At 72.6% G+C, this 111,777-nt stretch carries 105 protein-coding genes and 2 riboswitches (2 of these 107 running past the window's edge); of the genes, 60 read left to right on the forward strand and 45 right to left on the reverse strand.

Features of this window, described 5'->3' with window-relative positions:
* Both AC5WAM_RS29830 and AC5WAM_RS29835 read left to right on the forward strand, forming a co-directional pair.
* Positions 1-329: the 3' end of a DUF2252 domain-containing protein gene (locus tag AC5WAM_RS29830; RefSeq protein ID WP_495519439.1), read on the forward strand. The gene continues 1,012 nt to the left of window position 1, outside the view; only the last 329 of its 1,341 coding nucleotides appear in the window; the start codon falls outside the window, past its left edge; the stop codon is at positions 327-329.
* 111 nt (positions 330-440) lie between these two features.
* Entirely contained in the window at positions 441-1,418 is a 978-nt protein-coding gene (locus AC5WAM_RS29835; RefSeq protein ID WP_495519440.1) for an asparaginase domain-containing protein, read from the forward strand.
* Here the strand turns inward: AC5WAM_RS29835 and AC5WAM_RS29840 are convergent.
* The gene (locus AC5WAM_RS29840; RefSeq protein WP_495519441.1) at positions 1,415-2,548 is read right to left on the reverse strand and encodes an HAD family hydrolase; all 1,134 of its coding nucleotides are present in this window, start codon (positions 2,546-2,548) and stop codon (positions 1,415-1,417) included. The genes AC5WAM_RS29835 and AC5WAM_RS29840 overlap by 4 nt on opposite strands.
* Before the next feature lie 238 nt (positions 2,549-2,786).
* Here AC5WAM_RS29840 and AC5WAM_RS29845 point away from each other — a divergent pair, with 238 nt between their 5' ends.
* The 7 genes from AC5WAM_RS29845 (at position 2,787) to AC5WAM_RS29875 (ending at position 9,448) form a co-directional block, all read left to right on the forward strand.
* Entirely contained in the window at positions 2,787-3,659 is an 873-nt protein-coding gene (locus AC5WAM_RS29845) for a helix-turn-helix domain-containing protein (protein ID WP_366791406.1), read from the forward strand.
* Between the two features lie 5 nt (positions 3,660-3,664).
* Positions 3,665-4,111, forward strand: coding sequence for a VOC family protein (locus tag AC5WAM_RS29850; protein WP_366791405.1), 447 nt, complete (start codon positions 3,665-3,667; stop codon positions 4,109-4,111).
* 23 nt (positions 4,112-4,134) lie between these two features.
* Positions 4,135-4,321: riboswitch (cobalamin riboswitch) on the forward strand.
* Between the two features lie 149 nt (positions 4,322-4,470).
* Complete coding sequence (locus AC5WAM_RS29855; protein ID WP_495523674.1) at positions 4,471-5,487, forward strand: ABC transporter substrate-binding protein; 1,017 nt, start codon at positions 4,471-4,473, stop codon at positions 5,485-5,487.
* Positions 5,484-6,548, forward strand: coding sequence for a FecCD family ABC transporter permease (locus tag AC5WAM_RS29860; RefSeq protein WP_495519442.1), 1,065 nt, complete (start codon positions 5,484-5,486; stop codon positions 6,546-6,548). The genes AC5WAM_RS29855 and AC5WAM_RS29860 overlap by 4 nt, the downstream gene beginning before the upstream one ends.
* Positions 6,545-7,420, forward strand: a complete 876-nt coding sequence (locus AC5WAM_RS29865) for an ABC transporter ATP-binding protein (RefSeq protein ID WP_366791404.1) — start codon at positions 6,545-6,547, stop codon at positions 7,418-7,420. Before AC5WAM_RS29860 ends, AC5WAM_RS29865 begins: the two co-directional genes overlap by 4 nt.
* A 148-nt stretch (positions 7,421-7,568) precedes the next feature.
* Positions 7,569-7,997 (forward strand): Rrf2 family transcriptional regulator, encoded by a 429-nt coding sequence (locus tag AC5WAM_RS29870; RefSeq protein WP_495519443.1) that lies wholly within the window; start codon positions 7,569-7,571, stop codon positions 7,995-7,997.
* 248 nt (positions 7,998-8,245) lie between these two features.
* Positions 8,246-9,448, forward strand: a complete 1,203-nt coding sequence (locus AC5WAM_RS29875) for an MFS transporter (protein ID WP_495519444.1) — start codon at positions 8,246-8,248, stop codon at positions 9,446-9,448.
* A 45-nt stretch (positions 9,449-9,493) separates the two neighbouring features.
* On the opposite strand, the gene AC5WAM_RS29880 is transcribed toward AC5WAM_RS29875, so the two are convergent.
* A complete protein-coding gene (locus AC5WAM_RS29880; RefSeq protein WP_495519445.1) occupies positions 9,494-10,705 on the reverse strand; it encodes a cation:proton antiporter in 1,212 nt (403 codons plus the stop codon).
* A 290-nt stretch (positions 10,706-10,995) separates the two neighbouring features.
* Between AC5WAM_RS29880 and AC5WAM_RS29885 the strand changes: the two genes are divergently transcribed.
* From AC5WAM_RS29885 to AC5WAM_RS29900, 4 genes are all read left to right on the forward strand, one after another.
* Complete coding sequence (locus AC5WAM_RS29885) at positions 10,996-11,964, forward strand: D-alanyl-D-alanine carboxypeptidase family protein (RefSeq protein WP_495519446.1); 969 nt, start codon at positions 10,996-10,998, stop codon at positions 11,962-11,964.
* The gene (locus tag AC5WAM_RS29890) at positions 11,961-13,193 is read left to right on the forward strand and encodes an endonuclease/exonuclease/phosphatase family protein (RefSeq protein WP_495519447.1); all 1,233 of its coding nucleotides are present in this window, start codon (positions 11,961-11,963) and stop codon (positions 13,191-13,193) included. The genes AC5WAM_RS29885 and AC5WAM_RS29890 overlap by 4 nt, the downstream gene beginning before the upstream one ends.
* Before the next feature lie 96 nt (positions 13,194-13,289).
* On the forward strand, positions 13,290-14,000 hold the full coding sequence (gene cseB / locus AC5WAM_RS29895) for a two-component system response regulator CseB (RefSeq protein WP_495519448.1): 711 nt from the start codon (positions 13,290-13,292) through the stop codon (positions 13,998-14,000).
* Position 14,001: 1 nt separating this feature from the next.
* Complete coding sequence (locus tag AC5WAM_RS29900) at positions 14,002-15,330, forward strand: ATP-binding protein (RefSeq protein WP_495519449.1); 1,329 nt, start codon at positions 14,002-14,004, stop codon at positions 15,328-15,330.
* Between the two features lie 132 nt (positions 15,331-15,462).
* Here AC5WAM_RS29900 and AC5WAM_RS29905 read toward each other — a convergent pair whose 3' ends face one another.
* On the reverse strand, positions 15,463-16,281 hold the full coding sequence (locus tag AC5WAM_RS29905) for a class I SAM-dependent methyltransferase (RefSeq protein WP_495519450.1): 819 nt from the start codon (positions 16,279-16,281) through the stop codon (positions 15,463-15,465).
* Complete coding sequence (locus tag AC5WAM_RS29910) at positions 16,278-17,612, reverse strand: NsdA family TPR-like regulatory protein (protein ID WP_495519451.1); 1,335 nt, start codon at positions 17,610-17,612, stop codon at positions 16,278-16,280. Before AC5WAM_RS29910 ends, AC5WAM_RS29905 begins: the two co-directional genes overlap by 4 nt.
* A 104-nt stretch (positions 17,613-17,716) precedes the next feature.
* Here AC5WAM_RS29910 and AC5WAM_RS29915 point away from each other — a divergent pair, with 104 nt between their 5' ends.
* The 5 genes from AC5WAM_RS29915 (at position 17,717) to AC5WAM_RS29935 (ending at position 20,700) form a co-directional block, all read left to right on the forward strand.
* Complete coding sequence (locus tag AC5WAM_RS29915) at positions 17,717-18,175, forward strand: ATP-binding protein (RefSeq protein WP_495519452.1); 459 nt, start codon at positions 17,717-17,719, stop codon at positions 18,173-18,175.
* Positions 18,169-18,678 carry a hypothetical protein gene (locus tag AC5WAM_RS29920; protein WP_495519453.1) on the forward strand — a complete coding sequence of 170 codons (510 nt, stop codon included), beginning with the start codon at positions 18,169-18,171 and terminating at the stop codon, positions 18,676-18,678. The genes AC5WAM_RS29915 and AC5WAM_RS29920 overlap by 7 nt, the downstream gene beginning before the upstream one ends.
* Complete coding sequence (locus AC5WAM_RS29925) at positions 18,675-19,790, forward strand: hypothetical protein (protein WP_495519454.1); 1,116 nt, start codon at positions 18,675-18,677, stop codon at positions 19,788-19,790. The genes AC5WAM_RS29920 and AC5WAM_RS29925 overlap by 4 nt, the downstream gene beginning before the upstream one ends.
* Positions 19,787-20,152 (forward strand): ASCH domain-containing protein, encoded by a 366-nt coding sequence (locus AC5WAM_RS29930; RefSeq protein WP_495519455.1) that lies wholly within the window; start codon positions 19,787-19,789, stop codon positions 20,150-20,152. The genes AC5WAM_RS29925 and AC5WAM_RS29930 overlap by 4 nt, the downstream gene beginning before the upstream one ends.
* 104 nt (positions 20,153-20,256) lie before the next feature.
* Positions 20,257-20,700: an NUDIX domain-containing protein gene (locus AC5WAM_RS29935; RefSeq protein WP_495523675.1), complete on the forward strand. Its 444-nt coding sequence runs from the start codon at positions 20,257-20,259 to the stop codon at positions 20,698-20,700.
* 149 nt (positions 20,701-20,849) lie between these two features.
* Here AC5WAM_RS29935 and AC5WAM_RS29940 read toward each other — a convergent pair whose 3' ends face one another.
* Together AC5WAM_RS29940 and glnA are read right to left on the reverse strand one after the other, a co-directional pair.
* Complete coding sequence (locus tag AC5WAM_RS29940) at positions 20,850-22,037, reverse strand: hypothetical protein (protein WP_495519456.1); 1,188 nt, start codon at positions 22,035-22,037, stop codon at positions 20,850-20,852.
* Positions 22,038-22,408: 371 nt separating this feature from the next.
* Positions 22,409-23,818, reverse strand: coding sequence for a type I glutamate--ammonia ligase (glnA, locus tag AC5WAM_RS29945; protein ID WP_138959336.1), 1,410 nt, complete (start codon positions 23,816-23,818; stop codon positions 22,409-22,411).
* A 234-nt stretch (positions 23,819-24,052) separates the two neighbouring features.
* Between glnA and AC5WAM_RS29950 the strand changes: the two genes are divergently transcribed.
* Entirely contained in the window at positions 24,053-24,520 is a 468-nt protein-coding gene (locus tag AC5WAM_RS29950; RefSeq protein ID WP_138959335.1) for an RDD family protein, read from the forward strand.
* 191 nt (positions 24,521-24,711) lie between these two features.
* On the opposite strand, the gene AC5WAM_RS29955 is transcribed toward AC5WAM_RS29950, so the two are convergent.
* The 4 genes from AC5WAM_RS29955 to lipB form a co-directional block, all read right to left on the reverse strand.
* On the reverse strand, positions 24,712-25,416 hold the full coding sequence (locus tag AC5WAM_RS29955; RefSeq protein WP_138959334.1) for a DUF4191 domain-containing protein: 705 nt from the start codon (positions 25,414-25,416) through the stop codon (positions 24,712-24,714).
* Between the two features lie 30 nt (positions 25,417-25,446).
* On the reverse strand, positions 25,447-25,650 hold the full coding sequence (locus tag AC5WAM_RS29960; RefSeq protein WP_138959333.1) for an SCO2195 family GlnR-regulated protein: 204 nt from the start codon (positions 25,648-25,650) through the stop codon (positions 25,447-25,449).
* Positions 25,651-26,041: 391 nt separating this feature from the next.
* Positions 26,042-27,007, reverse strand: coding sequence for a lipoyl synthase (lipA, locus tag AC5WAM_RS29965; protein WP_495519457.1), 966 nt, complete (start codon positions 27,005-27,007; stop codon positions 26,042-26,044).
* A 137-nt stretch (positions 27,008-27,144) separates the two neighbouring features.
* Positions 27,145-28,005: a lipoyl(octanoyl) transferase LipB gene (lipB, locus tag AC5WAM_RS29970; protein ID WP_495519458.1), complete on the reverse strand. Its 861-nt coding sequence runs from the start codon at positions 28,003-28,005 to the stop codon at positions 27,145-27,147.
* Positions 28,006-28,257: 252 nt separating this feature from the next.
* On the opposite strand from lipB, the gene AC5WAM_RS29975 reads away from it, so the two are divergent.
* Positions 28,258-29,703: an NsdA family TPR-like regulatory protein gene (locus tag AC5WAM_RS29975; protein ID WP_138959330.1), complete on the forward strand. Its 1,446-nt coding sequence runs from the start codon at positions 28,258-28,260 to the stop codon at positions 29,701-29,703.
* A 147-nt stretch (positions 29,704-29,850) separates the two neighbouring features.
* Here the strand turns inward: AC5WAM_RS29975 and AC5WAM_RS29980 are convergent, their stop codons facing one another.
* Positions 29,851-31,275 (reverse strand): NAD(P)/FAD-dependent oxidoreductase, encoded by a 1,425-nt coding sequence (locus AC5WAM_RS29980; RefSeq protein ID WP_495519459.1) that lies wholly within the window; start codon positions 31,273-31,275, stop codon positions 29,851-29,853.
* A gap of 297 nt (positions 31,276-31,572) precedes the next feature.
* Complete coding sequence (locus AC5WAM_RS29985; protein ID WP_495519460.1) at positions 31,573-32,508, reverse strand: TIGR01777 family oxidoreductase; 936 nt, start codon at positions 32,506-32,508, stop codon at positions 31,573-31,575.
* A gap of 62 nt (positions 32,509-32,570) precedes the next feature.
* Between AC5WAM_RS29985 and AC5WAM_RS29990 the strand changes: the two genes are divergently transcribed.
* The gene (locus AC5WAM_RS29990; RefSeq protein WP_172384107.1) at positions 32,571-33,059 is read left to right on the forward strand and encodes a GNAT family N-acetyltransferase; all 489 of its coding nucleotides are present in this window, start codon (positions 32,571-32,573) and stop codon (positions 33,057-33,059) included.
* A 152-nt stretch (positions 33,060-33,211) separates the two neighbouring features.
* A complete protein-coding gene (locus AC5WAM_RS29995) occupies positions 33,212-34,345 on the forward strand; it encodes a PP2C family protein-serine/threonine phosphatase (protein ID WP_366791386.1) in 1,134 nt (377 codons plus the stop codon).
* Positions 34,346-34,411: 66 nt separating this feature from the next.
* On the opposite strand, the gene AC5WAM_RS30000 is transcribed toward AC5WAM_RS29995, so the two are convergent.
* Positions 34,412-34,933, reverse strand: coding sequence for a DUF4240 domain-containing protein (locus AC5WAM_RS30000; RefSeq protein ID WP_366791461.1), 522 nt, complete (start codon positions 34,931-34,933; stop codon positions 34,412-34,414).
* Positions 34,934-35,066: 133 nt separating this feature from the next.
* On the opposite strand from AC5WAM_RS30000, the gene AC5WAM_RS30005 reads away from it, so the two are divergent.
* A complete protein-coding gene (locus AC5WAM_RS30005) occupies positions 35,067-36,002 on the forward strand; it encodes an SDR family oxidoreductase (RefSeq protein WP_495519461.1) in 936 nt (311 codons plus the stop codon).
* A gap of 43 nt (positions 36,003-36,045) precedes the next feature.
* Here the strand turns inward: AC5WAM_RS30005 and AC5WAM_RS30010 are convergent, their stop codons facing one another.
* The 7 genes from AC5WAM_RS30010 to AC5WAM_RS30040 form a co-directional block, all read right to left on the reverse strand.
* On the reverse strand, positions 36,046-37,023 hold the full coding sequence (locus AC5WAM_RS30010) for a helix-turn-helix transcriptional regulator (protein ID WP_366791384.1): 978 nt from the start codon (positions 37,021-37,023) through the stop codon (positions 36,046-36,048).
* Between the two features lie 190 nt (positions 37,024-37,213).
* A complete protein-coding gene (gene aceE, locus AC5WAM_RS30015) occupies positions 37,214-39,919 on the reverse strand; it encodes a pyruvate dehydrogenase (acetyl-transferring), homodimeric type (RefSeq protein WP_495519462.1) in 2,706 nt (901 codons plus the stop codon).
* A 277-nt stretch (positions 39,920-40,196) separates the two neighbouring features.
* A complete protein-coding gene (locus AC5WAM_RS30020) occupies positions 40,197-40,841 on the reverse strand; it encodes a GntR family transcriptional regulator (RefSeq protein ID WP_138959321.1) in 645 nt (214 codons plus the stop codon).
* A gap of 126 nt (positions 40,842-40,967) precedes the next feature.
* A complete protein-coding gene (sucB, locus tag AC5WAM_RS30025) occupies positions 40,968-42,764 on the reverse strand; it encodes a 2-oxoglutarate dehydrogenase, E2 component, dihydrolipoamide succinyltransferase (protein WP_495519463.1) in 1,797 nt (598 codons plus the stop codon).
* A 100-nt stretch (positions 42,765-42,864) separates the two neighbouring features.
* Positions 42,865-44,253 carry a dihydrolipoyl dehydrogenase gene (gene lpdA / locus AC5WAM_RS30030; protein WP_366791381.1) on the reverse strand — a complete coding sequence of 463 codons (1,389 nt, stop codon included), beginning with the start codon at positions 44,251-44,253 and terminating at the stop codon, positions 42,865-42,867.
* A gap of 337 nt (positions 44,254-44,590) precedes the next feature.
* Positions 44,591-46,138, reverse strand: a complete 1,548-nt coding sequence (locus tag AC5WAM_RS30035; RefSeq protein ID WP_495519464.1) for a leucyl aminopeptidase — start codon at positions 46,136-46,138, stop codon at positions 44,591-44,593.
* A gap of 102 nt (positions 46,139-46,240) precedes the next feature.
* A complete protein-coding gene (locus tag AC5WAM_RS30040; protein WP_495519465.1) occupies positions 46,241-47,044 on the reverse strand; it encodes an adenosylcobinamide-GDP ribazoletransferase in 804 nt (267 codons plus the stop codon).
* Between the two features lie 99 nt (positions 47,045-47,143).
* Here AC5WAM_RS30040 and AC5WAM_RS30045 point away from each other — a divergent pair, with 99 nt between their 5' ends.
* Positions 47,144-47,911, forward strand: coding sequence for a hypothetical protein (locus tag AC5WAM_RS30045; protein WP_366791378.1), 768 nt, complete (start codon positions 47,144-47,146; stop codon positions 47,909-47,911).
* Here the strand turns inward: AC5WAM_RS30045 and AC5WAM_RS30050 are convergent.
* From AC5WAM_RS30050 to cobT, 3 genes are all read right to left on the reverse strand, one after another.
* Positions 47,848-48,552 carry a hypothetical protein gene (locus AC5WAM_RS30050; RefSeq protein WP_366791377.1) on the reverse strand — a complete coding sequence of 235 codons (705 nt, stop codon included), beginning with the start codon at positions 48,550-48,552 and terminating at the stop codon, positions 47,848-47,850. The two genes, AC5WAM_RS30045 and AC5WAM_RS30050, sit on opposite strands and share 64 nt — an antisense overlap.
* A complete protein-coding gene (locus AC5WAM_RS30055) occupies positions 48,549-50,315 on the reverse strand; it encodes a phosphatidylglycerol lysyltransferase domain-containing protein (protein ID WP_495519466.1) in 1,767 nt (588 codons plus the stop codon). Before AC5WAM_RS30055 ends, AC5WAM_RS30050 begins: the two co-directional genes overlap by 4 nt.
* Positions 50,316-50,438: 123 nt before the next feature.
* Positions 50,439-51,485, reverse strand: coding sequence for a nicotinate-nucleotide--dimethylbenzimidazole phosphoribosyltransferase (cobT, locus tag AC5WAM_RS30060; RefSeq protein WP_495519467.1), 1,047 nt, complete (start codon positions 51,483-51,485; stop codon positions 50,439-50,441).
* A 136-nt stretch (positions 51,486-51,621) separates the two neighbouring features.
* On the opposite strand from cobT, the gene AC5WAM_RS30065 reads away from it, so the two are divergent.
* Positions 51,622-52,398 (forward strand): class I SAM-dependent methyltransferase, encoded by a 777-nt coding sequence (locus AC5WAM_RS30065; protein WP_366791374.1) that lies wholly within the window; start codon positions 51,622-51,624, stop codon positions 52,396-52,398.
* Positions 52,399-52,405: 7 nt separating this feature from the next.
* On the opposite strand, the gene AC5WAM_RS30070 is transcribed toward AC5WAM_RS30065, so the two are convergent.
* A complete protein-coding gene (locus AC5WAM_RS30070) occupies positions 52,406-53,617 on the reverse strand; it encodes a bifunctional adenosylcobinamide kinase/adenosylcobinamide-phosphate guanylyltransferase (RefSeq protein WP_366791373.1) in 1,212 nt (403 codons plus the stop codon).
* A gap of 89 nt (positions 53,618-53,706) precedes the next feature.
* Here AC5WAM_RS30070 and AC5WAM_RS30075 point away from each other — a divergent pair, with 89 nt between their 5' ends.
* On the forward strand, positions 53,707-53,928 hold the full coding sequence (locus AC5WAM_RS30075; RefSeq protein ID WP_138959311.1) for a hypothetical protein: 222 nt from the start codon (positions 53,707-53,709) through the stop codon (positions 53,926-53,928).
* A 93-nt stretch (positions 53,929-54,021) separates the two neighbouring features.
* Here the strand turns inward: AC5WAM_RS30075 and AC5WAM_RS30080 are convergent, their stop codons facing one another.
* The 3 genes from AC5WAM_RS30080 to AC5WAM_RS30090 all read right to left on the reverse strand — a co-directional run bounded on the left by AC5WAM_RS30080 (position 54,022) and on the right by AC5WAM_RS30090 (position 56,626).
* Complete coding sequence (locus tag AC5WAM_RS30080; protein ID WP_495519468.1) at positions 54,022-55,074, reverse strand: S1C family serine protease; 1,053 nt, start codon at positions 55,072-55,074, stop codon at positions 54,022-54,024.
* A gap of 86 nt (positions 55,075-55,160) precedes the next feature.
* A complete protein-coding gene (locus AC5WAM_RS30085; RefSeq protein WP_366791460.1) occupies positions 55,161-55,853 on the reverse strand; it encodes a class I SAM-dependent methyltransferase in 693 nt (230 codons plus the stop codon).
* A gap of 53 nt (positions 55,854-55,906) precedes the next feature.
* A complete protein-coding gene (locus AC5WAM_RS30090) occupies positions 55,907-56,626 on the reverse strand; it encodes a DUF3043 domain-containing protein (RefSeq protein WP_495519469.1) in 720 nt (239 codons plus the stop codon).
* 254 nt (positions 56,627-56,880) lie between these two features.
* Between AC5WAM_RS30090 and AC5WAM_RS30095 the strand changes: the two genes are divergently transcribed.
* From AC5WAM_RS30095 to AC5WAM_RS30110, 4 genes are all read left to right on the forward strand, one after another.
* The gene (locus tag AC5WAM_RS30095; RefSeq protein WP_242728630.1) at positions 56,881-57,663 is read left to right on the forward strand and encodes a PspA/IM30 family protein; all 783 of its coding nucleotides are present in this window, start codon (positions 56,881-56,883) and stop codon (positions 57,661-57,663) included.
* Positions 57,664-57,690: 27 nt separating this feature from the next.
* Positions 57,691-57,969: a PspA-associated protein PspAA gene (gene pspAA, locus AC5WAM_RS30100; RefSeq protein WP_138959307.1), complete on the forward strand. Its 279-nt coding sequence runs from the start codon at positions 57,691-57,693 to the stop codon at positions 57,967-57,969.
* Positions 57,970-58,234: 265 nt separating this feature from the next.
* Positions 58,235-59,488 carry a sensor histidine kinase gene (locus AC5WAM_RS30105; RefSeq protein WP_366791370.1) on the forward strand — a complete coding sequence of 418 codons (1,254 nt, stop codon included), beginning with the start codon at positions 58,235-58,237 and terminating at the stop codon, positions 59,486-59,488.
* Entirely contained in the window at positions 59,485-60,165 is a 681-nt protein-coding gene (locus tag AC5WAM_RS30110) for a response regulator (RefSeq protein ID WP_366791369.1), read from the forward strand. The genes AC5WAM_RS30105 and AC5WAM_RS30110 overlap by 4 nt, the downstream gene beginning before the upstream one ends.
* A gap of 40 nt (positions 60,166-60,205) precedes the next feature.
* On the opposite strand, the gene nadA is transcribed toward AC5WAM_RS30110, so the two are convergent.
* Entirely contained in the window at positions 60,206-61,411 is a 1,206-nt protein-coding gene (gene nadA, locus AC5WAM_RS30115) for a quinolinate synthase NadA (protein WP_375256692.1), read from the reverse strand.
* Positions 61,412-61,612: 201 nt separating this feature from the next.
* Between nadA and erpA the strand changes: the two genes are divergently transcribed.
* Positions 61,613-61,969 (forward strand): iron-sulfur cluster insertion protein ErpA, encoded by a 357-nt coding sequence (gene erpA / locus AC5WAM_RS30120; RefSeq protein ID WP_138959304.1) that lies wholly within the window; start codon positions 61,613-61,615, stop codon positions 61,967-61,969.
* A gap of 80 nt (positions 61,970-62,049) precedes the next feature.
* Here the strand turns inward: erpA and AC5WAM_RS30125 are convergent, their stop codons facing one another.
* Complete coding sequence (locus AC5WAM_RS30125) at positions 62,050-63,606, reverse strand: hypothetical protein (protein ID WP_495519470.1); 1,557 nt, start codon at positions 63,604-63,606, stop codon at positions 62,050-62,052.
* 203 nt (positions 63,607-63,809) lie between these two features.
* A complete protein-coding gene (locus tag AC5WAM_RS30130) occupies positions 63,810-64,028 on the reverse strand; it encodes a hypothetical protein (RefSeq protein ID WP_495519471.1) in 219 nt (72 codons plus the stop codon).
* A 179-nt stretch (positions 64,029-64,207) separates the two neighbouring features.
* Here AC5WAM_RS30130 and AC5WAM_RS30135 point away from each other — a divergent pair, with 179 nt between their 5' ends.
* Positions 64,208-65,182, forward strand: coding sequence for a carbohydrate kinase family protein (locus tag AC5WAM_RS30135; protein ID WP_172384091.1), 975 nt, complete (start codon positions 64,208-64,210; stop codon positions 65,180-65,182).
* Between the two features lie 59 nt (positions 65,183-65,241).
* Here AC5WAM_RS30135 and AC5WAM_RS30140 read toward each other — a convergent pair whose 3' ends face one another.
* Positions 65,242-66,624 carry a cysteine desulfurase/sulfurtransferase TusA family protein gene (locus AC5WAM_RS30140; protein WP_495519472.1) on the reverse strand — a complete coding sequence of 461 codons (1,383 nt, stop codon included), beginning with the start codon at positions 66,622-66,624 and terminating at the stop codon, positions 65,242-65,244.
* A 252-nt stretch (positions 66,625-66,876) separates the two neighbouring features.
* Here AC5WAM_RS30140 and ctaC point away from each other — a divergent pair, with 252 nt between their 5' ends.
* The 4 genes from ctaC (at position 66,877) to AC5WAM_RS30160 (ending at position 71,371) form a co-directional block, all read left to right on the forward strand.
* The gene (ctaC, locus tag AC5WAM_RS30145; RefSeq protein ID WP_138959299.1) at positions 66,877-67,839 is read left to right on the forward strand and encodes an aa3-type cytochrome oxidase subunit II; all 963 of its coding nucleotides are present in this window, start codon (positions 66,877-66,879) and stop codon (positions 67,837-67,839) included.
* A complete protein-coding gene (gene ctaD / locus AC5WAM_RS30150) occupies positions 67,836-69,575 on the forward strand; it encodes an aa3-type cytochrome oxidase subunit I (RefSeq protein ID WP_138959298.1) in 1,740 nt (579 codons plus the stop codon). Before ctaC ends, ctaD begins: the two co-directional genes overlap by 4 nt.
* A complete protein-coding gene (locus AC5WAM_RS30155; protein ID WP_366791366.1) occupies positions 69,572-69,970 on the forward strand; it encodes a cytochrome c oxidase subunit 4 in 399 nt (132 codons plus the stop codon). Before ctaD ends, AC5WAM_RS30155 begins: the two co-directional genes overlap by 4 nt.
* 150 nt (positions 69,971-70,120) lie before the next feature.
* On the forward strand, positions 70,121-71,371 hold the full coding sequence (locus AC5WAM_RS30160) for a L,D-transpeptidase (protein WP_366791365.1): 1,251 nt from the start codon (positions 70,121-70,123) through the stop codon (positions 71,369-71,371).
* A 22-nt stretch (positions 71,372-71,393) separates the two neighbouring features.
* Here the strand turns inward: AC5WAM_RS30160 and AC5WAM_RS30165 are convergent, their stop codons facing one another.
* Positions 71,394-71,795, reverse strand: a complete 402-nt coding sequence (locus AC5WAM_RS30165; RefSeq protein ID WP_366791364.1) for a DNA-binding transcriptional response regulator — start codon at positions 71,793-71,795, stop codon at positions 71,394-71,396.
* A gap of 164 nt (positions 71,796-71,959) precedes the next feature.
* On the opposite strand from AC5WAM_RS30165, the gene ctaE reads away from it, so the two are divergent.
* The 6 genes from ctaE to AC5WAM_RS30195 all read left to right on the forward strand — a co-directional run bounded on the left by ctaE (position 71,960) and on the right by AC5WAM_RS30195 (position 79,338).
* Positions 71,960-72,580: an aa3-type cytochrome oxidase subunit III gene (gene ctaE / locus AC5WAM_RS30170; protein WP_138959294.1), complete on the forward strand. Its 621-nt coding sequence runs from the start codon at positions 71,960-71,962 to the stop codon at positions 72,578-72,580.
* Between the two features lie 101 nt (positions 72,581-72,681).
* On the forward strand, positions 72,682-73,491 hold the full coding sequence (qcrC, locus tag AC5WAM_RS30175) for a cytochrome bc1 complex diheme cytochrome c subunit (protein ID WP_030679525.1): 810 nt from the start codon (positions 72,682-72,684) through the stop codon (positions 73,489-73,491).
* Complete coding sequence (gene qcrA / locus AC5WAM_RS30180; RefSeq protein ID WP_366791363.1) at positions 73,488-74,540, forward strand: cytochrome bc1 complex Rieske iron-sulfur subunit; 1,053 nt, start codon at positions 73,488-73,490, stop codon at positions 74,538-74,540. The genes qcrC and qcrA overlap by 4 nt, the downstream gene beginning before the upstream one ends.
* Positions 74,537-76,189: a cytochrome bc1 complex cytochrome b subunit gene (gene qcrB, locus AC5WAM_RS30185; RefSeq protein WP_366791362.1), complete on the forward strand. Its 1,653-nt coding sequence runs from the start codon at positions 74,537-74,539 to the stop codon at positions 76,187-76,189. Before qcrA ends, qcrB begins: the two co-directional genes overlap by 4 nt.
* A gap of 155 nt (positions 76,190-76,344) precedes the next feature.
* Positions 76,345-77,409 carry an anthranilate phosphoribosyltransferase gene (gene trpD / locus AC5WAM_RS30190; protein ID WP_495519473.1) on the forward strand — a complete coding sequence of 355 codons (1,065 nt, stop codon included), beginning with the start codon at positions 76,345-76,347 and terminating at the stop codon, positions 77,407-77,409.
* A 221-nt stretch (positions 77,410-77,630) separates the two neighbouring features.
* Positions 77,631-77,748, forward strand: a riboswitch (SAM riboswitch).
* Between the two features lie 174 nt (positions 77,749-77,922).
* Complete coding sequence (locus AC5WAM_RS30195; RefSeq protein ID WP_495519474.1) at positions 77,923-79,338, forward strand: aminotransferase class V-fold PLP-dependent enzyme; 1,416 nt, start codon at positions 77,923-77,925, stop codon at positions 79,336-79,338.
* Here AC5WAM_RS30195 and AC5WAM_RS30200 read toward each other — a convergent pair.
* From AC5WAM_RS30200 to AC5WAM_RS30230, 7 genes are all read right to left on the reverse strand, one after another.
* The gene (locus AC5WAM_RS30200) at positions 79,272-80,513 is read right to left on the reverse strand and encodes a glycerate kinase family protein (protein ID WP_495519475.1); all 1,242 of its coding nucleotides are present in this window, start codon (positions 80,511-80,513) and stop codon (positions 79,272-79,274) included. The two genes, AC5WAM_RS30195 and AC5WAM_RS30200, sit on opposite strands and share 67 nt — an antisense overlap.
* A 31-nt stretch (positions 80,514-80,544) precedes the next feature.
* A complete protein-coding gene (locus AC5WAM_RS30205; RefSeq protein ID WP_495519476.1) occupies positions 80,545-81,960 on the reverse strand; it encodes an SLC13 family permease in 1,416 nt (471 codons plus the stop codon).
* A 147-nt stretch (positions 81,961-82,107) separates the two neighbouring features.
* Positions 82,108-82,770, reverse strand: coding sequence for a response regulator transcription factor (locus AC5WAM_RS30210; protein ID WP_495519477.1), 663 nt, complete (start codon positions 82,768-82,770; stop codon positions 82,108-82,110).
* Complete coding sequence (locus AC5WAM_RS30215) at positions 82,767-84,149, reverse strand: sensor histidine kinase (RefSeq protein WP_366791458.1); 1,383 nt, start codon at positions 84,147-84,149, stop codon at positions 82,767-82,769. Before AC5WAM_RS30215 ends, AC5WAM_RS30210 begins: the two co-directional genes overlap by 4 nt.
* 172 nt (positions 84,150-84,321) lie before the next feature.
* The gene (locus tag AC5WAM_RS30220; protein WP_495519478.1) at positions 84,322-84,681 is read right to left on the reverse strand and encodes a small secreted hydrophilic protein; all 360 of its coding nucleotides are present in this window, start codon (positions 84,679-84,681) and stop codon (positions 84,322-84,324) included.
* 78 nt (positions 84,682-84,759) lie between these two features.
* A complete protein-coding gene (locus tag AC5WAM_RS30225; protein ID WP_055550052.1) occupies positions 84,760-85,041 on the reverse strand; it encodes an Lrp/AsnC family transcriptional regulator in 282 nt (93 codons plus the stop codon).
* A complete protein-coding gene (locus tag AC5WAM_RS30230) occupies positions 85,038-85,769 on the reverse strand; it encodes a rhomboid family intramembrane serine protease (RefSeq protein WP_366791354.1) in 732 nt (243 codons plus the stop codon). The genes AC5WAM_RS30225 and AC5WAM_RS30230 overlap by 4 nt, the downstream gene beginning before the upstream one ends.
* A 165-nt stretch (positions 85,770-85,934) precedes the next feature.
* Between AC5WAM_RS30230 and AC5WAM_RS30235 the strand changes: the two genes are divergently transcribed.
* From AC5WAM_RS30235 to AC5WAM_RS30255, 5 genes are all read left to right on the forward strand, one after another.
* Entirely contained in the window at positions 85,935-86,174 is a 240-nt protein-coding gene (locus AC5WAM_RS30235; RefSeq protein ID WP_138959284.1) for a hypothetical protein, read from the forward strand.
* A 35-nt stretch (positions 86,175-86,209) separates the two neighbouring features.
* Complete coding sequence (locus tag AC5WAM_RS30240; protein ID WP_366791353.1) at positions 86,210-87,559, forward strand: NYN domain-containing protein; 1,350 nt, start codon at positions 86,210-86,212, stop codon at positions 87,557-87,559.
* Between the two features lie 214 nt (positions 87,560-87,773).
* The gene (locus AC5WAM_RS30245; protein ID WP_366791352.1) at positions 87,774-88,838 is read left to right on the forward strand and encodes a C40 family peptidase; all 1,065 of its coding nucleotides are present in this window, start codon (positions 87,774-87,776) and stop codon (positions 88,836-88,838) included.
* A gap of 229 nt (positions 88,839-89,067) precedes the next feature.
* Positions 89,068-90,105: a C40 family peptidase gene (locus tag AC5WAM_RS30250; RefSeq protein WP_495519479.1), complete on the forward strand. Its 1,038-nt coding sequence runs from the start codon at positions 89,068-89,070 to the stop codon at positions 90,103-90,105.
* Positions 90,106-90,175: 70 nt separating this feature from the next.
* A complete protein-coding gene (locus AC5WAM_RS30255) occupies positions 90,176-91,375 on the forward strand; it encodes a hypothetical protein (protein ID WP_366791350.1) in 1,200 nt (399 codons plus the stop codon).
* On the opposite strand, the gene AC5WAM_RS30260 is transcribed toward AC5WAM_RS30255, so the two are convergent.
* Positions 91,332-92,699 (reverse strand): glycosyltransferase 87 family protein, encoded by a 1,368-nt coding sequence (locus tag AC5WAM_RS30260; protein WP_495519480.1) that lies wholly within the window; start codon positions 92,697-92,699, stop codon positions 91,332-91,334. The two genes, AC5WAM_RS30255 and AC5WAM_RS30260, sit on opposite strands and share 44 nt — an antisense overlap.
* 97 nt (positions 92,700-92,796) lie before the next feature.
* Here AC5WAM_RS30260 and AC5WAM_RS30265 point away from each other — a divergent pair, with 97 nt between their 5' ends.
* Positions 92,797-93,939 (forward strand): glycosyltransferase family 4 protein, encoded by a 1,143-nt coding sequence (locus tag AC5WAM_RS30265; RefSeq protein ID WP_366791347.1) that lies wholly within the window; start codon positions 92,797-92,799, stop codon positions 93,937-93,939.
* Between the two features lie 138 nt (positions 93,940-94,077).
* Here AC5WAM_RS30265 and AC5WAM_RS30270 read toward each other — a convergent pair whose 3' ends face one another.
* Positions 94,078-95,874, reverse strand: a complete 1,797-nt coding sequence (locus tag AC5WAM_RS30270) for an AMP-dependent synthetase/ligase (RefSeq protein ID WP_366791345.1) — start codon at positions 95,872-95,874, stop codon at positions 94,078-94,080.
* Between the two features lie 332 nt (positions 95,875-96,206).
* On the opposite strand from AC5WAM_RS30270, the gene AC5WAM_RS30275 reads away from it, so the two are divergent.
* The 6 genes from AC5WAM_RS30275 (at position 96,207) to AC5WAM_RS30300 (ending at position 101,310) form a co-directional block, all read left to right on the forward strand.
* Positions 96,207-96,977, forward strand: coding sequence for a metallophosphoesterase family protein (locus AC5WAM_RS30275; protein ID WP_495519481.1), 771 nt, complete (start codon positions 96,207-96,209; stop codon positions 96,975-96,977).
* An 82-nt stretch (positions 96,978-97,059) separates the two neighbouring features.
* Entirely contained in the window at positions 97,060-97,494 is a 435-nt protein-coding gene (locus AC5WAM_RS30280; RefSeq protein WP_366791341.1) for an SRPBCC family protein, read from the forward strand.
* A 107-nt stretch (positions 97,495-97,601) separates the two neighbouring features.
* Positions 97,602-98,777 carry an ArsA family ATPase gene (locus tag AC5WAM_RS30285; RefSeq protein ID WP_495519482.1) on the forward strand — a complete coding sequence of 392 codons (1,176 nt, stop codon included), beginning with the start codon at positions 97,602-97,604 and terminating at the stop codon, positions 98,775-98,777.
* A 69-nt stretch (positions 98,778-98,846) separates the two neighbouring features.
* A complete protein-coding gene (locus AC5WAM_RS30290; protein ID WP_495519483.1) occupies positions 98,847-99,377 on the forward strand; it encodes a DUF5304 domain-containing protein in 531 nt (176 codons plus the stop codon).
* 52 nt (positions 99,378-99,429) lie between these two features.
* On the forward strand, positions 99,430-100,383 hold the full coding sequence (locus tag AC5WAM_RS30295; RefSeq protein WP_366791338.1) for an ROK family glucokinase: 954 nt from the start codon (positions 99,430-99,432) through the stop codon (positions 100,381-100,383).
* Positions 100,384-100,527: 144 nt separating this feature from the next.
* The gene (locus AC5WAM_RS30300) at positions 100,528-101,310 is read left to right on the forward strand and encodes an endonuclease/exonuclease/phosphatase family protein (protein WP_366791337.1); all 783 of its coding nucleotides are present in this window, start codon (positions 100,528-100,530) and stop codon (positions 101,308-101,310) included.
* On the opposite strand, the gene AC5WAM_RS30305 is transcribed toward AC5WAM_RS30300, so the two are convergent.
* Together AC5WAM_RS30305 and AC5WAM_RS30310 are read right to left on the reverse strand one after the other, a co-directional pair.
* On the reverse strand, positions 101,307-101,942 hold the full coding sequence (locus AC5WAM_RS30305; protein ID WP_366791336.1) for a hypothetical protein: 636 nt from the start codon (positions 101,940-101,942) through the stop codon (positions 101,307-101,309). The two genes, AC5WAM_RS30300 and AC5WAM_RS30305, sit on opposite strands and share 4 nt — an antisense overlap.
* A complete protein-coding gene (locus AC5WAM_RS30310) occupies positions 101,935-102,714 on the reverse strand; it encodes an alpha/beta hydrolase (RefSeq protein ID WP_366791335.1) in 780 nt (259 codons plus the stop codon). The genes AC5WAM_RS30305 and AC5WAM_RS30310 overlap by 8 nt, the downstream gene beginning before the upstream one ends.
* A 292-nt stretch (positions 102,715-103,006) precedes the next feature.
* Here AC5WAM_RS30310 and AC5WAM_RS30315 point away from each other — a divergent pair, with 292 nt between their 5' ends.
* The 5 genes from AC5WAM_RS30315 (at position 103,007) to AC5WAM_RS30335 (ending at position 108,212) form a co-directional block, all read left to right on the forward strand.
* On the forward strand, positions 103,007-103,825 hold the full coding sequence (locus tag AC5WAM_RS30315) for a lysophospholipid acyltransferase family protein (RefSeq protein WP_495519484.1): 819 nt from the start codon (positions 103,007-103,009) through the stop codon (positions 103,823-103,825).
* An 86-nt stretch (positions 103,826-103,911) separates the two neighbouring features.
* Positions 103,912-105,141 (forward strand): MacS family sensor histidine kinase, encoded by a 1,230-nt coding sequence (macS, locus tag AC5WAM_RS30320; protein WP_366791333.1) that lies wholly within the window; start codon positions 103,912-103,914, stop codon positions 105,139-105,141.
* Positions 105,138-105,854, forward strand: coding sequence for a response regulator (locus AC5WAM_RS30325; protein ID WP_495519485.1), 717 nt, complete (start codon positions 105,138-105,140; stop codon positions 105,852-105,854). The genes macS and AC5WAM_RS30325 overlap by 4 nt, the downstream gene beginning before the upstream one ends.
* Before the next feature lie 178 nt (positions 105,855-106,032).
* On the forward strand, positions 106,033-107,061 hold the full coding sequence (locus AC5WAM_RS30330) for a 6-phosphofructokinase (RefSeq protein ID WP_366791331.1): 1,029 nt from the start codon (positions 106,033-106,035) through the stop codon (positions 107,059-107,061).
* Positions 107,062-107,207: 146 nt separating this feature from the next.
* Positions 107,208-108,212, forward strand: coding sequence for a 2-hydroxyacid dehydrogenase (locus AC5WAM_RS30335; RefSeq protein ID WP_495519486.1), 1,005 nt, complete (start codon positions 107,208-107,210; stop codon positions 108,210-108,212).
* On the opposite strand, the gene AC5WAM_RS30340 is transcribed toward AC5WAM_RS30335, so the two are convergent.
* Together AC5WAM_RS30340 and AC5WAM_RS30345 are read right to left on the reverse strand one after the other, a co-directional pair.
* A complete protein-coding gene (locus AC5WAM_RS30340; RefSeq protein ID WP_495519487.1) occupies positions 108,155-110,044 on the reverse strand; it encodes an anthranilate synthase family protein in 1,890 nt (629 codons plus the stop codon). The two genes, AC5WAM_RS30335 and AC5WAM_RS30340, sit on opposite strands and share 58 nt — an antisense overlap.
* 110 nt (positions 110,045-110,154) lie before the next feature.
* On the reverse strand, positions 110,155-110,211 hold the full coding sequence (locus tag AC5WAM_RS30345; protein ID WP_138966368.1) for a trp operon leader peptide: 57 nt from the start codon (positions 110,209-110,211) through the stop codon (positions 110,155-110,157).
* Positions 110,212-110,510: 299 nt separating this feature from the next.
* Between AC5WAM_RS30345 and AC5WAM_RS30350 the strand changes: the two genes are divergently transcribed.
* Positions 110,511-111,777 carry the 5' portion of a class II 3-deoxy-7-phosphoheptulonate synthase gene (locus tag AC5WAM_RS30350; protein WP_366791329.1) on the forward strand. The gene runs 89 nt beyond the window's last position, so 1,267 of the gene's 1,356 nt are visible here — the first part of the coding sequence; the start codon lies at positions 110,511-110,513; the stop codon falls past the right edge of the window.

Genomic DNA, 111,777 nt, shown 5'->3' on the forward strand with positions numbered 1-111,777 from the left:
GCGACATCTTCCTCGGCTGGATGACGGGCCCGCAGGGCCGCGCCTACTACTGGCGCCAGCTGCGCGACATGAAGGGCTCCGTGGACGTCGCCGCCCTCGAACCCGCCGAACTCCTCGCCTACGCCCGCCTCTGCGGCACCGCCCTCGCCCGTGCCCACGCCCGCTCCGGCGACCGCGTGGCCATCGCCGCCTACCTGGGCTCCGCCGACACCTTCGACCGGGCCGTCGCGGCCTTCGCCGTGCGCTACGTCTCCCAGAACGCGACCGACCACAAGGCGCTGACCAGCGCGATCGAGGCCGGGGTCCTCACCGCGACCACGGCGTACTGAACCGCGTACTGAACGGCGTGCTGAAGGGGCCCGCCGCCCGGGCTGCCGTGTGACGCGCGCAACCGCGCCTCCTGGTTTCGGGCCGGTGCGGGCCCGGGGAGAGCCTCCGGCATGACCACCACCGTCAGCGTCTTCACCCTCGGCGGCACCATCTCCGCCCACTCCGGCGGCGGCTCCGCCCGCCTCACCGGCTCCCAGACCCTCGCCGCCGTCCCCGTCCCCGACGACGTCAAGACGGAGCTGCACGACTTCCGCAGGCTCCCGGGCTCCTCGCTGACCCTGGCGGACCTGGCCGCCCTCGCGGAGCGCGTGGACGAGGCCACCGCCGCGGGCCACGGCGTCGTGGTCGTCCAGGGCACCGACACCCTGGAGGAGACGGCCTTCCTGCTCGACGTGGCGTGCGCGCCGCGCGCCCCGATCGTGGTCACCGGCGCGATGCGCCGCCCCGACCTGCCGGGCGCGGACGGCCCGGCGAACCTCGCCGCCGCGCTCGCCGTCGCCGCCGACCCCCGCTGCCGGGACCTCGGCGTCCTCGTGCTCCTCGCCGACGAGATCCACGCGGCCCGGCACGCGCGCAAGGCGCACACCACCTCGCTCACCCCGTTCGTCTCGCCCGGCGCGGGTCCGCTCGGCCGCGTGGTGGAGGGCGTGCCGCGGATCCTGCTGCGCCCCCAGGAGCCCACCGTGGAGCGCCCGCTGCGGCTCGGGAACGCCGCCCGCGTGGCCCTGCTGACCCTCTCCCTCGGTGACGGCGGCGAGCTACTGGAGGCGGTGGACGACCGCTTCGACGGCCTGGTCGTGGCGGCCTTCGGCGCCGGGCACGCACCCCAGTGGCTGGTGGAACCGCTCGCGGCCCGCGCCGCCCGGATGCCCGTCGTCCTCGCCTCGCGCACCGGCGCGGGCCCGCTCCTCAGCGAGACCTACCGCGGCCCCGGCTCCGAGGCCGACCTGCTGTCCCGCGGCCTGATCTCCGCGGGCTCCCTCGACGCGCCCAAGGCCCGCCTGCTGCTCCACGCCCTCCTCGCGGACGGCGCGGACCGCCCGGCCGTCGAGAGGGCGTTCCGCCGCCTCGACGGCAGCGGTGCCTAGCCGAGCTGCTCCGGCGTCACCGTCAGCCACCGCTTGTCCGCGGTGACGGGCTGCCCCAACTCCCGCTGCCGCGCCGCGTTCTTCCGCTTCATCGCGTCCAGCTGCTTCATGGAGCTGTCCTTGCGGTTGACCCACACGCGTACGCCCCCGTGCCGCACGTCCGCCGAGTGGAAGAGCATCGGCCCGTCGCTCGACGGCGTGTCCCCGGCCACGAGGACGGGCTTCTTCCACTCGTCGATGTACGTGGAGATCGCCGCGGGCTTGCCCTGGTACCAGGTCAGCGGCGCCCACAGGTTCGGCGTCAGCTCGTAGCGGGCGAGCCGCGCCCGGTCCTCGGGCCCGAAGCGGCCCTCGGCGATCTCCTTGCGGGAGCTGGTGACGCGGCCGGTCCTCGGGTCCTTGAGCTGGAGGCCCACGCCGATGACGTTGCGCGGCTTCACCCCGTACCCGTACTTCGGGTCGGCGAGCACCATCCGCACCAGGTCCTCGCTCGCGGCGCTCACCACGTACACCTCGATCCCGTGCGCGCGCAGGGACTTGTACAGCTCCCGCATGCCGGGGGAGAACTCGGGGCGGTGGACCTCGGTCCGCGTCACCTTCCCGTTCTCGTAGTACGTCGCCGGGATCGGCCGGTCGTACGCGAGCAGCTCGTCGACGTACCCCTTGAGCTGCTTCAGCGTGAAGCCGGAGAAGATCTGCGCGGCCCACGGGTAGCAGACCTGGTCGTCGACCTCGCAGAGGCGGGTGTAGTAGCTGTAGAGGCTCTCCTTGTGCGTGGCCGTGTCCTTGAACGGGATGACCTTCAGGGACGGGTCCATCGACCTCCGGGTCAGGACGCCCTTCATCTCCAGGAACGGAAGCAGCGCCTCCTCCAGGTCGTTGCGGTACGTCGTGTTGTCCGCGTCGAAGACGGCGTACGCGCCGTTGTGCGCGTTCTCGGCGATGACCTCGCCGAGTTCGGCGGCCACCGGCTTCGGCCAGTGCGCGAGCCGGACGGGCGCGGCCGACGGGCGCGCCGTGGCCGCGTCCGCGCCCGGCCACAGCGCGCCGCCCGCGAACACCGCCGCCGCGAGCGCCCCCGCGAGTCCGAGGACCGCCCGCTTGCTCCTGCTTCGTGCTCGTACAGCCATGGTGTCCGTTCCTCGGATCCTCGGAGGTGATGCGCCGCCCCGGGCGGAGCGGCGGGACATGCTACGAGCGCGCGGGGCCGATTCCCATGATCGATGTCACGGTGCGTGGCGGGCATGGGACGCGACGCAGCGGGTAGCCGCGGCGGCGCGTGCGAGGCCGTGCCCGCCCCCCCCCGCGAAGCCGTGCCCGGCGCCCGCGAGGCCGTGCCTGGCCCGCACATGCGGTCACAATGGACGCATGGACACCGCCCGCCGCGAGTTCGTCCGCGTCCCGCTCCCGCCCGAGCAGGGCGGCAAGGTCGTGTCCGCCGTGGGCTACCGCACGAGCGGCGAGACGCCGGGCCTGCACCGCGGCCTGCCGTCGCCGTATCTGACGCTGATCTTCTCGCTCGACGGGCCCGTCGTCACCGGCTCCACGGCGGAGCGGGCCACCGGGCCCGACGCCGAGCGCACCGACATCGTCGTGGGCGGTCTGCACCAGAGCCCGGCGTACGTCGTGCAGCCCGAGCACCAGGCGGGCATCCAGCTCGCCGTGCACCCGCTCGCGGCCCGCTCGCTCCTCGGCCTCCCGGCCGCCGAGCTGACGGGACGGCTCGTCACCGACGGCACGGACGTCCTCGGCCGGATCGCCGCCGAGGTCCGCGAGCGGCTGTGCGAGGCCGACGGCTGGGACGAGCGGTTCGCCTGCCTCCACGCCTACTTGGCGCGCCGCGCCGCCGACGCCGGGCGCCTCGCCCCGGTGCGCCCCGAGGTCGCCGAGGCCTGGGCCTGGCTCGCCCGGCACCGGGGCGCGGGCACCCTGCGGGGCCTGGCCGCGCACGTCGCGCTCAGCGAGCGCCGCCTGACGGCCCTCTTCCGCGCCGAGACCGGCGTGACGCCCAAGCAGGCCGCCCGCCTGATGCGCTTCCAGCACGCGAAGGCGCGGGTCGTGCGCGCGGTCGTCGCGGGCGCGCCCGCCGACCTCGCCCGCGTCGCCGCCGACTGCGGCTACTACGACCACTCCCACCTGGTGCGCGACTTCCGCCAGTACACGGGCGCGAGCCCGACCGCCTGGCTGGCCGAGGAGTGCCGGAATATCCAAGCCGGGGGACACCGCGACGGCGAAGACTGAGAGGCATGAACACCACCGAAGCGGTACAGAGCACTCAGAACACCCCGAACCTCCGCGCCCCCGACGTCTGGCCCGCCTTCCAGGCCCACGACGCCCCCGCCCTCATCGACTTCCTCGTCACCACCGTCGGCTTCCTGCGCACCGCCGTGTACGAGGACGGCGGCCGCGTCGCCCACGCCCAGCTCGACTGGCCCGAGGGCGGCGGCGTCATGCTCGGCTCGTACGACCCGGAGTCGGCCGAGTGGTGCCTCAAGCCGGGGACGTTCGGTGCGTACGTCGTCACGGATCACGTCGACGCCCTCCACCGCCGCCTCAAGGAGGCGGGCGTGAAGGTCATCCGCGAGATCGAGGACCAGCCGTACGGCAGCCGCGAGTTCGCCGTCGCGGACCCGGAGGGCAACAAGTGGTCCTTCGGCACCTACCGCGGCGAACCGCGCCCCGAGCAGGGGTGACGTCCGCCCGGCCCGCGGCGGGGTGATAGCTTGCGCACGCCAGTCGCGCCCGCACCAGGGCCAGGGAATCCGGTGGGAATCCGGAACTGACGCGCAGCGGTGAGGGGGACGGGCGGGACCAGCGGCCACTGGATGTCACCGGACATCCGGGAAGGCGGCCCCGCCCGGACGAACCCGAGTCCGAAGACCTGCTGGCACCGCCGACCGCGCGCCGGGCGGCGGGGTTTCGCAGACCAGGCTCCGCGCATGAGCCATGAGACCCGGGAAGTCCTGTGCCCCCTCTCGCCCCTCGCGCACGCCGCGCGCCCGCCCGTCCCCGCAGCGCCGCCCCCGGCGCCCGCACCGCCCCCGGGGCGCGCCTGACCGCGCTGCTCGCGGCGGGCGGCCTGCTCCTGCTCACCGCCTGCGGCGGCGGCTCCGCGAAGCGCCAGGACGAGGGGGCCAAGGCCGCGGGCTACCCGGTGACGGTCACCTCCTGCGGCAAGAAGGCCGAGGTCACGGCCCCGCCGAAGCGGGCGGTCTCCCTCGACCAGGGCTCCACGGAGATCCTGCTCTCCCTCGGCCTCGCCGACCGCATGGCCGGCACCGGCACCTGGACCGACCCGGTCCTGCCCCGCCTGAAGAAGCAGAACGCGAAGGTCGAGCGCCTCGCCGACCGCTACCCGTCCCTGGAGAAGGTCCTCTCCAAGGAGCCGGACTTCGTCAGCGCGTCGTTCCTCTACACCGTCGGCAAGGGCGGCGTCGCCGACCGCGCCAAGTTCACCGAGCTCGGCGTCCCCGTCTACGTCTCGCCCACCGACTGCGCGGGCAAGGACAACGGCGGCGACGGCGACGGCACCCGCACCAAGACGCTCACCATGGACACCGTCTACGGCGAGATCCGCGACCTGGCCCGGGTCTTCCACGTCCAGGCGCGCGGCGAGCGCCTCGTCGCGGACCTCAAGTCCCGCGTGACCAGGGCGAAGCAGACGCTCAAGGCGTCCGACGCGTCCGTCCTGTACTGGTTCTCCGACTCCAAGGCGCCCTACATCGCGGGCTGCTGCGGCGCGCCCGGCGTCATCACCCGCGCCCTCGGCGTCCGCAACGTCTTCGCCGACACGCGCGCCGAGTGGCCCCAGATCAACTGGGAGACCGTGGCCGACCGCGACCCGGACGTCCTCGTCATCGGCGACCTCACCCGCAAGGCCCAGTCGGCCGAGAGCGCCCGCCAGAAGATCAGGTTCCTGGAGTCCAACCCCGTCACCAGGAACCTCACGGCCGTGAAGAAGAAGCGGTACGTGCTGCTCAGCGGCCAGGCCCTCAACCCGACGATCCGCACGGTCGACGGCATCGAGCAAGTCGCGGCGGGGCTGCGCGCGTTCGGCCTGGCCCGGTGAGCACGGCCGCACGCGAGCGGGCCCGCGGCGGCCCGCGCCTCCGGTCCGGCGCCTGGCGCGCGGCCCTGCTGTGGGCGGCGGGCCTGGTGGCGCTCCCGCTCTCGGTGGCCGTCGCCGTCACCATCGGCCCGGCCGACATCTCCGTACCGGACGTCTGGGCGGCGGTGGCTGCCCACCTCGGCTGGGGCGAGGCCGAGCTCACCCCGCTGCGCGACGGCATCGTGTGGAACCTGCGCATGCCGCGCACCCTGCTCGCGGGCGTCTGCGGGGCGGGCCTCGCCGTGTGCGGCGCGGTCCTCCAGTCGCTGCTGCGCAATCCGCTCGCCGACCCCTTCGTCCTCGGCGTGTCCTCCGGGGCGTCCACGGGCGCGGTGGCGGTGGTGGTCCTCGGGGTCGGCGGGGGAGCGGTGTCGGTCTCCGGCGGGGCCTTCGCCGGAGCCCTGTGCGCGTTCGGCTTCGTGCTGCTCCTCAGCCAGGCCCTGGGCGCCACGACGGACCGCGTGGTCCTGTCCGGGGTGGCGGCCATGCAGCTCTTCTCCTCCCTCACTTCCTTCGTCATCCTGACGGCCGCGGACGCGGAGACGACGCGCGGCGTCCTGTTCTGGCTGCTCGGCTCGTTGAGCGGCGCGGACTGGACGGACGTGGCGGTGTGCGCGGCGGTCCTCGCCGTGGCCCTGGTGATCTGTCTGTCCCAGGCCCACACCCTCGACGCGTTCGCCTTCGGCCAGGACGCGGCGGCCGCCCTGGGCGTGCACGTCACCCGGGTCCGGCTGCTCCTGCTGTGCACCACGGCCCTGCTCACGGCGGCCCTGGTCAGCGCGGCCGGGGCCATCGGCTTCGTCGGCCTGACCCTGCCCCACGCGGCCCGCGTGCTCGTCGGCCCGCGCCACGCCCGCCTGCTGCCGGTGACGGCCCTGACCGGCGCGGTGTTCCTCATCTGGGTGGACACCCTGGCCCGTACGCTCCTGGACCCGCAGGAGGTGCCGGTCGGCGTGGTCACGTCGCTGATCGGCGTCCCCGCGTTCGTGGCGGTCCTCTACCGCACGAGGAGGGTCGGATGAGCGCGGCGCGGTCCCGTGCGGAGCCTTCGGCAGGCACTCCGGCGGAGCCTGAGGCGGGGCTTCCCGCTCAGGAGGGCGCGGGCCTCAGCGCGGACCGGGTCTCCCGGGCCGCGGGCGGGCGCCTCATCGTCGACGGCGTCACCCTCGCCCCGCGCCCGGGCACGGTGGTCGGCCTCCTGGGCCCCAACGGCTCCGGGAAGTCCACGCTCCTGCGCCTCCTCGCGGGCGTCCTGGCCCCCACCGCCGGGGCGGTCACCCTCGACGGCGAGCCGCTGCGCGACCTGGGCCGCCGCGCGGTCGCCCGCCGTCTCGCCCTGGTGGAGCAACAGGCGGACACCCAGGTCGACCTGACGGTGCGGGACGTCGTACGCCTGGGCCGGGTGCCGCACCGCCGCGCCTGGGTGCCGTCGACGGCCGAGGACGAGCGGGCCGTCGCCGATGCCCTGGCCCGCACGGGCCTGTCCGACCGCGCGGACCAGCCCTGGCACACCCTCTCCGGCGGCGAACGCCAGCGCTCCCACATCGCCCGGGCCCTGGCCCAGGCCCCCCGCGAGCTCCTCCTCGACGAGCCCACCAACCACCTGGACATCCACCACCAGCTGGACCTCCTCACCCTGGTGGCCGCCCTCCCCGTCACCACGGTGATCGCCCTGCACGACCTCAACCTGGCGGCGATGTTCTGCGACGAGATCCTGGTCCTGAAGGAGGGCAGGGCGCACGCGCACGGCACGCCGGTGGAGGTCATCACCGAGCCCCTCATCGCGGAGGTCTACGGCGTCCGCGCCCGGGTCACCCCGCCCGCCGCGCCCCAGGACCACCCCACCGTCACCTTCCTGCGGCCGTCGGACCCGCCGCCCGCACGGCCCGGATGACCACGCCTCCCGACGCCGGGGGCCCCTCGGCGCGCTCGCGCATCCGCGCGGGAACGGACGGGGCTGGACAGCCGCGCCCCAGTCGTAACAGAATCAGTTTCGACAGCGGAGTCGAGCGAACTGAGCGAACCGAGCGACCGGAGGGCCCGTGAGCGCCAACAGCCGCATGACCGTGGCCACGCACGCGCTGACGTGGATGGCCCTGGTCTGCCCCCGGCGCCCCGACGGCATCGTGACGTCCGACGAGATCGCCGCCAGCGTCAACACCAACCCGGTCGTCATCCGCCGCACGCTCGGCGGTCTGCGCGACGCGGGCCTCGTCGTGTCGCAGCGCGGCCAGGGCGCGGGCTGGCGCCTCGCCCGCGAGCCCGGTGCGATCACGCTCCGGGACGTCTACCTCGCGGTCGAGCCCGACCCGCTCCTGGCCCTCCACGCCTCCGCCCCCAACCGGAAGTGCCCCGTGGGGCGCGGCATTCCGCCGGTCCTGCGCGGCGCGTACGACCGCGCGGAGGAGGCGATGAAGGCCGAGCTGGCCGAGGTCACCGTCGCCGACGTGCTCAAGGAGACGGTCGCCTGACCCTGTCGAACGGGCCGGTCCGAGCGGACCGGCCTTTCTTGGGCCCTGTGTCGTAATAGATTCAGTTACATCGAGCGCTCGCTCGGACGCGCCCGACGCGCCCGACGGGGCCGAGGCACCGACGGGGCCGACGCGCCCGACGTGCCGACGGGCCCCTTGCATCCGCCACACCCCTCGCACGCACCGCGCGCATCGCACGCACCGCACCCGTAGTGCCCCCGCACCCACCCACCGGAGGTCCCGCCCCCGTGTACCGATCGCTCCTCGTCCTCGCCGCCGGAATGTTCGCCATCGGCACCGACAGCTTCGTCATCGCCGGGATCCTGCCGGACGCGGCCGACTCGCTCGGCGTGTCCGTGGGCACCGCGGGCTGGCTCCTGACCGCCTACGCCTTCACCTACGCCGTACTGGGCCCCGTCATGGCCGCGTGCACGGCGCGCAGGGCCCGGCGGCCGCTGTTCCTCGCCGGGTTCGCCGTCTTCACCGCGGGCAACCTCCTGACCGCCTTCGTCCCCGACTTCGGCGTGGCCCTGGTCGGCCGGGCGCTCGCCGGGTTCGGCGGGGCGATGATCACCCCGGCGGCCGTCGCGGCGGCCGCGGCCCTCGCCCCGCCCGAGCGGCGCGGCCGGGCCATCGCCATCGTGATGACGGGCCTCAGCGCGGCGACGGCCCTCGGCTCGCCCCTCGGCACGGCGATCGGCAGCGCCACCGGCGACTGGCGCCTCACCATGGTCTTCGTATCGGCCCTCGGGGGCCTCGCCGCCGCGGCCGTCGCCCTGTTGCTCCCCACGATCCCCACGCCCCCGGCGGTCCCGCTGCGCACGCGCCTCGCCCCGCTCGCCGACCGCCGCATCGGCCTCACCCTCCTCACCACGCTCCTCGTCTACACCGGCCTCTACACGGTCTACTCCTTCATCGGCGAGAGCCTCGACCGCGCGACGGACGGCAGCGGCACCACCCTGGCGGTGCTGCTCTTCGTCTGGGGCCTGGCCGCCACCGCGGGCACGCTCGGCTCGGGCGGCCTGGTCGACCGCTTCGGCGGCCGGCGCGTCATCAACACCGCGACAGCCGTGGCGGCGGTCGACTTCGCCCTCCTGCCGTGGACGAGCGCCCACCTCCCCTCCACCGTCGTGGCGTTGCTCGTCTGGGGCGTGTGCGGCTGGGGCCTCCTGGCCCCGCAGACCCACCGCCTGATCACCGCCCTGCCGACCGCGGCGCCCCTGCTCACGGGGCTGGCCTCGGCCATGGTCTACGTAGGCGTCTCGGCGGCCCCCCTGGTCGGCCAGGCGGGCATGGCCTGGGCGGGCCCCCACTGGCTCGGCCCCGTCGGCGCGGCCTTCATCGCCCTCGGCCTCGTCACGGCGGAGGCGGCCCACGCCGTCATCGCCCGGGAAGGGCGCCCCGCGGCCACCGGCCCCCGGTCGCGGGCCGCGGAGGGCGCGCGCGGCTGACGGCCCGGCGGCGACCGGCGTCCGGGGCGCGGCGGGCCGACGGGGTCACCACGTCTCGGCCGCCCCGGCCGTGGGGGAGGAGGGCCCGGCCCGCCGGCCGGCGAGGGCCTTCAGGGCGAGCAGCGGGAAGACCAGGACGGAGAGCATGGCAGCGCCGACCAGGGCGGCGGCCTCGCCCGCGCCCAGGACGCCGTCGTCGGTGCCGATCGCGGTGATGGCCGCGACGAGCGGCAGACAGGTCGAGGAGTACAGGGTGAGCGCGGCGCGTTCGCGCCGGGACAGGTCGCGCGGGGCGAGCAGCCAGGTCGGTCCGCCGCGCACCAGGAGGAACAGCAGGAAGAAGACCGGCAGGAGGGCGAGCGGACGGCCGCCGTGCAGCAGGGCGGAGAGGTCGAAGCCGATGCCGGTGACGACGAAGAAGACCGGGACCAGGAAGCCGAACCCCATCGCCTCGATCCTGGCGAGGACCTCCGCGCCCGCCTCGGGGCCCGCGCCCCGCAGGACGAGCCGGGTGAGCAGCCCGGCGGCGAACGCGCCGAGCAGCGTGTCGAGGCCGAACGCGGCGGACAGGCCGAGCATCGAGGCCAGCAGCAGCATCACGTACCGCACGGCGAACTGGCCGCTGGAGTGCAGGGTCTTGGCGACGACGCGGGTGAACCACCAAGGGCGCGGGCGCAATGCCCAGAAGACGGCGACGGCCGTGATCGCGGCAAAGGCGACGAGCAGCGCGGTCGCAACGCCGGGTCTGCGGCCGCTGAGCAGCAGCGAGACCGCGATGACCGGCCCGAACTCGCCGACCGCCCCGAACGCCATCACCACCGTGCCGAACCGGCCGCGCAGCAGGTCCGCGTCGCGCAGCATCGGCAGGACGGCGCCGAGCGCGGTGCTGGTCAGCGCGGTGCCGATGACGAAGCTCTTGGTGGCCTGCGCGCCGGTCAGGGCGAAGGCGCTGCCGAGCGCCACGGCGAGCGACACGGCCCAGGCCCCGACGGAGCGGCGCAGCGTGTCCCCGCGCACGGCGGCGAACTCGATCTCGTACCCGGCCAGGAAGATCAGCATCGAGAGCCCCAGGTCGGACAGCGTGTCGATGACGGTGTCGGGGTGAGCGAGGCCGAGCACGTCCGGGCCGATCAGGATGCCGAGGGCGATCTCGAAGAGGGCCACGGGAACGGTGAGCCGACGCCCGACGGCGTACGCGAGGAGCGGGGCGAGCACCGCCATGGCCATGATCAGGATCAGCGTCCCGGGATGCGACATGCGTACTGACTAGCACAAATGCGGGCAAAGCAATCACGGGCGGCGCGGCCGCCGTCGGGTGCGCGGGCCGACGCGGGGCGCGGCTCTTCGCCCGGGGACGCGTTCCGGGCCCGCCGCTCGGCAGCGGCACCCGTTCCCGCCGTGCTCCGGCGGCGGGCGGCCGATACCTGGATGACACATGTTCGCGGGCCGCCGGATGCACGACCCTGACCGGTTGGATGCGCGCTCCGCCAAGGCTGGGAGGCGTGCGGGGACCACCGCACGTGCCGGGCTGCGGAGAGGTGCTTGCGGTGAGGGGTCGTCGGGTGCGGGACGTCGGGGCTGTGTGCGGGGCCGCCGGGCTGCTGGCCGTCGTCGGGGTCGGCGGGTGGTTCGGGTTCGCCGGGAGCGAGGACGGCGGGGACCCGCCGCCGTACGGGACCGCCGCGGTCGCCGAGCGGCTCGACCTGCCGTGGCCCCGGGAGGGACAGACGAGCGTCGCGGTGGAGGGCCTCGGCGGCCTCGGCCGCGCGGGCGGCCACGAGCCCGTGCCGATCGCGAGCGTCACCAAGGTCATGACCGCGTACGTGATCCTCCAGGAGCATCCGCTCGCGCGCGGCGAACAGGGGCCGCGGATCAGGGTCGACACGGCCGCCGCCGAGGAGTCCCACTCGCTCAGCGAGTCGACGGCCCCGCTCCGCGAAGGACGGCGGCACACCCAGCGCCAGCTCCTCGAACTGTTGCTGCTGCCCTCCGGCAACAACGTCGCCAGGCTGCTGGCCCGCTGGGACGCCGGGAGCGAGAAGGCGTTCGTCGCGAAGATGAACCGCGCCGCCGAGCGGCTCGGCATGAGCCGTACGACGTACACCGGGGCCAGCGGCTTCGAGGCCAGCACCAGGAGCACCGCCGACGACCAGCTCAAGCTCGCCCGGAAGGCGATGAAGGAGCCCGTGCTGCGGGCGGTGGTGGCGCTGCGCAGCACGACGGTGCCGGGGGTGCCCGGCACCGTCACCAACACCAACCGCCTCCTCGACGAGCCCGGGGTGATCGGGCTCAAGACCGGGTCGAGCACGCCCGCGGGCGGCAACCTCATGTGGGCCGCGGAGGTGACCTCCGGCGCGCGGCGGCACCTCGTCCTCGGCGTCGTCCTCGGCCAGCGCGCCCACACCACTCCCGCGGAGGGCCTTGACGCCGCCCTGGAGAAGAGCGGCGCGCTGATCGAGGCCGTGCGGACGGGCCTTCCCGCCGCGCTGCGCGACGGTGAGCGGGTGCGGACATGACCTTGCTGCCGGAACACGCCGACGACCGGGCGCAGCCGCCTGCCGCGTGCGGGCCGGAGCAGCCTGTCGCGTGCGGGACGGAGCCGCTTGCGGCAGGCGGGGCCGAGCCGCCTGCCGCGTGCGGGGCCGAGTCGACCGGGCGCGCCGGCTCCCGGGCCGGAAGCGGACGTTCCGCACGGCTCGGTCGGTTCGTCCCGGCACGGTTCGGTCGGCTCGTCACCGCACGGTCCGGTCGGCTCGTCGCTGCCTGGCCCGGTCGGCTCGTCCCCGTACGATCCGGTCGGCTCGTCCCCGTACGATCCGGTTGGCATGTCACCGCACGGTCCGGCTGGCTCGTCACCGCGCTCGCCGTGCTCGTCGCGCTGCTCATGCTCGGGCACTCGCTCGTGCCCAACGCCCTCGGGAACGCCGGCAGCCTGCTGGAGACCTTCCTGCCCTGGCTCGGGGTGAGCGTGCCCGTCCTGCTGGCGGCGGCCCTGCTGCGCCGGTCCGTCGTGGCCTGCGCCGCCGTCGCGCTGACCGCCCTCGTCTGGTGCTCCCTGTTCGCCGGTACGGTCCTCGACAAGAGCTCCGGGGGCGGGGACCTGTCCGTGGTCAGCCACAACGTCCACGACGGCAACCCCGACCCGCGGCGCACCGCCCGCGACCTCGCCGCCTCGGGCGCCGACGTCATCGCCCTCCAGGAACTGACCGCGCGCACCGCCCCGGTGTACGAGCGGACCCTGGCCGGCAGCTACCCGTACCACGCGGTACGGGAGTCCGTCGGGCTGTGGAGCAAGCGTCCGCTCCGCGCCGCGAAGCCCTTGACGATCATGCCGTGGACCCGCGCCCTGCGGGCCACCGTCGACACCCCCAAGGGGCCGCTCGCCGTGTACGTCGCCCATCTCGCGTCCATCCGCGTGCACCCGAGCAGCGGATTCGCCACCGAGAAGCGCAACGAGGCGGGCGCGCGGCTCGCCGGCTTCGTACGCGAGGAGAAGCTGTCCCGGGTCGTCGTGGCGGGCGACCTCAACGGCACCACCGACGACCGCGCGCTGCGGCCGCTGACCTCGCGGCTCACATCGGCGCAGGAGGAGGCGGGGCAGGGCTTCGGGTTCAGCTGGCCCGCCGCGTTCCCGGTGGTCCGGCTCGACCAGATCCTCGCGCGGGGGGTCACGCCGGTGTCGGCCCGGACCCTGCCGCGCACGGGAAGCGACCACCTGCCGGTCGCGGCGTCCTTCCGGCTGTGACGGGGGAGCGCGCATGAGGACCGCACCCGCGTCCGCCGGGACCTCCGCCGAGGCGACCGGTCGATCGACACCGCGGCCACGATCTAGGGTGACGTGATGGGACAGAACCGTGACGGCGGCTCCGCCAGCGTCCGCATCCTGCTGGTCGAGGACGACGAGACGATCCGCAGGTCCGTCGGCATGGTCCTGGAGCGCTACGGCTACGAGGTGTCCGCCGCGCCGGACGGCCTGACCGGCCTGGAGATGTTCCGGGACGGGCGGCACGACCTGCTGCTGCTCGACGTGATGCTGCCGTTCCTCGACGGGATCGGGCTGTGCCGCAGGATCCGGGAGACGAGCCAGGCTCCGATCCTGATGATGTCCGCCCGGGGCGACGCGCTGGACGTCGTGGCCGGACTCGAAGCGGGCGCCGACGACTACGTGGTCAAGCCCGTCGACACCACGGTCCTGGTGGCGCGCATCCGCATGCTGCTGCGCCGGGCCACGTTCGCCGCGGCCGCGCCCGAGACGCCCGACGACGGCGGGGTCCTCACCTTCCGGGACCTCGCCGTCGACACCCGGGGCCTCGAAGTGCGCGTCGACGGACGCCTGGTGGCGCTCACCCCCACCGAACTGCGTCTGCTCCTCGAATTCGTGGCCGCGCCCGGGGTCGTCCTGGAACGCCAGCGGCTGCTGCGCACCGTGTGGGACTACGGCTGGGAGGGCGACAGCCGGGTCGTCGACCTGGCGGTACAGCGGCTGCGCAAGAAGATCGGCGCCGATCACATCGAGACCGCGCGCGGTTTCGGCTACCGGTTCCGGCGCTGACGTGGGACGTAACACCGGCCGCGAGGGCCGCGCGCTGCTGCGTTTCGTCGACCCCCGCTCGCTGCGCTGGAAGATCGCCGCCGGGGTCGCCGCCGCGGCCTGCGCGATGGCCGTCGGCATCGGGCTGCTGGTGCACCAGCGCACCGAGGAGCGCGGCCTTGGCATCGGCCGCGCCGCGGCGATGCGCGAACTGGACCTGGCCAAGGCCGACTTCCGGGGCGAGCGGCCCACGCGCCGCGACCCCCGGGAGCGCTCGAACTACGTCCTCGGCGACGAGGTGCCCGACCCACTGCGTGACCGGCTGGACTCCTCGACCTCCACCATCGTGACCTGGTACGACACCCGCAAGCCGCTCCAAGGGCCCAGCATGTGGGCGGCCGAACGCGTCGACGGCACCGTGCTCGCCGTCAGCACCAGCATGCTCGGCGAGCAGCTCAGCCTGGAAGCCCTCGACCGACACGTCCGCTACGCGGCCATCGCCACGCTCGCCGTCGTCGTCCCCCTCACGCTCCTCGCCGCCGAACTGGTCGTACGACGCCTGCGGCGCGTCGCGAGGACGGCCCGCCGCATCCGCCACGGCGACCTCGACGCGCGTACCGAAGGCCGCGGCCATGACGAGATCAGCGAGATCTCCTCGGCCGTGGACCACATGGCGGACGCGCTCCAGGAGCGGCTGCGCGGCGAGCAGCGCTTCACCGCGGACGTCGCCCACGAGCTGCGCACACCGCTGACCGGCCTGGTCACCTCGGCCTCGCTGCTGCCCGAGAGCGAGGCCACCGACCTGGTCCGCGACCGGGTGCGGGTGCTGCGCGGCCTGGTGGACGACCTCCTGGAGATCTCGCGCCTCGACGCGGGCGCCGAGCGGGCCGACGTCCAGCCGGTGCCGCTCGGCGAGCTGGTGACGGAGTCCGTGCGCAGGGCGGGCCTGGCGGAACACGTCACCGTCACCGTCGTCGGACACCCCGTGGCCGAGACCGATCCGCGCCGGCTCGACCGCGTCGTCACCAACCTGGTCCTCAACGCCCACCGCCACGGCGGGGCCCCGGTGGAGGTCACCGTCGACGGCACGGCCATCACCGTCCGCGACCACGGCCCCGGCTTCCCCGAGGACCTGCTCCGCCACGGCCCGCAGCGCTTCCACACCGCCGCCACCGAACGCGGCCACGGCCACGGCCTGGGCCTCACCATCGCCTTCGGCCAGTCCCAGGTGATCGGCGCCCACCTCACCCTGACCAACACCACCCCCCAGGGCGCCACCGCCACCCTGACGCTCCCCCAGCCCCCCTCAACCCCACCCCGCCCCACCGACGACGAAGACCGCCGCCCTTAGGCGACGGCCTTCACGCGGAGTTCAAGCGGCTGGTCGAGGCCATCAAGGTGCGGGAGCTCTTCCGACGCCACCCCGAGCGCGGACGGAACTGACCCGCCGCACGGACACCACTCGCATGCTCGTCTGCCGCAGCTAGCGGCGGCAGACGAGCATGCCGCCCAGGCAGTGGATCTCGAATGCCCCATGCCGGGCGATGTGTTCGTCCAGGATGGTGTGGGCCCGCTCGATCGTGGCCTCGAAGGGCACGTCGTGCTGGTCCGCCCACGCTTGGTACGAGGCCATGTGCGCCACCACCGGGCCGGCATCGCGGACCGTGATGGTGCCGGGCAGTTCGATCGTCTCGACGCGGCAGAACTCCTCGCCGAGGAAGGCCGGTGCCTTCTCCAGAGAGAACCGGGCGCTGAGGGAGATCCGCGCGGGACCGCGCCCGGTGCCGAGGACATCACCGGCCGCGCGCATCCACAACTCGTCCAGCTCGGCCTTGTCGCGGTCGCTGTTCGTAGACGCGATCAGCAGGCCGTCGGCGGTCACGACGCGGGCAAGCTCGCGCACCGCCTGGGTAATGTCCGAAGCGTGGTAGAGCATGTGCAGCGCCAGGGCGGCGTCCACGCTCGCCGTGGCCAGCGGGAGCCTCGCCACATCCGCCAGCGCGACCGCGCCGGGCACGTCGGCGAGAATGCCGGGCGCGATGTCCAGGCCCAGAAGTTCGACATCAGGCCGGTCCTGGCGCAAGCGCTTGATGAACTTGCCGTTCCCGCAGCCGATGTCGACGACCCGCCCGTGGACGGCGCTCAGCTGCTCGGTGACGATGCCGGGCAGGTCATGACGAGGCATCTGCCACTGATAGAGGGACTGCCGGGCAGCCAGATCGCGGTCACCGTTGTAGGCGCTCCTGGCCAGGCGGTCGCGGTCGGTGACGGCGGCGTCGTGTGCGGCGGAGAGTTCGGTCACGTCGGCAGCTCCGGAGGACGGGCGGCAGGAGGGGCCGCGAGGACGACCGTGTGCTGGATGCGCTCGCGCAGATGGGTCACCTGCGCAGCTCCACCGTACTGCCGCCCGCTCAGCTCCCGTCCGAGATCGACCAACCGCCGCACGATGCTCGCCGATACCCGTTCCACAGGCGCCTCGAGCACGAAGCCGACCATCGCCTCCGTTCCGTCGAGGTCGTCCAAGAGCATGTGGCCACGGGCGAGATCGAGGTGGGCGGCGAAGAGGTCACCGACCGACTGGTCGTCGGCCTCGGCGCCGCGGTAGAGTCGGATCGCCGTGTCCGCGCTGGCGATGGCCTGCTGCACATGGCCACGACCGCCGATGGCCAGATGCGTCGTCCCGGCATACGCGAACTGCTTGGCGGCGGGGAAGGCGAAGACTCCTGGAGCGTCGTCGTGCCCGAGCATCCCGTCGCGTGAGGACTCCGCGTCCGCCAGGGCGATTGCGGCGCCCGCCTTGTCGCCCGCTATCGCCAGTGAACGCGCCTCCAGGCTCGCGAGGCGGGCGCCAATGCTTCCTCCTGCTCGGTGCTGACGCCCCGCCTGAGCGAGCCGGGCGGCCTGCTCGTAGCGCCCGGTCCAGTAAGCGATCAGTGATTCCACCGCCCGCACCCAGGCCAGCATTCCCTCGTGCCCGGCGGCCTCGGCACACGCACGGGCCGTGCGGGCGTGGGTGGCCGCCGAGTCGTAGTGCCCCAGATCCAGGCAGACGTGGGCGCACAGCCCGCACAGTCGCGCGGCCGAGACGTACAAGTCGCTGGTCTGCCGAGGCCGTTGGCGCCCGCGCAGCAGGCCGAAGACGCCGTCCCGTAGCTGTCTGATTTCAACGTAGAGCTCCAGCAGAGGGTGGCTGACGTACGAGCGCGCGAGTCGCGCCACGTCGGCCTCCAACTGCTCGACGACCACCTCGTCGGCGTTGCGCTGCGTGATGAACCTGGCGAACTCGGCCGACGACGAGGCGTCCGCCGACACGGAGCCGGCCACGGACCGCTCTGCGGGGCTCGGAACCACCAGACCATCTGGGCCCTCCGCACCGTCCCCACCGCCACGACGCCGCTTGGTGAGCGCGACAGCGCGGTCAAGGACACCGACGTCGACCGCGAAGACCCGAGCCAAGTGGCTTCGGGTGTACGGGACAGGGATACGCGCCTCACGCTCGTAGCGCCCGATCTCCTTACCGGTCATGGCGGCACGGCCCTCTCGGGCGTTGTACTCGTTGGCGACCTTCTGCTGGGACCACCCACGACCCTTGCGCAGACTGAGGAGCAAGGCACCGATACCCGTGTCGCCCATCCCGTCTCCCCGAAGCATGTGGATCCTGGCCCCCATATTGGCCCCCTGCTTGGCCCCCGTGCTGGCTCCCGACCCAAACGAGCGACGGCGGTTGGCTGTTGGGCATGCTCAACAGACCATGCGATGAGTCGAATACCGACGGGCCGGATCACGCCGCAGGCACCACGGCGCAGCGCGCGATGGTCTTCGCCCGGCGCAAGCTCTCCGCACGCGCAGCTCGCGAGTTCATCGCCGAGACCCTTATCCAGTGGGGCTGCGGCGACTGCCTCGACGAGGTCCGTCTCTGCACGTCGGAACTCGTCACGAACGCGCTGCTGCACGGGACGTCCACCGACGATGTGATCCTCGTACGCGTCGAAATCCACGACGTCCAGCTCCTCGTCGAAGTCCACGACGGCGGCGACAGCACACCCAGGCAACACCAAGTGCGGGACATCAGCGACAACGGACGCGGCCTGTTTCTGGTCGCCGCCATCGTCGATGACTGGGGCGTCGCAGCCCGTGAAGGGCCCGGCAAACGCGTCTGGGCATCCTTCAAGGTCCCGGCGGTGACCCCATGCTGATCCCCACCCGCGCCACTGAGCCGCACACCCCGTGCCCTGGGCTGATCGCCTCCCTCGCGACCGCCACCTGGCTCGACACCGACCCAACCGGCGCCACGCTGTGCTGCCTGCTCCTCGTGCCACAGCCGCCCCGCAGCCCGTACGAGACGCCCGCGATCATCGAGCAGCGCATGCGCGCCGTCGCGACCTCACTCGGCCTCGGCCCCGCCACAGCACCACCACCCGACATCGGGCCGCGCCTGCGCCCGCTCAGCCCGACCGACGTCACCCTGCGCTTCAACGGAACCCCGTACCGCAAGCGCATACCGCAGGAAGACCTTGAACCCTGCTTCTTCGTTAGCGCACCCCGGCGGCCCTCGTGCTGGGCCTCGACGCCCTCCCGCGTGCCGCCGCACTCGCTGCGATCGACTCCTGCCTCGACCGCGCCACGCTCCTGCGACGGCTCCTCTTCGACCACACCCGGACCGAATGAACTGCTCCCCGACCAAGGGAATCCGCCGTGACAGTGCACCCCATCTCGCCGAACACCGTGCTCGCCAACGCCCTCCATCACGCCGAGGACGTCCTCACTCCACGCATTCTGGCCGGACCGCCCGAGCGGATCGTGCTGGTCGTCGGCACCCAGATCAACGGTGCCCCGCACCTCGGCACCTCCTTGGTCCAGTCCCTCGCCTTCGCCATGGCCGCCCGCCTCCGAAGCCGCTTCGGCCTGCCGACGGAAGTCCTCTTCAGCGCCCTCGACAACGCCCCCTGCGAGCTGACCACCGACCCGGCGACCGGCCACCGCTACCAGCGCGCCTACGCCCAGGCCCTCGGCGCCCGAGCCCTCACCGGCCTCGTCGCCGCCCTGTACGACCCCCTGTTCGCCGTGCTGTCCCGGCGCCTGGGCATCCCGTACCGCGTGGAGACGTACACACAGCAGCAGGCGGGCGAGCACTTCCGTCGCACCTGGTTACGGATCCTGCCGCGCATCGACGCCGCCCGCTGGTGGCTCGCCCCCTCGACGGGCACTCCGCACATTCGCGTTCCGTGCCCACATCTCGGATGCGGCTGGGCGGAGAAGTACGCCGAGCGCACGCATGTGCACGCCAGCAGCCCGGAGGCCGCCACGGTGACCGCTGTGTGCCTGCACCACGGTCCCTATGAGACGACCTTCAAGCCCACCACAGGCGCGTATCTGGACCTGGCCACCTTGTACCGCAACCTCGTCAAAGAACTCGCCCTGTCCAGCCCACGCGACACGCTCCACGTCATGGTCAAGGGCGGCGACTGGGTCTTCGGCTCCCACCTCGTGGACGAAGCCCTCCAGGCGGTCGGCCTCACCCGAGCCCAGCTCCCCGCGCGCCTGTTCTGCCCTCAGATCGTCACCGACACCGGCGCGAAGCTGTCCAAATCCCTGATACGCGAGGGCCACGCGTCCTTGCCCGACGGCGCCGCCGACTGGATGCTCGACACCCGGCAGTGGCCCGGCTCGTTGCCCGAGTACGCCGAGCAACTGCTCGCCCTGACCGAGACCCTGCTCTCCGACCCCCGCCACTTCTTCCGCTCGTACTCAGCTGCCGAGATCGGCCGCATGATGACGACACCAGCACCCAGGAGCGTCCCCGCCCCATGACCGACACCACGGCTCGCGTCCGCGAACTCAACCTCTACCGTAAGTACTTCAACCTCGTGGCCGCGGGAACCAAGACCATCGAGGTGCGGGTGAAGTACCCGCACCTGGAGGACCTCGCCGCAGGCGACACCATCCGCTTCCGCATCAAGGGCACCGACGAGACCTGCGAAGTCCACGTCCTGCGCGTCACCGAGTACGAGACGTTCGAAGCGCTACTCGACGGCGAAGGCCCGGCCAACGTCAACCCCCGTGCGAGTCGCGACGAACAGCTGGCCAACATCCGCTCCATCTACGGCCCTGAGAAGGAAGCCCTCGGCGCCTTGGCCATTGAGATCAAGCGCGTGGTGGCTGACCGGGCATGACGTCGGACCGCACCCGCAAGGCCGTCTCGATTCCGCGCTCGAACCACGTGGCTGGGCCCACGCCCGACGGCCGCCCTCAAGAGCTCAAGCCCGCCCTCGAATCCATGACCCTGCTGGTCACCGCCGTCATCGTCCACGACAGGGCCACCAACCGCGTCGTCCTCCAACGCAGCCAGAACGCCAAGTTCGCCAAGGGCATGTGGGACCTGCCCGTCGGCAAGAGCGAACCCGGCGAACCCATCACCGAAACCGCGGTGCGCGAGCTCTACGAGGAAACCGGCCTCACGGTGAAGCCTGAGTCCCTCAAGGTCGCCCACATCATCCACGGAGCCTGGGGAGTGGAAGCGCCAAACGGCATCCTCACAGTCGTCTTCGTCGCCCACGAATGGACCGGCGAACCCGAGAACCGTGAACCCCGCAAACACGCTCAGGTCAGTTGGGTGGATGCCAGCGTCGTCCCCGAGGAGTTCGTCGACACTACCGCCAGCGCCCTTCACCGATACCTTGACAATGGCCCGCAGGCGTCTCTCGCTGGTTGGCGCCAGTGAACACTCGCCCGTTCGTAAGTCCCGACGACGGCAATGGCTCCGAGGAACCGACCGTAAGCCATGAGTAGCTGCCCCGCTGCAATGCCTGCAGGCACTATCTCTGATGGCGGGGGCAGCCTTCGGACGGACATGGACGACGGCGACTGCAGTCAGTCCGCACTATTCCGGTGGCCTCGAGGGAAGGGGGCACCGCCTGGCCAGTGTTCGGGCAGACCGAGGGCGGTGTGGACGGGGTCGGCCGGTGGCTGGTAGCGAACCTGGGTATTGACCAGTTGTGCCGTTTTCCAGGCGGAGAGGACGGGAGCCCGAAGCGAGCTGGGGTCGGGGCTCTGCCAAAGGACGGGGGTGTTCTTGGTCCAGGTCCAGGGCGCCGGGTTGTTTACGGTGAGCACGCCACTGACCCGGCTGTGAGCGTGGGCGTAGGTGCCGGTCCAGTAGCCGTCGGGTCGTCGGCCGAAGGCTGGCGCGCTGTTGTGGACGTACTGGACGGATGTCCCGTACAACGCGGTCGCTACGTCTTCGTCTTCAGGGAAGAAGCCCGCGCGGCCAACCGCCACGATGAACGGCAGCGCTAGATCGCCGTACTTCCCTCCCTTCTTCTTGATTACCTTGCGCACTTGATCCGACTCGTCATTGATCCAGGCCATCGCGGGATAGATGCCGATTGTCCTGCTCGTGGGATTTCCTCGCTTGCTGGGGCTGCGGGGGATTGCTTCGAACGAGAGGCACCAGTTGGCTTCCTGCCAGGTGTGTTTGGGCAATGGCGCCTTTTGCTCGTAATCAGCGATGACCTGATCGGGGTCAAGGCTGGCGAGCCAACGCTGCAGCTCATCCTTCAGCCGCCTCTGCGATGGTGTTGCCGACCCTGCCTGGTGAATCCTGTAAGACACGAAGAAGTGGGGGCTGGGCACATCATCGATAGCATCGATCAGGATGGGTGGGAGCTGCCTGTTGGGTACCGTTTCGCCCAGGCGCTGAACCGTCCACTTTGCCTCGACGACGAATTGCTTGCCCTCTTGGCTAACCAGGAAGTCGGGATTCGCACCGCGAGTGCCGATTCCAAGCTCGACCTCCACGGTGCAACCGGAGCGAATGAGCATCTCGTGCAGGTACAACTCCCACAGCGCGGAGTAGACGTTCGCGTCGAAGTTCCGATCCAACAGCCGACTGCGCAAACCGGGCCGGGCTTGGTCCGGGAGGTGTGACCACCATTCGTTGATCACATCCCGAACCTGATCCCAGAACGGGCCGGCGATCCTCCCAAGGAACTCGGACTGCGACTCTGCTGCACGCTTCGGCGAGGAATCCGTCCGACTCTGGCTCGCATATACGCCCATGACCAACGATCGTAGAACCGCCCACCCGACAACGCCCACACGTTTTCTGCGGCGAGGCGGCACGCAGGCTGGGTCTGGTTCTCCGACAGCTTCCATGCCTCTCACAGTTCCCTTGAGGAGGTCGGGGCAGGCGAGGGCTCACATGGGGGTGATGTCGTGGCGGCATAGGCCTGAGTAATGAGTGAAGGCCGCCACCCGTAGATGACGGCCTTCACGTCGTGACTGACGCTAGGTCAAGATTTCGTCGTCCGGTGCACACTCGGTGCACAACGCGGCGGAAATCAGTCGGGAACTGTGAGAACTCACGAGGAGTCTTCTCGCAGGTCGCAGCACGTTCTGGATGACCCTTGCAGGTCACCCGACCCCACCCTTTAGATGTCGAAGTAAAGCTCGAACTCGTGCGGGTGCGGGCGGAGCTGGATCGGGGCGATTTCGTTGGTGCGCTTGTAGTCGATCCAGGTCTCGATCAGGTCGGAGGTGAAGACGCCGCCGGCCTGGAGGTACTCGTTGTCCGCCTCCAGGGCGTCGAGGACCGCGGGGAGGGAGGTGGGGACCTGGGGGACGCCCGCGTGCTCCTCGGGGGCGAGCTCGTAGAGGTCCTTGTCGATCGGCTCGGCCGGCTCGATCTTGTTCTTGACGCCGTCGAGGCCGGCCAGGAGGAGGGCCGAGAAGGCGAGGTAGGGGTTGGAGGACGGGTCGGGGGCGCGGAACTCGACGCGCTTGGCCTTCGGGTTGGAGCCCGTGATCGGGATGCGCATCGCGGCGGAGCGGTTGCGCTGCGAGTAGACCAGGTTGACCGGGGCCTCGAAGCCGGGGACCAGGCGGTGGTAGGAGTTCACCGTCGGGTTCGTGAAGGCGAGGAGCGAGGGGGCGTGCTTGAGGATGCCGCCGATGTAGTAGCGGGCGGTGTCCGAGAGGCCCGCGTAGCCCTGCTCGTCGTAGAAGAGGGGCTCGCCGCCGGTCCAGAGGGACTGGTGGACGTGCATGCCCGAGCCGTTGTCGCCGAAGATCGGCTTCGGCATGAAGGTCGCGGTCTTGCCGTTGCGCCAGGCGACGTTCTTCACGATGTACTTGAAGAGCATCAGGTCGTCGGCCGCGGCGAGCAGCGTGTTGAACTTGTAGTTGATCTCGGCCTGGCCCGCCGTGCCCACCTCGTGGTGCTGGCGCTCGACCTTCAGGCCCTGCTTGTCCAGCTCCAGGGAGATCTCCGCGCGCAGGTCGGCGAAGTGGTCGACCGGGGGAGCCGGGAAGTAGCCGCCCTTGTAGCGGACCTTGTAGCCGCGGTTGTTCTCGATCGCGCCGGTGTTCCAGGCGCCCGCCTCGGAGTCGATCTCGTAGATCGAGCGGTTGGCGGAGGTCTCGAAGCGCACCGAGTCGAAGACGTAGAACTCGGCCTCGGGGCCGAAGTACGCGGTGTCCGCGATGCCGGTGGAGGCGAGGTAGGCCTCGGCCTTCTTGGCGACGTTGCGCGGGTCGCGGGAGTACTGCTCGCCCGTGATCGGGTCGTGGATGAAGAAGTTGACGTTCAGTGTCTTGTCGCGGCGGAAGGGGTCCACGCGGGCTGTCGACAGGTCCGCGCGCAGCGCCATGTCGGACTCGTGGATGGCCTGGAAGCCGCGGATGGACGAGCCGTCGAAGGCCAGCTCCTCGTCGGGGTCGAACGCCTCCGCCGGCACCGTGAAGTGCTGCATCACACCCGGCAGGTCGCAGAAGCGGACGTCTACGAACTTCACGTCCTCGTCCGCGAGGAACTTCTTGGCGTCGTCGGCGTTCTGGAACATCCAGCTCCTCCTACTCCCGCCCAGGAGGAGCGGGGTTGCAGCTCGGTCGTGCGGCCAGTGCGGTGGCACACGCTGGACCCGACCATAGGGAGGGGGCATTTCTCAAGCGTGACCCGTTTGTTTCGCGGAAGTTAACCGGGCGGGGTTGCCGCGACCCGCCCGGGGCCCCGCGGGACCCCCGCCACCCGGACCCCGCCGGGCCCCGCCCGCGATCGGGCGCAGTACCGTGGACGGGTGGACAACAGGCAAGCAATCGGATCGTGGCTCTCCGGCCCCCGCGCGGCAGCAGAGGACGCGGGCGTCGACTTCGGATACCGGGGAGAGCGGCTCGGCCTGCCCGAGGAGGGCCCGGGATCCATCGCCCGGCCCGGGCGCAGGCTCGGGGCCATCGCCGTGGACTGGGCCCTGGTCATGGTGATCGCATACGGCCTGTTCGCACGGGACAACGCACAGGCGGCGGGCAACTGGGCGCTCGGCCTGCTCTTCGTCATGAGCGTGCTGACCGTCGGCACGGTCGGCTGTACGCCGGGCAAGCGCCTCTTCGGCCTGCGCGTCATCGCCGAGGACGGCGGCCGCCTCGGCCCGGGCCGCGTGCTGGTGCGCAGCGTGCTGCTGTGCCTCGGCATCCCCGCCATCATCTGGGACCGCGACGGCCGCGGCCTCCACGACCGCCTGGCCCGCGCGGTACAGATCCGCGGCTAGCTCCCGCACCCGTACCCGTACCCGTATCGGTACGTCGCCGGACGTCGCTCCCGTACCCGTACCTCGCCGGACACCGCCCTCGTACGCCGGGGCACGCACACCTCCAGACGCCGGTACACGCACAGACGCCGATGGGGCGGTCCGCACCAGAAGGTTCGGACCGCCCCATCGGCGTTCACGCGTACGTCGCGCTAGCGCGCCTTCGGACCACGCGGCATGCGCACGTTCTTGGGCATCGGCCCCTTGGGCAGGGGCATGTTGCTCATGAGGTCCCCCATCGCCTTCAGGCGGTCGTTGGTCGCCGTCACCTGGGGGCCCTGGAGGACGCGGGGGAGCTTCAGGAGCGTCGTGCGCAGCTTCTTCAGCTCGACCTGGCCCTCGCCCGTGCCGACGATGACGTCGTGCACGGGGACGTCCGCGACGATGCGGGCCATCTTCTTCTTCTCCGCGGCCAGCAGCGGCTTCACGCGGTTCGGGTTGCCCTCGGCGACGAGGACGATGCCCGCCTTGCCGACGGTCCGGTGCACCACGTCCTGGCTGCGGTTCATCGCGACCGCGGGGGTCGTCGTCCAGCCGCGGCCGATCTTGTCGAGCACCGCGGCCGCCGCGCCGGGCTGGCCTTCCATCTGCCCGAAGGCCGCCCGCTCGGCGCGGCGCCCGAAGACGATCGCCATCGCGAGGAAGGCGAGCACGAAGCCCAGGATGCCGAGATAAACGGGGTGGTCGATCCAGAGGCCGATCGCGAGGAAGACACCGAAGGTGACGATTCCCACAGCTGCGATGACGAGACCGATCTTGGAGTCGGTCCGCCGGGTCATCTTGTACGTGAGGGCGATCTGCTTGAGTCGCCCCGGGTTCGCCGCGGCGTCCGCCGCGGTGGTTTCCTTCCTCGCCATGCCGTGAAGTCTACGTGTCCCGGCGGGGTACTACGACGTGCGGGTTGGTCCCGCCTCTTCCAGTACGCGCTGTGCCTCGACCCGGTCCTTCGCGCGGCGCCGGTCCTCGAGCACGGAGGTCCAGGCGTTGCGGCGTGCGGTGCGCTGGCCGCCGCGCAGGAGCAGGGACTCGACGGCGCGCAGCGCGTCGGTGACGGACGGAATGGCGGTGGCGCGTACGGGCGCGGCCTGCATGGTGATGCCCTCCGAGATCCGAGAAGCGATGGTGAACGGGGGAACGCTACGAGTGGCTCTCGCTGGCACTGCGTCGTGCGGTGGGGGCCAGTTGCTGGGACTCCCGCCAGGCCTCTGGGTAAGGCCCTACGTGCGGTAGTTCCAGCGTCACTGATTGGTGTTACCAGGGCGTGACCGAGCGGTCAAACACCGATGAAGCCTTGACGCGAAGGGCCCGAACACTGACGCGGCCCATACGGTCGCCCCTACCTGCGGAGACCGTATGGGCCGGGAAATCTCGGCCACTACCGAGTGGTAGCTGCTTGTGCGCGGATTCACACGCGCCCGCCCCGATGCGGACGCACACGCTCCGATGCGGACCCGTACCCTCCGGCCCGGCCCCGCTCCTGCGTCAGACCGCCTGCGAGGCCACGTACGCGCCGCGGCGCTCGATCGCCATCTGGTAGAGCCGCCCCGCGCGGTACGAGGAGCGGACCAGGGGGCCCGACATGACGCCGGAGAAGCCGATCTCCTCGGCCTCCTCCTTGAGCTCCACGAACTCGTGCGGCTTCACCCAGCGCTCCACCGGGTGGTGCCGCACCGACGGGCGCAGGTACTGGGTGATCGTGATGAGCTCGCAGCCCGCGTCGTGCAGCTGCTGGAGCGCCTCGCTGACCTCCTCGCGGGTCTCGCCCATGCCGAGGATCAGGTTCGACTTGGTGACCAGGCCCGCCGCGCGGGCCTCGGTGATGACCTTCAGGGAGCGCTCGTAGCGGAAGCCGGGGCGGATGCGCTTGAAGATGCGCGGCACCGTCTCCACGTTGTGGGCGAGCACCTCGGGGCGGGAGGAGAAGACCTCGGCGAGCTGGTCCGGCTCCGCGTTGAAGTCGGGGATCAGCAGCTCGACCTTGGTGTGGCCGCTCTCGCGCTCCGCCGTCATCGCGTGGATCTGGCGGACCGTCTCCGCGTACAGCCAGGCGCCGCCGTCCTCCAGGTCGTCGCGGGCGACGCCGGTGATCGTGGCGTAGTTCAGGTCCATCGTGACGACGGACTCGCCGACGCGGCGGGGCTCGTCGCGGTCGAGGGCCTGCGGCTTGCCGGTGTCGATCTGGCAGAAGTCACAGCGCCGCGTGCACTGGTCACCGCCGATGAGGAACGTCGCCTCGCGGTCCTCCCAGCACTCGTAGATGTTGGGACAGCCCGCTTCCTGGCAGACCGTGTGCAGGCCCTCGCTCTTCACGAGCTTCTGGAGGGCGTTGTACTCGGGGCCCATTTTCGCCCGGGTCTTGATCCACTCGGGCTTGCGCTCGATGGGGGTCTGGGCGTTCCGGACCTCCAGGCGCAGCATCTTGCGTCCGTCGGGTGCGACTGCGGACACATCGGCTCCCTGCTAGCTGGCGTAACTTCGATTCATCGGCGCACCCCAGGGTACGCCCGTTGTCTCATGGGGCTTACTCCCGGCCAACCTCTGGCCAAGGGGGTGCATTCCCGAAAGCGCCCCCGGCCGCGCGGCGGCTAGGAGGCGGCGGTCTCGGGGACCCGCTCGGCGGCCGGCCCCGCGGCGGCGTGCCCGGAGGTCTCCGCGGGCTGCTGCTCGATGACCCGCGGCTTCAGGTCCGCGTTCTCCAGGACGTCCTTGAGGTGCTTCTCGACCACCGGCAGGACGTCGGCGATCGTGATGTCGCGCCCCAGCTCGTTGGCGATCGACGTCACACCCGCGTCGCGGATGCCGCACGGGACGATCCTGTCGAACCAGGTGTTGTCCGGGTTCACGTTCAGCGCGAAGCCGTGCATCGTGACGCCCTTGGCGACGCGGATGCCGATCGCGGCGACCTTGCGGTCCTCGCGGCGCTGGCCCGCGTTGGAGGGCGCGTACTCCGGGCCGTTGAGGCGGGGGTCGAACTCGTCGTCCGTCAGGCGCGGGTCGAAGTCCAGATCGAGCCCGCCGAGGGCCGGGCGCCGCTCCACCGGGTCGCCGAGCACCCACACGCCGCTGCGGCCCTCGACCCGCGTGGTGACCACACCGAAGTCGGCACACGTTCGGATAAGTGCCTCTTCCAGGCGCCGTACATGTGCTACGACGTCCACCGGACGGGGCAGTTTCTGGATCGGATAGCCGACGAGCTGCCCCGGGCCGTGCCAGGTGATCTTGCCGCCCCGGTCCACGTCCACGACCGGCGTGCCGTCCAGCGGGCGCTCGTTGTCGGCCGTGCGGCGGCCCGCCGTGTACACCGGCGCGTGCTCGAGCAGCAGGCAGGTGTCGGGGCCCTCGTCCGCGAACCGGGCCGCGTGCACGCGGCGCTGCTCGTCCCAGGCCTCCTGGTACTCGACGTAGTCCGGGCCGAAGCCCAGCCGGATGAATCGCAACTCGCCCACGGCGCGTGCCTCCCTAACCTCACCGTGCACCGGAACCTCACCGCTCACGGAAACCTTCACCGTGCACGGATCGCGCCCCAGCCACTGTACGACTGGCGTTCTCCCGTCAGCCCTCCGGCCAATCCTCACACGATCGGATGAATGCGGCTTGAAGGTCGCGATGGGGGCGGTGCAGGCCGTTACATTCACGCCGTTCACGAGGCCAAATGGGCTGCTCAAGGCAGGCCCAAAGGGCAGGAGACCGCACAGCTGATGACGGAACGACCCCCGCAGCGCACCCCCAACCGCCAGCTCGCCGCACTCATCGCGGAAGCTGGATTCTCCAATGCGGGCCTGGCCCGTCGCGTCGATCAGCTAGGGCTCGAACACGGGCTCGACCTCAGGTACGACAAAACATCGGTGACACGCTGGCTCCGTGGCCAGCAGCCGCGCGGTACGACGCCCGCGCTGATCGCCGAGGTCTTCACCCGCCGCCTCGGCCGCCGGCTCTCCGCGCAGGACCTCGGGCTCGACGCCTGCGCGCCCGTCTACGCGGGGCTGGAGTTCGCGGCGACGCCCGAGGAGGCCATCGACATCGTCGGCGGCCTGTGGCGCAAGGACTCCGGCAGCCACGCCGAACTGCGCAAGATCGCCTTCACCCCGGCCGGGCTCGTGGTGCCGAGCCGGGACTGGCTCATCGGCCGCGCCGACGAGCGCGTCGCCCGCGGCGGGGAGCCGCCGCAGCCGCCGCGGGTGCCCCCGCAGGGCCGCCCCGGGGTGCCGCGCCAGCGCCGGGACACCGACCGCGGACCCGGGCACCGCGTGTCCGGCGGCGACATCGCGGCGCTGCGCTCCGTCGGCGAGCTGTTCCGCGCGCTCGACCACGCCTACGGCGGCGGCCACGCCCGCCAGGCCCTAGTGCGCTATCTGGAGCACGAGGCCGAGCCGATGCTCCGCGGCACCTACAACGAACAGGCCGGGCGCCGCCTGTTCGCGGCCGCCGCCGACCTCACCCGGCTCGCGGGCTGGACGTCGTACGACATCGCGGCGCACGGCCTCGCCCAGCGGTACTTCGTGCAGGCCCTGCGCCTGTCCCAGGCGGCGGGCGATCGCGCGTACGGCTCCTACGTCCTGATCACGATGAGCCGCCAGGCCGTCTATCTGGGCCACGGCCGCGAAGCGGTGCAGCTGGCCCGGGTCGCCCAGCAGGGCGTGGGCTCCTCCGCGCCGCCGGTGGTGCAGGCCCTGCTGCACGCCGTGGAGGCGCGCGGCCACGGCGTACTCGGCGAAGTGAGGGCGTGCACGGCCTCCATGGTGCGCGCCGAGCGCGCCCTGGAAGCCGCCCGGCCCGGTGACGAGGTCCCGTACTGGGCGCGCTTCTTCGACGAGGCCCAGCTCGCCGACGAGTTCGCGCACTGCAACCGCGACCTCCAGCAGTACCGCGCGGCCGCCCAGCACGCCGAGCGCTCCCTCCAGCTGCGGGCCCCCGGGTACGCCCGCTCCCGGCTCTTCTGCCGGGTCGTCCTCGCCACCTCGCGCCTCGGCCTCGGCGAGCTGGAGCAGGCCTGCCAGCTGGGCGCGGAGGCGGCCCAGGCGGCGGGCGAGATGCGCTCGGTGCGGGCGGTGGAGTACGTGCGCGACTTCGAGCGCCGCCTGGAGCCGTACCGGGACGCGGCACCGGTGCGCGGGTACCGCGACAAGATCGCGGCGCTCGGCTGACCACGGGGGCGCCTCCGGCGGGGCGCCCCCCTTCCCCTTTCCCCCTTGTCTCGTCGCCGGTCGGGTGCGGGTTCGTGGGGGCTGGTCGCGCTCGCGCGGCGGAGCCGCACATCGAAGCAGCCCCGCGCCCCTTCGGGGCGCTGCCCCCTACGCGGCGGTCGGGAGCTGGTCCTTGGTGTGCGTGGGGGTGATACCCAGGTCGGCCAGGACGGCGTGGGCCGCGCGGCGGCCCGAGTGCAGGGCGCCCTGCACCGTGCTCGTGTCGCGGTGGTCGCCGCACACGTACAGGCCCGACAGGAGCCGCACCGGACGGCGCAGGTCGTGCGGCGGCGGCATCGCGGGCACCGCCTCGCGGGTGTGGTGCGCGGCGAGCAGCTCCCACCGGTCCGTCGGCGTGCCGTACAGCTCGGCGAGGTGGGTGAGCACGGTGCGGTCGAGGTCGTCCGGCGGCGGCCCGAGGACCGTCGACGAGACGAGGAAGCGGCCCGCGGGCGCGCGCGTGGGGTCGACGTGGCTGACGACGGCCGTGTGCGCGACCGGGCCGCGCCGGTCGGCGTCCAGGAGCAGCGCGGGCTCGGCGAGCGGCGGCTCGGGGGCCGCGTGGTGCACGACGGTCATCGGGTGGAAGGACGGCACGCGAAGACCGGGAAGCAGCTCGGCGGCGGCGCGCGCGTCGGTGGCCAGGAGGACGCCCCGGCAGGTCAGTTCGCCGTGCTCGGCGGTGGTCACGCGGTTGGCGGCCACCGCGGTGACGCGGACGCCGGTGCGCACCGTCCCCGGCGGCAGCGCGGCCGCCAGCAGCTCGGGCAGGGCGTCGGCGCCGCCCTCGGGCAGACACAGACGGCCGCGCGCGAACGCGTGCAGGGCGAGGTCGGCGCACCGGCTCGACGTCGTCAGGTCGGGGTCGCAGAGCAGCGCGGACAGCAGCGGGCGCAGGAAGCCCTCGACGGTGCGGGCGGGCAGGCCGCGCGCGGACAGGGCCCGCCCGGCCGGGAGTTCGGGGCGCGCGAGCAGCCGCCGCACCGGGGTGGCGGCGAGCCGGGCCAGCGCGGCGCCGAGCCGGGCCTGGTCGAGCGCGCTCCCCAGCGGGGTGCTGCGCGCGGGCGGTCGTGACGGCCGCAGCGCGCGGCCGGGCGGGGCCCCCTCCGCCGTCCGCAGCGGCGTCCTGGCGCCCGCGCGGGCCGGGCGCGGGACCAGGGGGGCGCTCGCCAGGGCGCGCGCCGCATGGAGTGCGCCCCTTGTGCGCCTGGGGCTCTGGCCGCCGATGAACTCCGCCGCGCGATGGTGCTGTCCCTCGCTGTGGACGAGCAGACCGGGTGCGAACGGGCGCAGGGCGAGGGCGTCGAGACCCGGCGTGTGACGTAGTTCCGGATACGACGTGCTGAGCAGCTGCCCGATCTTGTCGAGCCGGAAGCCGTCCACCTTCTCGGTCGACATGCGGCCCCCGACGTAAGGGGCGGCCTCCAGGATGACGGTCGTTACTCCGGCCCTGTTCAGCTGGTGTGCGGCCGACAGTCCCGAGACCCCGGCTCCCACGATGACGACATCCGCATGGTGCGCAGGCTCTGGCACGTGCTCCTCCCGGAGGTTGCGCGGCTGCTGGGGACGCTTATGCCCGTCACAGGGCGGCGGAATCCCCGAGTTCCGCTTGAGGGTAGGAGCCCCGCGGGGCGGCGGCAGTCGCGCATGGACCGGGCATGGTCGCACGGCGGTCGCACGCGGACGGCGAAACGATTGCGCGTGGGCACGCGGAAGCGCCGTGAACGCCGGGGCCGACCCCGTGGCACCCCTTGACCGCGGTTCGTCGGGTGCGGTGCGCGGGGGCCGGGCGCGCAGCTCCCCGCGCCCCTGGGGGACCCGGGCCCGCGGCTACTTCAGCGCCGCCCGCACCGCCCCGTCGACCGTCGGGTGCGCGAAGGCGAACCCCGACTCCAAGAGCCGCGCGGGAAGCACCCGCTGGCTGCCGAGGACCTCCCCGGCCATCTCCCCGAGCACCACGCGCAGGACCGGCGCGGGGGCCGGGAACAGCGTCGGCCGGCGCAGCGCCCGGCCCATCGCGTCCGTCACCTCGCGGTTGGTCACGGGCGTCGGCGCGGTCAGGTTGAAGGGGCCGGACAGGTCGTCGCGGGCCAGCAGATGCCGCAGGGCGGCCACCTCGTCGCGCAGCGCGATGAAGCTCCAGTACTGCCGCCCGTTCCCGAGCCGCCCGCCCAGGCCGGCCTTGAACAGCGGAAACATCCGCCCCCAGGCGCCGCCCGAGCGCGCCACCACCAGGCCGCTGCGCGCGAAGGCCGTGCGGATGCCCGCGTCCTGGGCGGGCCGGGCCGCCGCCTCCCAGTCCACGCACATCGACGGCAGGAAGCCCTCGCCCGCGGGGGCGCTCTCGTCGACCGCGCGGTCACCGGTGTCCCCGTAGTAGCCGATCGCGCTGCCGTTCACGAACACCCGGGGCGGCTCGTCGAGCGAGGCCGCGGCGGTGGCCAGCGCCTTCGTGCCGAGCACCCTGCTGTCGTACATCTCCCGCTTGTACGCGTCGCTCCAGCGCCGGTCGCCGATCCCGGCGCCCGCCAGGTTGACCACGGCGGTACAGCCCGCGAGCCCCGCCGTGTCCACGCGGCCCGCCGCGGGGTCCCAGCGCACCTCGTCCGCCGTGCGCGGGGCGCGCCGGACGAGCCGCACCACCTCGTGTCCGTCGGCCGCGAGGGAGCGCGTGAGGGCCGATCCGATGAGTCCGGAGGCGCCGGCGACGGCGACACGGGCGGGCTGTTCCGAAGAGTCCGAGTGCTGCGGACGCGTAGGCTCCATGGGCCCATCCTGCCGCGAAAAGGGCGGGTGGGGCGTCGTACTCGCGCCGTACAGTGACGCTCATGCAGCAGACGTACATACGCGCGGCCCGCGCGGGCGACGACGACGTGCTGGCCCGCCTGGACCGCGAGAACTGGTCCACCGTGCACTCCGTGCAGCCCCGCCCCGCACCCCCGCACGAGCCGTTCTTCTCCGACCGCTTCGGCCCCCGCGACCACCTGGTCGCGGAGGTGGACGGCCAGGTCGTCGGCTACATCCGGCTCGGCTTCCCCACCCCGCTCGCCGTCAACGCGCACGTACGCCAGATCCTCGGCTTCGTCGTCGCCGAGCAGGTGCGCGGCAAGGGCGTGGGCCGGGAGCTGATCAGGGCGGTCGTGGCGGAGGCCCGCCGCCAGGGCGCGCGCCGCCTCACCCTGCGGGTCCTCGGCCACAACGCGCCCGCCCGGGCGCTGTACGAGTCCGAGGGCTTCGTGACCGAGGGCGTCCTGCCCGGGGAGTTCCTCCTCGACGGGCAGTACGTGGACGACGTGCTGATGGGCCGCGTGCTGTGACCTGCCGGGACCCGGCTGCCCGTCCGGCCGTGGAGCCGTCCCCCGGCCGCCGCGCGGGGGCCGTGCGACACCCGACCTGACCGGCCCGGCGTGCGGACGCCCCGCGCTCGTAGGAGCGTGAGGACGACCCCCGTCGCCGGGAAGGAGCCCGCATGCCCAGGCCCGCGGTAGGGCGGCGGAGAGCGCGCGACCCCGACCTGCCGGGCCGCCTGCCCACCCCGCCCTGGATGCGCTGGCCCGCGCCCGTGCTCCTGGTCCTGACCGTGGTCATCCAGGTCCTCACGCCCAAGTCCCTCGACCTGAGCTTCCTGCTCGCGGCCGTCCCGCCGCTCGCCGCCCTCGCCTACGGGCCCGCCGCCACCGCGCTCCTCGGCGGCCTGGTGCTCGTGATGCTCAACCTCCCGCGCTACGACCTCGGCCACCCCGGCGAGAGCGACACCGCGACCGTGGCCTTCGTGGCCGTGCTCAGCGTGGTCTTCGCCGCCGTCCGCAGCCGTAGGGACGCCCAGCTCATCACCGTCCGCACGGTCGCGGAGGCCGCGCAGTTCGCGGTGCTTCCGCCGCTGCCGGAGCGGGTGGGTCCGGTGCGCTGCGCGGGCCTGTACCGGGCGGCGCAGCACGGCACCCTGGTCGGCGGCGACCTCTTCGACGTCCGCCGGGGCCCTCGCGGCGTGCGGGCCATGGTCGGCGACGTCCAGGGGCACGGCCTCGCGGCCGTCGGGACCGTGGCCGCGCTGATCGGCGCCTTCCGGGAGGCGGCCCTCGACGAGCCCGACCTGGAGGGCGTCGCCGCCCGCCTCGACCGGCGCCTGGTCACCGACGCCGAGGCCGTCGCGGACACCGGGGACGCGCGGCGCGGCGAGCCCGGCGAACTCTTCGCCACCGCCCTGCTCATGGAGTTCGGAGCCGAGGCCGACGCCGACGCGCTGCGCCTGGTCTCCTGTGGCCATCCGCCGCCCCTGCTGCTGCGCGGCACCGCCGTCACCGAGCTGGAGGTGTCCCCGGGGCCCCCGCTCGGCCTCGGCATCGCCGGGGTCGCGCCGCCCCAGGAGACCGTGGTGGCGCTGCGGCCGGGGGACTGGCTCCTGACCGTGACGGACGGCGTGACCGAGGCCAGGGACGCCTCCGGGGCCTTCTATCCGCTGGCGGCCCGGCTGCCCGCGCTCTTCGAGGCCGAGCGGGACGACCCGGCGGCCCTGACGGACGCGATCTGGCGGGATCTGGTGCGGTTCTCCGGCGGGGTACGGGACGACGTGGCGCTCCTGGTGTTCGCGTGGGAGCGCTGACGGCACTAGACACCGGGGGTGGAGAGACAGGGGGGACGGAGACACGGAGGCGGTGCGGGCCGGGGCTCAGCGGGCGGCGAACCGCTCCCACAGCTTCGGGAACCGCTGCGCGAGCACCGCGTCGTCCTCGAAGTCGATCGGGGTGCCCGCCGGCTCCGGCGGCGCGGGGGCGATGCCGAGGTCCGGCGCCACGACCCCGGTGAGCTGCTCGTACGCCTCGTCGGCCGCGTAGCCGAGCTCCTCGCCGTCGCCGTCGAGCTCCTCGTCGAAGTCGTCGAGGAGCTCGGCCAGGGAGTCCGGGTCGTGCAGGGCGCCCTCGAAGACCTCGCGGCCCTGCCCGATGAGCCAGCACCGGAAGTAGTCGAAGGCGTCGTCGCTGACGCCGTCGAGCAGCACCCACGCGGCGCCCCACAGGTCCCAGCGGTAGGCGCGGTTGTAGCGGGCCTCGAAGTGCCGCGCGAAGTCGAGCACGGCGTCCGGGTCGGCCCGCAGCAGCCGCTCGACCAGCAGCTCGGCGTGGTCCTCCGGGTCGCCGTCGGCGGCCTCCCGGGTGCTGTCCACGATCTCCCAGAACTCCGTCTCGTCCATCACGGGACAAGCATCTGCCCTGGCGGGTAGGGGCGCACGCGGAGTGCTCCGGAATGCGGCTGTGTCGTTATGTGTGCACATGCCCCTGGAAAGCCCGACAGAGGATGTCGGCTTTCGGTGGAAGGCTCGACGCATGGAGAACGCACAGACCACCACGGGCCCCCTGTCCGGAAAGATCGCCCTCGTCGCCGGGGCCACGCGCGGGGCCGGGCGGGCCATGGCCGTGGAACTCGGCCGGGCCGGAGCCACCGTGTACGCGACCGGACGCACGACCCGCGAGCACGTCAGCGAGGTCGGGCGCAGCCGCGAGACCATCGAGGAGACGGCGGAGCTCGTGACCGCGGCGGGCGGCCGCGGCATCGCCGTCCCCACCGACCACCTCGACCCCGAGCAGGTCGAGGCGCTCGTGGACCGCATCGACAAGGAGCAGCACCGCCTCGACATCCTCGTCAACGACATCTGGGGCGGTGACGTCCACGTCGAGTGGGACAAGAAGATGTGGGAGCACGACCTCGACAAGGGCCTGCGCGTCCTGCGCCTCGGCGTCGAGACCCACATCGTGACCAGCCGCTTCGCGCTGCCGCTGCTCATCCGCAACGAGGGCGGCCTGGTCGTCGAGGTCACCGACGGCACCGAGGAGTACAACAAGCGCTACCGCAAGCCCTACTACTACGACCTCGCCAAGGCGGCCCCGCTGCGGATGGCCCGCGCGCTCGCCGAGGAGCTCACGGAGTACGGCTGCACGGCGGTCTGCCTGACGCCGGGCTGGCTGCGCTCGGAGGCCATGCTCGACACGTACTTCAAGGTCACCGAGGAGAACTGGCACGAAGGCACCAAGCAGAACCCGCACTTCGCGATCTCCGAGACCCCCACGTACGTCGGCCGCGCCCTCGCCGCGCTCGCCGCCGACCCCGAGGTGGCGCGCTTCAACGGCCAGTCGCTCTCCAGCGGCGGGCTCGCCAAGGAGTACGGCTTCACGGACGTGGACGGCTCGGCGCCGGACGCCTGGCGGTACATCACGGAGGTCGACCAGGAAGGCCCGGCCGCGGACGTGACCGGCTACCGGTAGGCCGTCACCGGGCGGCCGTCACGGGGCGGCCGCTACCGGGCCGTCACCGGTAGAGCTCGGCCATCCGCGCCGCCGTGGTCGCGAGCCGCTCGCGCAGCTCCGGCGGCTCCAGGACCTCCACCTCCGGGCCCAGCGCGAGCATCTGCGTGTACGCGACGGCGGGGGACTCGACGGGCAGGGTGACGGTCACCCGGCCCCGCTCGTCGGGTTCCGCGCCGTCGAGGGCCTCGTGGGCGGCGGCGCGGTCCGTGACGTACGGAAGCTGCCGGGCCCCGTCGGGAGACAGCCTGAGGACGGCCTCGTCCCGCAGGATGGCCCGCGCGAACTGCGCGGCCCGCTCCTCCCAGAAGCCGGGCAGGTCGAACTCCTCGTCCCGTACGAAGCGGTCGTCGCCGGAGGCGGCCGAGGAGACGGCCGTGAAGCGGTCGATGCGGTACACCCGGAAGGAACCGGTGTCCGGGACACGGGCGCACAGGTACCACACGCCCGCCTTCAGGACGAGGCCGTACGGCTCCAACTCCCGCTCCACCTCGCTGTCCTGGCGGCGGTAGCGGGCGATGACGCGGCGGTCGTCCCACACCGCGTCGGCCACGGCGGGCAGCAGCTCCGGGGCCGGGGTCTCCTTGAACCAGCCCGGGGCGTCCAGGTGGAAGCGCTGCGCCGCGTTCTGCGAGGCGTCGCTCAGGGAGGGCAGGAGGGCGGCGGACACCTTGAGGCGGGCCGCGGACGCGGCGTCCTCCAGGCCCATCTCGCGCAGCGCGCCCGGCACGCCCGACAGGAACAGGGCCTCCGCCTCGCTGCGGGCGAGCCCGGTGAGCCGGGTCCGGTAGCCCCCGATCAGCCGGTAGCCCCCGGCCCGCCCCCGGTCCGCGTACACCGGCACGCCCGCCTCCGAGAGCGCCTGCGCGTCCCGCGTGATGGTCCGCTCCGACACCTCCAGCTCGGCCGCGAGCTCGCCCGCGGTCATCGAGGCCCGCGCCTGCAGCAGCAACACCATCTTGATAAGCCGGGCAGCACGCATGCCCCCATCATGCCGCGCGCGCGGCGACGGCGGGAAAGCGCTCCGCGGCGGGCCCGCGCCCGGCGAAGCCGTGGAGCCACGGGTGGGCGGGTGGGAGGAACCGCCGCGTCAGCGGCGCAAAAAAAGGGGGTGCGGGGGTCCTGCCCACCCCGGGCAGGACCCCCGCACCCCCTCGTACCGAGCCGGAGGCTTACAGGCCGTACTTGGCCCGGGCCTCCTTCACCGCCGACGCCGGCACCGCGCCGCGGCGGGCCAGCTGCGCGAGCGCCGCGACGACGATCGACTCGGCGTCGACGCCGAAGTGGCGGCGGGCCGCGTCACGCGTGTCGGAGAGCCCGAAGCCGTCCGCGCCGAGCGAGGAGTAGTCCTGCTCGACCCACTGGGCGATCTGGTCGGGCACCTGGCGCATGTAGTCGGACACCGCGAGCACGGGGCCCTCCGCACCGGCGAGCGCCTGACGCACGTACGGCACCCGCTCCTCGCCGCGCAGCAGCGCCTCGTCCGCCTCCAGGGCGTCCCTGCGCAGCTCCGTCCAGGAGGTCGCGGACCAGACGTCACCGGCCACGCCCCACTCCTCGGCGAGCATCCGCTGGGCCTTCAGGGCCCAGTGGATAGCCGTGCCCGAGCCGATGAGCTGGATCCGCGCGGCGTTGGCCGCGGGGGACAGGCCCGCGGTCTCGGCCGTGTTGAAGCGGTACAGGCCCTTGATGATGCCCTCGTCCACACCCGCGGGCTTCGCGGGCTGCGGCATCGGCTCGTTGTAGACCGTCAGGTAGTAGAAGACGTCCTTGTCCTCGGCGGCGTCGCCCGGCTTGGCCTCGCCGTACATGCGGCGCAGGCCCTCCTTGACGATCGCACCGATCTCGTAGGCGAACGCCGGGTCGTACGTCAGCGCCGCCGGGTTGGTGGAGGCGATGAGCGGCGAGTGGCCGTCCGCGTGCTGCAGACCCTCGCCCGTCAGCGTCGTACGGCCGGCCGTGGCGCCGATGAGGAAGCCGCGGCCGAGCTGGTCGCCGAGCTGCCACATCTGGTCGGCGGTGCGCTGCCAGCCGAACATCGAGTAGAAGATGTAGAACGGGATCATCGCTTCGCCGTGCGTGGCGTACGCGGACGACGCGGCGATGAAGTCCGCCATCGAGCCGGCCTCGGTGATGCCCTCGTTGAGGATCTGGCCGTTCTTGGCTTCCTTGTAGTACATCAGCTGGTCGCGGTCGACCGGCTCGTACGTCTGGCCCTTGGGCGAGTAGATGCCGAGCGAGGGGAACAGCGACTCCATGCCGAAGGTGCGCGCCTCGTCGGGGACGATCGGCACCCAGCGCTTGCCGGTCTCCTTGTCGCGCACCAGGTCCTTGACCAGCCGGACGAGCGCCATGGTGGTGGCGACCGACTGCGAGCCGGAGCCCTTGTCGAAGGCCGCGAAGGCCTTGTCGGCGGGCGCGGGCAGCGGGGCGAGCGGGTGCGTGCGGCGGGCCGGGGCCGGGCCGCCGAGGGCCGCGCGGCGCTCCTGGAGGTAGCGGACCTCGGGGGAGTCGGCGCCGGGGTGGCCGTAGGGCACCTGGCCGTCGACGAACTGGCTGTCGCTGATGGGCAGCTCAAGAAGGTCACGCATGTTCTTGAACTCGTCCGTCGACAGCTTCTTCATCTGGTGGTTCGCGTTCTTGGACGCGAAGCCCTCACCGAGGGTGAAGCCCTTGACGGTCTGCGCCAGGATGACGGTCGGCGCGCCCTTGTGCGCGAGGGCCGCCTTGTACGCGGCGTACACCTTGCGCGGCTCGTGGCCACCGCGGGACAGGTGGAAACACTCGAGGATCTTGTCATCGCTCAGCAGCTTCGCCATCTCGACGAGCGCCGGGTCCTTGCCGAAGAAGTCCGCGCGGATGTACGCGGCGTCACGCGTCTGGTACGTCTGCACCTGCGCGTCCGGCACCTCGCGCAGACGGCGGACGAGGGCACCGGTGGTGTCGAGCGCGAACAGCTCGTCCCAGGCGCCGCCCCACAGGGACTTGACGACGTTCCAGCCCGCGCCGCGGAACTGGGCCTCCAGCTCCTGCACGATCTTGAAGTTGGCGCGCACCGGGCCGTCGAGGCGCTGGAGGTTGCAGTTGATGACGAAGGTGAGGTTGTCCAGCTCCTCACGGGCGGCGAGTGCGAGGGCCGCCGTCGACTCCGGCTCGTCCATCTCGCCGTCGCCGAGGAACGCCCACACGTGCGAGGACGAGACGTCCTTGATGCCGCGGTTCGTCAGGTAGCGGTTGAAGCGGGCCTGGTAGATGGCCGACAGCGGGCCGAGGCCCATGGAGACGGTGGGGAACTCCCACAGCCAGGGCAGGCGGCGCGGGTGCGGGTACGACGGCAGGCCGTCGCCGCCCGACTCCTGGCGGAAGTTGTCGAGCTGCGTCTCGTTCAGACGGCCGTCGAGGAAGGCGCGGGCGTAGATGCCGGGCGACGCGTGGCCCTGGATGTACAGCTGGTCGCCGGAACCGTCGCCCTCCTTGCCGTGGAAGAAGTGGTTGAAGCCGGTCTCGTACAGCCAGGCGGCCGAGGCGAAGGTGGCGATGTGGCCGCCGACGCCGTACTTGGAGCCGCGGGTGACCATCGCGGCCGCGTTCCAGCGGTTCCACGCGGTGATGCGGGACTCCATCGCCTCGTCGCCGTCGATGACGGGCTCGGCGGAGGTCGGGATGCTGTTGACGTAGTCCGTCTCAAGGAGCTTGGGCAGCGCCAGGCCCGCGCCCTCGGCGCGCTCCAGCGTGCGGCGCATCAGATACGCGGCACGGTGCGGCCCGGCCGCCTTGGTCACGGCGTCCAGGGAGGCCTGCCATTCGGCGGTCTCCTCGGGGTCGCGGTCCGGGAGCTGGTCGAGCTCGCTCGGCTGGATGCGGGAGGGGTCGGTCATTACGCCGCCTTCCTGAGTCGGAGGGGTTCCCGTGCCTGGTCGGGCGGGGGCCCTTAACGGAAAGGGTCGGGGGTGCCCTAGGTCTTTGGCAGGACAGGGCGCGGGGCCCCGGTGGGAGCCCGTCGTCGACTGTAAGCCAGCGATCGATGATCGATCAAAGCGTTGAGCGGAAAACTTCCCTCTCGGGGCAAAAGTAGGCACAGGGTGCCAGGGTGCAGGGCACCGGGTGCCTTGGATTCATCGGATCCGCGCAGGTGGGACGACGTATGAGCGCGGCTCACTCGGGATGAGCGTCACCGTCGGGCCGGGGCGCACAGCCGAGGACATGGGCCTTCACGAGCTCCGCGATCCGGGGGTCACGGCGCCGGAACGCCTGCACCAGGGCCTCGTGCTCCTCCGCGTACGACTGCTGGACGGTGCCGAGCCAGCGGATGGAGAGCGCGGTGAAGACCTCGATGCCGAGCCCCTCCCAGGTGTGCAGGAGCACCGAGTTGCCCGCCGCCCGCACCATCTCGCGGTGGAAGGCGACCGTGTGCCGCACCTGCCCGGTGCCGTCGCTCGCCCGGTCCGCCTCGTACAGGGCGGCGACGTGCGGCTCCAGGGCCGAGCAGTCCGCCGCGAGCCCGTCGGCGGCGAGCTCGGCCGCGATGGCCTCCAGGCCCGCCCGGACGGGGTAGCTCTCCTCCAGGTCGGCCGCGGAGAGGTTGCGCACGCGCACGCCCTTGTTGGGCGCGGACTCGATCAGGCGCAGGGACTCCAGCTCCCGCAGGGCCTCGCGCACCGGCGTCTGGCTGACCTCCAGCTCGACGGCGATGCGCCGCTCCACGATCCGCTCGCCCGGCTTCCAGCGACCGCTGACGATGCCTTCCACAATGTGCTCGCGAATCTGTTCGCGCAGCGAGTGAATGACGGGCGCGGTCATATGGGGGCTCCGGAGGTCGGCTACTACGGGCGACCTCTAGACAATACGGCTGCGCCCCCGTCCGGAAACCTCCGGACGGGGGCGCAGCCGCCGATGAGACGAGTCTTACAGTCCGTCTCCGGGCCCTTACAGGCCGAGCTCGACCTCGAACTCGCCCGCTTCCAGGATCGCCTTGACCGTGGTCAGGTAACGGGCGGCGTCCGCGCCGTCCACCAGGCGGTGGTCGTAGGACAGCGTCACGTAGGTCATGTCGCGCACGGCGATGGTCTCGCCGAGGTCCGGGTGGTTGATGACCACCGGGCGCTTGACCGTGGCACCGATGCCCAGGATGGCGACCTGGTTCGGCGGCACGATGATCGTGTCGAACAGCGCGCCGCGCGAGCCGGTGTTGGAGATGGTGAAGGTCGCGCCGGACAGCTCGTCCGGGGTGATCTTGCTGGCGCGGACCTTGTTGGCCAGGTCGGCGGTCGCCTTGGCGATGCCGGCCAGGTTCAGGTCACCGGCACCCTTGATGACCGGGGTCATCAGGCCCTTCTCGGAGTCCACGGCGATGCCGATGTTCTCCGAGTCGAAGTAGGTGATGGTGCCCTCGTCCTCGTTGATGCGGGCGTTGACGACCGGGTGGGCCTTCAGCGCCTGCGCCGCCGCCTTGACGAAGAACGGCATCGGGGAGAGCTTGACGCCCTCGCGGGCGGCGAAGCCGTCCTTGGCCTTGGCGCGCAGCTTCATCAGCTTGGTGATGTCGACCTCGACCACGCTGGAGAGCTGGGCCTGGCCGTGCAGCGCCTTCATCATGTTGTCGCCGATGACCTTGCGCATGCGGGTCATCTTGACGGTCTGGCCGCGCAGCGGGGACACCTCGAGGGCCGGGGCCTTCGAGGCGGCCGGAGCGGCGGCCGGGGCGGCGGCGGGAGCCGGAGCCGGAGTGGCCTTCGCGGCCTCGGCGGCGGCGAGCACGTCCTGCTTGCGGATGCGGCCACCGACACCGGTGCCCTTGACCGAGCCCAGGTCCACGCCGTTCTCGGCGGCGAGCTTGCGCACCAGCGGGGTGACGTAGGCGCCGTCGTCGGCCGGGGTGGCCGGGGCCGGGGCGGCCGGAGCGGCAGCGGCGGGCTTGGCCGGAGCGGCCGGAGCCGCAGCCGGGGCGGCGGGGGCCGCGGGCTTGGCCGGAGCCGGGGCGGGAGCGGCCGGGGCGGCCGGAGCCGGAGCCGGGGCGGCCGGCTGGGCCGGGGCCGGGGCGGGCGCCGGGGCCTCGGCGGGGGCGGCCGGGGCGGCGGCCGGAGCGGCCGCGGGGGCGGCACCGGCGGCACCGATGACGGCGAGCTTCGCGCCGACCTCGGCGGTCTCGTCCTCGGCGACGGTGATCTCGAGGAGCACGCCGGAGACCGGCGCGGGGATCTCGGTGTCGACCTTGTCGGTGGAGACCTCGAGGAGGGGCTCGTCGGCCGAGACCTCCTCGCCGACCTCCTTCAGCCAGCGGGTGACGGTGCCCTCGGTGACGGACTCGCCGAGCGCGGGCAGCGTGACGTCGGTGCCCTCGGCGGCACCGCCGGCCGGGGCGGCGGGCGCCTCGGCGGGGGCGGCCGGAGCGGCCGGGGCCTCGGCGGCGGGCGCCGGGGCGGGCTCGGCGGCCGGAGCGGGCTCGGCGGCCGGGGCCGGGGCCGGGGCCTCGGCGGGAGCGCCGGAGCCGTCGTCGATGACGGCCAGCTCGGCGCCGACCTCAACGGTCTCGTCCTCGGCGACCTTGATGGAGGCCAGGATGCCCGCGGCGGGCGAGGGGATCTCGGTGTCGACCTTGTCGGTCGACACCTCGAGCAGCGGCTCGTCGGCCTCGACGCGCTCGCCTTCGGCCTTCAGCCAACGGGTGACAGTGCCCTCGGTGACGCTCTCGCCGAGCGCCGGAAGGGATACGGAAACCGCCATGGTTTCGGTTGCTCCTTACGAAAATGGGGTCTCCCCTGCTCGAGCGTAGCCGAGAGCTTGGGGAAGAAGTCTGTGGTCGGTCGCGTCCGTGGACTGAAGGTCAGTCGTGGGAGTGCAGGGGCTTGCCGGCGAGGGCGAGGTGGGCCTCGCCGAGCGCCTCGTTCTGCGTCGGGTGGGCGTGGATGAGCTGCGCCACCTCGGCGGGCAGGGCCTCCCAGTTGTAGACCAGCTGGGCCTCGCCCACCTGCTCACCCATGCGGTCGCCGACCATGTGGACGCCGACCACGGCACCGTCCTTGACCTGGACGAGCTTGATCTCGCCCGCGGTCTTGAGGATCTTGCTCTTGCCGTTGCCCGCGAGGTTGTACTTGAGGGCGACGACCTTGTCCGCGCCGTAGATCTCCTTGGCCTTCGCCTCGGTGATGCCGACCGACGCGACCTCGGGGTGGCAGTACGTCACCCGCGGCACGCCGTCGTAGTCGATCGGCACGGTCTTCAGACCGGCCAGGCGCTCCGCCACCAGGATGCCCTCGGCGAAGCCGACGTGCGCGAGCTGGAGGGTGGGGACGAGGTCGCCGACGGCGGAGATCGTCGGGACGTTCGTGCGCATGTACTCGTCGACCAGGACGTAGCCGCGGTCCATGGCGACGCCCTGCTCCTCGTACCCGAGGCCCTGGGAGACCGGGCCGCGGCCGATGGCCACGAGCAGCACTTCGGCCTCGAAGGTCTTGCCGTCGGCGAGGGTGACGCGCACGCCGTTCTCGGTGTACTCCGCCTTCTCGAAGAAGGTGCCGAGGTTGAACTTGATGCCGCGCTTGCGGAAGGCGCGCTCAAGGAGCTTGGAGCTGTTCTCGTCCTCGACCGGCACGAGGTGCTTGAGGCCCTCGATGACCGTGACGTCCGTGCCGAAGGACTTCCACGCCGAGGCGAACTCGACGCCGATGACGCCGCCGCCCAGGATGATCGCGGACTGCGGCACGCGGTCCAGGGTCAGCGCGTGGTCCGAGGAGATGATGCGGTTGCCGTCGATCTCCAGGCCCGGCAGGGACTTCGGCACGGAACCGGTCGCCAGGAGGAGGTGGCGACCCTGGATCCGCTGGCCGTTCACATCGACGGAGGTCGGGGACGACACGCGGCCCTCGCCCTCGATGTAGGTGACCTTGCGGGAGGCGACCAGACCCTGCAGGCCCTTGTACAGGCCCGCGATGACGTCGTCCTTGTACTTGTGGACGGCGTTGATGTCGATGCCCTCGAAGGTGGCCTTGACACCGAACTGGTCGGCCTCGCGCGCCGAGTCGGCGACCTCGCCGGCGTGCAGCAGCGCCTTCGTCGGGATGCAGCCGTTGTGCAGGCAGGTGCCGCCGAGCTTGTTCTTCTCGATCAGTGCGACGTCGAGACCCAGCTGCGAGGCGCGCAGGGCCGCGGCGTAACCGCCGCTACCACCGCCGAGGATCACTAGGTCGAAAACGGTGCTGGCGTCGTTCGCCACGTCACGTCCTCCATGCATGTGCGCCGTGCGCCGGACCCCTCATTGCCGGGGACGACCGGTCGGTCGGCTGGTATACGGCCGCTCTTCTTCGGCCCTGTGGTGGGGGCCCTGTCCTGCCGAGAACCCATCTTCGCACTTGTCGGCGGCAGGCGGGACGCCGGGCCGGGCTGATCGGCCCCAGCCGGAGGTCAGGACCACGTACGCGCGTACGGATTTCATCGATAGCGAAATCCCGATGCGGGAGGTACGGGTGGTGCGGGACGGGCGGGCCGCAGGCGGTACCGACGCGTACGGCCCCGCGGGCGAGGGCGCCCCGGGGCCGTACGTCAGTGGCTGCTCAGCCGAGGTCGCCCGCGGCGGTGCGCTCCGCGAGACGCACCAGGGTGCGGACGGCGGAGCCGGTGCCGCCCTTGGGGGTGTAGCCGTACGGGGCGCCCTCGTGGAAGGCGGGGCCCGCGATGTCCAGGTGGGCCCAGGTGATGCCCTCGCCCACGAACTCCTTCAGGAACAGGCCGGCGACCAGGCCGCCGCCCATGCGCTCGCCCATGTTGGCGATGTCGGCGGTGGGGGAGTCCATGCCCTTGCGCAGGTGCTCGGGCATCGGCATCGGCCAGGACGGCTCGCCGACCTCCTCGGCGATCTCGTGGATCGACGTGCGGAAGGCGTCGTCGTTGGCCATGATGCCGAAGGTGCGGTCGCCCAGGGCCAGGACCATGGCGCCGGTCAGCGTCGCCACGTCGACGATCGCGTCGGGCTCGTCCTCCGAGGCCTTGGTGAGCGCGTCGGCCAGGACCAGACGGCCCTCGGCGTCGGTGTTCAGGACCTCCACCGTCTTGCCGCTGTACATGCGCAGGACGTCGCCCGGTCGGGTGGCCGAGCCGGACGGCATGTTCTCGGCGAGGGCCAGCCAGCCGGTGACGTTGACCTCCAGGCCGAGGCGCGCCACGGCGACCACGGCCGCGAACACGGCGGCGGCGCCGCTCATGTCGCACTTCATGGTCTCGTTGTGGCCCGCGGGCTTGAGCGAGATGCCGCCCGAGTCGTACGTGATGCCCTTGCCGACGAGGGCCAGGTGCTTCTTCGCCTTGGACGAGGTGTACGACAGCTTGACCAGGCGCGGCGGGGCGGCCGAGCCCGCGCCGACGCCGAGGATGCCGCCGTAGCCGCCCTTGGTGAGCGCCTTCTCGTCGAGCACCTGCACCTTGATGCCGTGCTCCTTGCCGGCGGCCTGGGCCACCGCGGCGAACGCCTCGGGGTAGAGGTCGTTCGGCGGGGTGTTGATCAGGTCGCGGGCGCGGTTGAGCTCCTCGGCGACGGCCAGGGCGCGCTCGACGGCGGCCTTGTAGGCCTTGTCGCGCGGCTTGCCGCCGAGCAGGGCGGCCTCGGCGAGCGGGCCCTTGGCGTCCTTGGCGCCCTTCTTGGCCTTGGCGTCCTTGGCGCTGTCGGCGATGTCCTTGTAGGCGTCGAAGGAGTACGCCCCGAGGACCGCGCCCTCGGCGATCGCGCCCGCGTCGGCGGCGGACTCCAGGGGCAGCGCGAACGCGGCCTTCTTCGAACCGGCCAGGGCGCGCGCGGCGACACCGGCGGCCCGGCGCAGCCCCTCCGCGTCGTAGGCCTGGCCCTTCTCGGGGACCGCGCCGAGGCCGACTGCCAGGATCACCGGCGCCTTGAAGCCGGACGGCGCGGGCAGCTTCGTCGCCTCACCCTCGGCGCCCGAGGCACCGAGGGTCTCCAGGACGGACGCGAGCTTGCCGTCGTACGCCTTGTCCACGGACTCGGCGCCAGGGGCCACGACCGGTCCCTTGGCGCCCTTCGCGACACCGACGACGATCGCGTCGGCGCGCAGGCCGGACGCGGCGGCGGTGCTGAGAGTCAGAGCAGTCACGGTGCTGAAGTCCCTCTTTCATAGGAGGTTTCACTGAGTTCTTGCGGGCTTTGGGGTGGTGAGCCCGTCGCGAGCCTACGCCCGCAAGCAATGCGGTGCGCCTCACTGTGCGTGCTGGCCGAGGGCGAGCACAAGCAGCGCGGCCGTGGCGGCGGTCTCGGCGAGCCCGCCGAAGACGTCGCCGGTGACGCCGCCGAACCGCCGTACGCAGTGCCGCAGGAGGGCCTCGGCGGCGGCGCAGGCGAGCAGCACGGCGGCCGCGTTGCGGACGGTGGAGACGGCTGCGTCGGGGCCCGTGACCGCTCCCGCGGCGGCGGCCGCGGCGGTGACGGCCACGAGGACGGCCAGGGCCGCGCGCGCGGGGACCGTGCCCGCGACGGCCGCGCCGAGCCCCTCGGGCCGGGCCGCGGGCACCTCGGCGCGGGCGGCGAGGGTGAGCGCGAGCCGGGCGGCGGTGGCGGCCACGGCGGCGCCGCACAGACCGCGCGCCCAGCCGTCGTCGTACAGCTCGGCCAGGGCCGCGACCTGCGCGAACAGGGCCAGGACCAGGGTGATCACGCCGAACGGGCCGATGTCGGACTGCTTCATGATCCGCAGCGCGTCGGCGGCGGGCTTGCCGCTGCCGAGGCCGTCGGCGGTGTCGGCGAGGCCGTCGAGGTGCAGCCCCCGGGTGCCCGCGGCGGGCACCGCGACGGCGGCGACGGCGGCGAGCAGCGGGCTCGCGCCGAGGGCGAGCAGCGCCGCCCCGAGCCCCCCGGCGATGAGGCCGAGCACGAGCCCCGCGACCGGGGCGCACAGCATGCCCGTCCGGGCGGCCTCGCGGTCCCACCGGCGCACGCGCACCGGCAGCGCGGTGAGCGTCCCGAAGGCGAAGCGGAGGCCGTCGGCGGGGGTGGGTCTGGGCATTGGGCGAGATTACCCGGGCGGCCCGGGGCACCCGTCGCCGCCCTGCTGCGGCAGGTGCCCCGGCCTGCGCGCGGCGGCGGCGAACCGCAAGATGGGCCCATGGACGGCTGGTGGTACCGGAACGTCGTCGAGCCGGGGAAGCTGCCCCTGCTGCTCGCGCTGGTCTCCTTCGTGGGCTCGTTCCTGGTGACGCGCACCATCACCCGCCTCATCCGCGCCGGGAAGGGCCCGTTCCGGAACATCACCACGGGGGACGTGCACGTCCACCACGTCGTCCCGGGCATCTTCCTGATGCTGGTGGGCGGCTTCTGGGCGGTGGCGGCCGGGCGGCACGGCTTCGGCTCGATGTGCGCGGCCGTGATCTTCGGCATCGGCGCGGGCCTGGTCCTCGACGAGTTCGCGCTGATCCTGCACCTGGACGACGTGTACTGGAGCGAGCAGGGCCGCAAGAGCGTGGAGGTGGTGGTCCTCACCACGGCCCTGGTGGTCCTGATCCTCACCGGCTTCACCCCGTTCGGCGTGAACGAGCTCTCCGTGACCGAGCGGCACAACCGCTTCGCCTTCGCCCTGAACATCGCCGTGAACTGCGGCTTCGCGCTGATCGCGATGCTCAAGGGCAAGCTGCGCACGGCCCTGATCGGCATGGTGGTGCCGTTCGTGGCGCTCGTCGGCGCGATCCGCCTCGCCCGTCCGGGGTCGGCCTGGGCGCGGCGGTTCTACCGCAACCGGCCGCGGGTCCGGGCCCGGGCGGGGCTGCGCGCGTTCCGCCACGACCGCCGCTGGACGGCCAAGCGGCGCTGGCTTCAGGACGTCATCGGCGGCAGGCCGGACCCGGAGCCGCGTGCGGCGTCGCCGCGCCGCAGGTGACGCACCGCCGTGGCCGCCGCGCACACGACCAGGACGCCCGCGATGGCCGCCAGGTGCTCCTTGCCCGCGAGGTTGTTCTTGACCAGGACCTCGACCACCATCAGGGCGACCACCAGGGCGCCGGTCGCGTACGCCCGGTAGCGCCAGCACACGAACACCGCGAGCCCGACGACCGCCGCCGACGGGCCGGTGTCGATGACCTGCGCGTCGGAGGCGGGAAGCCCGACCCAGCTGTCGGGCCCGATGGCGATGCCCACGCGCGCGTAGAGGGTGCCCGCGAGCGTCGCCGCGTACCCGACGAGCAGCGTGCGCCACCAGCCCACGCAGATCTCGGCGATGCCGAACACCAGCAGGATCTGCGCGAGCGCGCCCCACACCGGCAGGTCGAGGGCGGGGACGAAGAGCGAGAGCGGGGTGCGGACCAGGGCGAGCCACAGCGGCTCCTCGGCCCGCACGGAGCCGATGTTCTGGACGAACTGATAGCCCCAGGACTGGTTCTGCACGTACTGGAAGGCCCCGGTCAGGCAGACGGCGGCGAGCGTCATCGGGATCGCGCGCCAGCGCCGGGCGACGAGCCCGCCGCGCACCGTGGAGTACAGATCGCCCCACTCGGCACGGGCCAGCCGGGACAGGGTGCTCATCTACGGGACTCCAAATGTGTGCGGTGCAGCCATTTCGGCAGGCCCGGCGCTTCCAGGAAGCCTTCGGCGCGGGCGGACGCGACACCGATGCGCGGCAGGTCCGCGCTCTTCTCGAAGAGCAGGAACCGCGGCTCCCAGATGGGTCGGTACTTGGCGTTGGCGCGGTAGAGCGACTCGATCTGCCACCACCGGGAGAAGAAGCTGAGCAGCGAGCGCCACAGCCGGAGCACCGGGCCCGCGCCGAGCCGCGAACCACGCTCGAAGACAGATCTGAACATCGCGAAGTTCAGCGACACCTGCGTGATCTGGATCTCCGCCGCGCGCTGGAGCAGCTCGATGACCATGTACTCCATCAGGCCGTTGTCGGAGTCCCGGTCACGGCGCATCAGGTCGAGGGAGAGGCCGTGCGGACCCCAGGGGACGAAGGAGAGCACCGCGCGCAGCTCGCCCTTGTCGTCGGTGCACTCCAGCATCACGCACTGGCCGTCGTCCGGGTCGCCGAGGCGGCCGAGCGCCATGGAGAAGCCGCGCTCGGTGGCGCCGTCGCGCCAGTCGTCGGCGCGTTCGAGGAGGCGGGCCATCTCCTCCTCGGGGATGTCCGCGTGGCGCCGTACGCGCACCTCGTACCCGGCGCGCTTGACGCGGTTGTAGGCCTGGCGGACCGTGCGCATGGCCCGGCCCTCCAGGGTGAAGTCGGCGATCTCCACGATGGCCTCGTCGCCGAGCTCCAGCGCGTCGAGGCCGTGCCGGGCGTAGATCGTGCCCGCCTCCTCGCTCGCGCCCATCACCGCCGGGGTCCAGCCGTGCTCGCGCGCCTCGGCGAGCCACGGCTCGATGGCGCCGGGCCAGGCCTCGGGGTCGCCGATCGGGTCGCCGGAGGCCAGCGAGACGCCGCCGACCACACGGTAGGTGACCGCGGCCTTGCCGGTCGGGGACCAGACGACGCTCTTCTCGCGGCGCAGCGCGAAGTAGCCGAGCGAGTCGCGCTCGCCGTGCTTGGCGAGCAGGGCGCGAAGGCGTGCCTCGTCGTCCTCGCTGAGCGGGTCGACGGCCCGGCGGGAGCGGAAGGCCGCGTACAGGACGGCGATGACCAGGAGCGTGCTCAGGACGTTGATGGTGACGTTGACCCAGCCGGGCGTCGAGATGCCCGCGAACCGGGAGTCGTCGGCGGCCAGCGACACCAGGCGCATGGTGCCGTAGCGCCAGCGGTCGAGGAACGTCGAGCGGTAGTCGTCGTGGGCGTGGTTGGTGACGGTCACCAGGAGCGCGGCGAGCAGCGAGGTCGCGAGCAGCCCGCCGACGGCGACGGCCGCCGCCAGCTTGGGGTTGGACCGGTCGCCCTTGGCGTAGAACTCGCGGCGGCCGACGAGCAGGGCGGCGACGAAGCCCGCGGTGAGGACGAGCGAGATCCAGTTCTGCGCGTACTGCCGGATCTCGGGGAAGAACATCGCCACCGCGAAGAGCAGCAGGAACAGGCCGCTCAGCACGAGGTTGAGGATCCACGAGGCCCGTTTGCGGCGCCGCATCGTGACCGCGAGGAAGGCGGTGAACACCCCGGAGGCGAACCCCGCGGTGAGCATGTACGGGGTGAAGTAGTTCTCCGTGTTGTGCCGTCTGAGGTCCTGCCCCAGGGAGACCCAGACGGCACTGAGGAAGTTGACGAAGGCGACGGCCCGCAAATACCAGACGGCGGCCGCCGCGGCTCTGCGCGAGGCCGGGGTGGACGTCGTGCGCTGTTCTTCCTTCGGCCGTTCTTCTCCCATAAAGCGGGATCTTATGGGGTGTTGTGGTGTGATATGGGGCTTGCTGTCCCGGTACCCGCCGCGACCTGCGGTTACCCGGTGACGGGCGGCCGCGCGGCCACCCGGTGACGGGCGGCCGCGCGGCTACTCCGAGACGGGAAGCTCCGCGGCGAGCGCCGCGGCGGAGCGCAGCAGCGGCACCGCGAGCAGCGCGCCCACGCCCTCGCCCACCTTCACCCCGTGGCTGAGCAGCGGTTCGAGCGCCATCCGGTCGAGCGCCTTGGCCTGCGCGGGCTCCCCGCTGTCGTGCCCGGCCAGCCACCAGTCCGGCGCCCGGAAGGCGACCCGCTGGGCCACGAGGGCCGCCGCGGCGGCCACCACGCCGTCCAGGACCACGGGCGTGCGCCGCACCGCGGACTGGAGCAGGAACCCGGTCATGGCCGCGACGTCGGCCCCGCCCACCGCCGCGAGCAGCTGCAACTGGTCGCCGAGCACCGGCCGCGCGCGCCGCAGCGCGTCCCGGACCGCCGCGCACTTGCGCATCCACGCCAGGTCGTCGATCGGCCGCCCGCCCCGCCCGGTCACCACGGACGCGTCGGTGCCGCACAGCGCCGCGATCAGCGTCGCCGCGGGGGTCGTACCGCCGACGCTGACGTCGCCGAGCACGACCAGGTCGGTGCCGGAGTCGGCCTCCTCGTCGGCGAGCGCGATGCCCGCGCGCACCGCGCGCTCGGCCTCGTCGGCGGTGAGCGCGTCCTCGATGTCGATGCGGCCCGAGCCGCGCCGCACCCGGTGGCCCGCGACCTCGGCGGGCAGCTCGTCCGGCTCGCAGTCCAGGGCCAGGTCGACCACCCGCACGGGCACGTCGAGCCGCCGGGCGAGCACGGCCGCGGGCGCCTCGCCGGACAGCACGGACCGCACGAGGTCCGCCGCCCCACCCGCGGGCCGCGCCGACACGCCGAGCTCGGCGACGCCGTGGTCGCCCGCGAAGAGCAGCGCCCGCGGCCGCTCGATCGGCTTGACCGGCACGGACGCCTGGGCCGCCGACAGCCACTCGGCGAGCTCGTCCAGGCGGCCGAGGGCGCCGGGCGGCAGGCTCTGCCGCTCCCTGCGCTCCTCGGCGTCGCGGCGCACCCCGCCGTCGGGCCGCTCGATCAGGTCGGTGAAGTCGTCGAGAATCAGCGAGCTCATTCGGCGAACAGTACCGGCGGGCGGTGACACGCGCGCGAACGGCCCCGGGCCGGTCCGCCGCCGGTGAGACAGGCCCCGCGACGTCGTTGCCCCGCCACCACTGATCCCATACGTTCCGTTTGTGTCGAATCGCCCCGTGCCGTCCGTCCGTCAGCAGGCCACCGACGACCCCGTCGAGCGCGTCCTCCGCGCCCGGCACTCCACCCGCCGCCACCGCGCCACGGCCCACGCCCTCGCGCGGCACCTCGAACCCGAGAGCTGGCTCGACGTCGGCACCGGCCACGGCCGCCTCCCGGCCGCCGCCAAGGACGTCCTGCCGTACACCGCGTACGACGGCACGGACCCGAGCGACGCCGTCGTGAAGGCCCGCGAGGCCGGGCACATCGAGGAGGCCCACCAGGGGCTCCTGCCGGACCTCGCGCCGCGCCTCGCCGACCGGTACGACGCGGTGAGCATGGTCCACCACCTGGAGCGCGTCCCCGACCCGGACGCGGAGCTCGCCGCCGCCCGCACCGTCCTGCGCCCCGGCGGACACCTGCTGATCGAGGCCGCCGACCCCGAGTCCCGCTCCGCCCGGCTCCTCGGCCCCTGGTGGCCGCCGCACGCGCGCTCCCCGCGGGCGCGGCTGCTGTCCCTCGGCCGGCTCCGCCACGCCCTGGACGAGCTCGGCTTCACCCTCGTGGACGTCGAGCGCCGCAGCCCGCACCTGCCGCTGGACCTGACCGGTGCGGCCGCCCTCGTCGTCGGCCGCCGGCTGCCGCGGGCCGCCGGGCCGCGCCGGGCGTGCGGCTGGGCGGCGGCCCCCCTGATCGTCCTCGCCCACGCCCTCGACCAGCTGCTCGCACCCCTGCTCGTCCGCACCGGCTTCGGCAACACCTACCGCGTCATCGCCCGCCGCGAGAGCGACGGCTGAGCCCGCCTCAGCCGCGCAGCGCCAGCGCCTGCCCCGCCACCACGAGCAGCACGTGCTCGCACTCCGCGGCGAACGCGGCGTTCAGCCGGCCCAGTTCGTCGCGGTAGCGGCGCCCCGACGCGGTCGCGGGGACGATGCCGGAGCCGACCTCGTTCGACACCGCGACCACCGTGCGCCGCGCGGCCCGCACCGCGTCCGTGAGCTCCGTGACCCGCTTGCGCAGCGCGCGCTCGCCGCCGCCCGCCCACTCGGTGTCGTCCCACGCGTTCACGTCGTCCATCGCGTGCGTCAGCCACAGCGACAGACAGTCGATGAGCAGCGGCGGCCCCGGCTCGGCGAGCAGCGGCACGAGGTCGCAGGTCTCCGTGGTGCGCCAGGAGCCGGGCCGCCGCTCGCGGTGGGCGCGCACCCGCTCCGCCCACTCCTGGTCCCCGCCGCGCAGCCCGCCGGTGGCCACGTACAGCACGTCGGGAAAGGCCTCCAGGCGCCGCTCGGCCTCCACCGACTTGCCCGAGCGGGCGCCGCCGAGCACCAGGGTGCGGCGCGGCACGTCCGGCACGTCCTCGTACGCGCCGACCTCCAGGGTCGTGCCGTCCGGCACCGCCCGCGCCCCGGCCGCCGCGAGCCGCCGGGCCAGCTCGGGGCCCGGCGGCACCTCGTGGCCGATGTGCACGGCGATCACGTCCGTGGTCGGGCCCGACGCCCCGGCCGCCCGCAGCCGCGCGAGCCCGTCCGGGCGGCCCACGACGTCGGCCACGACCATGTCGTACACGACCTGCCCGCCGCCGTTCTCGGGGCCCACCCCCGCGGGCGCGCAGCCCGGCGGCAGATACAGCAGCCGCTCGCCGTCAGGCCCGGTCACCTCGTAGCCGGTGCCGGGCGCGTCCATCGCCACGGCCCGCACCCGGTGCCCGGTGAGCAGCGCCAGCTCGCGGCCGTCCGGCACCCGGCCCGGCTGTGGAAGGCCGGCGGGCACCTCCACGGCGGGCCCGTCGTGCGGATGCGAGAGCAGCACCTGGCGCACCCCGCCGAGCGTGTGCCCGGCGCGGGCGGCGGCGAAGGCGGCGCCCGGTGTCAGGTCGAGCAGCAGCACACCGTCCACGAGCAGGGCCGTCGCCGCCCGCGCCTGGTCGCCGAGCGCGGTCGCGCACGCGGCGCAGGGACAGCCGGGGCGGGGCAGCCCCTCGGGGGCTCCGGTGCCGAGCAGAGTCAGTTCCACAGGAAGATCCTCCCGCGTCGCCCCGCGCGCCGCGCGCCCGGCTAGGCTTCAAGCGGCTTCGGGACACCACTGGACCTCGGGAGGCTGACATGGCGGCATGGACGTGGCGGTTCGAGAAGGCGGACGGGACGGAGGTCCAGCCCGCGGTGCAGCCGGAGGAGTTCACCACGCAGGGCGACGCGGAGACCTGGATCGGCGAGCACTGGAAGGAGCTCGCGGAGGGCGGCGCGGACCAGGTGACGCTCTTCGAGGACACCTCGGAGATCTACGGCCCGATGAGTCTGCACGCGCAGGACGCGGCACAGGCCTGACGCGCCGGGCGCAGGACGCGGCGCGGGCCTGACGCGCCGGATCCACGAACGCGGAGGGAGGCGGGGCCCCGGGCCCCGCCTCCCTCCGCGCCGTCACATCTCCCCGAGGGTCACCTCGGCGGTCCGCTCGTCGCCGTCCCGTACGTACGTCACCCGCGTCCTGTCGCCCGGCTCGTCCCCGGCGAGCACCTCCGACAGGGAGGTGACCGTGGTGATCTCGTCGTCCCCGAGCCCGGTGATGATGTCGCCGGGCCTGATGCCCGCCTTGTCGGCGCCGCCGCCGCTCCTGACCTCGGCCACGGCGACGCCCGCGGGCCGGTAGTCGTCCCCGAGGACCGTGCGCCCGCTGATGCCGAGCGCGGCCCGGCCCGAGTCGGTGACCTTGCCGCTCTTCACGATCTGGTCGGCCACGGTACGCACCATCGAGGCGGGGATCGCGAAGCCGATGCCGGGTGCCGCGCCGTCGCCCATGTCCGGGTCGGTCGCGGCGAGGGTCGGGATCCCGATGACGTCGCCGTCGAGGTTCACCAGGGCGCCGCCGCTGTTGCCCGGGTTGATCGCGGCGGACGTCTGCACCATGTTCCCGATGGTGGCGCCGGTGCCGCCGCCCGCCCGGCCCTCGCTGACCGTGCGCCCGGTCGCCGAGACGATGCCCTGCGTGACGCTGGAGGACAGGCCGAGCGGTGAGCCCATCGCGAGCACGATCTGGCCGACCTCCACCTTCCCGGAGTCGCCGAAGTCGGCGGCCTTCAGGCCGCGCGGCACCTTGTCGAGCTTGATGACGGCGAGGTCCTGCTCCGGGTACGCCGACACGAGCGTGGCCGCGAGGGGCTGCTCACCGGTGGCCGTGGTCACCTTGAAGGTCTTCTCCCGGCCCACCACGTGCGCGTTGGTGACGATGTGCCCCTTGTCGTCGTAGACCACCCCGGAGCCGAGGCTGTCGGAGGCGTCGATCTGGACGACGGAGGGCAGCGCGTCCTTGATCACCTTCAGGTAGTCGTCCTGGAGGTCGTTGGCCGCGGCGGGCGCGGCGGCCTGAGTCGTCGACTCCTTGCCCCGGGAGCTCCCGCTCTCCCCGGCACACCCGGCCGCCACTGAGACCGAGATCAGCACCCCCGCCACCACGAACCCACGCGAAGCTCTCATACCCCCCGAGTCTCACCGCCACCGCCCCGACCGTCCTGCGGTACGGGGCCGAACAGGGGGCGCCCCCGCCGGAGCGGGGCCCGGGGCTAGTCGCGGGCGCCGCAGACGTGGAGGAGGGCGGCCACCGTGCGGTAGGGGTCGGTGCGTCCGGCCCGCTCCTCGGCGGCGAGGAGGGCGTCGAGCCCGGCCCCGGCGGCGGGCACCGCGTCGGAGAAGACCCGCACCCCGTACCAGGCCCGCAGCGGCGCGGCGATGCCCGCGAGCGCCCCGGAGACCGCGTCGAGCCGATGCGCCCGCGCACGCCCCCCGGAGGGGTCCTCGTAGGTGTCGGCGCCGAACGCGGCGAGCGCCCCGCCCCAGTCGCCCCGCAGCGCGGGGGCCATGGCCAGCGCGTCCGCGTTCCGCACGACCAGGGACAGCAGCCCGCCGGGGGCGAGGACCCGCCCCAGACCCGCGAGCAGCGCGTCGGGCTCGTCGACGTACATGAGCACGCCGTGGCACAGCACGACGTCGAAGCTGCCGGGCAGGAAGTGCACCCCCGTGTCCCGCCCGTCGCCCTCGACGAGGCGCAGGCGGGACCGGATGCCCTCCGGCTCGGCGGCCGCCGCGGCCCGCGCGGCGGCGAGCCCTTCGGCCTCCCGCTCGACGCCCGTCACCTCGTGTCCGGCACGGGCGAGGCGGAGTGCCTGCACCCCGTGCCCCATGCCGACGTCGAGCACCCGAAGCCGCCGTCCCACCGGGAACCGCGCCGCGATCTGCTCGTCCAGCTGCCGTGCCACCAGTTCCTGGCACACGGCCGTACGCTCTCCAGGGCCTGCGCCCTGGACCTCGCTCAGGGTCGCTCCCCGCGCTTGACCTGCGGCTTCGGCAGCCGCAGCCGACGCATCTGGAGCGAACGCATCAGGGCGTACGCGACGGCGCCCTTCTTGTGCTCGTCGGGGAAGCGCTCGTTCAGGCGCTTCTTCAGCCGGAAGCCCGTGACGATCGAGTCCAGGACGATCAGGACGATCACGACGAGCCACAGCAGCAGCGCGATGTTCTGCAGCTGGGCGACGCGGACCAGGCTCAGGACGAGGATGAGCACGGCCATCGGCAGGAAGAACTCCGCCACGCAGAACCGGGAGTCCACGAAGTCGCGGGCGTACTTGCGCACCGGGCCCTTGTCCCGCGGCGGCAGATACCGCTCGTCGCCGCTGGCCAGCGCCTGGCGCTGCTTCTCCATGTTCGCGCGGCGCTCCTCGCGCGACCGCTTGGCGGCCTCCTTGCGCGTCGTCGGCGTGTTCATCACGCTGCGGCGCTGCGACTGGGCCACGGCACGCTTGGGGGTGGGGCGGCCCTTGGGGGCCTCGGGGTCACGGGGGGCGGACGCGCTCTCGGCTACCGGCGCCTTGGCGGCCGGGGCCTTGTCGTCCTTGGATCGGCTACGGAACACAAAAGCCAAGGGTACGGGGTCGGCCGGAGGCGTGGGGCCGGAGGACCCCTTTCCCAGGGCTTTCCCGGGGCTTTCCGGGGGCTTTGCCGGGGGCGCACCGGGGCGGACCGGCGGGCGCATGGACGGGCGCCCTCCGGGGAACGATCCCGCCACACCGGGCGTCTTGCTGATGTGGCCGAGCGACAAAGGGGGCCGTCCCGGGCTGTTCCCGGGGGCGCACCTACTCCTTGCGCCGGAGGGGCGGGCGGAGCAGTCGTCCTTGGGGATGAGCGCATCCACCCGCGAACAGTGCGGTAATGGATACAGACCCCGTACCGTGGGTTCTGTTGCAGCAGCTGGAGCTGGAGTCCGTCAGAAGGGGGCGCGCGAAGCCCATGAGCGGTGTCATGAAGCGTATGGGGATGATCTTCCGCGCGAAGGCGAACAAGGCCCTTGACCGGGCCGAGGACCCGCGCGAAACCCTCGATTACTCGTACCAGAAGCAGTTGGAGCTGCTGCAGAAGGTGCGCCGCGGCGTCGCCGACGTGGCGACCTCCCGCAAGCGCCTCGAGCTGCAGCTCAACCAGCTCCAGAAGCAGTCCTCCACCCTGGAGGACCAGGGCCGCAAGGCGCTCGCGCTCGGCCGCGAGGACCTGGCCCGTGAGGCGCTCTCGCGCCGCGCGGCGCTCCAGCAGCAGGTCAGCGACCTGGAGACGCAGCACCAGACCCTGCAGGGCGAGGAGGAGAAGCTCACCCTCGCGGCCCAGCGCCTTCAGGCCAAGGTCGACGCGTTCCGCACGCGCAAGGAGACCATCAAGGCCACCTACACCGCGGCCGAGGCCCAGACCCGCATCGGTGAGGCCTTCTCCGGCATCTCCGAGGAGATGGGCGACGTCGGCATGGCGATCCAGCGCGCCGAGGACAAGACGGCCCAGCTCCAGGCCCGCGCCGGCGCGATCGACGAGCTCCTCGCCTCGGGCGCCCTCGACGACTCCTCCGGTCTCGCCAAGGACGACATCCAGACCGAGCTGGACCGGCTCTCCGGTGGTACAGATGTAGAGCTGGAGCTGCAGCGCATGAAGGCCGAGCTGGCCGGGGGTTCCAGCGCCTCGCCGAAGCCCGCCATCGAGGGCGGCCAGGGGCACCCGCAGGACGCGCCCCGCTTCGACAAGCAGTAGCCACCGCTCACGTCCGAGGAGGGCGTCATGATCGTAAGGATCATGGGGGAGGGGCAGGTGAAGCTGGCCGACGGCCACTTCGCCGAGTTGAACAAGCTGGACGACGAACTGCTCGAAGAGATGGAGGGCGGCGACGAGCCCGGCTTCCGCCGCACGCTCCACGCCCTCCTCGACAAGGTCCGCGAACTGGGGGAACCCCTCCCCGACGACGCCCTCGAACCCTCGGAACTCATCCTCCCCGCCCCGGACGCCACCCTCGCGGAAGTCCGCGACATGCTCTCCGACGACGGCCTGATCCCCGGCTGAGCACCTGCCGCCCGCTGGGGCCGAACACCGCCCCCCCGCGGCGGGCAATCGCCCCGGCCCCCCCCGCGCAGTGGGCAATCGCCCCGTTCCCCCCACGCTGTGGGCAATCGTCCCGCAGGGCGGGACGGGTGGGCACAGCACCCGGGCGCCGAGGAACCGTTCCACCAGGGCAGGGCAAGCCGGGGCCGCGGGGGTACGTCAACCCCCGCCCCCCTGAACCCGCTTTCCGTTCCCCCCGCCGGACGGCGCCCCGTACCGTTTAGCCGTGACCAACTTTGAACGGTGCCGCGGCTGGGCCAGAACGCACCCGTTGGCCGTGGACGCACTCCTCGCGGCCGCCGCCCTCGTCTTCATGGTCATCGGCTCCTTCGCCGAGCCTTACGGGGAGCAGGGCTCCAGCTGGAACGTGCACGCCCCGAGCGCCATGAGCATCACCCTCATGGTCGCCGGCGCGGCCGCCCTGGTCTTCCGCCGCCGCGCCCCGTGGGCGGTGCTCGCCGCCACCTCCGCGTTCTCCATCGTGGAGCTGGTGTCGACCGGCCCCCGCGCGCCGGTCGTGATGTGCGCCGTCGTCGCCCTGTACACCGTGGCGGCCCGCACCAACCGCCCCACCACCTGGCGCATCGGCCTGATCACCGTGGCCGGGCTCACCGGCGTCGCCATGGTCGCGGGGCCCCTGCCCTGGTACGGGCAGGAGAACCTCGGCATCTTCGCCTGGACCGGCATGGCCGCCGCCGTGGGCGACGCGGTGCGCAGCCGCCGCGCCTTCGTCGACGCCATAAGGGAGCGCGCCGAGCGGGCCGAGCGCACCCGTGAGGAGGAGGCCCGGCGCCGGGTCGCCGAGGAGCGGCTGCGCATCGCCCGCGACCTGCACGACGTCGTCGCCCACCACATCGCCCTGGTCAACGTCCAGGCGGGGGTCGCGGCGCACGTCATGGACAAGCGGCCCGACCAGGCGAAGGAGGCCCTCGCGCACGTCCGCGAGGCCAGCAGGTCCGCGCTCGGCGAGCTGCGCGCGACCGTCGGCCTGCTCCGGCAGAACGGCGACCCGGAGGCGCCCACGGAGCCCGCCCCCGGCCTGGCCCGCCTCGACGACCTCGTCGACACGTTCCGGCACGCGGGCCTGCCCGTGGAGGTGGCCCGCGGCGACAGCGGCCAGCCGCCTCCCGCCGCCGTGGACCTGGCGGCGTACCGCATCATCCAGGAGGCGCTGACGAACGTGCAGAAGCACGGGGGCGAGCGGGCCAAGGCGGAGGTCAGCGTGGTGCGGGTGGGACCGAACCTGGAGATCACGGTGCTCGACGACGGTGCGGGCGACGACGCGCAGCCCGTCGACGACCCCGACCGCGGCGGCGGACACGGGCTCCTCGGCATGCGGGAGCGCGTCAGCGCGCTCGGCGGGCGGTGCAGCGCGGGGCCCCGCTACGGAGGTGGTTTCCGCGTACATGCGATCCTGCCGGTCACGACCGTGAAACAGGGCGGCCGGGAGCACAGCCCGGCCAGGGGAGGGACCGCGTGACGATCCGGGTGCTGCTCGCCGACGACCAGGCGCTGTTGCGCAGCGCGTTCAAGGTCCTCGTCGACTCCGAACCCGACATGGAGGTCGTCGGCGAGGCCTCCGACGGCGCCCAGGCCGTGCGTCTCGCCAAGGCCGAGGCGGCCGACGTCGTCCTGATGGACATCCGCATGCCGGGCACGGACGGCCTCGCCGCGACCCGGATGATCAGCGAGGACCCGGCGCTCTCCCACGTACGCGTGGTCATGCTGACGACCTTCGAGGTCGACGAGTACGTGGTGCAGTCCCTGCGGGCGGGGGCGTCCGGGTTCCTCGGCAAGGGAGCCGAGCCCGACGAACTCCTCGGCGCCATCCGGATCGCGGCCGCGGGCGAGGCGCTCCTGTCGCCCACCGCGACGAAGGGACTCATCGCCAAGTTCCTGGCGCAGAGCGACGGTTCGAACGGGGACGCGCCCGGCCGCGGCGAGCGCCTCGACGCGCTCACCGGCCGCGAGCGCGAGGTCCTCGTCCAGGTCGCGGGCGGGCTTTCGAACGACGAGATCGCCGAGCGCCTGGAAGTCAGCCCGCTGACCGTGAAGACCCATGTGAACCGGGCCATGGCGAAGCTGGGCGCCCGCGACCGGGCCCAACTCGTCGTGATCGCCTACGAGTCGGGCCTCGTACGGCCGCGGGGCGACTGACGCCGTACAGCTGCCGGGCGGCGGCCGTACGGCGCACCGGCTACGGCAGCGCCAGCATCCGCTCCAGGGCCAGCTTCGCGAACTGCTCGGTCTCGCGGTCGACCTCGATGCGGTTGACGAGCTTGCCGTCGGCCAGGGACTCCAGGGCCCACACCAGGTGCGGCAGGTCGATGCGGTTCATGGTGGAGCAGAAGCACACCGTCTTGTCGAGGAAGACGATCTCCTTGCCCTCCGGCGCGAACCGGTTGGCCAGGCGGCGCACCAGGTTCAGCTCGGTGCCGATGGCCCACTTGGAGCCGGCCGGGGCCGCCTCCAGGGTCTTGATGATGTGCTCGGTCGAGCCGACGTGGTCCGCCGCCGCCACGACCTCGTGCTTGCACTCGGGGTGGACCAGGACGTTCACGCCGGGTATGCGGGCCCGGACGTCCTCGACCGACTCCAGCGAGAAGCGGCCGTGCACGGAGCAGTGGCCGCGCCACAGGATCATCTTCGCGGCGCTCAGCTGCTCGGCGGTCAGGCCGCCGTTCGGCTTGTGCGGGTTGTAGACGACGCAGTCGTCCAGGGACATCCCGAGGTCGCGGACGGCGGTGTTGCGACCGAGGTGCTGGTCCGGCAGGAAGAGGACCTTCTCGCCCTGCTCGAAGGCCCACTCCAGGGCCCGCTGGGCGTTCGACGACGTACAGATGGTGCCGCCGTGCTTGCCCGTGAACGCCTTGATGTCGGCGGAGGAGTTCATGTACGAGACGGGCACGACCTGCTCGGCGACGCCGGCCTCGGTCAGCACGTCCCAGCACTCCGCGACCTGCTCGGCCGTGGCCATGTCGGCCATCGAGCAGCCCGCGGCCAGGTCCGGGAGCACGACCTTCTGGTCGTCGGTGGTCAGGATGTCCGCGGACTCGGCCATGAAGTGCACGCCGCAGAAGACGATGTACTCGGCGTCCGGCCGGGCGGCCGCGTCCTTGGCCAGCTTGAACGAGTCGCCGGTGACGTCCGCGAACTGGATGACCTCGTCGCGCTGGTAGTGGTGGCCGAGCACGAAGACCTTGTCGCCGAGCTTCTCCTTGGCGGCGCGGGCGCGCTCCACCAGGCCGGGGTCCGACGGCGAGGGCAGGTCGCCCGGGCACTCCACACCGCGCTCGCTCCTCGGGTCGGCCTCGCGGCCGAGCAGCAGGAGGGCGAGCGGGGTCGGCTCGACGCCGAGGTCCACGGGGGCCGCGGGGGATTGGGCGGTGGTCACGTCACGCACCCTTTCTGTTCTGCAGACGATGCCTTTTCGTCTAATTGACGTTATCTATCATAACCGCTTCACGTCAGTTTGACGATGGCCATAGTGTCGATGTGACGCATCCCCTGTGTGTCCCCGTGTGCGAGCATGGGAATGAATTCGCGGCCACACCGGTTGGAACCGGTCGGCAAGCAGTCTCCGTACTACCCGGGAGCGATGTAGATGTCCGTATCGGACGAGACCACCACCGTCACCGACGGCATCATCCTGACCGACGCCGCCGCGGCCAAGGTCAAGGCGCTGCTCGACCAGGAAGGCCGTGAGGACCTGGCGCTGCGCGTCGCCGTTCAGCCGGGCGGCTGCTCGGGTCTGCGTTACCAGCTCTTCTTCGACGAGCGCGCGCTCGACGGCGACGTCGTCAAGGAGTTCGGCACCGTCAAGGTCGTCACCGACCGCATGAGCGCTCCCTACCTGGGCGGCGCCTCCATCGACTTCGTCGACACCATCGAGAAGCAGGGCTTCACGATCGACAACCCGAACGCCACGGGTTCCTGCGCCTGCGGCGACTCCTTCAGCTAAACCGTGCGGACGAAGGCGGCGGCTCCCCCTCGGGGAAGCCGCCGCCTTCGCGCGTCCGGAGCTCGTCCGGCCTGCGGGAGCTACGACCGCGGCGCGGGCTCGCCCTTCGCCACGCCCTCGCCGCGCGGCACCGCCGTGCCGCCGGGCGTGACGACCTTCCGGTCACCGAGCGGCTTGTCCAGGGTCACGGGCAGCGTGTAGAACTTCGCGAGCGCGATGCACACCTTGCCCTTCTCCTCCGTCGCGGTGACCTTCACGGTGACCCGTCCGCCGCTCTCCCGCGCCGACGCCTCGTACGTGCTGCACACCCCGCCCGTGAAGTGCACGGTCAGCGTCCGCCCGGACGCGGTGTAGCCGTCGACCTTGATGTCGCTGGTGTAGGTGTCGCCCTTGGTGTCCGGCTCCGGCTCGGGGTCGCCCGGCGCTCCGGGCGCCGTCAGATACGCGGGATCCACCGCCGGGTGCTGCACCGTGTAGGAGTCCCGCGCACCCTGCGGCCTGGCCTCGAACAGCCACGACGGCACGAGCGTCTGCCGCCCGGCCACGAAGTGCGCGGCCAGGCCGAACGTGGCGCCCTCCACGGCGATCGGCTCCTGCTTCGGCGGCACGGTCGGCGTGCAGCGCACCTCGTCGCGCCTGGTGACCCCGTCGCCCTTGGCACCCTTGTCGCTCTTGTTGCCCTTGTCGCCCTGGTGCGGCACCGGCGTCGCGCAGCCGCCGATGCTCACGCCGCCGCCCTTGCCCGACGCGTTCAGCAGGGCGAGGGCCTCGGCCGCGCCCACGACCGGATACGTCGCGCCCTTGTGCGGCTTCGCGAGCTGGCCGCTGCCGCCCACCACCTCGCCGTCCGGGCCCACCTGGATGCCGGTCGACCAGCCGTACGTCGGCAGGCCGTCCACCTCGGGGTCGGCGTTCACCACCCGTACGGAGCCCATGAGCTGACGGGCGTCCAGCTTGGCGCCGTCCTGGCCGATGGCCTTCAGGACGGGCGCGGCGGCCGCCTCAGCGTCCCCCACACTGACCGGAGTGCCGCCGTCCAGCTCCGTGTCGGTCCTGGGCGGGCACGGCTTGCCCTTCAGGCAGTTGTCGCCGCCGCCCGGCTCGGACCGGGTGAACGACCAGGTGCCGGGGGCCTTGCGGGCCACCTGGAGCGAGGGGCCCGAGCCGTCGTTCGCCGGGCCGAGCCGCCAGGAGTCGCCCTGCGCGGTCGGCGTGCCGGACAGGCCGAGCGCCTTGGCGAGCCGGACGACCCGGTCCTTGCCGACCTCGCCGCGCGGCTCGTACACGGCGGCCTCGTCGGGGCCGTCGGGCAGCTCGCCCACGGCCCGGTAGGTCGCGCCCGAGGGGTCGGGCTCGCCCGGGGCGATGCCTTCGGACGTGGCGGTGCCGCCCCCGCCATTGGTCCCGTCCGTGCGATCCGTCCCGGAATCAGAGTGTCCGCCTGATCCGTCCGCGTACCCGTCCAGGGCGAGCGGCGGGGGCGGCCCGCCGTCGCCCGCCGGGGTGTCGTCCTTGCCGGACGGGTCCATGGCGAGATAGGCCCCGCCGCCGCCCGCCAGCAGGACCGCGGCCGCCACCGACGCGACCACCAGCGAGGGCCGTCGCCGCCGTCCGTCCTGTGCCTGCTCGGTGCTCACCGCATCGCTCCTTCGCGTGCCCGGCCGTCCTCACGAGCCTGCACGGCGGTCCGCCACGGCGCACGCGCGCCACGGCGTCCCGTCGTACATGACATCCCCCCGACGGGGGACGGCGATGGGACGCGGCGGGGGAGCGAGCGGTTCCCTCGACCGGTCCCGGGCCCCTCGCGTCCCAGCCCGGTGCGCCTTTCGTCCCGTGCGCCTCAGTCCCCGTACTCGGACATCCCGTCGAGGAGGCGCGCGGACGCGGCCGGGACCGTCACGCCGTGGATCCGGGACGGCGGTACGGGCGTCCCGGCGGGCACCGCGGGCACGGCCCAGTGCCGGACCATGCGCGTGCAAGCACCACGCAATGCCTCCCAGGTCTCGACTCCCTGCTCGGAAGCCTGCGGCGCTGCGCTGTCCTGCGGAAAGAGGGTCATACCGGAACCGTATGCACCGCTGAGCCCAAGGAGAAAGACCTACTATCGGGTATTTTCAGCCGTTCATCGTTCCGGGTCCGACCGGATAGCGTTAACCGTCAACCGCCCACGCGACGTCCGTCACCGCCTTGACCACGAGGGCGGTGCGCCGCCGCTACACGCCGCAGGAGCTTCCAGCCGTGCGTATCGCAGTCACCGGCTCCATCGCCACCGACCACCTGATGACCTTTCCCGGCCGCTTCGCCGACCAACTGGTCGCCGACCAACTGCACACGGTCTCCCTCTCGTTCCTCGTCGACGCCCTCGATGTCCGCCGTGGTGGCGTCGGCGCCAACATCTGCTTCGGCATGGGTCAGCTGGGCACCCGGCCCGTCCTGGTCGGCGCCGCGGGCCCCGACTTCGACGAGTACCGCGCCTGGCTCGACCGGCACAACGTGGACACCGAGTCGGTGCGCATCTCCGAGACGCTGCACACCGCCCGCTTCGTCTGCACCACGGACGCCGACCACAACCAGATCGGCTCCTTCTACACCGGCGCGATGAGCGAGGCCCGCCTCATCGAGCTGAAGACCGTCGCCGACCGCGTGGGCGGTCTCGACCTCGTGCTGATCGGCGCGGACGACCCCGAGGCGATGCTGCGCCACACCGAGGAGTGCCGCAGCCGGGGCATCCCCTTCGCCGCGGACTTCTCCCAGCAGATCGCCCGCATGAACGGCGACGAGATCCGCACCCTCATGGACGGCGCCACCTACCTCTTCTCCAACGAGTACGAGAAGGGCCTCATCGAGTCCAAGACCGGCTGGTCCGACGAGGAGATCCTGGGCAAGGTCGGGCACCGGGTAACCACCCTCGGCGCCAAGGGCGTGCGCATCGAGACCGCCGGGCAGGACCCGATCGAGGTCGGCGTGCCGCAGGAGGAGGCCAAGGTCGAGCCGACGGGCGTGGGCGACGCCTTCCGCGCCGGGTTCCTCTCCGGGCTGATCTGGGGCGTGTCGCACGAGCGGGCGGCGCAGGTCGGCTGCATGCTCGCGACGCTGGTCATCGAGACGACGGGCACGCAGGAGTACGAGCTGCGGCGCAGCTCGTTCATGGACCGCTTCGCCGTGGCCTACGGCGAAGCCGCCGCCGCGGAGGTCCGCACCCACCTGGCCTGACCCCGGGCCGGTCCTCACCCGCCCGCCCCTGAGGGGGCGGGCGGACGGGGGAGAGGGCCTCAGGCGCGGCGGCGTACGACATAGGCGGTACCGAGCCCCCGGGGCTCGGCGCCCACGTACTCCTGGCCCTGCGTCCAGCACCACGCCGGGATGTCCACGGCGGCCACCTCGTCGTCCGCCAGGACGGTCACCGTGCCGCCGGTCCGTACCCGCGGCAGCGCCTTGGCCAGTTCGATGACGGGGTGCGGGCAGCGCTCGCCCAGGGCGTCGACGGTGAGCTCGTCGAGCGCCTCGGCCGGGGCGGCGTCGGACACCGGCGCGCCCAGCTTCGCGCGGACCCGGGCGACGGCGTCCGGCAGCACCTCCAGGAAGCGCTCCACGTCCGCCTCGCCCGTGCCGAGCGGCAGCGACACCCGTACGTTGCCCTCGCTGAGCACCCCCATCGCCTTGAGGACGTGGCTCGGCGTGAGCGTGCTGCTGGTGCAGGAGGACCCGGAGGAGACGGAGAACCCGGCCCGGTCCAGCTCGTGCAGGAGCGACTCCCCGTCGACGTAGAGACAGGAGAAGGTGACCAGGTGCGGAAGGCGCCGCACGGGGTCGCCGACGACTTGGACGTCCGGTACGAGACCGGGCACCCGGGCCCGGATCCGCCCGGTCAGCTCGCGCAGCCGGGCCTCCTCGGCCGCCGCCTCGGCCCGCACCGCCCGCAGCGCCGCGGCGGCCGACACGATCGCCGGGATGTTCTCGAACCCGGCCGACCGGCCCGACTCCCGCTCGTCCACCGGCCCTTGGGGCGCGAAGCGCACGCCCTTGCGGACGGCGAGGAGCCCGACGCCGGACGGGCCGCCCCATTTGTGCGCGCTCGCCGTGAGCAGCGACCAGGGCCCGTCCACCGGCCCCCACGCCAGCGACTGCGCCGCGTCCACGAGCAGCGGCACCCCGGCCGCCCGGCACGCCGCCGCGACCTCGGCCACCGGCTGACGGGTGCCGACCTCGTGGTTGGCGGACTGCAGACAGGCGAGCGCGGTGTCGTCGCGGAGCGCGGCCGCGTACGCCGAGGCGCCCACCGCCCCCGCGCGGTCCACGTCCACCTCGGTCACCGTGCCGCCCGCCCGCTCGTGCGCCGCGGCCGAATGGAGTACGGCGGAGTGCTCCACCGCGGACACCACCAGATGCCGCCCCGCGCGCCGCCGCCCGGCCAGGGCCCCCGCCATGCCGTCGTACAGCGCCCGCGTCCCCGACGTGGTGAACACCAGCTCGTCCGGGCGGCAGCCCACGGCCTCGGCGGCGGCCTCCCGCGCCGCGTCAAGCAGCAGCCGCGCCCGCCGTCCTTCCCGGTACAACCGGGAGGGGTCCGCCCACCCCTCGTCCAGGGCGGCCTGCAGGGCCTGACGGGCCACGGGATGGAGGGGGGCGGACGAGGCCGCGTCGAAGTAGGACACGCGGTAACGCTAAGACCTCCGGCCGGGCGGCAGTGTCCCGAGGCCCCGTCAGAAGGCGGCCCCGGAGGGGCGACCGCCCCCCTTCGGAGTGACCCGCGGCGCGTTAGGCACCCTCCCCGCGCGACCCCAAATAGCGTCCAGTAGGGTTTGGTCCGCATAAACATCCAAACCCCTGCCCGACGCAGGGCGGCGACCGACCAGCGAGAAGGCCGCAGCCGAACCGCGCGGGCGAGACTCTCGGGAAGGCGCTACGTGAGTCCCAACGGCTCCGACCGCTCGCCGCGGCGCCCGATGCGGCGGAAGCTGCTGCAGGCACTGACTGCGGGCCTGGTCCTGGTAACCGCCACCGGTTGCACATACAAGGACTTTCCCCGCCTGGGTATGCCGACCCCGGTCACGGAGGAGGCTCCGCGGATCCTCTCCCTCTGGCAGGGCTCGTGGGCGGCTGCGCTCGCCACGGGCGTGCTGGTCTGGGGCCTGATCCTGTGGAGCGTCATCTTCCACCGGCGCAGCCGCACCAAGGTGGAGGTCCCTCCGCAGACCCGTTACAACATGCCCATCGAGGCGCTGTACACGGTCGTCCCCCTCATCATCGTCTCGGTGCTGTTCTACTTCACCGCCCGTGACGAATCGAAGCTCCTCGCGCTCGACGACAAGCCGGCCCACACCATCAACGTGGTCGGCTACCAGTGGAGCTGGGGCTTCAACTACATCGAGGACGTTCCGGGCTCCGACAAGGGCGACGCCAAGACGTCCAAGGACCTCGACGCCATTCCGGACCGCTTCCGCAAGGACTTCCCGGCGAACGCCGGCGGCGTCTACGAGGTCGGTACGCCCGGCGAGCGGAACCCGCAGAACGGCAACCCCGGTCCGACCCTCTGGCTCCCCAAGGGCGAGAAGGTCCGCTTCGTCCTGACTTCGCGTGACGTCATCCACTCCTTCTGGGTGGTGCCGTTCCTCATGAAGCAGGACGTCATTCCGGGCCACACCAACGCCTTCGAGGTGACTCCCAACAAGGAGGGCACCTTCATGGGCAAGTGCGCCGAGCTCTGCGGCGTCGACCACTCCCGGATGCTCTTCAACGTCAAGGTCGTCTCCCCCGAGCGCTACAAGAAGCACCTCGAAGACCTCGCGAAGAAGAACCAGACCGGTTACATCCCGGCCGGCATCGAGCAGACGGGCCACGAGAAGAACCGGGAGACGAACAACCTGTGAGCATCCTCAACGAACCCCAGGGTGCCGCCGCAGCGAACGACTCGTACGAGGACGAGCTGCCGGTCAGGCGCAAGCAGCCGGGAAACGTCGTCATCAAGTGGCTGACCACCACTGACCACAAGACGATCGGCACGCTCTATCTGGTCACGTCGTTCGCGTTCTTCTGCATCGGCGGTGTGATGGCGCTCTTCATGCGCGCCGAGCTCGCCCGTCCCGGCACGCAGATCATGTCGAACGAGCAGTTCAACCAGGCGTTCACGATGCACGGCACGATCATGCTGCTGATGTTCGCGACGCCGCTGTTCGCGGGCTTCGCGAACTGGATCATGCCGCTCCAGATCGGCGCCCCCGACGTCGCCTTCCCGCGGCTGAACATGTTCGCCTACTGGCTGTACCTGTTCGGCTCGCTGATCGCGGTCGGCGGCTTCCTCACGCCGAACGGCGCGGCCGACTTCGGCTGGTTCGCCTACAGCCCGCTGTCGGACGCGGTCCGCTCGCCGGGCATCGGCGCGGACATGTGGATCATGGGTCTGGCCTTCTCCGGCTTCGGCACGATCCTCGGCTCGGTCAACTTCATCACCACGATCATCTGCATGCGCGCGCCCGGCATGACGATGTTCCGCATGCCGATCTTCACCTGGAACGTGCTGCTGACCGGTGTTCTGGTCCTGCTCGCCTTCCCGGTCCTGGCGGCCGCGCTGTTCGCCCTGGAGGCGGACCGCAAGTTCGGTGCCCAGATCTTCGATCCGGCCAACGGCGGGGCCCTGCTCTGGCAACACCTCTTCTGGTTCTTCGGCCATCCAGAGGTGTACATCATCGCCCTACCATTCTTCGGAATCATTTCCGAGGTCATTCCGGTCTTCTCCCGGAAGCCGATGTTCGGCTACATGGGCCTGGTCGGCGCGACCATCGCGATCGCCGGTCTGTCGGTGACCGTGTGGGCGCACCACATGTACGTCACAGGCGGCGTGCTCCTGCCGTTCTTCTCCTTCATGACGTTCCTCATCGCGGTACCGACCGGTGTGAAGTTCTTCAACTGGATCGGCACGATGTGGAAGGGCTCGCTGAGCTTCGAAACTCCGATGCTCTGGGCGGTCGGCTTCCTGATCACCTTCACCTTCGGTGGTCTGACCGGCGTCATCCTGGCCTCGCCGCCGATGGACTTCCACGTCTCCGACTCGTACTTCGTGGTCGCGCACTTCCACTACGTCATCTTCGGCACCGTGGTGTTCGCGATGTTCTCCGGCTTCCACTTCTGGTGGCCGAAGTTCACCGGCAAGATGCTCGACGAGCGGCTCGGCAAGATCACGTTCTGGACGCTGTTCATCGGCTTCCACGGCACGTTCCTCGTCCAGCACTGGCTGGGTGCCGAGGGCATGCCGCGCCGCTACGCGGACTACCTGGACGCCGACGGCTTCACCGCCCTGAACACGATCTCGACGATCGCCTCGTTCCTGCTCGGCCTGTCGATCCTGCCGTTCTTCTACAACGTGTGGAAGACCGCCAAGTACGGCAAGAAGGTCGAGGTCGACGACCCGTGGGGCTACGGCCGCTCGCTCGAGTGGGCGACGTCCTGCCCGCCGCCGCGGCACAACTTCCTCACCCTGCCGCGGATCCGCTCCGAATCCCCGGCGTTCGACCTGCACCACCCTGAGATCGCCGCGCTCGACCAGCTGGAGAACGCCGGTCACGGTGAGAAGGCTGCCGTGGCCGGTGGCAAGGAGGCCGGCAAGTGAAGATCCAGGGCAAGATGTTCATCTGGCTGAGCGTCTTCGTACTGGCCATGGCGATCGTCTATGGCTGGTGGTCGAAGGAGCCCGCCGGAACCACCGCGCTCTTCCTGGCCTTCGGCCTGTGCATCATGATCGGCTACTACCTGGCCTTCACGGCCCGGCGAGTCGACGCTGCCGCGCAGGACAACAAGGAGGCCGACGTCGCGGACGAGGCCGGCGAGGTGGGCTTCTTCAGCCCGCACAGCTGGCAGCCGCTGTCCCTGGCCGTCGGTGGCGCGCTCGCCTTCATGGGCGTCGTCTTCGGCTGGTGGCTGATGTACTTCTCGGCCCCGATCATCCTGATCGGTCTGTGGGGCTGGGTCTTCGAGTACTACCGCGGCGAGAACCAGAACCAGTAGGGACTCCCGCACCCCAGGGGCCCGGACACTCCGTCAGGAGCGTCCGGGCCCCTGGCCGTTTCCGCCGCCGACCCCCGTCCGCCTTCCGGGTGAACCCTCGGACGGGTCACTCACCGCGCACGGCGTGTCATCCCTTCATACCGTGTGGTCATGAGCCACTCTCCGCGAATCCGCACGGTACTGAGCTGCACCCTCCTTGTGGTCGCCGTCGGCACGGTCACCACGGCCTGCGGGGCTGGCGGCCATCCGCTCTCGGCGAAGCCGTACGACGCGGCGGGCCAGATCGCCTTCAACGGCCCCGCGGGCAGCAGCGGGAAGGCCGACCCGGACAAGCCCCTCGAAGTCACCGCACAGGGCGACGACGGGCGCATCACGGACGTCACGGCCACCGACCAGCAGGGCCGCTACGTGGCGGGCGAACTCTCCGCCGACGGCACCCGCTGGCACAGCACGGTCCCCCTGGCGGCGGGCGCCCACTACACGGTGCGGGTGAGCACGGAGGACGACGAGGGCTCGCCCGGCCGCAAGGTCCTGGCCCTCGACACCGCGGCGGCCGCCAAGAAGAGCCGGCTGAAGGTCACCTTCGGCCCGGAGGCGGGCAAGTACGGCGTCGGCCAGCCCGTCACCGCCAAGCTCAGCGCCCCCGTCAAGGCCAAGGCGGCCAGGGCCGTCGTCGAACGGGCGCTCAAGGTCCGCTCACAGCCCGCGACGGAGGGCTCCTGGCACTGGGTGGACAGCAGGACGCTGCACTACCGCCCCAAGGAGTTCTGGCCCACCCACGCCACCATCGAGGCGTACTCCAACCTGGAGGGCGTGAAGGTCACCGACAAGCTGTGGGGCGCCGAGTCCAAGCCCCTGAAGCTGACCACCGGCGACAAGGTCGTGGCCGTCACGGACGCCGCCTCGCACTGGATGACGGTCTACCGCAACGGCGAGGAGATCAACTCCATCCCGGTCACCACCGGCAAGCCCGGCTACTCCACGCGCAACGGCATCAAGGTGGTGCTCGGCAAGGAGTACGCCGTACGGATGACCAGCGCCAGCATCGGCGCATCGGACTTCTACGACAAAATGGTCTATTACGCGACGAGGGTCACCGACAGCGGCGAATACGTCCACGCGGCCCCCTGGTCGGTGGACTCCCAGGGCTACGCCAACACCAGCCACGGCTGCACCGGCATGAGCACGGGCAACGCCGCCTGGTTCTACGAGACGGTCCGCCAGGGAGACATCGTCGAGGTCGTCAACAGCTACGGCGCCGACATGGACCACTTCGGCAATGGCTACGGCGACTGGAACGTCCCCTGGAAGACCTGGCGCAAGGGCAGCGCCCTCCTGGCGGACACCAAGGCGGGCCGCGCGGCACTGGCGGCGGCCCGCCTGCGCCCCCAGTCCGTGTAGGGGGCGGGCGGGAGCGGGGCTCCTAGGCGCTCAGGGCGGCCCTGGAGCGCAGCAGGGAGGCCAGGGCGGCGGCGAACTCCACCGGCTCGACCGGCAGGGTCACCGCCGCCTCCGCGCGGCTCCAGGTGGCCAGCCAGGCGTCCTGCGGCCGCCCCATGAGCAGCAGCACGGGCGGGGCCTGGAAGACCTCGTCCTTGATCTGGCGGCAGACGCCCATGCCCCCCGCGGGCACGGCCTCGCCGTCGAGCACGCACACGTCGATGCCGCCGTGGTCGAGCTCCTTCAGGACCGCGGGCAGCGTCGCGCACTCGACGAAGCGGACTTCGGGGACGTCGGCGGCCGGCCTGCGCCCGGCCGCGAGGCGGACCTGTTCCCGGGTGCTCGCGTCATCGCTGTAGATCAACACTGTGGCGGTCGGCTGCATGGTTCCTCCGCTTCGTCGAGGGATCTCGCGCGGATGCTACTCCTCCCGACACCCCGTCAACACCGGTTCGGACAGTGCCGCGATGGGCCATCCGGGCAGGACACAGGCCGCAGACACTCCGAACGGCACCCCCCGGGGTGAGGGCGGGATAAGCGACCGACATAATGTCGGTCGTGGCGACAGCAACGACAGTAGACACCGGGCACGCGCACCCGCCGGTCAATCGACCGAACCTCACCAGCGTCGGAACCATCATCTGGCTGAGTTCCGAGCTGATGTTCTTCGCGGCCCTCTTCGCGATGTACTTCACCCTGCGATCGGTGACCGGTCCCGACCACTGGAAGGAAATGGCCGATGCCCTGAACTTCCCGTTCTCGGCGACCAACACCACGATCCTGGTGCTTTCCTCCCTCACCTGTCAGCTCGGCGTGTTCGCCGCCGAGCGCGGTGACGTGAAGAAGCTCCGGATGTGGTTCATCGTCACCTTCATCATGGGTGCGATCTTCATCGGCGGCCAGGTCTTCGAGTACACCGAGCTGGTCAAGCACGAGGGCCTTTCGCTCTCGTCCGACCCGTACGGCTCGGTCTTCTACCTGACCACCGGCTTCCACGGACTGCATGTGACGGGCGGCCTCATCGCCTTCCTGCTGGTCCTCGGCCGTACGTACGCGGCCAGGAGGTTCACCCACGAGCAGGCGACCGCCGCCATCGTCGTGTCCTACTACTGGCACTTCGTCGATGTCGTCTGGATCGGCCTCTTCGCCACGATCTACATGATCAAGTAGTCGGCGCCGGGGTCGGGGCGGCACCGCTTCGCCCGCAGAACCCGACGTACCGACACATTCCAGAAGCATCGACGCAGAAGATCCTGACACCGGGGTAATCCGTGAAAAAGCTCTCCGCACGACGACGCCATCCGCTGGCGGCGGTCGTCGTCCTACTCCTCGCGCTGGCGGCCACCGGGGGGCTGTACGCCGCGTTCGCGCCGGCGGACAAGGCGCAGGCCGACGAAACCGCTCAGTCCCTCGCCATCGACGAGGGCAAGAAGCTCTATGCCGTGGGCTGCTCCAGCTGCCACGGAACCGGCGGTCAGGGCACCACCGACGGCCCGAGCCTGGTCGGCGTCGGCGCCGCCGCTGTCGACTTCCAGGTCGGCACCGGCCGCATGCCGCTGCAGCAGCAGGGCGCCCAGGCGCCGAAGAAGAAGGTCATCTACAGCCAGGCCGAGATCGACCAGCTGGCCGCGTACGTCGCCTCGCTCGGCGCCGGCCCCTCCGTGCCGACCGAGAAGCAGGTCGACCCCAAGGGCGCCGACATCGCCAAGGGCGGCGAGCTGTTCCGCACCAACTGTGCCCAGTGCCACAACTTCACCGGTGAGGGTGGCGCGCTGACCCACGGCAAGTTCGCACCGAGCCTCGAAGGCGTCAGCAAGAAGCACATCTACGAGGCCATGCAGACCGGCCCGCAGAACATGCCTTCCTTCCCCGACACGACCATGCCGGAGAAGAACAAGAAGGAAATCATCGCGTACATCGACGCGGTCAACAGCGAGAAGACCGAGAGCCCCGGCGGTCTCAAGCTGGGCGGTCTCGGACCGGTCAGCGAAGGCCTCTTCGCCTGGATCTTCGGCCTCGGCGCGCTGATCGCGGTCGCCGTGTGGGTCGCCGCCCGGACCGCAAAGGCCAAGAAGTCATGAGTAGCCAAGAAACCCCAGAAGAGAACCTGCCCAGCGAGCAGGAGTCCGCGCACGGCGCGGTGGCCGTCGCCGAGGACCCCTTCGCGGACCCGGGCCTGCCGCCGCACGAGCACCGCGTCCAGGACATCGACGAGAAGGCCGCCCGGCGCTCCGAGCGCACGGTCGCGATGCTCTTCACGATCTCGATGCTGGCGACCGTCGGCTTCATCGCCTCCTACGTGGCGTTCCCGGTCGAGAAGAGCGTCTACATCTGGCCGATCGGGCACATCAGCGCGCTGAACTTCGCGCTCGGCATGACCCTCGGCGTGGCGCTGTTCTGCATCGGCGCGGGCGCGGTCCACTGGGCCCGCACCCTGATGTCCGACGTCGAGGTCGCCGACGAGCGGCACGCGATCGAGGCCGAGCCCGAGGTCAAGGCCAAGGTCATGGCGGACTTCGCGGACGGCGCGAAGGAGTCCCAGCTCGGCCGGCGCAAGCTGATCCGCAACACCATGTTCGGCGCGCTGACCCTGGTCCCGCTGTCCGGTGTCGTCCTGCTGCGTGACCTCGGTCCGCTGCCGGAGGACAAGCTGCGGCACACCCTGTGGTCCAAGGGCAAGCTGCTCGTGAACATGAACACGAACGAGCCGCTGCGTCCCTCCGACGTCGCCGTCGGCTCGCTCACCTTCGCCAAGCCGGAGGGCCTGGAGGAGCACGACCACGACTTCCAGACCCAGATCGCCAAGGCCGCCCTGATGATCGTCCGGCTCCAGCCCGACGACATCAAGGACAAGCGCGAGCTGGCGTGGTCGCACGAGGGCATCGTCGCGTACTCCAAGATCTGCACCCACGTGGGCTGCCCGATCTCCCTGTACGAGCAGCAGACGCACCACGTCCTCTGCCCGTGCCACCAGTCCACCTTCGACCTCTCCGACGGCGCCCGAGTCATCTTCGGCCCCGCCGGTCACGCCCTTCCGCAGCTGAAGATCGGCGTGAACGAGGAGGGCTACCTCGAGGCGCACGGCGACTTCGAAGAGCCCGTCGGTCCTGCCTTCTGGGAGCGCGGATGAGCACCGAGAACACCACGGCGACGGCGGCCCCGTCGACCGATTCACGCAAGAAAGCGCCCGCCGGCGAGCGGGTCGCGGACTGGGCCGACGGCCGGCTTGGGATCTACTCCCTGGCCAAGGCCAACATGCGCAAGATCTTCCCGGACCACTGGTCCTTCATGCTCGGTGAGATCTGCCTCTACAGCTTCATCATCATCATCCTCACGGGTGTGTACCTGACGCTGTTCTTCCACCCGTCGATGAACGAGGTGGAGTACCACGGCAGCTACGTGCCCCTGCAGGGCCAGCTGATGTCCGAGGCGTTCAACTCGACCATGCACATCTCCTTCGACGTGCGCGGTGGTCTGCTGATCCGGCAGATCCACCACTGGGCGGCGCTGATCTTCCTCGCCGGCATGTTCGTGCACATGATGCGCGTGTTCTTCACGGGTGCGTTCCGCAAGCCCCGTGAGGTCAACTGGCTGTTCGGCTTCCTGCTGTTCGTCCTCGGCATGTTCACCGGCTTCACCGGTTACTCGCTGCCCGACGACCTGCTCTCCGGCACCGGTGTCCGCTTCATGCAGGGCGCGATCCTGTCCGTGCCGATCGTGGGCACGTACCTGTCGATGTTCCTCTTCGGCGGGGAGTTCCCCGGCGGTGACTTCGTCGCGCGGTTCTACTCGGTGCACATCCTGCTGCTGCCGGGCATCATGCTCGGCCTCGTGGTGGCGCACCTGATCCTGGTCTTCTACCACAAGCACACGCAGTTCGCGGGCCCCGGAAAGACCAACAAGAACGTCGTCGGCATGCCGCTCCTTCCGGTCTACATGGCCAAGGCCGGAGGCTTCTTCTTCCTGGTCTTCGGTGTCATCGCGGCCGTCGCGGCGATCGCCTCGATCAACCCGATCTGGGCCATCGGCCCGTACCGCCCGGACCAGGTGTCCACCGGCGCCCAGCCCGACTGGTACATGGGCTTCGCCGAGGGTCTGATCCGTGTCATGCCGGGCTGGGAGATCAACCTCTGGGGCCACACGCTGGTCCTGGGCGTGTTCATCCCGCTGGTCATCTTCCCGCTGGTCCTCGCGGCCATCGCCGTCTACCCGTTCATCGAGTCCTGGGTCACCGGCGACAAGCGCGAGCACCACATCCTGGACCGCCCGCGCAACGCCCCGACGCGGACCGCGTTCGGTGTCGCCTGGGTGACCGCGTACATGATCATGCTGGTCGGTGGCGGCAACGACCTGTGGGCCACGCACTTCCACCTGTCGATCAACGCCATCACCTGGTTCGTCCGGATCTTCTTCTTCGTCGGACCGGTCATCGCGTTCGTCGTCACCAAGCGGATCTGCCTGGGCCTCCAGCGCCGCGACAAGGACAAGGTGCTGCACGGGCGCGAGTCCGGCATCATCAAGCGCCTGCCGCACGGTGAGTTCATCGAGGTGCACGAGCCGCTCGACCAGGACCAGCTGCACACCCTCACCGCGCACGAGCAGTACAAGCCGCTGGAGATCGGCCCGACGGTCGACGAGAACGGTGTCGAGCGCAAGGTGACGGGCTCGCAGAAGCTGCGGGCGAAGCTGTCCAAGGGCATGTACGGCGAGGACAGCCAGATCCCGAAGCCGACGGTCGACGAGTACAAGGAGATCACGAGCGGCCACGGCCACCACTGACCCTTAGGTCCCCGACCGTTGCAGGTCGCCACGGCGAGAGCCCCGTCCAGGTGTTGGACGGGGCTCTTCGCCGTCCCCGGGCTGGATAGGGTGGGGGCACCCGCAGCGGCGGGACGACCCCCTCGACGAACACAGACGAACACACAGGAGCGGCCATGAGCGCTGTGACCCCCGCAGGAGGCGACACCGCGGCGGCCCGTTCCTGGCCCGACGTGCTGAACGGACTCCTCGACGGCCGCGACCAGAGCGCCGACGACACGGCCTGGGCGATGGACCGCATCATGCGCGGCGAGGCGACCGACGCGCAGATCGCGGGCTTCGCCGTCGCGCTGCGCGCCAAGGGGGAGACCGTCGAGGAGATCTCCGGTCTCGTCCGCGCCATGTACGCGCACGCGCACGTCATCGACGTCCCCGGGCCGAGCGTCGACATCGTCGGCACCGGCGGCGACGGCGCCAAGACCGTCAACATCTCCACCATGTCCGCGATCGTCGTCGCCGGGACCGGCGCGAAGGTCGTCAAGCACGGCAACCGGGCGGCCTCCAGCGCGTCCGGCGCCTCCGACGTCCTGGAGAAGCTCGGCGTCAATCTGGAGCTGACGCCGCAGCGGGTGCGCGAAGTCGCGGACGAGGCCGGGATCACCTTCTGCTTCGCGGTGAAGTTCCACCCGGCGCTGCGCCATGTGGCCCCCGCGCGGCGCGAGCTGGGCATCCGCACCACGTTCAACTTCCTCGGCCCGCTGACCAACCCGGCGAAGGTCCGGGCTCAGGCCACCGGTGTCGCGGACGCGCGGATGGCGCCGATCCTCGCGGGCGTGCTCGCCGAGCGCGGCTCCTCCGCGCTCGTCTTCCGCGGCGACGACGGCCTGGACGAGCTCACCACCACGGCCACCTCCCGGGTGTGGGTGGTGCGCGACGGCGGCGTCCGCGAGGAGGCCTTCGACCCGCGCGACGTCGGTGTCGACCTGGTTCCCATCGAGGCCCTCCGGGGCGCCGACGCCTCCTACAACGCGGAGGTCGCGCGGCGGCTCCTGGACGGCGAGACCGGTCCCGTGCGCGACGCGGTGCTGCTGAACGCCGCGGCGGCGCTCGTCGCCCTGGAGCCGGGCGCGGGCCCGCTCGTGGAGCAGCTCCGCGCGGGCATGACGAAGGCGGCCGAGTCCATCGACTCCGGCGCGGCGAGGGCGGTGCTGGCGCGCTGGGTAGCCGCCAGCAACGCCTGAGCCCCGCCCGTAAGAGGCGCGGGGAACTGCGCGACCAGCCCCCACAAAGCCGCAGACGCGTCTGCCCTCAGCAGACGCGTCTGCGGCTTTTCGCGCGCTGAGCGCGCAGTTCCCCGCGCCCCTTCGGGGCACCTCGACCCAGCCCGGTTGACGGGGCCCGCCGGTCCGGATCGTGGACGGCGGTGTTGCGCTTGCAAGATCGTGTGGCAAAATGCTGCGCAGGTCATGAGTGACAGCGACTACGGCCCCGGCCCGCTGTCCGGCAACCCTCCGTCCGTGGCGGGGTGCCCCGGGTGAAGACCAGGCGGTGAACAGCAAGGTTCACCGCAAGCGCGGACCCCTCGCGTCACCAGGGGTCCTGGTCGTCGAGGGAGCAGTCTCGTGAGCCAGCGAATGCGATAGGGCCGAAGGCCCCGTTCTCCGTACCCCTTTCTTCCTTCTCCTGTGCCGTTGACCGGTCGCGTCGACCGCTGTCCGCACAGTGATCTCGCCTGCCTCTTACGGGAGTTCGCCATGTCTGCCTCCACCGCTGCCACCGCCACCGCCGCTGACGCCGGGTCCGCCGAGCCCTGCTGCGCCGAGCCGCTGCCCGTGCTCGGCCGCGACGTCACCGTGCCCCTCGTCACCGGCGGCGAGGTGACGTACGCGGCCCTCGACTACGCGGCCAGCGCCCCCGCGCTCCAGCGGGTGTGGGACGACGTGGCCGCGTACGCGCCGTACTACGGCAGCGTGCACCGCGGCGCCGGGTACCTGTCGCAGCTGTCGACCGACCTGTTCGAGAACTCCCGCAGGACGGTGGCCGAGTTCCTCGGCTGCCGGGAGGGCGACCAGGTGGTCTTCACCCGGTCCACGACCGACTCGCTGAACCTGCTCGCCGCCGCCCTGCCGGCCGACTGCCAGGTCTTCGTCTTCGAGACCGAGCACCACGCCTCGCTCCTTCCCTGGCGCGACGCGCGCGTCACGTATCTGAACGCCCCCCGTACGCCCGGCGAGGCGGTGCGCACCCTGGAGCGCGCGCTCGCCGACCGCGACCCCTACGGGCCCGCCCTGGTGTGCGTGACCGGTGCCTCGAACGTCACCGGTGAGCTGTGGCCGGTGCGCGAGCTGGCCGCCGCCGCGCACGCCCACGGGGCCCGCATCGTCCTCGACGCCGCGCAGCTCGCGCCCCACCACCCCGTGGACATCGCCGAGTTGGACGTCGACTGGATCGCCTTCTCCGGGCACAAGCTGTACGCGCCCTTCGGCTCCGGGGTGCTCGCCGGGCGGGCCGACTGGCTGGGCGAGGCCGAGCCCTACCTCGCGGGCGGCGGTGCCTCGCGCACGGTGACGCGGCGCGCCGACGGGGGAGTGGACGTCGAGTGGCACGACACGGCCGCCCGGCACGAGGCGGGCTCGCCGAACGTCATCGGCGCCTACTCCATCGCCGCCGCCTGCAAGGCCCTGACCGAGGCCGGGTTCGACTCCCTGGTCGCCCGGGAGCGGCAGCTCATCCGGAAGGTGCGCGAGGGGCTCGCCGAAGTGCCCGAGGTGCGGGTGCTCTCGCTGTTCGGCGACGACGCGCCCCGCGTCGGGGTCATCTCCTTCGTGGTCGACGGCTGGAACAGCTCGCACTTCGCGGCCGCGCTGTCCGCCGAGTACGGCATCGGCGTGCGCGACGGCCTGTTCTGCGCGCACCCGCTGGTGCGCACGCTCCTCGGCAGCGCCCCGGACGAGCCCGGCGAGTGCGGCGCCCCGGAGGCCGCCCCCGGCGAGCGGTCGCTGAACGCGATCCGCGTGAGCTTCGGCGCGGGCACCCCCGACGAGCACGTCGAGCGGTTCGTACGGGCCGTCAAGGAGCTGGTCAGCGACGGCGCGCGGTGGAGCTACCGCACCGAGGACGGGCGCTGCGTGCCCGACACCGGCGCCGACCCCGCGGCCACCGCCGCCTGACCCGGCAGGCGCGAGCCGAGCAGAATCATCCGCAGGGCCCGTTCGGTGGCGTCGGTGAGGAACTCCCCGCCCCGGCCGAGCGCCTCGGTGAGCGTGACGGGCGCGGGCAGGATCGCGCTGTAGGCGTCCACGCCCGCCGCCCGCACCAGGTGCGCCCCGTCGCCGATGGTGCCCGCGAGGGCGAGCACCGGGCGGCCGAACCGCTTGGCGCGGCGGGCCACTTCGGCCGGGACCTTGCCGCGCGGCGTCTGCCGGTCGAGGGCGCCCTCGGCGGTGACGACCAGATCGGCGCGGGCCAGGCGGGCGTCCAGGTCGAGGTGGTCGAGGAGCACGTCGAAGCGCGGCAGCAGCCGGGCGCCGAGCGCGGCGAGGCCCGCGCCGAGGCCGCCGGACGCGCCGGTGCCGGGGCCGTGGAACAGATCGGCGCCGACGTTCAGGTCGCGGGTGAGGACGTACGCCCAGCGCTCCAGGCCCGCGGCGAGCTCCTCGACCTGGGCCGGGGTGGCGCCCTTCTGCGGGCCGAAGACGCGGGCCACGCCCTGCTCGCCGCACAGGACGTTGTGCTGGTTGCAGGCGACGAGCAGCTCGGCCCCGGCGAGGCGCGGGTCGGCGGCGGAGGCGTCGACGCGGTGCAGACGCGGCAGCTCCCGGCCGCCCTGCGGCAGCTCCCAGCCGTCGGCGTCCAGGAGCCGCACGCCGAGGGCCTGGAGCGCGCCCGCGCCGCCGTCCGACGTGCCCGAGTCGCCGCAGCCCACCAGGATGCGGCGGGCGCCCGTGTCGAGCGCGGCGCGGATCAGCTCGCCCACGCCGTACGTCGTGGTGGCGCCGGGGTCGCGCAGCTCGCGCGGCACCAGGCGCAGGCCCGCGGCGGCCGCCATCTCCACCACGGCGGTGCCCGAGTCGAGGAGCGCGAAGTGGGTGCCGATGCGCTCGCCGAGCGGGCCGGTGGCGGGCAGCGCGACGAGCCGCCCGCCCGCGGCCGCGGCGAGCGCCTGGGCGGTGCCCTCGCCGCCGTCCACGAGCGGGATCAGGTCGACCTCGGCGTCGGGCAGGACGCGCCGGACGCCCTGCGCGATGGCCTCGGCCGCGGACTGGGCGGACAGGGACTCCTTGAAGCCGCTGGGGGCGATGGCGACACGGCGGAGCGAGGACGGCGCGGGGGGCGTGTGCGGCATGGGGCGTACTCCTTGAGGGCGGGGGCGGGGCTCAGCGGCTGACGGGCACGCCGAGCAGCGGCCACACCGCGAGGGCGAACAGCAGGACGAGCGCGGCCGTGAGCGGGGCCAGGACGGCGGAGAGCCGCAGCAGGTCGCGCGGGGTGTAGGTGGGGGTGCCGGGGACCTCGGCGAAGAGGGTGACCGGCTTCGCGGAGGCGGGCAGGGTGTGGCAGAAGCCCGCGGCGGCCGTGGACGCGAGGGCCGCGGCGACCGGGTTCACGCCCGCGCCGAGGGCGGCGGCCACGACCAGCGGCACGAGGACCGACGAGCGGGCCGAGCGGGACTGCAGGACCAGATGGGCCGCCGTGCTGACCGCGACGACGACGGCGAGGAAGAGCCAGGGCGGCACGTCGACGGGTAGCCCCGCCACGAGCCACCGCGCCGCGCCCGAGTCGGCGAGCGCCACGCCCATCGCCATCGTCGCGGCCATGAAGAGCAGCAGCGACCACGGCACGGTCTTCAGGGCGTCCTTGAGGCGGACGGTGCCGAGCGCGGGCGAGGCCGCCACGACCGCGCCGATCAGCGCGACCACGGCGGGCGGGACCCGGTGCAGCGGCTCGCTGCACCACAGCGCGACCACGGTGGTGAGCAGCAGCGCGCAGCGCGTCTCCGCGGGCTCCCAGGGCCCGGTCACGGGGCGGTCGCTGTGTGCCTGGATGTCCTCGGCGGTGATCGCGACCGGCCCCTCGCGGTCCGCGCGGCGCGTGGTCGTCAGGAGCACGGCCTCGGCGGCGAGGTGGGACGAGACGATCGCGAGCGGCAGGCCGAGCAGCAGCCACTTCGTGAAGCCGATCTCCTGCCCCGTGCTCTCCCACAGGACGGACACCGTGATCAGATGTGCTCCCGCCCCGATCAGGGTCGCGACCGCGGACAGCAGGATGACGGTCGGGAAGAGCAGCGCCAGCATCACCACCAGGCGCCTGCGGTCGGCGAGGACCTTGGAGAGGGCGAGGAAGACGGGCAGCGCGAGCGCGGCCCGGCCGGAGGTGGCGGGCACCGCGAACGCCGTGACCACGAGCGCGGCGGTCGTCAGATGGGTCAACTGCCGTACGCTGCGCGCCCCGCTGACCAGGAACGCCGCCGCGCGCCCCGCCAGCCCGCTGCGCGCCACGGCGGCGGCGAGCACGAACGCGCAGATCAGCAGCCACACGGTGGCGTCCCCGAGGGTGCCGAAGAGGGTGTCGCTGCTGATCACGCCGGTGGCGGTGAGGGCGAGCCCCGCGCCGAGCGCGATGTACGTGTCGTCGATGGGCGTGCCGATCCAGGCGCAGGTGGCGAGCGCGAACACGGCGAGCGTGAGCCGGGCGTCGCCGCCAAGGCCCGCGAAGGTGCCGGGGGCGGCGAGGAGCGCGCACAGGCTCAGGGCCAGGCACAGGAGGATCAGTTGCCGCGGGGTCGCTGTCACGCGTTCAGCGTCGCGGGGCGCGGTGAGCCCTCAATGAGCCGCACATGAAGGAAACTTCACCGAGCGCGCCCCGCCGCGGCACGGACGCGCCGACGGCACCGCGCCCGACGGCACCGCGCCCGACGGCACCGCGCCCGGCGGCATCGCTCAGGTGGGCAGCCGGTATCCCATCCCGCGCACCGTCTCCAGGCGTTCCGCGCCCAGCTTCTTGCGCAGCGCCCGTACGTAGACGTCCACGATGTTGGACCCGGGGTCGAAGTCGTAGCCCCACACGTGGGACAGGATCTGTTCGCGGGCGAGCACCTGTCCCGGGTGCCTCAGGAACAGCTCCAGGAGCACGAACTCACGGGCCGTCAGGTCCACCGTCCGCTCGCCGGAGCGGGCCCTGCGGGTGCGCAGGTCGAGGGAGAGCGTGCCCGACCTGAGGACGGTCACCTCCGGCGCGCGCGCCGCCGTGCGCAGCCTGAGGCGCACCCGGGCGAGGAGTTCCTCGAAGCGGAACGGCTTGGTCATCCAGTCGTCGGCGCCGCCCTCCAGACCGGCCACCGTGTCCCGCACGGAGTCCCGGGCGGTGAGCACGATCACCGGCACCGTCACCCGGGCCTCGCGCAGTTCGCGCAGGACGGTGAAGCCGTCCCGGCCGGGCAGGCCGATGTCCAGGACGACCAGGTCGAAGCCGCCGGTGAGGGCGTATGCGTAGGCCGCGTCGCCGTCGCCGACCACGGTGGTGGTGAAGCCGTTGGCGCGCAGGCCCTTCTCGACGAAGGAGGCGATGCGTTCCTCGTCCTCGACGATGAGGATGCGGTTCACGTGCGTACCTCTTCCAGGGGGCGTACGAGGTCCAGGGTGAGGGTGAAGGTGGCGCCGCCGCCCTCGGTGGCGCCGAGGCCGACCCGGCCGCCGTGGGCCTCGGCGATCGCGCGGACGATGGCCAGGCCGAGGCCCGCGCCGCTGGTGCGGGCGCCGCGCCGGGACGTGCCGCGCCGGAAGCGCTCGAAGATGACGTCGGCGTCCTGGGCCTGGACGCCGGGGCCGCTGTCGGCCACGTACAGCTCGATGCGCGGGCCCGCGACGCGGGAGCCCACGCGGATGCGTTCGCCGCGCGTGGTGTGCTGCACGGCGTTCTGCGCCAGCTGGACCATGGCCTGGGTGATGCGCTGCGGATCGAGGACGGCCTCGCGGTCGGCGACCTCGGCCAGCTCCCAGTGGCGCTCGCCGAGCGTGCGGGCCTTGACGAAGACGTCGGCGGTGAGCTCGGCGAGCCGCACCGGCTCCGGGGTGATGAAGTCCGGGCGCTCGGCCTTGGCGAGCAGCAGCAGGTCCTCGACGATGCGGCTCATCCGGTCCAGTTCGTCGGTGACCAGGCGCACGGTCTCCTCGCGCTCGGCCGGATCGTCGCCCATGAGCTCCAAATGGCCGCGGACGATGGTGATCGGGGTGCGCAGCTCGTGCCCGGCGTCGTCGACGAACTCGCGCTGCGCGGCGAAGGCCCGCTCCAGGCGGTCCAGCATGCCGTTGAACGTCTCGGCGAGCGCGGCGACGTCGTCGCGCCCGCGCACCGGGATGCGCCGGGTCAGGTCCTGCTCGGTCAGCTGGGCGGCGGCGGTGCGCACCAGGCGGACCGGCTTGAGGATGCGCCCGGCCACGACCCAGCCGATGCCGGTCGTGAGCAGGAGCGCGACGCCGGAGATGGCGAGGAGGATGCGGAACACGTCGTCCGCCTTGGCCTGTTCGGCGCCCGGGTGGAAGGCCACGACGAAGGCGGCCTCCGGCTCGCCGCCGTGCGGGGCCACCTCGACCTTGGCCCAGCGCAGTTCGCCGGACGGCCGGTCGAGGGTGCCGGTGGAGCCCTGCGCCGCGAAGATCTGGCGGCGGGCCCCCGGGTCGCGGTGCAGCGGGTGCGCGACGGACAGCTCACGGGCCTGGGTGAGCTGGGCGGGGCCCTGACCGGGGCGGTGGACGAGCCCGATCAGCTCCTCGCCCGGGTCGGCGTACTGCCGTTCCAGGAAGACTTCGAGGAGGCGGCGCGGGTCGGTGAAGCCCGCGCCGGTCTCCGGGTCGACGCCCCCGTCCACGAAGTGCGTGAACTCCCCGGTCTCCTGGGTGAGCAGCCGGTTCACCCGGTGGTCGACGTCGCGCAGCAGGATCGAGCGGGTGGTCGCGGCGACCGCGGCGAACGCGACCGCCATCACCACGAGCAGCCACAGCAGGATGCGGACGCGCGCCGAGATGCGCCGGCGCACGGCCCCGCGGGAGTCGCCTCCCCGGGAGTCGGGGGAGCCGGGGGAGCCGGAGGGCTCATGGGCGTCGTGGGGGTCACACCGGTCGCGGGGGTCACGCCGGTCGCGGGAGGCACGCGGGTCAGCCGTCGTCGTCCGGCCCGTCGTCGTCCTCGGCATCGTCGCCCGGCCGCCCGGGTCCGCCGGATCCGGAGCCCCGGTCGTCGTCATCGTCATCCGTGTCCCCTGTGGCCCCCGCGCCGCCCTTGCCGTTCCCGCGCTCCGCGGAGCTCTCGCTGACCGGAGGCCGGTCGACGACCTGGTCGCCGGGGGTGGGCTCCGGCCCGGTGGGCGTGCCCGACGGGGAGCCGCTCTCCAGCTCCACCTTGGGCGGGACCTTCGGCTCGGCGGGGGAGTCCGTCAGGGCGTAGCTGGTCGCAGCGATGCCGAGGGGGATCGCCACGACGGCCGCGAGAGCCGCCATGCGGTGGGAGAAGACCATGGCAGCGAGCGTGCGGGGCGTACCGCGTCATCTGGATGAGCCGGGGATGAAGAAACCCTCATCCGGCGCGGTCCGCCGCTAGGAGTCGAGGCCGATCGCGAACGCGGCCTCCAGGTCGTGCTGCGAGTACGTGCGGAAGGCGACGTGCGTGTCCGTCCCCTCGACGCCCGGAATCTTGCTGATCCGGCCGGGGATGACGTCGGCCAGATCGTCGTGACGAGCCACCCGGACCATGGCGATCAGGTCGTACGTGCCCGTCACCGAGAAGACCTCGCTGACGCAGTCGAGGGCGGCGATCGACTCGGCGATCTCCGGAATCCGGTCGACGCTGGTCTTGATGAGCACGATCGCGGTGATCACGGCTGGCTGTCTCCCTCGGTGGCCGGTCCTGAGGCTTTCACTCTAGTCCCCCGCCGACAGCACACCCAGGCGTAGACAAACCCGAGCGAAAAGCCCACAAGGTGCGCCAGATACGCCACACCGGGCCCCTGCCGCTGCTGCCCCGCCGCCACCCACTGCAGCGTCACCCAGAACGGCAGCACCACCCAGGCCGGGAACCGCAGCGGCAGGAAGAACAGGAACGGGAAGAGGCTGGTGACGCGCGCCTTCGGGAAGAGATGGAGAAAGGCGCCGAGCACGGCGGAGATCGCCCCGGACGCACCGACGAGGGTCTGCCCGGACCCCGCGTGCGCGACGGCGTAGCCGAACAGGGCGAGACAGCCGCAGCACACGGCGAAGAGCGCGTACTGGAGGTGCCCCATGCGTTCCTCGACCATCACGCCGAACACGTACAGGAACAGCATGTTGCCCAGGAGGTGCAGCCAGCTGCCGTGCACGAAGAGGGCCGTCAGGGGGGTGAGAGCGGCACGGGGCTTGCCGCTGAGGAGTTCGACGGGTACCACCCCCCAGCGTTCGAAGTAGGCCTGCTGAGCGGCGATGAGCCGGTCGCCCGTGCCGTACGAGGGGTTGAGTCCGGACAGCGGGGACAGGACGAAGACGACGCAGCAGACGGCGATCAGCGCGCACGTCACCGGGGCGGTCGGGCGTCTGAGCGCGCGGACCGTCGCCACGCCCCACGTGTTGATCATGCGCAGAGCATGGCGTAAGCGAGCCAAACGGTACAGACCGCCTCGCCCGGGTGGTTGCCGGGACAGGACGGGCAGCCTCCGCAGGTGCGCGCGGTGGTCCTTACGCAGGCCTTAGGGTTACGGGAAATACGCATCACGGCCTCCTGAAGGAAAGCGAACGTCACGATGACGGTTCCCCTGCCGACCGACACCACCCGATGGCGCTGCACGCTCTGCGGCAACCTCACGCGGTTCGACGTGACCCGCTCCTCGAAGGTCGTCGAATATGTGCACCTCGACCTGGCCGGAGAGCCGAACGTCGAGGAACGCGAGGTGGTCAGTGAGACCATCGAGTCGGTCCGCTGCCGCTGGTGCAACGCGGTGGACCAGGTGGAACTCGTGGACAGGCCCGGGGCCGGCTCCTGAAGGGAGCGGGCCCCGCACAGCTAGTGGGGTGACCGATGGTGGAGAGCGCGGGCGGAACGCCGGAGGACGGCGCCGCCGAGGTGCTCGACCGTCCGCTGCCCGACGGCGTGCGGCGGGCGGTCGTACAGATCGTGTCGGACGGCTTCGGCGGCCTCACGGTGGGAGAACTGCCGCCGCAGCTGCGGCAGTACGCGCGCTTCACGCCCACCCGGCGCGTGAAGTTCGCGGGCAACGCCATGGCCGCGGCCCTGGAGGGCGACCCGGTGTTCCGCCAGCGCATCGGCGAACGCCTGCGCGAGGCCCAGCCCGAGCTGACCGCGGCCCTGGACGCGGGCACGCCGCCGCCCGCCGCCGACCCGCTGGACGTGGCGGCCGCCGCCTATGTGCTGCGCCCCACCGGCTGGGTGAAGCTCGTCACCGCCGCGGGCGAGGAGGCCCAGCGGGCGGACGCCGAGCGCGCCGACGAGGAGACCCGGGCCGAGCTGGAGCGGCTGCGCGCGGAACTCGCCGCCGCCCGCGCCCACACCAAGGCCGAGACCGACCGGCTGCGCGCGGAGCTGGACGCGGCGAAGAAGGAAGCCGAATCGATGCACCGCAAGCTGCGCGGGGCACTCAGCGACGTCAAGCGCGGCGAGGCGGCCCTGCGCAAGGTCACCGCCGACGCCGAGGCCGCGCGCGCCGAGGGGCAGGCGCAGCTTTCGGCCAGCGACAGCGAGACCCGGCGCCTGAAGGCCCGCCTCGGCGAGGCGGAGGCGGCCCTGGAGGCCACCCGCAGGGCCGCGCGCGAGGGCCGCAGCGTCGAGGACATGCGGGTGCGCCTGCTGCTCGACACGGTGCTCGACGCGGCCCAGGGGCTGCGCCGCGAACTCGCGCTGCCGCCGGTGTCGGTGCGCCCCGCCGAGACCGTGGACGCCGTCGAGCCCGGCCGCATGACGCCCAAGGACATCGCGGCCCGCGCCCTGTCCGAGAACGACCCGGCGATCCTGGACCAGTTGCTCGCGCTGCCCCAGGCGCATCTGGTCGTCGACGGCTACAACGTCACCAAGACCGGCTATCCGACGATGCCCCTGGACAAGCAGCGGCTGCGCCTGCTCGGCTCGCTCTCGCAGCTCGCGCTGCAGACCGGGGCCGAGGTCACCTGCGTCTTCGACGGCGCCGAGCTGGCCGCGCCGGTGCTGCTCGCGCCGCCGCGCGGGGTGCGGGTGCTCTTCTCGAAGCCGGGCGTCACGGCGGACGAGCTGATCCGTCAGCTCGTGCGCGCCGAGCCGCCGGGGCGGCCGGTGATCGTCGTCTCGACCGACCGCGAGGTGGCCGACGGCATCGCCAAGGCCGGGGCGCGGCCCGTGGCGTCCGTGGTGCTCCTGAAGCGGCTTACGCGCGGCTAGCCGGGATCCGTAACTCACGTTCCCTATGCCTGAATTGGACCGTTGCCGTATGCGACGGAGCGTCAACTGACCGCTACGGTCCGTCGATCAACTGTAAAGAAAACGCTCGTTGACCGAATTTTTCGCAGTCAGGATTTGATCTGATCACAACGGGGTCACTAGGGTCGCGGCCAGACCTCCGCTCTGTTGATCACTCATCGAAGGAGCCGCCTTCGTGGCTTCCCACCGTCGTCTCAAGCAGCCGGGCCGCGCCCGTGTGACCGTGCTGACCGCGACCGCCGCGGCGGCCGTGGCGCTCACCTCGCAGGCGGCCAACGCCGCCCCGAGCGAGAAGCCGAGCAAGGACGAGGTGAAGTCCAAGGTCGACAAGCTCTACGAAGAGGCGGAGAAGGCGACCGAGAAGTTCAACGGCGCCAAGGAGAAGCAGCAGAAGCTGGAGAAGCAGGTCGACCGCCTCCAGGACAAGGTCGCCCGCGGCCAGGACGACCTCAACGACCTGCGCGGCGGCCTCGGTTCGCTCGCCAGCGCGCAGTACCGCTCCGGCGGCATCGACCCCTCCCTTCAGCTGTTCCTCTCCGCCGACCCGGACAGCTACCTGGACAAGGCCTCCGCACTCGACCAGCTGAGCACCAAGCAGGCCGAGGCGCTCAAGAAGATCCAGGCGAAGCAGCGCACCCTCGCGCAGCAGCGCAAGGAGGCCTCCGACAAGCTCGCCGACCTCGCCACCACGCGCGAGGAGCTCGGCAAGAAGAAGCGCGAGGTCCAGGGCAAGCTCGGCGAGGCGCAGCGCCTGCTCAACACGCTGTCCGCCAAGGAGCGCGCCGCCCTCAAGGCCAAGGAGGACCGCGCGAGCCGCGACGCCGAGCGCAAGGCCTCGGACGCGGCCGACGCCCCCGAGACCAAGGCGCCCCAGGGCGGCGTCAAGGGCTCGAACCGCACCATGGCCGCGTACGCCGCCGCACAGAGCAAGATCGGCTCGCCGTACGTCTACGGCGCCAGCGGCCCCAGCTCCTTCGACTGCTCCGGCCTCACCTCCTGGGCCTACGCCCAGGCCGACGTCTCCATACCCCGGACCTCGCAGGCCCAGGCCAACGCCGGGACGCGCATCGCGTCGCAGAGCGACCTCAAGGTCGGCGACCTGGTCATCTTCTACGGCGACCTGCACCACGTCGGCTTCTACGCGGGCAACGGCCAGGTGCTGCACGCCCCGCGCACCGGCGCCGTGGTGCGCTACGAGTCGATCAACAACATGCCGTTCCAGTTCGGCGTCCGCATCTGACCCCGACGGCCGTAGCGGCACCGCCCAATCGGGCGAATTCCGCCACCTTCCAGTGACCCCGCGCCCCGCCGATGACCTGCGTCAGAGGCGGGGCGTCACCGTGCGTAGGCACCGGAGGTCTTTGGCCGCGACCTGATCACGCGGCTACTGTCGCGCGCGTTCCCCGACAACCGGGGTACGGCTCCCGCGTCCGCGGGGGTCCGTCCAGCGGAAGGGAGAGCGGCTACCCGTGGGGTCCCATCGCCGTCCCGCAGTCACCGGCCTCGACCGGAGCGCACGCGCCGCCACCGTCACCGTGCTGTCCGCCGCCACCGCGGCCGCGGCCTTCGCGGTGCCCGCGAGCGCCGCCCCCGCCGACCCGCCGGCCGCGACAAAGGCCAAGGTCGACCGGCTCTACGAGCAGGCCGAGCAGGCGACGGAGGCGTTCAACAAGGCGGACGAGCGCGCGGACACGCTGCGCCGCCAGGTCGAGCGGTCCAAGGACAAGGTCGCCCGCGGCCAGGAGCGCATCAACGAGATGCGCGGCACGCTCGGCACGCTCGCCGAGGCCCAGTACCGCTCGGGCGGCATCGACCCCTCGCTCGCCCTCATGCTCTCCTCCGACCCGGACGCCTATCTGGACAAGGCCTCGGCCCTCGACCGCCTCAGCGCCCGCCAGACCGGCCACCTCACCAAGCTCCAGCGCGCCCAGCGCGCCCTCGCCCAGGAGCGCACCGAGGCGGGGCGCAAACTGGCCGAACTGGAGAAGAGCCGCACGACCGTGGCCCGCCACAAGCGCACGGTCGAGGAGAAACTGGCCAAGGCGCGGCGGCTGCTCAACTCCCTCTCGGCGGCGCAGCGCGAGGAGTACGACAGGTCCTCGCGCTCGGCGGACGGCGGCTCGTCGAGGCCCGACCTCACGAGCGCCGGGGCACCTGCGTCCTCGCGCGCGGCCGCCGCCGTCGCCGCGGCCCGCTCGGCGGTCGGCAAGCCCTATGTGTGGGGCGCCAACGGCCCCTCGGGCTTCGACTGTTCGGGCCTCACCCAGTGGTCGTACGCGCAGGCGGGCGTCGGCCTGCCGCGCACCTCGCAGGCGCAGCGCTACGCCGGGACGCACGTCCCGCTCTCCCAGGCGCAACCCGGTGACCTGGTCACCTACCGCGACGACGCCAGCCACGTCGGGATGTACGTGGGCAACGGCCAGGTCGTGCACGCGCCCTACCCGGGCGCCGCGGTGCGCTACGACCCGGTGGGGATGATGCCGGTGTCGTCCGTGACCCGGGTCTGAGTGACGCGATTGCGCGGGTGACCCGCCGTCGGCCGGGGGCCGCGCGCCCCGCCCCCGTACGATCGACAACGTGGCTGGTCGACGGCGTGGACGCGGAGTGCGGGCGGCGGGCATCGGTCTCGCGGTGCTCGCCCCCCTCGCGTTCGTGGGCTGCGGCGGCCCCGAGCCCACGAACACCGTGCCCGACGAGGTGCGCGAGCTCCTGGAGCGGCGCGCGGCGGCGGTGCTCGACCGCGACGAGCGGGCCTACCGGGCCACGGGCGGCCCGGTCACCGCGTTCGACAACGTCCGCGAGCTGCCGCTCAGGTCGTGGTCGTACCGCCTGAAGGACTTCGACCGCGACGGGGCGCGCGCCACCGTCACCGCCGAGCTGCGCTACCGCGTCGCGGGCTACGACCGGGCGCCGCTCGGCGTCGACCGCACGCTGGTCCTGCGCGAGCGCGACGGCCGCTGGTCCGTGGGCTCCGAGCGGCCCGCGCGCAAGGCCGCCGAGCAGCTCTGGGACCAGGGCCGCGTCGAGTCCGTGCGCGGCACCCACAGCCTGGTCCTCGGCGTCGGCAGGGAGCGCGCGGACCTCAGGCGGTACGCGCGGCTCGCCGACGACGCGGTGCCCGACGTGAGCGCCGCCTGGCCGCGCCCGTGGGCGGGCCGGGTGGTGGTGCTCGTCCCCCGGTCCCTGAACGGCATGGCCGACCTGCTGGGCGCGCCCGCCTCCGGCTACCAGGGCATCGCCGCGGTGACCACCGGCGAGGCGGGCGGCTCGGGCCGGGCGCCCGCGGACCGGATCATCATCAACCCCGACGCGTACGGAGTCCTCGGCGACCTCGGCAAACAGGTCGTCCTCACGCACGAGGCCACGCACGTCGCCACCCGCGCCGACACCTCACGGGCCACCCCGCTGTGGCTCTCCGAGGGCTTCGCGGACTGGGTCGGCTACCGCGGCACGGGCCGCGCGCCCGAGCAGGCCGCCCCCGAGCTGCGCCGCGCGGTCGTGGACGGCTCGCTGCCCGCCGTCCTGCCCGAGGACGCCGACTTCGGCTTCAGCGGCGACGCGAACCGCCTCTCCCGGGCGTACGAGGGGTCCTGGCTGGCCTGCCGGATGATCGTCGAGAAGTGGGGCGAGCGGAAGCTCGTGGAGTTCTACGCGGCCGTCGGCGCCCACGACGAGCGCGCGGGCGCGGTGGAGAAGGAGCTGCGGGACGTCCTGGGCGTCAGCCCCGAGGACTTCACCGCGCGCTGGCGGGACTACCTGCGGCGGCAGCTGGGCTGAGCGCGGGGGCGGCCTCGACGACCGTCTGCCGCCACAGCGTCCGGCAGGCGAGGAACGCCGCCGCCACGAGCAGGCCGTTGCGGACGACGAGCAGCGTCACGCCGAGCGCGTCGCTCGCCACCACGTGCGCGAACCACACGGGGAACTCCAGGAACGTCACCAGCGTGGCCACCAGCACGAGCCGGGCGGGCACGGCCATGCGGCTGTCCCGGTACGCCAGGCACACCGCCGCGACCCCCACCAGCCACACCAGGTACTGCGGGCTGATCACCCGGCTCGTCGTGGTGAAGAGCAGCACCGCCGCGAAGGCCGCGTCCGCCGGGGTGGTCACCGACCAGGCGCGGGCCCGCGCCCGCCACAGCAGCAGCCAGCCGAGGGCCGCCACCGACAGGACCTGCGCGCCCGTGCTCACCACGGGCACGTAGGGGCCGAGGAACTCCACCGAGCCGTAGTTGAGCTGCACGGTGCCCGGCCAGCCCAGGTGGCGCGCCACGTGGAAGACGAGCGAGCCCAGGGACTCCACCTCGGTGCCCCGGTCGCGCTGGAAGGCCAGGAACGCGAAGGCGCCCGGCATCGCCACCACGGACACCAGCGCGACCGCGGCCGCCGCGGCCGCCGCCGCGCCCCAGGAGCGCCGCGTCGCCGCTCCGCGCGGGGCGCCCACGAGCAGCAGCACCGGCCACACCTTCACCAGCGCGCCGAGGCCGGCGACGGCTCCCGCCGCGCGGGCCCGGCGCGCCCCCGCCAGCAGGGCGGCGACCGCGAGCGCCGTCACCATCAGGTCGTACCGGGCGTAGGCGGTCGGGCCGAGCAGCGCCACGCCCGCCGTCCACACCCACACCCCGCGCAGCGTGCGGCCCGGCCGTCCGCCCGCGTGCACCAGCAGGCCCGTCACCACCGCGTCCGCCACGAACGACAGGAGGAAGAAGGCGGCGGGATAGCTGAGGAACGGCAGCAGCCCGGGACCGAGCACCGCGAGCGCCGCGGCGGGCGGGTACTGCCAGGTGACGTCGTCGAGCGGGAACGTGCCGGTGCGCAGGATGTCGTACCAGCCCTGGTAGATGAACGTGACGTCGCTGGTGACGTCGGGTCCCGGCGTCACGATCACACGGAAGACGCACAGCAGGAGGACGGCCCTGGTCAGGGTCCAGACGGCCAGGAGCCCCAGCTCGTGGGCGCCGGTCCGCGGTGTCGAAGCCGGTGCGGGCGCGGGCGCCGGGCCCGCGAGCGTGCTCGCATCCGTGCTCGCCTCCGTGTCCTGCCCCGCGGCCGTGCTCGTGCTCGTGCCCGCCATGCGCACCTCGCCCGTTTTCCGGTACTTCATTCCTATTCGTCGGTCATGATGCCCGGACCGGGGGCGGGGCCGTGTGAGGCGGGGCCGTGCGACGCGCGGGGGCGCCCGGCCGGTACTGTCAGCCGCGATGCACAAGACCCTGATCGTCACGAACGACTTCCCGCCCAGGCCCGGTGGCATCCAGGCGTTCCTGCACAACATGGCGCTGCGGCTCGACCCGGCCGAGCTCGTCGTCTACGCCTCCACCTGGAAGCGTGGCCGCGAGGGCGCCGAGGCCACCGCCGCCTTCGACGCCGAGCAGCCCTTCACGGTCGTCCGCGACCGGACGACGATGCTGCTGCCCACGCCCCGCGTCACGCACCGCGCCGTCTCGCTCCTGCGCGAACACGGCTGTACGTCGGTGTGGTTCGGCGCGGCGGCACCGCTCGGCCTGATGGCGCCCGCCCTGCGCAAGGCGGGGGCGCGGCGCCTGGTGGCGACCACGCACGGGCACGAGGCGGGCTGGGCCCAGCTGCCCGCGTCCCGTCAGCTCCTGCGCCGCATCGGCGAGTCCACGGACACCATCACCTACCTGGGCGAGTACACGCGCTCGCGCATCGCCGCCGCGCTGACGCCCGCCGCGGCCGCGCGCATGGTCCAACTGCCGCCCGGCGTCGACGAGAAGACCTTCCACCCCGGCTCGGGCGGCGCCGCGGTGCGGGCGCGCCTCGGCCTCACCGACCGCCCCGTCGTGGTCTGCGTGTCCCGGCTCGTCCCCCGCAAGGGGCAGGACACCCTGATCCTCGCCATGCCCCGGATCCTCGCCGCCGAGCCCGACGCGGTGCTGCTGATCGTGGGCGGCGGGCCGTACGAGAAGGAGCTGCGCAAGCTCGCCGCCGAGACGCGGGTCGCGGACTCCGTGGTGTTCACCGGGGCCGTGCCGTGGGCCGAGCTGCCCGCGCACTACGGCGCCGGGGACGTCTTCGCCATGCCTTGCCGGACCCGCCGCGGCGGGCTCGACGTCGAGGGCCTCGGCATCGTCTATCTGGAGGCCTCCGCCACGGGCCTGCCCGTCGTCGCCGGGGACTCCGGCGGGGCACCGGACGCCGTCCTCGACGGGGAGACCGGCTGGGTCGTCAGGGGCGGGTCCCCCGAGGCCGCGGCCGAGCGGATCCTGCCCCTGCTCGGCGACGCGGAGCTGCGCCGGCGGATGGGGGAGCGGGGCCGCGCCTGGGTCGAGGAGCGCTGGCGCTGGGACCTCCTGGCGGAGCGGCTGCGGGACCTGCTGTAGCCCTGGCTTCGCCTTGATCGGCCTGCGGCCTCGTCCTCGAACGCCGGACGGGCTGGATGGTCACGGCCCGAGCCGGAGACGTTCAGCCCGTCCGGCGCTTGAGGACGAGGCGCGAAGCGCCGATGAACCTGCGCAGGGCTACCCCCGGTACAGCGCCTCGATCTCGTCGGCGTAGTCCTTCGCCACCACGTTGCGCTTCAGCTTCAGGGACGGCGTGAGGTGCCCGGAGTCCTCCGTGAACTGCGCGGACAGGACCCGGAACTTGCGCACCGACTCCGCCTTGGAGACCGCCGCGTTGCCGTCGTCCACGGCCCGCTGGACCGCGGCGAGCAGCTCGGGGTCCTCCCGCAGCGAGGCCGCCGTGGCCCCGGCGGGCTTCCCGTTCTCCTGGGCCCACCGGCCGAGGAACTCCTCGTCGAGCGTGACGAGCGCGGCCACGAACGGCCGCCCGTCCCCGACGACCATGCACTCGGCGACGAGCGCGTGCGCGCGGATGCGGTCCTCGATGACGGCGGGCGCGACGTTCTTGCCGCCCGCCGTCACGATGATCTCCTTCTTGCGGCCGGTGATCCGCAGATACCCGTCCTCGTCGAGCGTGCCGATGTCCCCGGTGTGGAACCACCCGTCCGCGAGGGCCTCCTCGGTGGCACCCTCGTTGTTCCAGTACTCCTTGAACAGGTGCTCGCCGTGCAGCAGCACCTCGCCGTCGTCGGCGATGCGGACGACCGAGCCGGGCAGCGGCTGCCCGACCGTGCCGATCTTCTGCCGGTCCCAGGGGTTGAAGGCGGTGGCCGCGCAGGACTCGGTGAGGCCGTAGCCCTCCAGGACGGTGAAGCCGATGCCGCGGAAGAAGTGGCCGAGGCGCTCGCCGAGCGGGGCGCCGCCGGAGATGGCGTACTCGCCGCGCCCGCCGAGGACGGCCCGCAGCTTGCTGAAGACGAGCTTGTCGAAGAGCTTGTGCTTCAGGCGCAGGCCGAGCGAGGGACCGCCCGGGGCGTCGAGCGCGCGGCTGTAGGCGATCGCCGTGTCCGCGGCCTTGTCGAAGATCTTGAGCTTGCCGTCGGCCTGGGCCTTGGCGCGCGCCCCGTTGTAGACCTTCTCGAAGACGCGCGGCACCCCGAGGATCAACGTCGGCCGGAACGCGGCCAGTTCGTCCGTGAGGTGCTTGATGTCGGGGGCGTGGCCCAGCTTGATGGGGGCCATCAGCGCGGCCACCTCCACCAGACGGCCGAAGACGTGCGCGACGGGCAGGAACAGGAGCACCGAGCACTCGCCCGTGCGGAACAGCGGGTTGAGCCGCTCCACCACGTTGCCGCACTCCGCGAAGAAGCTGCGGTGGGTGAGGACGCAGCCCTTGGGGCGGCCCGTGGTGCCCGAGGTGTAGACGATGGTCGCCGGGTCGTCGGCGCCCGCGACCGCGCTGCGCTCGTCCACGGTCGCCTCGGAGACCTCCGCGCCCGCCCGGTTCAGCTCCGCCACGGCGTCCCGGTCGATCTGCCACACGTGCGCCAGGGCCGGCAGCCGGTCGCGCACGGACTCCACGGCCGCCGCGTGCGCGTCCGACTCGACGACGCAGGCCACGGCGCCCGAGTCGCCGAGGATCCACTGGATCTGCTCGGCCGAGCTGGTCTCGTACACCGGCACGGTGACCGCGCCCGCGCTCCAGATCGCGAAGTCGAACAGCGTCCACTCGTAGCGCGTACGGGACATCAGCCCCACCCGGTCGCCCGGTCCGACGCCCGCCGAGATCAGCCCTTTGGCGGCGGCCCGCACCTCGGCGAGGAAGGCCGTCGCCGAGACGTCCTCCCAACGTCCGTTCACCTTGCGGCCGATGACGGCGACATCCGGATGCTGCGCGGCGTTGCGGCGGACGATGTCGGTCAGATTGCCGTCCGCGGGGACCTCGTACAGGGCCGGAAGGCTGAACTCGCGCAAGACTGCTGCTCCTACATAGGGCGCCGACGCCACGACGTTGTGCGATGCGACGGTGCGGTCCAAGGTCGGGCAGGCGCTCAGCCGAAGGGGGCTTACGGGGGGTGCGTCGAGGGTGCCGAGCGCTACTGGACTGCCCGGACGTTACCCACCGGTATGGCTGGTTCGGTAGGGGGGCCGGGCCAGATGTTCCGTGCGTCACACGACGTTGTGGTCTGAACCGCACAGTACGCCACGCACTTCCTGACTCGGAAGTAACCGCAGGTCCCCCGCCGCGCCCGGTCCCCTCACCCCGCCCTGTCCCGCCCCGCACCGGGCGGCTTAGGGTGACCGGCATGCCAGGTTTCCGGGTCCATGTGGTCAGTGACGTGCACGGCAACGCCAAGGATCTGGCCCGCGCGGGCGACGGCGCCGACGCCGTGGTCTGCCTGGGCGATCTCGTGCTCTTCCTCGACTACGCGGATCACGCGCGCGGCATCTTCCCCGACCTGTTCGGCAAGGAGAACGCCACCCGCCTGGTCGAGCTGCGCACCGCGCGCCGCTTCGAGGAGGCCCGCGTGTTCGGCGCGTCCCTGTGGGCGGGCATCGACCGGGGCCCGGCCGTGGAGAGCGCCGTCCGCAAGCAGTACGCGGAACTCTTCGCGGCCTTTCCGGCCCCGACGTACGCCACGTACGGCAATGTCGACATCCCGCGTCTCTGGCCTGAATACGCCGGGCCCGGCACCACCGTCCTCGACGGCGAACGGGTGGAGATCGGCGGCCGCGTCTTCGGCTTTGTCGGCGGCGGCCTGCGCACCCCCATGCGCACCCCGTACGAGATCAGCGACGAGGAGTACGCCGCCAAGATCGAGGCCGTCGGCGAGGTGGACGTGCTCTGCACGCACATCCCGCCGGAGGTCCCCGAGCTCGTCTACGACACCGTGGCCCGCCGCTTCGAGCGCGGCAGCCGCGCCCTGCTCGCCGCCATCCGCAGGACCCGGCCGCGCTACTCCCTCTTCGGCCACGTCCACCAGCCGCTCGTCCGGAGGATGCGGATCGGGTCGACGGAGTGCGTGAACGTCGGACACTTCGCGAGCGCCGGACAGCCCTGGGCCCTGGAGTGGTGACCAGCGCGCGCGGCGCCCGGGGTAGCCTTCACGCGGCAGACACACCACCCCGTACCGGACCGCATCTGGAGGAGCCACGGCGATGGCGGAACACACCAGCTCGAGCATCACGATCGAGGCGGCACCGGCCGACGTCATGGGCGTGATCGCCGACTTCGCCCGCTATCCGGAATGGACCGGAGAGGTCAAGCAGGCCGAGATCCTGGCGACGGACGACGCGGGCCGCGCCGAGCAGGTCCGCCTCGTCATGGACGCGGGCGCGATCAAGGACGACCAGACCCTCGCCTACACCTGGGCCGGCGAGCACGAGGTCTCCTGGACCCTCGTCAAGTCCCAGATGCTGCGCTCCCTGGAGGGCTCCTACCTCCTCAAGGCCGCGGGCACCGGCACCGAGGTGACCTACCGCCTCACCGTCGACGTCAAGATCCCCATGCTCGGGATGATCAAGCGCAAGGCGGAGAAGGTCATCATCGACCGCGCCCTCGCGGGCCTGAAGCAGCGCGTGGAGACGAAGTAGCTCCGGGGCTCCGCCGGTCCCGCCCGTGGGCCGTCGTCCCGCGCGGCGGGCCGGGCGGACACGGCCCGGGCGCCGAGCAACCGGACAGTTAGGCCCCGTACAGACCCATGCGCACCCTCCTCATCACCGGCCCCGGCGGCGCCGGGCGGACCACCCTGGCGGCGGCCACCGCCCTCGCCGCCGCCCGCGCGGGCACCCGCACCCTGGTGCTCTCCGCCGACCCCCAGGACACCCTCGGCACGGCCCTGGGCACCCCCACGGGCCCCCGCCCCCGGGCCGTCACCGACGGCCTGACGGCGCTGCGGCCCGCCCCGGACGACTCCTTCCGCGACGACCTGCTCGCCCTCCAGGACCACGCGGGCGCCGCCCTCGACCTGCTCGGCGCCGACCGGCTCGACGGCGAGGAGCTGACCCCGCTGCCGGGAGCCGAGGAGCTGGCCCTGCTGCGCGCCCTGCGCGACGCCGCCCGGGGGACGCACGGCCCCTACGACACCCTCGTCGTCGACCTGCCCGCCGCGCCCCGCGCCCTCGCGCTGCTCGCCCTGCCCGAACAGCTGCGCCGCTATCTGCGCCGCCTTCTGCCCCCGCAGCGGCAGGCGGCCCGCGCGCTGCGCCCCGTCCTCGGCCGGCTCGCGGGCGTCCCCGTGCCCGCCGCGTCCCTGTACGAGAACGCGGCCCGCTGGGACGACCGGCTCGCCGCCGCGCGGAGCCTGCTCGACGCCCCGGGCACCAGCGTGCGCCTGGTCGTCGAACCGGGCCCGGCCGCCGTCGACGCCGTGGCCCGCACCGCGCTCGGCCTGGCCCTGCACGGCCTGCGCCTGGACGGCCTCGTCGCCAACCGCGTGCTGCCCGACGGCGGCGACAGCCCCTGGCTCGCCGCGCTCCGCGCCCAGCAGCACAAGGCCCTGGCGGAGTGGGACGCCGCCCACCCCACGCACCGCCTCCCGCACCTCGGCCAGGACCCGCGCGGCCTCGACGACCTGGCCGCGCTGGGCCCGGCGGCCCCGGGCCCCGCGCCCGCGCCCCTCGACTGGCCCGTCACCGACGCGCTCGCCGAGGAGTCCCTGCTGATCTGGACCGTCCCGCTGCCCGGCGCCGTCCGCGACGACCTCGACCTGGTGCGGCGCGGCGACGAACTGGTGCTGACCGCGGGCCCGTTCCGCCGGATCGTTTCGCTGCCCTCCGCGCTGCGCCGCTGCACCGTCAGCGGAGCGGGCCTGCGCGACGGCTGCCTGCGCGTCCGCTTCACCCCCGACCCGGACCTGTGGCCCCGGAGCCGGTGAACGCCTTACCGCCATTCGGGTAACGTCGAGAGTACGAAATCGTCGGCCCTGCGCAGGAGTCAGCCCGCCATGAGCGATGCCACTGAGCGTGACGCGTCCGAGCCGGAGCGCCCGCGGGACGCCGCCCCCGAGGGCCCCGAGCCCCGCGAGGACGCCGCCGCGGCCCCGGACGACGACGCCTGGGCGACCGCGTGCGCCGAGGACCTCGCGGCGGAGAAGGCCCGCCGCCGCGCGCGGTACGGCCCGCCGCCCGGCTCCGCGGCCGAGGAGCTGCGCAAGCTCGTCGACGCCGTCTCGGAGAAGCTCTCCGGGCTCCAGGGACCGCTGCTCGGCGCGGTCGCCCAGGGCGCCGTGCAGGAGACGGTGCAGCAGGTCGTCCGCCAGGCCAAGGCCGCCGTCGAGCCCGTCATCGAGCGCAACCCCGACGTCTTCGACCACCTCGCCGCCGCGGGCTCCGAGCTGCTCGCCGCCTACCGCAGCGCGGTCACGGCCCAGGAGCGCCGCTGGACCCGCGACGAGGCGGGCCGCCCGGCCGCCCCGGACGGATCCGGGCGTCCCGAAGACGGCCCCGGTCCCGGCGAACACATCGATCTGGACTGACCCCCCTCCGGTACGGTGGGCCGTAGCGGGGCTCGATCGAACTGAGGGATACATGGGACTCACCATCGGCGTCGACATCGGCGGCACGAAGATCGCGGCCGGAGTGGTCGACGAGGACGGTCACATCCTGTCGACGTTCAAGGTGCCCACACCGGGCACCCCCGAGGCCATCGTCGACGCGATCGCCTCCGCCGTGGAGGGCGCGCGCGCCGGGCACGAGATCGTCGGCGTGGGCATCGGCGCCGCCGGGTACGTCAACCGCCAGCGCTCCACGGTCTACTTCGCGCCGAACATCGACTGGCGCCAGGAACCGCTCAAGGACAAGGTCGAAGAGCGCGTGGGCCTGCCGGTGGTGGTCGAGAACGACGCCAACGCGGCCGCCTGGGGCGAGTACAAGTTCGGCGGCGGCAAGGGCCACCGCAACGCCATCTGCATCACGCTCGGCACCGGCCTCGGCGGCGGCATCATCATCGGCAACAAGCTGCGCCGCGGCCACTTCGGCGTCGCCGCCGAGTTCGGCCACATCCGCATGGTGCCGGACGGCCTGCTGTGCGGCTGCGGCAGCCAGGGCTGCTGGGAGCAGTACGCCTCCGGCCGCGCCCTCGTGCGGTACGCCAAGCAGCGCGCCAACGCCGCCCCGGAGAACGCCGAGTACCTCCTCTCGCTCGGCGACGGCACCCCCGACGGCATCGAGGGCAAGCACATCTCCATGGCCGCCCGCCAGGGCGACCCGGTCGCCGTGGACTCCTACCGCGAGCTGGCCCGCTGGGTCGGCGCGGGCCTGGCCGACCTGGCCTCCCTCTTCGACCCGTCGGCCTTCATCATCGGCGGCGGCCTCTCGGACGAGGGCGAGCTGGTGCTCGAACCGATCCGCAAGTCCTTCAAGCGCTGGCTCGTCGGCGCGCAGTGGCGCCCCGAGGCCAAGGTCATCGCCGCCCAGCTCGGCAACAAGGCGGGCCTGGTCGGCGCCGCGGACCTCGCCAGGGAGCCCGACCCGGTGATGTGACGCCCCCGGCCTCCTGCCGCGCGGCACCCGGGGGCCGCCGTCGATCGCGCCGCGCGCCCGTCCGTGAACGCCGGACGGGCCGGACGGCCGCCGGGTGAGCCGGCGCCGTCCGGCCCGCCCGGCGTTTCCCGTATCTTGATCGCCATGCCCACGAGCCCGACGCGTACGCTGCCCAACTCCCGCACCGAGCCGGACGGTTCGGCCGTCATCCGGGTGCTCAGCTACAACATCCGTTCGATGCGCGACGACACCGACGCGCTCGCCCGCGTCATCTCCGCGTGCGAGCCCGACCTGGTCCTCGTGCAGGAGGCGCCCCGGTTCTTCCGCTGGCGCAAGAAGCTCGCCCGGCTCGCCCGCGCCTGCGACCTGGTGACGCTCTCCGGCGGCGGCACCGCGGCGGGGCCCGCGCTGCTCTGCTCGCTGCGGGCCACCGTCGAGCGGACCGAGGACGTCCTGCTCCCGCTGACGCCGGGCCAGCACCGGCGCGGCTTCGCGACGGCCGTGGTCCGCTTCGGCGGCGCCCGGCTCGGCGTCCTGAGCTGTCACTTGAGCCTGCGGGACGAGGAGCGGTACGCGCAGGGCGGCATGCTCCTCGACCGGATCGCCGGAATGGGCGCCCCGCACGCGGTGGCGGGCGGCGACCTCAACGACCGCCCCGACGGCCGTACGTTCCGCAGGCTCGCCGACGGCCTCCAGGACTGCTGGGCCACCGCCCCCTGGGGCGGCGAACAGACCTCGACCCCGGCCGACCCGCACCAGCGCATCGACGCGGTCTTCGCCACGCCGGGCGTCCAAGTCCTCGGCTGCGGCGTGCCGTTGGGCCACCCCGGCGTCCGCGACGCGGACCTCAGGGCGGCCACGGACCACCTGCCGGTCCTCGCGGCGCTCAGGGTGCCCGCACAGTCGGCGGGCTCGGACAGGCCCTAGACCACGGCCCCGCGCCCGGGGTCGTCGTCCTCCTCCTCGTCACCGCTCTTCATGCGGGCCACCAGGGTCGCGAAGCCGCCGAGGAAGCCGCCGATGCCGATCGTCGTGAGCCACCACGTCATCTCCCAGCCGAGCAGCACCGCGAGCAGGAGCAGCAGCGGCCCGCCCAGCACCGCGAGCCAGGCGAACTTGGCGGTGACGTCCGCGTCCGGCAGCGGCGGCGGCTCGGGCGGCACGAAGTGGCCCTCGTCGCCCTCGTCGAAGTCGTCGTCCGAGGCCTCGGCCGCGGTGTAGTCGCGCGGCCCGCCCCCGGCGACGCCGGGGGCGAAGGAGACGGAGCTGCCGAGCGGACGCGCAGCGTCGCCCGCGCCGGACTTGTCGCCGGTGTCCTTGGACAGGTCGGGCCGCGGCCCGTCGTCCGCCGTGCCGTTGGCCTCCGGCTCCAGGAGCGCCAGGTCCTCCACGGACTTGAACGGCTTCGCGCCGGGCGGGTCCGCGGGCTCCTCGCCGTACCCCGCGACGATGGCACGCCACGCGGCGTCCTCGTCCAGGGGCACCGCGCGCTCCTCGCCGGCGGGCGCGGTCTGCTCCTCGGGCTCGCGGCTCTCGTCGCGGTCCTGCTGCTCAGCCACCGGTGGCCGTCCCTTCCTTGCCTGCGCTGGGGGCGAGCCGGCCGATGAATCCGTAGCTCTCCTCGAAGATCCGGTCCGCATCGTGGTCCAACGTCGCGACGTGGTAGCTCTGTTCCAGCAGGATCTCGGTGACGTCCGTGGACGAGACGCGGCTGAGGATGCGGGCGGAGTCGGCGGGCGGCACCACGTGGTCGTTCGGGCTGTGCAGGAGCAGCAGCGGCTGGGTGACCTGGGGCAGCTCCGCGTCGACCAGGCGGAAGAAGCGCCGCATCGAGTGCGCGGCGTGCAGCGGCACCCGGTCGTACCCGATCTCGGCCGAGCCCTCCTTGGCGATGTCGCTGGCGATGCCCCTGGTGGTGGGCAGCAGGAAGCGGGCGACGGGCAGGGCGTGCGCGGCCAGGCCGTGCACCTTGTTCGCCGGGTTGACGAGGACCAGGCCGCGCACCGCGTCGCCGTGCTTGGCGGCGAGCCGCAGCGTCAGGGCGCCGCCCATGGAGAGCCCGAAGACGAACACCTCCGCGCACCGCTCCAGGAGCAGCCGCAGCTCGCGGTCCACCTCCGCGTACCAGTCCTGCCAGCCGGTGACCTGCATGTCCTGCCAGCGTGTGCCGTGCCCTGGCAGCAGCGGCAGGGACACGGACAGACCGCGCTCCGCCAGGTACTCGGCCCAGGGGCGCAGCGACTGGGGGGATCCGGTGAAGCCGTGACACAGCAGGACGCCGACCTCGCCGCCCTCGTGGCGGTACGGCTCGGCTCCGGGGAGGACCGGCACCTTCGGTCTCCTTCGTGAGGTGGGATGCGTGGGATGTGTGGAACGGGGTGACGCGGCGGGGAGAGGCGTGCGAGGGGCAGAGGGGGCGTGAGAGGAGGCTCCGGGGTGGGGCACGTCGTGTTCGGGGAGTACCTCACCGTACGCGACCGGACTGACACCGACCAGGTCCTCAGGGCCCCGCTCCGGGCGGCGGAACGGGCCCGTCGGCCCCGCTCCGGCGGGAGCCGGAGCCCTGCTCGGGTTATGGTCTGATCCACAGACACAGGAGGCACTCGGTTTGATCTACGGCGCAATGAAGTTTTCCATCGGAGGGCCCCTGAAGCTCGCCTTCAGGCCCTGGGTGGAAGGCCTCGAGAACATTCCCGCCGAGGGCCCCGCCATCCTGGCCAGCAACCACCTGTCGTTCTCGGACTCCTTCTTCCTGCCCGCGGTCCTGGACCGCAAGGTCACCTTCATCGCGAAGGCCGAGTACTTCACCACCCCCGGCATCAAGGGCCGCATGACGGCCGCCTTCTTCAAGGGCGTCGGCCAGCTCCCGGTGGACCGCTCCGGCGCGCGCGGCGCGGGCGAGGCCGCGATCAAGAGCGGCATCGAGGTCCTGGAGCGCGGCGAGCTGTTCGGCATCTACCCCGAGGGCACCCGTTCGCCCGACGGCCGCCTCTACCGCGGCAAGCCCGGCGGCCTCGCGCGCGTGGCCCTCGCCACCGGGGCGCCCGTCATCCCCGTGGCGATGATCGACACGGAGAAGATCCAGCCGCCCGGCAAGGTCGTGCCCAAGCTGATGCGCCCGGGCATCCGCATCGGCGAGCCGCTGGACTTCAGCCGCTACCAGGGCATGGAGGGCGACCGCTTCGTCCTGCGCGCGGTCACCGACGAGGTCATGTACGAGATCATGAAGCTCTCCGGCCAGGAGTACGTGGACGTGTACGCGACCGCCGCGAAGCGCCAGATCCAGGAGGCGGCCAAGGCGGAGAAGGAAGCCGCCAAGGAGCTCGCGCGCGCCCAGAAGGCCGAGGCCCAGAAGGCCGAGGCCGAAAAGGCGGAGGCCGGGAAGCCTGCCGCCGAGAAGGCGCAGAAGGCCGCCGCCGAGAAGAAGGCCGACGCCGAGTAGGCCGGAAGGACCGCTGCGGGAACGGTCCGGCTCCCGGTGGCGTCGGTGCAAGAGGGGCGCGCCGGGCGTCCCGTGGGGTGGGGGGCATGGCCAAGCGCGAGAGAGTCATGAGGATGTCGGTCGAGCAGCCGCTGTGGCGCGCGCTGACCGGCTACCGGGTCCTGACGATGCTGTACGCCATCGGCCTGTTCGTCGCCGCGCACGACGACTTCGCCCGGCCCTGGGTCGCCGTCGCCTACTTCTCGGTGCTCGCCGTCTGGACCCTCGCCACGCTGCCGAAGGTCTCGGGCGCCGCGCACTGCACCAAGCGCTTCCTCGCCGCCGACCTCACGATCGCCCTGACCGGCATCCTGCTGACCCGGGCGGCCGACGCCGCCGAGCGGATCAGCGACGGCGGTCCGACCCTGCCCTCCATATGGACCGCGGGCGCCGTCCTCGCCTTCGCGATCAAGGGCGGCTGGCGCTGGGCCGCCTTCGCCTCGCTGCTCGTCGGCGTCGCGAACGTCGTGCAGCGCGGCGCCTTCAGCCGCGACACCGTCCACAACGTGCTGCTCGTCTGCATCGCCTCCATCGCCATCGGCTACGTCGTGGAGGTGGCACGCGCCTCCGAGCGCACCCTCGCCCGGGCCCTGGAGATCGAGGCCGCGACCCGTGAGCGCGAGCGCCTCGCCCGCGACATCCACGACAGCGTCCTCCAGGTCCTCGCCATGGTGCAGCGCCGGGGCACCGCCATCGGCGGCGAGGCGGCCGAGCTCGGCCGGATGGCGGGCGAACAGGAGGTCGCCCTGCGCTCGCTGGTCGCGGGCGGCCTGGTGCCCGCCTCGCGCGTCTCCGAGGACGCCGCGCTCGGGGCCGTCGTCCGCGTCGTCGACGAGCCGGACGACGCGTCGGCCGAGGCCTCGCCGTGCGACCTGCGGACACTCCTCTCCCCGTACGCCGGGTCGCTGGTGACCCTGTCCGAGCCCGGCGCCCCGGTGCCGCTCGCCGGGCACGCGGCCCGGGAACTCGCGGCGGCCGTCGGCGCCGCCCTGGACAATGTGCGCAGGCACGCGGGGACCGACGCCCGCGCCTGGATCCTGGTCGAGGACGAGCCGGACGCCGTCGTCGTCACCGTCCGGGACGACGGGCCCGGCATCCCGGAGGGGCGGCTGGCCCAGGCCGAGGGGGAGGGGCGGCTCGGCGTCGCCCAGTCGATCCGCGGCCGGCTGCGGGACATCGGCGGCACGGCCGAGCTGATCTCGGTGCCGGGCCAGGGAACGGAAGTGGAACTACGCGTCCCCAAGGACGCGCGGGGGAAGGCGGAGACGCGGACATGAGCGAACAGCACAACGAACCGACGGGCCAGGACGCCGCGGACCCGGTCAGGGTCATGGTCGTCGACGACCACCCGATGTGGCGCGACGCCGTCGCCCGTGACCTCGGCGAGTCCGGCTTCGACGTGGTGGCCACCGCGGGCGACGGCGAGCAGGCGGTGCGCCGCGCCCGGGCCGCCGCGCCCGACGTCCTCGTCCTCGATCTGAACCTGCCGCTGAAGCCCGGCGTCCAGGTGTGCAAGGAACTCGTCGGCGCCAACCCGTCCCTGCGCGTCCTCGTCCTGTCCGCGAGCGGAGAGCACGCCGACGTCCTGGAGGCGGTCAAGTCCGGCGCCACCGGCTATCTGCTGAAGTCCGCGTCCACCGCCGAGCTGATCGACGCGGTGCGCCGCACGGCCGTCGGCGACGCCGTCTTCACCCCCGGCCTCGCGGGCCTGGTCCTCGGCGAGTACCGCCGCCTCGCCTCCGAGCCCGCGTCCGCCGCCCCCGACGAGCCGGGCGCCCCGCGGCTGACCGACCGCGAGACGGAGGTCCTGCGCCTGGTCGCCAAGGGCCTGAGCTACAAGCAGATCGCCGAGCGCCTCGTCATCTCCCACCGCACGGTCCAGAACCACGTCCAGAACACCCTCGGCAAGCTCCAGCTGCACAACAGGGTGGAGCTCGTGCGCTACGCGATCGAACGCGGTCTCGACACGGACGACACCGACGGCACCTGACCCCCGGGGGTCACAGGAGTGACACCCAGGCATGCCCCCTTCGGGTGAACCGGGCCGCCCCGCTCCCGGGCAACTCCCTTGGTGCGCCCGGGAATTCACCGTTCGCCCCATCCCGGAGTGACGCGGATCACCATTAGCGTGGCTCGGGTCAGCGCAACCGCGGCGAAGGGACATTTCCATGCGGGTCGGAGTTCTGACCGGAGGCGGCGACTGCCCCGGGCTCAATGCCGTCATCCGGGGCGTCGTCCGCAAGGGCGTACAGGAGTACGGCTACGACTTCGTCGGCTTCCGCGACGGCTGGCGCGGGCCGCTCGAGGGCGACACCGTCCAGCTCGACATCCCGGCCGTCCGCGGCATCCTGCCCCGCGGCGGCACCATCCTCGGCTCCTCGCGCACCAACCCCCTCAAGGCCGAGAACGGCATCCGCCGCATCAAGGAGAACCTCGCCAAGCTGGAGGTCGAGGCGCTCATCGCCATCGGCGGCGAGGACACCCTCGGCGTCGCCGCGCGCCTCACCGACGAGTACGGCGTGCCCGTCGTCGGCGTGCCGAAGACCATCGACAACGACCTGTCCGCCACCGACTACACCTTCGGCTTCGACACGGCCGTCGGCATCGCCACGGAGGCCATCGACCGGCTGCACACCACCGCCGAGTCGCACATGCGCGTCCTGGTCGTCGAGGTGATGGGCCGCCACGCGGGCTGGATCGCGCTGCACTCCGGCCTCGCGGGCGGCGCCAACGTCATCCTCATCCCCGAGCGGCGCTTCGACGTCGACCAGGTGTGCGCGTGGGTGACCTCCCGGTTCAAGGCCTCGTACGCGCCGATCGTGGTCGTCGCCGAGGGCGCCATGCCCAAGGACGGCGATGTGGTCCTCAAGGACGAGTCCCTCGACTCCTTCGGGCACGTGCGTCTGTCCGGCGTGGGGGAGTGGCTGGCCAAGGAGATCGAGAAGCGCACCGGCAAGGAGGCCCGGACGACGGTCCTCGGCCACGTGCAGCGCGGCGGCACGCCCAGCGCCTTCGACCGGTGGCTCGCCACGCGCTTCGGACTGCACGCGATCGACGCCGTCCGCGACGGCGACTTCGGCAAGATGGTCGCCCTCCAGGGCACGGACGTCGTCCGCGTCCCCATCGCCGAGGCCACGGCCCACCTCAAGACGGTGAACCCCGCCCTCTACAAGGAAGTGGAAGTCTTCTTCGGCTGATACCTGCCGCTCCCCGCTGTGGGCAGCTGGTCCGCCAGGGGCGGAACGGGTAGGGCACAGCCCCCCCACCGCCCCGCACCGTTATCCCACCAAAACGTATATTCGCCTCGTACAGGACCTGTGCCCCCTGAACGGGAGTGAACACCGTGGAGATTCTCGCCTTCGGCGTCCAGGCCGACGAGCGCCCCCTCATCGAGAAGGCCTTCGCCCCGCACCACGACATCCGCTGCCTGGACGTCTTCCTCACCGAGGACACCGCCCCCATCGCCGCCGGCTACGAGGTCATCTCCACCAGCGTCAACGCGATCCTCGACAACCGCGTGCTCCAGACCCTCGCCGCCGGCGGCACCCAGATGGTCGCCCAGCGCTCGACCGGCTTCAACAACATCGACCTCCAGGTCGCCGAGCGCCTGGGCCTCACCGTCGCCCGTGTGTCCTCCTACTCCCCGTACTCCGTGGCGGAGTTCGCCTGGACCCTGGCGATGGCCGTGAACCGCCGCATCGTCCGCGCCAGCAACCGCACCCGCGACTTCGACTTCCGGCTCGACGGCCTCATGGGCCGGGACCTGCGCGGCCGCACCGCGGGCGTCCTCGGCACCGGCAAGATCGGCGAGGCCTTCACCCGGATCGCCCACGGCTTCGGCATGAACCTGCTCGGCTGGGACATCGCCGAGAACCCCGCCTGCGTCGGGCTCGGCATGAAGTACGTCGAGAAGGACCAGCTCCTCGCCGAGTCCGACCTGGTCAGCCTGCACGTACCGCTGCTGCCCGCGACCCGGCACCTGATCGGCGCCGCGGCGCTGCGCGCCATGAAGGACGACGCGATCCTGGTGAACTCCAGCCGCGGCGGCCTCATCGACACCGACGCCCTCGTCGCCGAACTGCGCGCCGGCCGCTTCACCGGCGTCGGCCTCGACGTCTACGAGGCCGAGGCCGGGCTCTTCTTCCTGGACAAGTCCCTGGAGGTGGTCGAGGACGACACCCTGGCCCGCCTCGTCACCTTCCCGAACGTGGTGGTCACCTCGCACCAGGCGTACTACACCGAGGACGCCGTCGGCCAGATCATCGACGCCACGGTCACCAACGTCCTGGACTACCTGGCGGGCCGCCGCTCCGAGAACGTGCTGGTGCCCGCGCTCCCGGCCAGCTGACCGAGCAGTTCGCGCACCACCGCGGCCCCCCGCAGGGACAGCACCGACTCCGGGTGGAACTGCACCGAGGCGAAGCCGGGGCCGCGGAGCGCGTGCACCTCGCCCGTCGCCGGGTCCCGGCTCACGGCGATGCCGTGCGCGGCCAGCTCGCGCTCGGCCTCGTCGTCGCAGCGCGCCGCGAAGCTGTTGTAGAAGCCCACGGTCTCCGGCCGCCCGAACAGGTCGATCGTCGTCTGCGCGCCCTGGTGCGGGACGTCCTTGCGGACGATGTCCAGGCCCAGCTCCGCCGCGATCAGCTCGTGGCCCAGGCACACGCCGAGCACCGGGCCGCGCCGCTCGCGGATCAGCTCGGCCGTGAGCCCGCGCAGCAGCCGCATCTTCGGGTCGGCGGTGTCGGACGGGTCGCCGGGGCCGGGCCCGAGGACCACGGGACCGCCGTGGCCGAGCACCGCGGCGCGCAGCCCCGCCTCGTCGTACCGCCGCACGCTCACGCCGAGGCCCGCCGAGCGCAGGACGTGCGCGAGCATCGCCGTGAACGTGTCCTCGCCGTCCACCACCAGGGCGTGCCCCGCGAGCTCGCGCGCCACCTCCTGCATCCGCAGCCAGAACGGGGCGAGCCCCGCCCGCCGCGCGTCAAGGGCCGCCCGCACCCGGGGGTCGTCGGCGAGCGCGGGCCGCCCGCCCTCCGCCCGCGGCCGCCCGGGGCGCACCCCGAGCGCCGCGAGGACCCCCGCCGCCTTCGCATGGGTCTCGGCCACCTCGCCCGCCGGGTCCGAGCCGCGCACCAGCGTTGCGCCGACCGGCACCCGCAGGCGCCCGGCCGCGTCGATGTCGGCGGTGCGGATCAGGATCGGCGAGTCCAGCGTCTGCGCGCCGCCCGCGTCCCGTCCGACGAGCGCGAGGGCACCGGCGTAGTAGCCGCGCCCGCCGCTCTCGTGGCGCTCGATCACCCGGCAGGCGTTCTGCACCGGCGAGCCCGTCACCGTCGCGGCGAACATCGTCTCCCGCAGCACCTCCCGCACGTCGAGCGACGAGCGGCCGCGCAGCTCGTACTCCGTGTGCGCCAGATGCGCCATCTCCTTGAGCCGCGGCCCCACCACCACGCCGCCCATGTCGCCGACCGTGCACATCATCTTGAGCTCCTCGTCGACGACCATCGAGAGCTCCTCGGTCTCCTTGGCGTCGTCGAGGAAGCGCAGCAGACCGTCGACCGACGGCCCCTCGGCGGGATAGCGGTAGGTCCCGCTGATCGGGTTCATCACGACCGTCCCGCCGGACATCCGCACGTGCACCTCGGGGCTCGCCCCGACCAGCACGCGGTCCCCGGTGTGCACGACGAAGGTCCAGTAGGCGCCCCGCTCGCCCTCCAGGAGCCTGCGGAACAGCGCGAGGGCGTCCGCACGGCCGAAGCCGGGGATCTCGCCCTCGTACGTACGCCGGATCACGAAGTTGGCGCCCTCGCCGCGCCCGATCTCCTCGCGCAGGACCCGGCCGACGATCCGCGCGTACGCGTCGTCGCTCACGTCGAAGCCGTGGCCCGTGACCCGGACGTCGTGCGCGGGCAGCTGGGACAGGGCCTGCTCCAGCGGGATCTCGTACGTCTCCTCGGGGGTGAGCACGGCGAGCGGGGTGCCGTCGTCCGTGACGTCGAAGCCGCGCTCCCTGATCTGCCGGAACGGCACGAGCGCGAGCCCCTCCGGGATGTCGGCGAGCCGCTCGTACGTGGTCACGGGGCCGCGCAGCACCTCCACCACGGCGTGGTCACGGCCCGGGGTGCGGCGGCGCAGCAGGGCGAAGGGGCGGTCGTCGGTCAGGAGGTCGAGGAGGTGCATGGGCGGTTCCTTCGCTGGGAGGGAGAGGAACGGCCGGTCCGGACACCGTCCGGGAAGCACGGAAGGCCGCCCCTCGGGCGGCCTTCGCGATGTCTGCTGGGTACGCGCAGTCAGTGGGCCGCCGGATGAGCGGGCCACCACCAGGAACGGGTCGACTGCGTGAACATGCCCGCACCCTAGCGCATCATCAGCGCGCCGAGCGCCGCGTCCGCCCGCCCGCAGGCCCCCGCGTCCAACTGTGCAACCGGCCCTCTGGGACCGTCCGGAAGCCCCGCCCGGCCCGATGGGGCCCGGCTGCTCCCCGCCTGCCGGGGACGGCCCCGAGCTCAGGGCTCCGCTCCAGGCAGGCGCCGTGCGATCCCCGCTTCTGCGGGGTTGCGGGGCGTGACGGTGGCGTCGCGTCCCCGTCGTCTCATCTGACGGGCGGAGGCAAAACCACCGGGCACGACCCCGTAAGGTTTACGGGGTGACCGTGAACGCTGATTCCCAAGCCGTCGCCGCCAAGGCGACCTGGCTAGACCTGCCCGCGGCGCAGCAGCCTGAGTACCCCGATGCCGAGGCCCTGCGCGACGTCATCGCCGAGCTCAGCTCCTATCCGCCGCTCGTCTTCGCGGGTGAGTGCGACCAGCTGCGCGCCCGCATGGGAGCTGTCGCCAGGGGTGAGGCGTTCCTCCTCCAGGGCGGCGATTGCGCCGAGTCGTTCGACGCGGTGAGCGCCGAGCACATCCGGGCCAAGCTGAAGACCCTGCTCCAGATGGGCGCCGTGCTCACGTACGCCGCCTCCGTGCCCGTCGTGAAGGTGGGCCGCATCGCGGGGCAGTACTCCAAGCCGCGCTCCAAGCCCACCGAGACCCGCGACGGCGTGACGCTGCCGACCTACCGCGGCGACTCGGTGAACGGCTTCGCCTTCACCGAGGAGGCCCGCGTCCCGGACCCCGAGCGCCTGAAGCGGATGTACAACGCCTCCGCGTCGACGCTCAACCTGGTGCGCGCCTTCACCACCGGCGGCTACGCCGACCTGCGCCAGGTGCACGCCTGGAACCAGGACTTCGTGAAGTCCTCCCCCTCCGGCCAGCGCTACGAGCAGCTCGCCCGCGAGATCGACAACGCGCTGAACTTCATGCGGGCCTGCGGCACCGACCCGGAGGAGTTCAAGACGGTCGAGTTCTTCGCCTCCCACGAGGCGCTGCTGCTCGACTACGAGTCGGCGCTGACCCGCGTCGACTCCCGCACCGGCGAGCTGTACGACGTCTCGGGCCACATGGTGTGGATCGGCGAGCGCACCCGCCAGCTGGACGGCGCGCACATCGAGTTCGCCTCCAAGATCCGCAACCCGATCGGGATCAAGCTCGGCCCGACGACGACGGCCGAGGAGGCGCTCCAGTACATCGAGCGCCTCGACCCCGAGCGCGAGCCCGGGCGCCTGACCTTCATCGCCCGCATGGGCGCCGACAAGGTCCGCGACAAGCTCCCCGAGCTGGTCGAGAAGGTCACCGCGTCCGGCGCGACCGTCGCCTGGATCACCGACCCGATGCACGGCAACACGTACGAGGCGGCCTCCGGCCACAAGACCCGCCGCTTCGACGACGTGCTGGACGAGGTCAAGGGCTTCTTCGAGGTCCACAAGGCCCTCGGCACCCACCCGGGCGGCATCCACGTGGAGCTGACCGGCGACGACGTCACGGAGTGCGTGGGCGGCGGCGACGAGATCTTCGTCGACGACCTGCACCAGC

This window comes from Streptomyces sp. JLYT201 (assembly GCF_059448825.1).

Coding starts and splice junctions, on each gene's coding strand:
- AC5WAM_RS30095 (WP_242728630.1), top strand. CDS start 56,881: ATGAGCGGTGTCATGAAGCGTATGGGGATGATCTTCCGCGCGAAGGCG.
- AC5WAM_RS29880 (WP_495519445.1), bottom strand. CDS start 10,705: ATGTCGCATCCCGGGACGCTGATCCTGATCATGGCCATGGCGGTGCTC.
- AC5WAM_RS30080 (WP_495519468.1), bottom strand. CDS start 55,074: ATGAGAGCTTCGCGTGGGTTCGTGGTGGCGGGGGTGCTGATCTCGGTC.
- AC5WAM_RS30160 (WP_366791365.1), top strand. CDS start 70,121: ATGAGCCACTCTCCGCGAATCCGCACGGTACTGAGCTGCACCCTCCTT.
- AC5WAM_RS30340 (WP_495519487.1), bottom strand. CDS start 110,044: ATGCACCTCCTCGACCTCCTGACCGACGACCGCCCCTTCGCCCTGCTG.
- AC5WAM_RS30265 (WP_366791347.1), top strand. CDS start 92,797: ATGCACAAGACCCTGATCGTCACGAACGACTTCCCGCCCAGGCCCGGT.
- AC5WAM_RS29930 (WP_495519455.1), top strand. CDS start 19,787: ATGACCGACACCACGGCTCGCGTCCGCGAACTCAACCTCTACCGTAAG.
- AC5WAM_RS30285 (WP_495519482.1), top strand. CDS start 97,602: ATGCGCACCCTCCTCATCACCGGCCCCGGCGGCGCCGGGCGGACCACC.
- AC5WAM_RS30020 (WP_138959321.1), bottom strand. CDS start 40,841: ATGACCGCGCCCGTCATTCACTCGCTGCGCGAACAGATTCGCGAGCAC.
- AC5WAM_RS29915 (WP_495519452.1), top strand. CDS start 17,717: ATGCTCAACAGACCATGCGATGAGTCGAATACCGACGGGCCGGATCAC.
- AC5WAM_RS29920 (WP_495519453.1), top strand. CDS start 18,169: ATGCTGATCCCCACCCGCGCCACTGAGCCGCACACCCCGTGCCCTGGG.
- AC5WAM_RS30055 (WP_495519466.1), bottom strand. CDS start 50,315: ATGGGAGAAGAACGGCCGAAGGAAGAACAGCGCACGACGTCCACCCCG.
- AC5WAM_RS29835 (WP_495519440.1), top strand. CDS start 441: ATGACCACCACCGTCAGCGTCTTCACCCTCGGCGGCACCATCTCCGCC.
- AC5WAM_RS29995 (WP_366791386.1), top strand. CDS start 33,212: ATGCCCAGGCCCGCGGTAGGGCGGCGGAGAGCGCGCGACCCCGACCTG.
- AC5WAM_RS29975 (WP_138959330.1), top strand. CDS start 28,258: ATGACGGAACGACCCCCGCAGCGCACCCCCAACCGCCAGCTCGCCGCA.
- AC5WAM_RS30220 (WP_495519478.1), bottom strand. CDS start 84,681: ATGGTCTTCTCCCACCGCATGGCGGCTCTCGCGGCCGTCGTGGCGATC.
- AC5WAM_RS30280 (WP_366791341.1), top strand. CDS start 97,060: ATGGCGGAACACACCAGCTCGAGCATCACGATCGAGGCGGCACCGGCC.
- AC5WAM_RS29850 (WP_366791405.1), top strand. CDS start 3,665: ATGAACACCACCGAAGCGGTACAGAGCACTCAGAACACCCCGAACCTC.
- qcrB (WP_366791362.1), top strand. CDS start 74,537: ATGAGCACCGAGAACACCACGGCGACGGCGGCCCCGTCGACCGATTCA.
- AC5WAM_RS29955 (WP_138959334.1), bottom strand. CDS start 25,416: ATGGCGAGGAAGGAAACCACCGCGGCGGACGCCGCGGCGAACCCGGGG.
- AC5WAM_RS30260 (WP_495519480.1), bottom strand. CDS start 92,699: ATGAAGTACCGGAAAACGGGCGAGGTGCGCATGGCGGGCACGAGCACG.
- AC5WAM_RS29985 (WP_495519460.1), bottom strand. CDS start 32,508: ATGGAGCCTACGCGTCCGCAGCACTCGGACTCTTCGGAACAGCCCGCC.
- AC5WAM_RS30090 (WP_495519469.1), bottom strand. CDS start 56,626: ATGCGCCCGCCGGTCCGCCCCGGTGCGCCCCCGGCAAAGCCCCCGGAA.
- sucB (WP_495519463.1), bottom strand. CDS start 42,764: ATGGCGGTTTCCGTATCCCTTCCGGCGCTCGGCGAGAGCGTCACCGAG.
- AC5WAM_RS30215 (WP_366791458.1), bottom strand. CDS start 84,149: ATGGCGGTCGCGTTCGCCGCGGTCGCCGCGACCACCCGCTCGATCCTG.
- AC5WAM_RS30200 (WP_495519475.1), bottom strand. CDS start 80,513: ATGCCGCACACGCCCCCCGCGCCGTCCTCGCTCCGCCGTGTCGCCATC.
- AC5WAM_RS29990 (WP_172384107.1), top strand. CDS start 32,571: ATGCAGCAGACGTACATACGCGCGGCCCGCGCGGGCGACGACGACGTG.
- AC5WAM_RS30235 (WP_138959284.1), top strand. CDS start 85,935: ATGACGGTTCCCCTGCCGACCGACACCACCCGATGGCGCTGCACGCTC.
- erpA (WP_138959304.1), top strand. CDS start 61,613: ATGTCCGTATCGGACGAGACCACCACCGTCACCGACGGCATCATCCTG.
- AC5WAM_RS30290 (WP_495519483.1), top strand. CDS start 98,847: ATGAGCGATGCCACTGAGCGTGACGCGTCCGAGCCGGAGCGCCCGCGG.
- AC5WAM_RS29910 (WP_495519451.1), bottom strand. CDS start 17,612: ATGGGCGACACGGGTATCGGTGCCTTGCTCCTCAGTCTGCGCAAGGGT.
- trpD (WP_495519473.1), top strand. CDS start 76,345: ATGAGCGCTGTGACCCCCGCAGGAGGCGACACCGCGGCGGCCCGTTCC.
- AC5WAM_RS29840 (WP_495519441.1), bottom strand. CDS start 2,548: ATGGCTGTACGAGCACGAAGCAGGAGCAAGCGGGCGGTCCTCGGACTC.
- pspAA (WP_138959307.1), top strand. CDS start 57,691: ATGATCGTAAGGATCATGGGGGAGGGGCAGGTGAAGCTGGCCGACGGC.
- AC5WAM_RS30045 (WP_366791378.1), top strand. CDS start 47,144: ATGGACGGCTGGTGGTACCGGAACGTCGTCGAGCCGGGGAAGCTGCCC.
- AC5WAM_RS29935 (WP_495523675.1), top strand. CDS start 20,257: ATGACCCTGCTGGTCACCGCCGTCATCGTCCACGACAGGGCCACCAAC.
- AC5WAM_RS30040 (WP_495519465.1), bottom strand. CDS start 47,044: ATGCCCAGACCCACCCCCGCCGACGGCCTCCGCTTCGCCTTCGGGACG.
- cobT (WP_495519467.1), bottom strand. CDS start 51,485: ATGAGCTCGCTGATTCTCGACGACTTCACCGACCTGATCGAGCGGCCC.
- AC5WAM_RS29865 (WP_366791404.1), top strand. CDS start 6,545: ATGAGCGCGGCGCGGTCCCGTGCGGAGCCTTCGGCAGGCACTCCGGCG.
- AC5WAM_RS29845 (WP_366791406.1), top strand. CDS start 2,787: ATGGACACCGCCCGCCGCGAGTTCGTCCGCGTCCCGCTCCCGCCCGAG.
- AC5WAM_RS30300 (WP_366791337.1), top strand. CDS start 100,528: ATGCCCACGAGCCCGACGCGTACGCTGCCCAACTCCCGCACCGAGCCG.
- glnA (WP_138959336.1), bottom strand. CDS start 23,818: ATGTTCCAGAACGCCGACGACGCCAAGAAGTTCCTCGCGGACGAGGAC.
- aceE (WP_495519462.1), bottom strand. CDS start 39,919: ATGACCGACCCCTCCCGCATCCAGCCGAGCGAGCTCGACCAGCTCCCG.
- AC5WAM_RS29960 (WP_138959333.1), bottom strand. CDS start 25,650: ATGCAGGCCGCGCCCGTACGCGCCACCGCCATTCCGTCCGTCACCGAC.
- AC5WAM_RS30195 (WP_495519474.1), top strand. CDS start 77,923: ATGTCTGCCTCCACCGCTGCCACCGCCACCGCCGCTGACGCCGGGTCC.
- cseB (WP_495519448.1), top strand. CDS start 13,290: ATGGGACAGAACCGTGACGGCGGCTCCGCCAGCGTCCGCATCCTGCTG.
- AC5WAM_RS30295 (WP_366791338.1), top strand. CDS start 99,430: ATGGGACTCACCATCGGCGTCGACATCGGCGGCACGAAGATCGCGGCC.
- ctaE (WP_138959294.1), top strand. CDS start 71,960: ATGTCGGTCGTGGCGACAGCAACGACAGTAGACACCGGGCACGCGCAC.
- AC5WAM_RS30010 (WP_366791384.1), bottom strand. CDS start 37,023: ATGCGTGCTGCCCGGCTTATCAAGATGGTGTTGCTGCTGCAGGCGCGG.
- macS (WP_366791333.1), top strand. CDS start 103,912: ATGGCCAAGCGCGAGAGAGTCATGAGGATGTCGGTCGAGCAGCCGCTG.
- AC5WAM_RS30050 (WP_366791377.1), bottom strand. CDS start 48,552: ATGAGCACCCTGTCCCGGCTGGCCCGTGCCGAGTGGGGCGATCTGTAC.
- AC5WAM_RS30275 (WP_495519481.1), top strand. CDS start 96,207: ATGCCAGGTTTCCGGGTCCATGTGGTCAGTGACGTGCACGGCAACGCC.
- AC5WAM_RS30330 (WP_366791331.1), top strand. CDS start 106,033: ATGCGGGTCGGAGTTCTGACCGGAGGCGGCGACTGCCCCGGGCTCAAT.
- AC5WAM_RS30130 (WP_495519471.1), bottom strand. CDS start 64,028: ATGACCCTCTTTCCGCAGGACAGCGCAGCGCCGCAGGCTTCCGAGCAG.
- qcrA (WP_366791363.1), top strand. CDS start 73,488: ATGAGTAGCCAAGAAACCCCAGAAGAGAACCTGCCCAGCGAGCAGGAG.
- AC5WAM_RS29890 (WP_495519447.1), top strand. CDS start 11,961: ATGACCTTGCTGCCGGAACACGCCGACGACCGGGCGCAGCCGCCTGCC.
- AC5WAM_RS30240 (WP_366791353.1), top strand. CDS start 86,210: ATGGTGGAGAGCGCGGGCGGAACGCCGGAGGACGGCGCCGCCGAGGTG.
- AC5WAM_RS29940 (WP_495519456.1), bottom strand. CDS start 22,037: ATGGGCGTATATGCGAGCCAGAGTCGGACGGATTCCTCGCCGAAGCGT.
- AC5WAM_RS30165 (WP_366791364.1), bottom strand. CDS start 71,795: ATGCAGCCGACCGCCACAGTGTTGATCTACAGCGATGACGCGAGCACC.
- AC5WAM_RS30315 (WP_495519484.1), top strand. CDS start 103,007: ATGAAGTTTTCCATCGGAGGGCCCCTGAAGCTCGCCTTCAGGCCCTGG.
- AC5WAM_RS30000 (WP_366791461.1), bottom strand. CDS start 34,933: ATGGACGAGACGGAGTTCTGGGAGATCGTGGACAGCACCCGGGAGGCC.
- AC5WAM_RS30005 (WP_495519461.1), top strand. CDS start 35,067: ATGGAGAACGCACAGACCACCACGGGCCCCCTGTCCGGAAAGATCGCC.
- AC5WAM_RS30325 (WP_495519485.1), top strand. CDS start 105,138: ATGAGCGAACAGCACAACGAACCGACGGGCCAGGACGCCGCGGACCCG.
- AC5WAM_RS30230 (WP_366791354.1), bottom strand. CDS start 85,769: ATGATCAACACGTGGGGCGTGGCGACGGTCCGCGCGCTCAGACGCCCG.
- AC5WAM_RS30075 (WP_138959311.1), top strand. CDS start 53,707: ATGGCGGCATGGACGTGGCGGTTCGAGAAGGCGGACGGGACGGAGGTC.